Origin of the sequence: Leptolyngbya sp. FACHB-261 (assembly GCF_014696065.1) — a bacterium.
Taxonomy (GTDB): Bacteria; Cyanobacteriota; Cyanobacteriia; order FACHB-261; family FACHB-261; genus FACHB-261.
Map to the genome: position 1 here is coordinate 57,672 of NZ_JACJPL010000001.1, position 113,400 is coordinate 171,071.

At 52.6% G+C, this 113,400-nt stretch carries 110 protein-coding genes (2 of these 110 running past the window's edge); 55 read left to right on the top strand and 55 right to left on the bottom strand.

Features of this window, described 5'->3' with window-relative positions:
• A protein-coding gene (locus H6F94_RS00220; protein WP_190800220.1) for a Sll1247 family protein crosses the window boundary here: on the bottom strand, positions 1-509 show its beginning. Its footprint begins 829 nt before the window's first position; the window shows 509 of its 1,338 coding nt (coding positions 1-509); its start codon is at positions 507-509; its stop codon lies beyond the left edge, outside the window.
• A gap of 330 nt (positions 510-839) precedes the next feature.
• Positions 840-1,292, bottom strand: coding sequence for a DUF4079 domain-containing protein (locus tag H6F94_RS00225; RefSeq protein ID WP_190800221.1), 453 nt, complete (start codon positions 1,290-1,292; stop codon positions 840-842).
• Positions 1,293-1,473: 181 nt separating this feature from the next.
• On the opposite strand from H6F94_RS00225, the gene H6F94_RS00230 reads away from it, so the two are divergent.
• From H6F94_RS00230 to H6F94_RS00250, 5 genes are all read left to right on the top strand, one after another.
• Positions 1,474-2,718 carry a HEAT repeat domain-containing protein gene (locus tag H6F94_RS00230; protein WP_190800222.1) on the top strand — a complete coding sequence of 415 codons (1,245 nt, stop codon included), beginning with the start codon at positions 1,474-1,476 and terminating at the stop codon, positions 2,716-2,718.
• 203 nt (positions 2,719-2,921) lie between these two features.
• A complete protein-coding gene (locus H6F94_RS00235) occupies positions 2,922-3,440 on the top strand; it encodes a hypothetical protein (RefSeq protein ID WP_190800223.1) in 519 nt (172 codons plus the stop codon).
• 64 nt (positions 3,441-3,504) lie between these two features.
• Positions 3,505-3,792, top strand: coding sequence for a hypothetical protein (locus tag H6F94_RS00240; protein ID WP_190800224.1), 288 nt, complete (start codon positions 3,505-3,507; stop codon positions 3,790-3,792).
• Between the two features lie 70 nt (positions 3,793-3,862).
• Positions 3,863-4,960, top strand: a complete 1,098-nt coding sequence (locus H6F94_RS00245; RefSeq protein WP_313949188.1) for a hemolysin family protein — start codon at positions 3,863-3,865, stop codon at positions 4,958-4,960.
• A 30-nt stretch (positions 4,961-4,990) separates the two neighbouring features.
• Positions 4,991-5,884, top strand: coding sequence for an ROK family protein (locus H6F94_RS00250; RefSeq protein WP_190800225.1), 894 nt, complete (start codon positions 4,991-4,993; stop codon positions 5,882-5,884).
• Here H6F94_RS00250 and H6F94_RS00255 read toward each other — a convergent pair.
• The 3 genes from H6F94_RS00255 to argC form a co-directional block, all read right to left on the bottom strand.
• The gene (locus H6F94_RS00255) at positions 5,873-6,181 is read right to left on the bottom strand and encodes a hypothetical protein (protein ID WP_190800226.1); all 309 of its coding nucleotides are present in this window, start codon (positions 6,179-6,181) and stop codon (positions 5,873-5,875) included. The two genes, H6F94_RS00250 and H6F94_RS00255, sit on opposite strands and share 12 nt — an antisense overlap.
• 286 nt (positions 6,182-6,467) lie before the next feature.
• The gene (locus H6F94_RS00260) at positions 6,468-7,139 is read right to left on the bottom strand and encodes an N-acetylmannosamine-6-phosphate 2-epimerase (protein ID WP_190800227.1); all 672 of its coding nucleotides are present in this window, start codon (positions 7,137-7,139) and stop codon (positions 6,468-6,470) included.
• A 15-nt stretch (positions 7,140-7,154) separates the two neighbouring features.
• Complete coding sequence (argC, locus tag H6F94_RS00265; protein ID WP_190800228.1) at positions 7,155-8,210, bottom strand: N-acetyl-gamma-glutamyl-phosphate reductase; 1,056 nt, start codon at positions 8,208-8,210, stop codon at positions 7,155-7,157.
• Positions 8,211-8,484: 274 nt separating this feature from the next.
• Here argC and H6F94_RS00270 point away from each other — a divergent pair, with 274 nt between their 5' ends.
• Positions 8,485-9,021 carry a GIY-YIG nuclease family protein gene (locus H6F94_RS00270; protein ID WP_190800229.1) on the top strand — a complete coding sequence of 179 codons (537 nt, stop codon included), beginning with the start codon at positions 8,485-8,487 and terminating at the stop codon, positions 9,019-9,021.
• Between the two features lie 98 nt (positions 9,022-9,119).
• Here H6F94_RS00270 and H6F94_RS00275 read toward each other — a convergent pair whose 3' ends face one another.
• Both H6F94_RS00275 and H6F94_RS00280 read right to left on the bottom strand, forming a co-directional pair.
• Entirely contained in the window at positions 9,120-10,850 is a 1,731-nt protein-coding gene (locus H6F94_RS00275; RefSeq protein ID WP_190800230.1) for a hypothetical protein, read from the bottom strand.
• Between the two features lie 152 nt (positions 10,851-11,002).
• A complete protein-coding gene (locus H6F94_RS00280; RefSeq protein ID WP_190800231.1) occupies positions 11,003-11,512 on the bottom strand; it encodes an NADH-quinone oxidoreductase subunit E in 510 nt (169 codons plus the stop codon).
• Positions 11,513-11,923: 411 nt separating this feature from the next.
• Here H6F94_RS00280 and H6F94_RS00285 point away from each other — a divergent pair, with 411 nt between their 5' ends.
• Both H6F94_RS00285 and H6F94_RS00290 read left to right on the top strand, forming a co-directional pair.
• Entirely contained in the window at positions 11,924-12,634 is a 711-nt protein-coding gene (locus tag H6F94_RS00285; protein ID WP_190800232.1) for a class I SAM-dependent methyltransferase, read from the top strand.
• A 180-nt stretch (positions 12,635-12,814) separates the two neighbouring features.
• Positions 12,815-14,152, top strand: a complete 1,338-nt coding sequence (locus tag H6F94_RS00290; RefSeq protein WP_190800233.1) for a hypothetical protein — start codon at positions 12,815-12,817, stop codon at positions 14,150-14,152.
• 88 nt (positions 14,153-14,240) lie between these two features.
• On the opposite strand, the gene H6F94_RS00295 is transcribed toward H6F94_RS00290, so the two are convergent.
• Genes H6F94_RS00295 through H6F94_RS00305 form a run of 3 tightly spaced genes read right to left on the bottom strand, consistent with a single transcriptional unit; the run spans position 14,241 to position 16,018 of the window.
• Positions 14,241-14,561 carry a hypothetical protein gene (locus H6F94_RS00295; RefSeq protein WP_190800234.1) on the bottom strand — a complete coding sequence of 107 codons (321 nt, stop codon included), beginning with the start codon at positions 14,559-14,561 and terminating at the stop codon, positions 14,241-14,243.
• Between the two features lie 30 nt (positions 14,562-14,591).
• A complete protein-coding gene (proC, locus tag H6F94_RS00300) occupies positions 14,592-15,392 on the bottom strand; it encodes a pyrroline-5-carboxylate reductase (RefSeq protein ID WP_313949189.1) in 801 nt (266 codons plus the stop codon).
• Positions 15,393-15,397: 5 nt separating this feature from the next.
• Positions 15,398-16,018, bottom strand: a complete 621-nt coding sequence (locus tag H6F94_RS00305) for a cell division protein SepF (RefSeq protein ID WP_190800235.1) — start codon at positions 16,016-16,018, stop codon at positions 15,398-15,400.
• A gap of 503 nt (positions 16,019-16,521) precedes the next feature.
• On the opposite strand from H6F94_RS00305, the gene smpB reads away from it, so the two are divergent.
• Positions 16,522-16,983 carry an SsrA-binding protein SmpB gene (gene smpB / locus H6F94_RS00310; RefSeq protein WP_190800236.1) on the top strand — a complete coding sequence of 154 codons (462 nt, stop codon included), beginning with the start codon at positions 16,522-16,524 and terminating at the stop codon, positions 16,981-16,983.
• Between the two features lie 99 nt (positions 16,984-17,082).
• Here the strand turns inward: smpB and H6F94_RS00315 are convergent, their stop codons facing one another.
• The 4 genes from H6F94_RS00315 to H6F94_RS00330 form a co-directional block, all read right to left on the bottom strand.
• Complete coding sequence (locus tag H6F94_RS00315) at positions 17,083-18,015, bottom strand: TIGR04168 family protein (protein ID WP_190800237.1); 933 nt, start codon at positions 18,013-18,015, stop codon at positions 17,083-17,085.
• A gap of 49 nt (positions 18,016-18,064) precedes the next feature.
• Complete coding sequence (locus H6F94_RS00320) at positions 18,065-18,589, bottom strand: hypothetical protein (RefSeq protein WP_190800238.1); 525 nt, start codon at positions 18,587-18,589, stop codon at positions 18,065-18,067.
• 110 nt (positions 18,590-18,699) lie between these two features.
• Positions 18,700-19,041 (bottom strand): hypothetical protein, encoded by a 342-nt coding sequence (locus tag H6F94_RS00325; protein ID WP_190800239.1) that lies wholly within the window; start codon positions 19,039-19,041, stop codon positions 18,700-18,702.
• Between the two features lie 225 nt (positions 19,042-19,266).
• Entirely contained in the window at positions 19,267-19,791 is a 525-nt protein-coding gene (locus tag H6F94_RS00330; RefSeq protein WP_190800240.1) for a Fur family transcriptional regulator, read from the bottom strand.
• A gap of 273 nt (positions 19,792-20,064) precedes the next feature.
• Between H6F94_RS00330 and sir the strand changes: the two genes are divergently transcribed.
• From sir to H6F94_RS00345, 3 genes are all read left to right on the top strand, one after another.
• A complete protein-coding gene (gene sir / locus H6F94_RS00335; protein WP_190800241.1) occupies positions 20,065-21,936 on the top strand; it encodes a sulfite reductase, ferredoxin dependent in 1,872 nt (623 codons plus the stop codon).
• 202 nt (positions 21,937-22,138) lie between these two features.
• Positions 22,139-22,687 (top strand): hypothetical protein, encoded by a 549-nt coding sequence (locus H6F94_RS00340; protein ID WP_190800242.1) that lies wholly within the window; start codon positions 22,139-22,141, stop codon positions 22,685-22,687.
• Between the two features lie 195 nt (positions 22,688-22,882).
• Entirely contained in the window at positions 22,883-23,821 is a 939-nt protein-coding gene (locus tag H6F94_RS00345; RefSeq protein ID WP_190800243.1) for a DUF1350 family protein, read from the top strand.
• 25 nt (positions 23,822-23,846) lie between these two features.
• Here H6F94_RS00345 and H6F94_RS00350 read toward each other — a convergent pair whose 3' ends face one another.
• The 3 genes from H6F94_RS00350 to H6F94_RS00360 all read right to left on the bottom strand — a co-directional run bounded on the left by H6F94_RS00350 (position 23,847) and on the right by H6F94_RS00360 (position 26,325).
• Complete coding sequence (locus H6F94_RS00350) at positions 23,847-25,268, bottom strand: GTPase (RefSeq protein WP_313949190.1); 1,422 nt, start codon at positions 25,266-25,268, stop codon at positions 23,847-23,849.
• Between the two features lie 325 nt (positions 25,269-25,593).
• Positions 25,594-25,893 (bottom strand): DUF2973 domain-containing protein, encoded by a 300-nt coding sequence (locus H6F94_RS00355; RefSeq protein ID WP_190800244.1) that lies wholly within the window; start codon positions 25,891-25,893, stop codon positions 25,594-25,596.
• A 114-nt stretch (positions 25,894-26,007) separates the two neighbouring features.
• Positions 26,008-26,325: a DUF2605 domain-containing protein gene (locus H6F94_RS00360; RefSeq protein ID WP_190800245.1), complete on the bottom strand. Its 318-nt coding sequence runs from the start codon at positions 26,323-26,325 to the stop codon at positions 26,008-26,010.
• Between the two features lie 164 nt (positions 26,326-26,489).
• Here H6F94_RS00360 and thrS point away from each other — a divergent pair, with 164 nt between their 5' ends.
• Together thrS and H6F94_RS00370 are read left to right on the top strand one after the other, a co-directional pair.
• Complete coding sequence (thrS, locus tag H6F94_RS00365) at positions 26,490-28,286, top strand: threonine--tRNA ligase (protein WP_190800246.1); 1,797 nt, start codon at positions 26,490-26,492, stop codon at positions 28,284-28,286.
• A gap of 273 nt (positions 28,287-28,559) precedes the next feature.
• Positions 28,560-29,342, top strand: coding sequence for a metallophosphoesterase (locus H6F94_RS00370; protein WP_190800247.1), 783 nt, complete (start codon positions 28,560-28,562; stop codon positions 29,340-29,342).
• 61 nt (positions 29,343-29,403) lie between these two features.
• Here H6F94_RS00370 and H6F94_RS00375 read toward each other — a convergent pair whose 3' ends face one another.
• Positions 29,404-30,669 (bottom strand): Sll1247 family protein, encoded by a 1,266-nt coding sequence (locus H6F94_RS00375; RefSeq protein ID WP_190800248.1) that lies wholly within the window; start codon positions 30,667-30,669, stop codon positions 29,404-29,406.
• 359 nt (positions 30,670-31,028) lie between these two features.
• The gene (locus H6F94_RS00380; RefSeq protein WP_190800249.1) at positions 31,029-31,355 is read right to left on the bottom strand and encodes a 2Fe-2S iron-sulfur cluster-binding protein; all 327 of its coding nucleotides are present in this window, start codon (positions 31,353-31,355) and stop codon (positions 31,029-31,031) included.
• Positions 31,356-31,623: 268 nt separating this feature from the next.
• Between H6F94_RS00380 and nusB the strand changes: the two genes are divergently transcribed.
• From nusB to argH, 5 genes are all read left to right on the top strand, one after another.
• Positions 31,624-32,268, top strand: a complete 645-nt coding sequence (gene nusB / locus H6F94_RS00385; protein ID WP_190800250.1) for a transcription antitermination factor NusB — start codon at positions 31,624-31,626, stop codon at positions 32,266-32,268.
• 57 nt (positions 32,269-32,325) lie between these two features.
• A complete protein-coding gene (ftsY, locus tag H6F94_RS00390) occupies positions 32,326-34,269 on the top strand; it encodes a signal recognition particle-docking protein FtsY (RefSeq protein ID WP_190800251.1) in 1,944 nt (647 codons plus the stop codon).
• Between the two features lie 113 nt (positions 34,270-34,382).
• The gene (locus H6F94_RS00395; RefSeq protein ID WP_396426402.1) at positions 34,383-35,897 is read left to right on the top strand and encodes a PP2C family protein-serine/threonine phosphatase; all 1,515 of its coding nucleotides are present in this window, start codon (positions 34,383-34,385) and stop codon (positions 35,895-35,897) included.
• 102 nt (positions 35,898-35,999) lie between these two features.
• Positions 36,000-36,149, top strand: a complete 150-nt coding sequence (locus tag H6F94_RS00400; protein ID WP_190800252.1) for a hypothetical protein — start codon at positions 36,000-36,002, stop codon at positions 36,147-36,149.
• Positions 36,150-36,269: 120 nt separating this feature from the next.
• On the top strand, positions 36,270-37,679 hold the full coding sequence (gene argH / locus H6F94_RS00405) for an argininosuccinate lyase (RefSeq protein ID WP_190800253.1): 1,410 nt from the start codon (positions 36,270-36,272) through the stop codon (positions 37,677-37,679).
• A 72-nt stretch (positions 37,680-37,751) separates the two neighbouring features.
• Here the strand turns inward: argH and H6F94_RS00410 are convergent, their stop codons facing one another.
• The 3 genes from H6F94_RS00410 to H6F94_RS00420 all read right to left on the bottom strand — a co-directional run bounded on the left by H6F94_RS00410 (position 37,752) and on the right by H6F94_RS00420 (position 38,915).
• Positions 37,752-38,195 (bottom strand): ferredoxin, encoded by a 444-nt coding sequence (locus H6F94_RS00410; protein WP_190800254.1) that lies wholly within the window; start codon positions 38,193-38,195, stop codon positions 37,752-37,754.
• The gene (locus H6F94_RS00415; RefSeq protein ID WP_190800255.1) at positions 38,195-38,581 is read right to left on the bottom strand and encodes a DUF1257 domain-containing protein; all 387 of its coding nucleotides are present in this window, start codon (positions 38,579-38,581) and stop codon (positions 38,195-38,197) included. Before H6F94_RS00415 ends, H6F94_RS00410 begins: the two co-directional genes overlap by 1 nt.
• A gap of 124 nt (positions 38,582-38,705) precedes the next feature.
• Complete coding sequence (locus H6F94_RS00420) at positions 38,706-38,915, bottom strand: DUF2997 domain-containing protein (protein WP_190800256.1); 210 nt, start codon at positions 38,913-38,915, stop codon at positions 38,706-38,708.
• 297 nt (positions 38,916-39,212) lie between these two features.
• On the opposite strand from H6F94_RS00420, the gene bioU reads away from it, so the two are divergent.
• On the top strand, positions 39,213-40,202 hold the full coding sequence (gene bioU / locus H6F94_RS00425) for a (S)-8-amino-7-oxononanoate synthase BioU (protein ID WP_190800257.1): 990 nt from the start codon (positions 39,213-39,215) through the stop codon (positions 40,200-40,202).
• A gap of 34 nt (positions 40,203-40,236) precedes the next feature.
• On the opposite strand, the gene H6F94_RS00430 is transcribed toward bioU, so the two are convergent.
• Complete coding sequence (locus H6F94_RS00430) at positions 40,237-40,425, bottom strand: hypothetical protein (RefSeq protein WP_190800258.1); 189 nt, start codon at positions 40,423-40,425, stop codon at positions 40,237-40,239.
• A gap of 201 nt (positions 40,426-40,626) precedes the next feature.
• Positions 40,627-40,740, bottom strand: a complete 114-nt coding sequence (gene petG / locus H6F94_RS00435) for a cytochrome b6-f complex subunit V (RefSeq protein WP_190800259.1) — start codon at positions 40,738-40,740, stop codon at positions 40,627-40,629.
• Between the two features lie 149 nt (positions 40,741-40,889).
• Between petG and H6F94_RS00440 the strand changes: the two genes are divergently transcribed.
• Positions 40,890-41,843, top strand: coding sequence for a YihY/virulence factor BrkB family protein (locus H6F94_RS00440; RefSeq protein WP_190800260.1), 954 nt, complete (start codon positions 40,890-40,892; stop codon positions 41,841-41,843).
• Here H6F94_RS00440 and H6F94_RS00445 read toward each other — a convergent pair.
• The 5 genes from H6F94_RS00445 to gpmI form a co-directional block, all read right to left on the bottom strand.
• On the bottom strand, positions 41,830-42,210 hold the full coding sequence (locus H6F94_RS00445; RefSeq protein WP_190800261.1) for a c-type cytochrome: 381 nt from the start codon (positions 42,208-42,210) through the stop codon (positions 41,830-41,832). The two genes, H6F94_RS00440 and H6F94_RS00445, sit on opposite strands and share 14 nt — an antisense overlap.
• Positions 42,211-42,315: 105 nt before the next feature.
• Complete coding sequence (lepB, locus tag H6F94_RS00450) at positions 42,316-42,924, bottom strand: signal peptidase I (RefSeq protein WP_190800262.1); 609 nt, start codon at positions 42,922-42,924, stop codon at positions 42,316-42,318.
• A gap of 133 nt (positions 42,925-43,057) precedes the next feature.
• Entirely contained in the window at positions 43,058-44,032 is a 975-nt protein-coding gene (sds, locus tag H6F94_RS00455) for a solanesyl diphosphate synthase (RefSeq protein WP_190800263.1), read from the bottom strand.
• A gap of 722 nt (positions 44,033-44,754) precedes the next feature.
• Positions 44,755-45,036 carry a preprotein translocase subunit SecG gene (secG, locus tag H6F94_RS00460; RefSeq protein ID WP_190800264.1) on the bottom strand — a complete coding sequence of 94 codons (282 nt, stop codon included), beginning with the start codon at positions 45,034-45,036 and terminating at the stop codon, positions 44,755-44,757.
• A 7-nt stretch (positions 45,037-45,043) separates the two neighbouring features.
• A complete protein-coding gene (gene gpmI, locus H6F94_RS00465) occupies positions 45,044-46,642 on the bottom strand; it encodes a 2,3-bisphosphoglycerate-independent phosphoglycerate mutase (RefSeq protein ID WP_190800265.1) in 1,599 nt (532 codons plus the stop codon).
• 250 nt (positions 46,643-46,892) lie between these two features.
• On the opposite strand from gpmI, the gene H6F94_RS00470 reads away from it, so the two are divergent.
• The 8 genes from H6F94_RS00470 to H6F94_RS00505 all read left to right on the top strand — a co-directional run bounded on the left by H6F94_RS00470 (position 46,893) and on the right by H6F94_RS00505 (position 56,733).
• Positions 46,893-48,245, top strand: coding sequence for an ATP-binding protein (locus tag H6F94_RS00470; RefSeq protein WP_190800266.1), 1,353 nt, complete (start codon positions 46,893-46,895; stop codon positions 48,243-48,245).
• A 77-nt stretch (positions 48,246-48,322) separates the two neighbouring features.
• The gene (gene menA / locus H6F94_RS00475; RefSeq protein ID WP_190800267.1) at positions 48,323-49,252 is read left to right on the top strand and encodes a 2-carboxy-1,4-naphthoquinone phytyltransferase; all 930 of its coding nucleotides are present in this window, start codon (positions 48,323-48,325) and stop codon (positions 49,250-49,252) included.
• A gap of 205 nt (positions 49,253-49,457) precedes the next feature.
• On the top strand, positions 49,458-50,885 hold the full coding sequence (locus tag H6F94_RS00480; protein ID WP_190800268.1) for an isochorismate synthase: 1,428 nt from the start codon (positions 49,458-49,460) through the stop codon (positions 50,883-50,885).
• 3 nt (positions 50,886-50,888) lie between these two features.
• On the top strand, positions 50,889-52,643 hold the full coding sequence (menD, locus tag H6F94_RS00485) for a 2-succinyl-5-enolpyruvyl-6-hydroxy-3-cyclohexene-1-carboxylic-acid synthase (protein WP_190800269.1): 1,755 nt from the start codon (positions 50,889-50,891) through the stop codon (positions 52,641-52,643).
• A 4-nt stretch (positions 52,644-52,647) separates the two neighbouring features.
• The gene (locus H6F94_RS00490) at positions 52,648-53,487 is read left to right on the top strand and encodes an alpha/beta fold hydrolase (RefSeq protein ID WP_190800270.1); all 840 of its coding nucleotides are present in this window, start codon (positions 52,648-52,650) and stop codon (positions 53,485-53,487) included.
• The gene (menB, locus tag H6F94_RS00495) at positions 53,462-54,295 is read left to right on the top strand and encodes a 1,4-dihydroxy-2-naphthoyl-CoA synthase (protein ID WP_190800271.1); all 834 of its coding nucleotides are present in this window, start codon (positions 53,462-53,464) and stop codon (positions 54,293-54,295) included. Before H6F94_RS00490 ends, menB begins: the two co-directional genes overlap by 26 nt.
• Positions 54,296-54,304: 9 nt before the next feature.
• A complete protein-coding gene (locus H6F94_RS00500; RefSeq protein WP_190800272.1) occupies positions 54,305-55,336 on the top strand; it encodes an o-succinylbenzoate synthase in 1,032 nt (343 codons plus the stop codon).
• On the top strand, positions 55,321-56,733 hold the full coding sequence (locus tag H6F94_RS00505; RefSeq protein WP_190800273.1) for a 2-succinylbenzoate--CoA ligase: 1,413 nt from the start codon (positions 55,321-55,323) through the stop codon (positions 56,731-56,733). Before H6F94_RS00500 ends, H6F94_RS00505 begins: the two co-directional genes overlap by 16 nt.
• Here H6F94_RS00505 and H6F94_RS00510 read toward each other — a convergent pair.
• From H6F94_RS00510 to H6F94_RS00520, 3 genes are all read right to left on the bottom strand, one after another.
• On the bottom strand, positions 56,730-57,137 hold the full coding sequence (locus H6F94_RS00510; protein ID WP_190800274.1) for an acyl-CoA thioesterase: 408 nt from the start codon (positions 57,135-57,137) through the stop codon (positions 56,730-56,732). The two genes, H6F94_RS00505 and H6F94_RS00510, sit on opposite strands and share 4 nt — an antisense overlap.
• A 114-nt stretch (positions 57,138-57,251) precedes the next feature.
• A complete protein-coding gene (locus tag H6F94_RS00515) occupies positions 57,252-57,563 on the bottom strand; it encodes a hypothetical protein (RefSeq protein WP_190800275.1) in 312 nt (103 codons plus the stop codon).
• Positions 57,564-57,801: 238 nt separating this feature from the next.
• Positions 57,802-58,542, bottom strand: a complete 741-nt coding sequence (locus H6F94_RS00520; RefSeq protein ID WP_190800276.1) for a class I SAM-dependent methyltransferase — start codon at positions 58,540-58,542, stop codon at positions 57,802-57,804.
• 80 nt (positions 58,543-58,622) lie between these two features.
• Here H6F94_RS00520 and H6F94_RS00525 point away from each other — a divergent pair, with 80 nt between their 5' ends.
• From H6F94_RS00525 to H6F94_RS00540, 4 genes are all read left to right on the top strand, one after another.
• Positions 58,623-59,336 carry a 2-phosphosulfolactate phosphatase family protein gene (locus H6F94_RS00525; protein WP_190800277.1) on the top strand — a complete coding sequence of 238 codons (714 nt, stop codon included), beginning with the start codon at positions 58,623-58,625 and terminating at the stop codon, positions 59,334-59,336.
• A 240-nt stretch (positions 59,337-59,576) separates the two neighbouring features.
• Positions 59,577-59,789: a hypothetical protein gene (locus H6F94_RS00530; protein ID WP_190800278.1), complete on the top strand. Its 213-nt coding sequence runs from the start codon at positions 59,577-59,579 to the stop codon at positions 59,787-59,789.
• A gap of 361 nt (positions 59,790-60,150) precedes the next feature.
• On the top strand, positions 60,151-60,489 hold the full coding sequence (gene rbp / locus H6F94_RS00535) for an RNA-binding regulator (protein ID WP_190800279.1): 339 nt from the start codon (positions 60,151-60,153) through the stop codon (positions 60,487-60,489).
• A 180-nt stretch (positions 60,490-60,669) separates the two neighbouring features.
• Positions 60,670-61,533: an aldose epimerase family protein gene (locus H6F94_RS00540; protein ID WP_190800280.1), complete on the top strand. Its 864-nt coding sequence runs from the start codon at positions 60,670-60,672 to the stop codon at positions 61,531-61,533.
• Between the two features lie 49 nt (positions 61,534-61,582).
• Here the strand turns inward: H6F94_RS00540 and H6F94_RS00545 are convergent, their stop codons facing one another.
• Positions 61,583-62,368, bottom strand: coding sequence for a photosystem II electron transport protein, Sll1252 family (locus H6F94_RS00545; RefSeq protein ID WP_190800281.1), 786 nt, complete (start codon positions 62,366-62,368; stop codon positions 61,583-61,585).
• 94 nt (positions 62,369-62,462) lie between these two features.
• Between H6F94_RS00545 and H6F94_RS00550 the strand changes: the two genes are divergently transcribed.
• Both H6F94_RS00550 and H6F94_RS00555 read left to right on the top strand, forming a co-directional pair.
• The gene (locus H6F94_RS00550; protein WP_190800282.1) at positions 62,463-63,689 is read left to right on the top strand and encodes an inorganic phosphate transporter; all 1,227 of its coding nucleotides are present in this window, start codon (positions 62,463-62,465) and stop codon (positions 63,687-63,689) included.
• Positions 63,690-63,710: 21 nt separating this feature from the next.
• Complete coding sequence (locus H6F94_RS00555; protein WP_190800283.1) at positions 63,711-65,084, top strand: anthranilate synthase component I; 1,374 nt, start codon at positions 63,711-63,713, stop codon at positions 65,082-65,084.
• A 41-nt stretch (positions 65,085-65,125) separates the two neighbouring features.
• On the opposite strand, the gene H6F94_RS00560 is transcribed toward H6F94_RS00555, so the two are convergent.
• The 6 genes from H6F94_RS00560 to pstS all read right to left on the bottom strand — a co-directional run bounded on the left by H6F94_RS00560 (position 65,126) and on the right by pstS (position 71,261).
• Entirely contained in the window at positions 65,126-66,232 is a 1,107-nt protein-coding gene (locus H6F94_RS00560; RefSeq protein ID WP_190800284.1) for a hypothetical protein, read from the bottom strand.
• A 380-nt stretch (positions 66,233-66,612) separates the two neighbouring features.
• On the bottom strand, positions 66,613-67,080 hold the full coding sequence (locus H6F94_RS00565; RefSeq protein WP_190800285.1) for a hypothetical protein: 468 nt from the start codon (positions 67,078-67,080) through the stop codon (positions 66,613-66,615).
• Positions 67,081-67,341: 261 nt separating this feature from the next.
• The gene (gene pstB, locus H6F94_RS00570) at positions 67,342-68,115 is read right to left on the bottom strand and encodes a phosphate ABC transporter ATP-binding protein PstB (RefSeq protein WP_190800286.1); all 774 of its coding nucleotides are present in this window, start codon (positions 68,113-68,115) and stop codon (positions 67,342-67,344) included.
• Between the two features lie 6 nt (positions 68,116-68,121).
• Positions 68,122-69,033 (bottom strand): phosphate ABC transporter permease PstA, encoded by a 912-nt coding sequence (pstA, locus tag H6F94_RS00575; RefSeq protein ID WP_190800287.1) that lies wholly within the window; start codon positions 69,031-69,033, stop codon positions 68,122-68,124.
• Positions 69,034-69,082: 49 nt separating this feature from the next.
• Entirely contained in the window at positions 69,083-70,027 is a 945-nt protein-coding gene (pstC, locus tag H6F94_RS00580) for a phosphate ABC transporter permease subunit PstC (protein WP_242040914.1), read from the bottom strand.
• Between the two features lie 181 nt (positions 70,028-70,208).
• On the bottom strand, positions 70,209-71,261 hold the full coding sequence (pstS, locus tag H6F94_RS00585) for a phosphate ABC transporter substrate-binding protein PstS (RefSeq protein WP_190800289.1): 1,053 nt from the start codon (positions 71,259-71,261) through the stop codon (positions 70,209-70,211).
• Between the two features lie 298 nt (positions 71,262-71,559).
• Here pstS and H6F94_RS00590 point away from each other — a divergent pair, with 298 nt between their 5' ends.
• Entirely contained in the window at positions 71,560-72,768 is a 1,209-nt protein-coding gene (locus tag H6F94_RS00590) for a serine hydrolase domain-containing protein (RefSeq protein ID WP_190800290.1), read from the top strand.
• A gap of 28 nt (positions 72,769-72,796) precedes the next feature.
• Here the strand turns inward: H6F94_RS00590 and H6F94_RS00595 are convergent, their stop codons facing one another.
• Positions 72,797-73,618, bottom strand: a complete 822-nt coding sequence (locus tag H6F94_RS00595; protein ID WP_190800291.1) for an SDR family oxidoreductase — start codon at positions 73,616-73,618, stop codon at positions 72,797-72,799.
• A gap of 100 nt (positions 73,619-73,718) precedes the next feature.
• Here H6F94_RS00595 and H6F94_RS00600 point away from each other — a divergent pair, with 100 nt between their 5' ends.
• A complete protein-coding gene (locus H6F94_RS00600; protein ID WP_190800292.1) occupies positions 73,719-73,973 on the top strand; it encodes a gas vesicle protein GvpG in 255 nt (84 codons plus the stop codon).
• 36 nt (positions 73,974-74,009) lie between these two features.
• Here H6F94_RS00600 and H6F94_RS00605 read toward each other — a convergent pair whose 3' ends face one another.
• The gene (locus H6F94_RS00605) at positions 74,010-74,393 is read right to left on the bottom strand and encodes a response regulator (protein WP_190800293.1); all 384 of its coding nucleotides are present in this window, start codon (positions 74,391-74,393) and stop codon (positions 74,010-74,012) included.
• A 300-nt stretch (positions 74,394-74,693) separates the two neighbouring features.
• On the opposite strand from H6F94_RS00605, the gene H6F94_RS00610 reads away from it, so the two are divergent.
• Complete coding sequence (locus H6F94_RS00610) at positions 74,694-75,848, top strand: pyridoxal-phosphate-dependent aminotransferase family protein (protein ID WP_190800294.1); 1,155 nt, start codon at positions 74,694-74,696, stop codon at positions 75,846-75,848.
• Between the two features lie 207 nt (positions 75,849-76,055).
• Here H6F94_RS00610 and H6F94_RS00615 read toward each other — a convergent pair whose 3' ends face one another.
• Both H6F94_RS00615 and ruvB read right to left on the bottom strand, forming a co-directional pair.
• On the bottom strand, positions 76,056-76,262 hold the full coding sequence (locus H6F94_RS00615) for a DUF2949 domain-containing protein (protein ID WP_190800295.1): 207 nt from the start codon (positions 76,260-76,262) through the stop codon (positions 76,056-76,058).
• A gap of 504 nt (positions 76,263-76,766) precedes the next feature.
• Complete coding sequence (gene ruvB, locus H6F94_RS00620; RefSeq protein WP_190800296.1) at positions 76,767-77,873, bottom strand: Holliday junction branch migration DNA helicase RuvB; 1,107 nt, start codon at positions 77,871-77,873, stop codon at positions 76,767-76,769.
• Positions 77,874-78,023: 150 nt separating this feature from the next.
• On the opposite strand from ruvB, the gene H6F94_RS00625 reads away from it, so the two are divergent.
• From H6F94_RS00625 to proB, 10 genes are all read left to right on the top strand, one after another.
• A complete protein-coding gene (locus H6F94_RS00625; RefSeq protein WP_190800297.1) occupies positions 78,024-79,559 on the top strand; it encodes a YifB family Mg chelatase-like AAA ATPase in 1,536 nt (511 codons plus the stop codon).
• 394 nt (positions 79,560-79,953) lie between these two features.
• Positions 79,954-80,853, top strand: a complete 900-nt coding sequence (locus H6F94_RS00630; protein WP_190800298.1) for a DUF4344 domain-containing metallopeptidase — start codon at positions 79,954-79,956, stop codon at positions 80,851-80,853.
• Positions 80,854-80,889: 36 nt separating this feature from the next.
• Positions 80,890-81,432 (top strand): GNAT family N-acetyltransferase, encoded by a 543-nt coding sequence (locus tag H6F94_RS00635; RefSeq protein WP_190800299.1) that lies wholly within the window; start codon positions 80,890-80,892, stop codon positions 81,430-81,432.
• 84 nt (positions 81,433-81,516) lie between these two features.
• Entirely contained in the window at positions 81,517-82,692 is a 1,176-nt protein-coding gene (locus H6F94_RS00640) for a F420-0:Gamma-glutamyl ligase (RefSeq protein WP_190800300.1), read from the top strand.
• Between the two features lie 26 nt (positions 82,693-82,718).
• Entirely contained in the window at positions 82,719-83,927 is a 1,209-nt protein-coding gene (locus H6F94_RS00645; RefSeq protein ID WP_190800301.1) for a GNAT family N-acetyltransferase, read from the top strand.
• 6 nt (positions 83,928-83,933) lie between these two features.
• Positions 83,934-84,377, top strand: a complete 444-nt coding sequence (gene ruvX, locus H6F94_RS00650; protein ID WP_190800302.1) for a Holliday junction resolvase RuvX — start codon at positions 83,934-83,936, stop codon at positions 84,375-84,377.
• Positions 84,374-84,952 carry a DUF3727 domain-containing protein gene (locus H6F94_RS00655; RefSeq protein WP_242040915.1) on the top strand — a complete coding sequence of 193 codons (579 nt, stop codon included), beginning with the start codon at positions 84,374-84,376 and terminating at the stop codon, positions 84,950-84,952. The genes ruvX and H6F94_RS00655 overlap by 4 nt, the downstream gene beginning before the upstream one ends.
• Before the next feature lie 40 nt (positions 84,953-84,992).
• Entirely contained in the window at positions 84,993-86,114 is a 1,122-nt protein-coding gene (gene mltG / locus H6F94_RS00660) for an endolytic transglycosylase MltG (RefSeq protein ID WP_190800303.1), read from the top strand.
• Positions 86,115-86,148: 34 nt separating this feature from the next.
• Positions 86,149-86,673: a YqeG family HAD IIIA-type phosphatase gene (locus tag H6F94_RS00665; RefSeq protein ID WP_190800304.1), complete on the top strand. Its 525-nt coding sequence runs from the start codon at positions 86,149-86,151 to the stop codon at positions 86,671-86,673.
• Positions 86,674-87,034: 361 nt separating this feature from the next.
• Positions 87,035-88,156, top strand: a complete 1,122-nt coding sequence (proB, locus tag H6F94_RS00670) for a glutamate 5-kinase (protein WP_190800305.1) — start codon at positions 87,035-87,037, stop codon at positions 88,154-88,156.
• A 99-nt stretch (positions 88,157-88,255) separates the two neighbouring features.
• Here proB and H6F94_RS00675 read toward each other — a convergent pair whose 3' ends face one another.
• A complete protein-coding gene (locus H6F94_RS00675) occupies positions 88,256-88,873 on the bottom strand; it encodes a TMEM165/GDT1 family protein (protein ID WP_190800306.1) in 618 nt (205 codons plus the stop codon).
• Positions 88,874-89,260: 387 nt separating this feature from the next.
• Here H6F94_RS00675 and H6F94_RS00680 point away from each other — a divergent pair, with 387 nt between their 5' ends.
• The 4 genes from H6F94_RS00680 to H6F94_RS00695 all read left to right on the top strand — a co-directional run bounded on the left by H6F94_RS00680 (position 89,261) and on the right by H6F94_RS00695 (position 97,987).
• Positions 89,261-90,574: a P-loop NTPase fold protein gene (locus tag H6F94_RS00680; RefSeq protein ID WP_190800307.1), complete on the top strand. Its 1,314-nt coding sequence runs from the start codon at positions 89,261-89,263 to the stop codon at positions 90,572-90,574.
• Between the two features lies 1 nt (position 90,575).
• On the top strand, positions 90,576-95,219 hold the full coding sequence (locus H6F94_RS00685; RefSeq protein ID WP_190800308.1) for a WD40 domain-containing protein: 4,644 nt from the start codon (positions 90,576-90,578) through the stop codon (positions 95,217-95,219).
• Positions 95,220-95,386: 167 nt separating this feature from the next.
• On the top strand, positions 95,387-95,953 hold the full coding sequence (locus H6F94_RS00690; RefSeq protein WP_190800309.1) for a carboxymuconolactone decarboxylase family protein: 567 nt from the start codon (positions 95,387-95,389) through the stop codon (positions 95,951-95,953).
• Positions 95,954-96,022: 69 nt separating this feature from the next.
• Positions 96,023-97,987: a GAF domain-containing protein gene (locus H6F94_RS00695; protein WP_199320100.1), complete on the top strand. Its 1,965-nt coding sequence runs from the start codon at positions 96,023-96,025 to the stop codon at positions 97,985-97,987.
• A 55-nt stretch (positions 97,988-98,042) separates the two neighbouring features.
• Here H6F94_RS00695 and H6F94_RS00700 read toward each other — a convergent pair whose 3' ends face one another.
• From H6F94_RS00700 to H6F94_RS00715, 4 genes are read right to left on the bottom strand one after another with little or no spacing between them, the layout of a single operon-like run.
• Positions 98,043-98,810, bottom strand: a complete 768-nt coding sequence (locus H6F94_RS00700) for an energy-coupling factor ABC transporter ATP-binding protein (protein ID WP_190800310.1) — start codon at positions 98,808-98,810, stop codon at positions 98,043-98,045.
• A 23-nt stretch (positions 98,811-98,833) separates the two neighbouring features.
• Positions 98,834-99,610, bottom strand: coding sequence for a cobalt ECF transporter T component CbiQ (gene cbiQ, locus H6F94_RS00705; RefSeq protein ID WP_190800311.1), 777 nt, complete (start codon positions 99,608-99,610; stop codon positions 98,834-98,836).
• 25 nt (positions 99,611-99,635) lie between these two features.
• Positions 99,636-99,974 (bottom strand): PDGLE domain-containing protein, encoded by a 339-nt coding sequence (locus H6F94_RS00710; protein WP_190800312.1) that lies wholly within the window; start codon positions 99,972-99,974, stop codon positions 99,636-99,638.
• Positions 99,975-100,011: 37 nt separating this feature from the next.
• A complete protein-coding gene (locus H6F94_RS00715) occupies positions 100,012-100,737 on the bottom strand; it encodes an energy-coupling factor ABC transporter permease (protein WP_190800313.1) in 726 nt (241 codons plus the stop codon).
• Positions 100,738-101,183: 446 nt separating this feature from the next.
• Here H6F94_RS00715 and H6F94_RS00720 point away from each other — a divergent pair, with 446 nt between their 5' ends.
• Positions 101,184-102,989, top strand: a complete 1,806-nt coding sequence (locus H6F94_RS00720; RefSeq protein WP_190800314.1) for a proline--tRNA ligase — start codon at positions 101,184-101,186, stop codon at positions 102,987-102,989.
• 100 nt (positions 102,990-103,089) lie between these two features.
• Positions 103,090-103,908 (top strand): LmeA family phospholipid-binding protein, encoded by an 819-nt coding sequence (locus H6F94_RS00725; RefSeq protein ID WP_190800315.1) that lies wholly within the window; start codon positions 103,090-103,092, stop codon positions 103,906-103,908.
• Between the two features lie 85 nt (positions 103,909-103,993).
• On the opposite strand, the gene H6F94_RS00730 is transcribed toward H6F94_RS00725, so the two are convergent.
• From H6F94_RS00730 to H6F94_RS00740, 3 genes are all read right to left on the bottom strand, one after another.
• On the bottom strand, positions 103,994-104,212 hold the full coding sequence (locus H6F94_RS00730) for a hypothetical protein (RefSeq protein ID WP_190800316.1): 219 nt from the start codon (positions 104,210-104,212) through the stop codon (positions 103,994-103,996).
• Between the two features lie 218 nt (positions 104,213-104,430).
• Entirely contained in the window at positions 104,431-104,991 is a 561-nt protein-coding gene (locus H6F94_RS00735; protein ID WP_190800317.1) for a helix-turn-helix transcriptional regulator, read from the bottom strand.
• Between the two features lie 1,309 nt (positions 104,992-106,300).
• Entirely contained in the window at positions 106,301-107,344 is a 1,044-nt protein-coding gene (locus H6F94_RS00740; RefSeq protein ID WP_190800318.1) for a Gfo/Idh/MocA family protein, read from the bottom strand.
• A gap of 268 nt (positions 107,345-107,612) precedes the next feature.
• Here H6F94_RS00740 and pyrE point away from each other — a divergent pair, with 268 nt between their 5' ends.
• Positions 107,613-108,206, top strand: a complete 594-nt coding sequence (gene pyrE / locus H6F94_RS00745; protein WP_190800319.1) for an orotate phosphoribosyltransferase — start codon at positions 107,613-107,615, stop codon at positions 108,204-108,206.
• 106 nt (positions 108,207-108,312) lie between these two features.
• On the opposite strand, the gene H6F94_RS00750 is transcribed toward pyrE, so the two are convergent.
• From H6F94_RS00750 to H6F94_RS00765, 4 genes are all read right to left on the bottom strand, one after another.
• Positions 108,313-110,925, bottom strand: coding sequence for a CHASE2 domain-containing protein (locus H6F94_RS00750; RefSeq protein WP_190800320.1), 2,613 nt, complete (start codon positions 110,923-110,925; stop codon positions 108,313-108,315).
• The gene (locus tag H6F94_RS00755) at positions 110,906-111,670 is read right to left on the bottom strand and encodes a FecR family protein (RefSeq protein ID WP_190800321.1); all 765 of its coding nucleotides are present in this window, start codon (positions 111,668-111,670) and stop codon (positions 110,906-110,908) included. Before H6F94_RS00755 ends, H6F94_RS00750 begins: the two co-directional genes overlap by 20 nt.
• 104 nt (positions 111,671-111,774) lie before the next feature.
• A complete protein-coding gene (locus H6F94_RS00760) occupies positions 111,775-112,140 on the bottom strand; it encodes an SPOR domain-containing protein (protein ID WP_190800322.1) in 366 nt (121 codons plus the stop codon).
• 492 nt (positions 112,141-112,632) lie between these two features.
• Positions 112,633-113,400, bottom strand: partial view of a THUMP domain-containing class I SAM-dependent RNA methyltransferase gene (locus tag H6F94_RS00765; RefSeq protein WP_190800323.1) — the 3' portion only. It continues 357 nt past the right edge of the window; the window shows 768 of its 1,125 coding nt (coding positions 358-1,125); the start codon falls outside the window, past its right edge; the stop codon is at positions 112,633-112,635.

Here is a 113,400-nt window from a genome sequence, read left to right on the forward strand (position 1 = left end):
CGTTCTTCCTGAGAGTTGCCTGGATTCGTGTATTGAGAAGCTAGAAAGTAAGGCGTGTAGCGGTGCGTCCAATGGCCTTGGTCAGCCTCAAGGTAACGAGCCGCATACAGCTTGAGATTCTGGTACTGCGTGCTGCTAAGAAAGCGACGCAGATAGCCCCGTAAGCGCTCTAGAGAGTGAGAAAGCGTGGAATGCTGAATGGCTGGATCTTCAAAAATCCGAACCAGGTCAGTAATCGAGTCAGGATTATTGGCTGCCAGCCAATTGTTGATCAGAATGTAACAAGCGCGCGTTAAGGTGTGTTGAAACTCCTCCGGGTTATTCGCCCAGATCAGCTCCTCTACTGCCCGGAACACCGTCGGGTTCTCGTTGTCGATGTGCTGAATCAGCACACTGCGAAACTTTTGGATTGCGGCCTCAGGACTGAGGGTTTTGACAATCCCCAAACAGTAGCGGTAGATGGTCTTCTGAGCCCGGTGCAAAGAACGGCTAGCTGCCATTCTAGGCATGGCATCAGAGGAAGGGTTCAACGGTTCCAGAGGCCCAGATTGAGAGCGAGCAGGGTAGATCAACACAGCAACTTGTACTAGATCAGGTAGAGGCAGAGACGAACGCAGTTGCCAAGGGGCAATGGGCCTGAGGGGTAGAACACCCCTTCTTAGCTCAACTGTCTTGTATTAAAGGCCGTTCGTCTAGGTTTGTGGTTGACTAGCTTCACGCTCCGGGCATGATTGTGAACACATTCGACCAGTGACACAAATCACGCGGGGGCAAGCAGTGTTTCCAGTTTTGAGCTAGGTCGAAGGCTTTACTCTTGCTAGTTTCTCGTGGCTCTAGCCCTAGCGGATGTACTGCTGTACCACTTCCCAACCTGTCCAACTGACCCAGGCTAAGCCGATCAAGATCACGGCATTAGTTCCTAGGTGTAGAGGACGTAGCCATAGCCGAATCGCAGTGGGCGTCTCCCGGTTGTTCATCTGCTGGGCACTCCAAACTGAAAGTAAAGTCAGCGCAAGCATGACATTGCCAGCCCAGAAGTGACCCGAATATTGCAGTGAACCATGCCGCCAGATCGTGCCCACCACCCCAAAGAGCCATAGAAACACCATCAAGGCGAGAAAAGCCATGCCCAGCCACCAGTGCGAGTTAGATAGCCACTGGGGTCGGAGCTTCTGGCGCTGCCACTGCTCTAAGCGGTACTGACGGATGTAATAGCCCGTGAGCCCCAACGCTGGAAAGATCACCAGGCAAAAACCCATTGACCAGGCAGGAAATTGGAAGACCCAAAGCATGAACGGTTACCGTTGCGACAGCTAATCTTAAGTCATCTCCTTTCAGTTTCTCTTCCGTCTTCCTTGGCACTTCTTTCGCAAAGGTTTCCGGTTGGTCGGTTTGAAACGCGCTAAAAAGGCATATTAGTTTTAGTTCTTAGTTCTCCGCATTCTTTCCTGGCTTTCGTAAAAGCACACCACTATGCCTGAGTTCTGGCACGATGACGAGTCTTCCCTGCCGCCTCCCTCATCCCGCCCCGAATGGGAGGCGTACCGGATGGCGGTCTGGCACTCAGGCAATCTACTAGACCGACTACGTGTCGCCCCTCGCCAACCTCGTCAGGTTGACCCCGATCCCGCTCCAGCGATGCAGCAAGCTGTCAGCCCACCGTCTGGTGTGCAGGCTGGTGTACAGACTGGTGTACAGAGGGGACGAGCTGCCGTTGCGCCCCCGCCCGCTCCTCAAGTTGCCCCCCAAGTTGCCTCTCGGATGGCTCCGCGAGTTGCGCCCCGCTTCAGCGTTCAGTCACAACGCCCGCAACCGGTTCCAGGCAGATACCAAGCCGTCAAGCCAGTAGCCCAAAATGGCAAGGTCGCAACCTACGCCCAGTACCTAACGCTGCTACGCGACCCGGATCCGACTATCCGCGAGGTAGCCATTGAACACCTGGAGCGGGTGGACGATCCCGGTTGCATTGACTCGCTGATCGAGGTGATTCGAACTGACGAGATACCCGCTATCCAATACCGTGCCTTTCGGGCTGTAGAAGCGTTGGGCCATGCTTGGGGCGAAGCAGATTGGCTCGATTTCCTCACCAGTTCTTCTAGCCTGGTGCGCAAGCACGCCATTATCCATCTGCAAGACAGTGGCGATACGGCCTGGGTTCCTGCCCTAGAAAGGGTTGCCCAAACTGATCCGATTCCCCTGCTCCGCGATCAAGCGGCTCGGGCCGTGGTTGCCCTTCAGCAGCGTCCAGCCCCAGCAGTTCCATCCAGAGAACCAGGTCCGAACCCGAACAGCCAAACCCAAAGTCCTAGCCGTCAGTCCGTAGAGCAAGCTTGCCGTTGTCAAAACATCGGTTTTATCAGTTGTGGCGGTTGCGGTTTTAGCTTTAACTGGCAAGATGCCCGCTACTGCAACCACTGTGGGCAGTCTCTGACGATTGAACTCAGTAGAGCCCCTCTTACAGAAAGCGGTTCTGCTCCACCCATTACTGCTTCTCGTTGGCCGGACGCAATCTTGGCACGGGGTTCTGAAGTTGTGAGAGCGCTAGAAATGCTGGTTCAACATCGCCGCATTACTGAGCAGCAGTTGATCAGTGCCATTGGCAACCGTCGCATTGCCCGTCATCTCAGCAGTGTCTTGTTTGAATTGCGCGACTTGCTGGGCTTTGACGTGGTAGTGGAAACGCATGAGCACGAGGGTAAGCTCTTCCGCATTCCCTAGCACCAGCCCGTAAAGCAATTCTTGGACCCTCTTGTTTGACGCCTATAGGTTACTAGTAGGCCAGCGCTGGTATCATCACTTCCTCACTTAAGCTGCGATTTCTGAATCGTTTCGATACGGTTTGTGCATCTGTCAGCCTTTCACGATTGATCTTCCTTGACACTTAGGCCAGCGTGGGGAAGCCACACCTTGAGGAAGTGACCGTGAGACTTGTCAATGTTGTGATTCCGCCCCAGTTGCGTCAATTAGTTTTGCCGAATAGCCAGGAGCGCTACTTCGGTTTGCACTGGAAAATGGAGCGTGATGAGTTGCAAGTCATAACGGCTCAGGGAGCTTGTACAGGCAGCCATCGCGCCTACTTAGCCTTCCATAACCATCCCCGGAATTTTCCAGCCTTGCGGGATTGCAATCTAGGCTCCTCCGATGCAGCTGCGCGGGAAATGCTACTGATTGACTGGCAAGAGCGTAGAGCTTACATTGCTGCTTTGGCAGAAGGACGCACCTTTTTGGCTCAGCAAAACAGTCGGGTGCCAGCCAGCAGCCGTTCTTCCAACCCAGCCCAGAGTCTAGCTGCCGCTCTAATCCAGTTAGACCGCGAGGTCCGTGGCATTGATGAGATCTCGCGTTGGCTTGATAGTCAAATGCACAGTCTGCCCCACGAAGACCATCACCGCGCTGAGGTTGCTCTGCTCCTGCGACGGTTACAGGGCGGTGCCGTCTAAATCTAGGGCTTAGAATGGGGATGAATACTGATTAGTTGTCTATAAACCCCGCTTAAACCTCGCAATGAACTATCCATGGCTACGGCGTTGGCGCTCTGCCTACCGTCGTGAACCCCTCCCCACCTTCGTGCTGACTGTTGGTTTAGTCGATCTGGGTTTAGGAGGGCTGAGCCAACACGGATCTCTAGCAGCGGTAGGCTTAGGCACGGTTGTAGTGGCGGTGGCTTTGCGTCAGTGGCAACAACGTCCACGCAAGAGCAAAGTGGTCTCGCGTCCCCCTGAAGCGCTGCCTCACCGCCCGGCGCACCGGGTCTTGCCTCCTTTAGACCTTAACCGCCGCTCCCCATCCTGAAGGCTCACGCTAGCTTGGTAATCCCGTTTAGACTGGCGATATGCATTCTGGGATGTGACTACCCTCCTCTGTGATTTCTCTGTCTGTTTTATCGCCGCTACTGTTGGCTGAGTTGGTTGCCAATCTCCCCGTTGATTTGGGTTCTCTATTGCCCAGCTTCGGGATTATTGCGCTGTTATTAGGTCTTTCTGCCTTTTTCTCTGGCTCAGAATCGGCAATCACGGCACTGGATAATTTGAAGCTGCGCGCGCTAGTCCAGGAAGAAGCAGACGCGGAGGGCATCTTCCGATTGGTGTTAGAGAAGCGAACGCGCTTTATTACCACGTTGTTAGTTTGCAACACCTTGGTCAATAACGCGGCAGCAGTACTGACTGGCACTCTAACCACCTCACTGTTGGTTGCCTGGTTTGGCAGTGGCAGTTTGGGGTTCGCGACCGGGATCGCGACTGCCACGATCACAGTGCTGACCCTGATTTTTGGCGAGATCACCCCTAAATCCCTAGCGGTCAACAATGTGATGCCGGTGTTCCGGCTGGTTGTGCAGCCGGTTTACTGGCTTTCAGTGGTATTGGGGCCAGTGATCTCTTTTTTTGAGACGGTCGCTCAGCGGACGCTGCGCCTGTTCCAGGTCAGCTCAACCCCATCAGGGGCCTCGGTTCAAGATCTGCAACTGCTAGTGGAAGTGCTCAGTCGCAGCGGCCAGTTGGATTGGGAGCGGCGACAACTATTTAGCAAGGCTTTGGCCCTCGACCGCCTCAATGCCCACGACGTGGTGCGCCCGCGCATCAACATGGAAACTGTAGACCAGGATGACAATTTAGAAGCGGTGATCGCCCGTTGCTTGGAGACTGGCTTCTCGCGTCTACCCGTCCAGGAAGAGTCCAAGGACCAGATCGTCGGCACAATTCACCTGAAACGCGCCCTGCAACACCTGCAAACCCACGGCAATGCTCCAGTATCAGCAGCGATGGACCCGCCGGTTTACATTCCGGAAACCAAACGGCTGGCCGACCTACTCAAGGACATGCTGCGCGAACGCCTGCACCTGGCTATTGTGGTTGACGAGTACGGCGGCACCGTCGGTCTAGTGACCTTGGAGGACGTGCTTGAGGAATTGGTGGGCGAAATCTACGACGAAAGTGACCTGCTAATTACCTACAACCGCTAGGCTGAGATTCAGCAACTAACGGGAACGGCTATGGGTGAAGGGCGGGCGATTGGCATTGACTTAGGTGGGACCAACCTCAAGCTGGGCCTTTACTCAGAGACTGGAAGCTGTCTCGGTAAGCTTATGGTGCCTACGCCTCAACCCGCCAGCCCTGAAGCTGTTACCTCTGCCATGGTTGCGGCCATTGAGCAATTGGATCCTGATCGGCAAGCCACTGTCTTAGGTGTCGGCACGCCCGGTCCCACTGACGTCAGTGGACGCGTTGCCCTGGTCGCCATCAATCTAGCTGGCTGGCAGGATGTGACACTCGCCGATTGGCTGGAAGCTCGCACTGGAAGGCGGGTCGTGCTGGCTAACGATGCCAATTGCGCTGGCCTAGGCGAGGCTTGGCTAGGGGCAGGCCGAGAATTTCAGGATTTAATTGTGCTCACCCTAGGTACGGGGGTAGGTGGCGCCATTATTCTGAACGGTCAGTTGTTTTCGGGGCACCGAGGCGCAGCAGGCGAACTGGGCCTGATTGCGCTCTACCCCCAAGGTCACCCTTGCAACAGCGGCAACCAGGGCTCACTGGAACAGTATTGCTCAATAGGAGCAATCCGCCGTCGCACAGGCTCAGATCCCAAGGATCTTTCAGTTTTGGCCAGGCAGGGCGATGCAACGGCCCTGGCACACTGGCAGGCCATCGGCAGTGACTTGGGCATTGGCCTCAGCAGTCTGATCTATGTGCTAACTCCCCAGGCGGTGCTCTTAGGCGGTGGGGTCAGTGCAGGCTTTGAGTTTTTTCAGGCAGCGATGCAAGCTGAAATCGAGCGACGAGTGCTGCCAAGCTCTAGGACAGGGCTTGTGATTCGGCCAGCGGCTCTAGGCAACGAAGCAGGTACTATCGGGGCGGCAAGGCTAGCCTTTCAGCACTTAGTCAGGTGAACGCTCAGGGGTCAGTTGTGCCGCTTCTTCGCGAACCCACAATGCCCAACCCTTAGCAGTCGTGGTTGCCAGCACATGCTCGCCTTTAGTGGTGAGCCGTTGAGCGGCTGTTCGCAATTTGAGCTCGTCAGTGAAGTGCTTGAGAAAGCTGTAGAGATAGCCCCGCCAATAGACTCCAGGCAAGGGACGCTCTTGGTCAGAAACGAGTAGGTGACAGCGCCGCAGCCCTCTTAAGGGCTGTATATCAAGATTGTGAGGTCTGTCCGCCTCCTGTTGATTGGATTTCACGCCGAACATTTTCTCCTAACTCCTAGTTCCCTATGCTGCGGTTCAGGACTCCGGGCAGACAATGCTGGTATCAGGCTAGCGAGTCGCAACGACTAGAACTGCTCCTTGCACCCGATCGTCTGCGCAAGCTGCGCGGTGTCACGACTTAACAGCGCTTTGAGTAGCCTGAATCCGAATTCTAAAGCTCAGTCTGCACTTAAGACGATGTTAAGCTTTGCCTCAAAGCCCTGCCACAGTTAAATCTCGTATTTCCCAGAGTTTTTAAAGAGTTTTTAGTAGATGTTGGCAGCCGACCCTAAAGAGCTTGCATAAAGGCTTGCACCTTGGCATCAATGCCAGTAATTGCGGTGCCAACTACAACGGTAAAAGCGCCAAGATCTAAGGCTTTGCGTACCATCTCAGGGCTGGCGATCCCGCCTTCACAAATTACTGGCACTTTTAAGGTTGCAACCATAGCGGCAAGCAACTCAAAGCCGGGGGGCGTTGCCTGCTTGGTTTCTGCGGTATAGCCATAAAGCGTAGTCCCCACAACATCGGCACCTGCTGCTTCTGCCACCAACGCTTCATCGAAGCTAGCCACATCCGCCATCACTGGGAGATTCAGCTCTGTGTGAATCCGTCGGATGAGCTCAGCCAATTGCTCGCCACCTGGACGGGGACGCTGCGTAGCATCAATGGCGATTAGATCGGCCCCAGCCTGGGCAACTTCCTGCGCATGCTGAAACTGGGGCGTGATGTAGACCTCATAGCCCGGCAGCACCTTTTTCCATAACCCAATAAGCGGCGCGTCAACCCGAGCACGGACTGCCCGGATATGAGGCGGTGAGTCGATCCGGACACCAGCAGCACCACCCTCTACAGCGGCGGCAGCCATCGCAGCGATCACGCTGGGTTCGTGGAGGGGAGAACGAACAGGGGCCTGACAGGACACCACTAAGCGGCCTGCTAGAGCATTACGCCAATCCATTAAGAAGCCGATCGACTACGGATAAAACCCTAGCTGAGGCAGACCCAAGGTTTCTTCCCAACCCATCATGATATTCAGGCACTGGATTGCCTGACCGGCTTGCCCCTTGAGCAAGTTGTCAATCGCAGAGAGCACAATCACTCGGTCGGTGCGAGGGTCTACTTCCAAGCCGATATAGCAGAGATTGGTGCCTGCCGCCCACTTGGTCTGAGGATAAATGCCACTGGGCAGCACCTGCACCCAGGGAGAGGAGCGATAGAACGCCCGATAGATGGTAATTAGATCCTCACGGACTAACCCGGGGTCGCGCAGCCGTGCGTAGATCGTGCTCAAAATGCCGCGCACCATTGGGATCATGTGGGGTGTGAACTGGACGCGCACCGCATGTCCAGCCAGATTGCTACACACCTGCTCGATTTCTGGGGTGTGACGGTGGCTGGCAACGCCATAGGCGCCCAGAGAGTTATCGGCCTCTGCCAACAGCAAATTGACCTTGGCTTGACGACCGCCACCCGAGGTTCCCGATTTAGCGTCGATGATCACACTTTCGGGTTCGATCAAGCCCTGCTTGAGTAAGGGTGCAACCCCAAGCAGGCTGGCAGTGGGATAACAACCGGGGCAACCCACTAAACTAGCTCCGGCAATGCGCTCGCGATAGAGTTCTGGCAAGCCATAGACAGCCTGCTCAGATACCGCCTGGTCTGTGCGCTCCCGACCATACCAGCTTTGATAAACCTGTAAATCCTCAAAGCGATAGTCCGCCGATAGGTCTAGCACCTTGCAACCCTTCTCTAACAGAGGAGGAGCCAGTTCGCAGGCTAAACCGTTGGGCAGCGACAGGAAAACCACCTTACAGCGACGAGCAATCTCGTCTGGATCTACTGCCTCAACCGTAACCCCCTGTAACCGATGGCTGAGATGGGGGTACAGGTCAGCAAACGACTGCCCAACGCTACCACTACCCCCCAAATAGGCCAGTTCTAGAGCCGGATGCTCTAGCAGCAGGCGGACCAGTTGGATGCCCCCATAACCCGATGCGCCGACAATGCCTACCGGCACCCGTTCACCCATGTTGTTTATCCCAAAGCTTTATCTAAGAGGACAGAGAACAATCAGACTGTGGAGCATTATGGACCAGGCTAACCTCAGAAAACGGGCATCAAACAAACAACTTGTTTAAAGTTTCAACCAAGCCAGCTCAGCCGACTCCTGGGGAGTCTGAGTGCTATGATTGGCCCCTAAAGTTTGGGCCAAAGTTTAGGGCTGCCCTCTGGGAACCCCTCATCTTAAGTCTTTTGCGCTTAGTCTTCTGTCAAACTCTTTTTGCCAAGCTACTGCTAGTCGTATGGTCTCTGCTGAAGCCTTCAACCTGGATAGCCTAGCCACCTCCTCCTATCTGGACGAGACGGGCAACCTGCCTGCTCAGCTTAAGGGCAAAATTGGCACCTACGCCATTTTCGATCAAGCTCAGCAGCTCCAATATGTCGGCATCTCCCGCGACATCGCGACCAGCCTGCTGCTGCATCTGGTCCGGGTGCCCGAGCGCTGCTACTGGGTCAAAGCTGCGATCATCGAGCGGCCCAGCCGCACTTTGTTGACTGAGATCAAAGAGCGCTGGATTGCGGAGAAGACACCGCCGGGCAATGGCGCTGACCTGTTGTTGTGGGAAGAACCGCTCAACGGCACTCGCTACATGACCCCTGAGGAGCAAAAAGCCTACGAGCAGGCGATGAATGAGGGCGAGCGCGACAAAGTACTCAAGAACGTTGCTCGCCGCCTAGAGCAGGAAGTGCAAGCCAAGCTAGAGGCGCGGGGGCTTGGCTTCTCAGTCCGGTTTGACCCCAAAGCCAAGAACCAAGGGATCTTGGACTTGAAGGTGTGAACTGAGGTCAGGCTTCACCGCAGCAGTCCCTTAAGAGCAGCTACGGTGGGAGCAAATCAGGCTCGTGGCTACTTAGTCCTAAGCTCAGGATTACAGGATCAGTAGTAGTAGGGATAGCCATCGCTCTCAGGCTCAGGAGCCGGTTCTGGCTCCGGTTCAGCAGGAGTCTCAGGTGGGTAGAGCTGGTAGTACCAGCGATCGATGGCCGCTTGAGCTTCTCCTGCTAAGCGACTGCCAGACCCAATTTGCTCCGCAGTAGCAATCGCTCGCTCCAAACGGTCTTCATCAGCCAAGGCATAGGCACGGTCTAGAACGTTGCGATCGGCAATCTCACGAATGTCTGCTTGCCAACGGCCAATTGAGGCCTGAGCTCTAGGGTACAGGGCTCGACCCCGACGGATGCGGCGGGCGACAGCAATCGCATCTCTAAGGGCACCACGCCGGGCTAGGCCACGGGCCTGATCCAAAATTGGCTGGTCCTGAAGCACTTCAATATCATCGCGCCACCCCGCAATCAGACGTTTAGCCTGAGGAAATAGCACGCGTCCTTGGCGAATTTGCCCAGCGGTTTCAATGGCAGCTTGCAGGTCCGCCACGGTCCGATTGCGGGCCAATTGTTGGGCGCCTTCAATGATCGGCTGGTCCTCCAGCACTTCGATGTCTTTACGCCAACTGGCGATCAGGGTTTGAGCAAGACTACGGTAAGGCCGACCCATCTCCACGCCGGAGGCTGACCTAATCGCAGCTTTGAGGGCATCGACCCGATCCAGCCCCGCAAGAGCCCGTCCCAGATCGATGCGAGCTAAATCTGGCATGCGGTCATGCCAAGCCATCAATTGGGTGTTAGCCTGCGCATAGAGTGGTCTGCCTGGCTTGATTTGGCGCGCTGTGGCGCTCGCTGCTAAGTAGCCGAGCAGTGTATCAACTTGGGCGAGGGCTCGGGCTTGGGTCAGTTGGGCAAAATCCTGAGCCTCAGCCGAGACTGCCAAATCCCCTGGCACACTCTGGGCAATCTCCACTGCACCGGCGAGATCTTTCTGCTGGAAGCGTTGCCTCGCCATAGCCAGCATTTGCCGTCCCCAACGATTCATTTCGCCCTGGGCAGTGGCTCGAATCATGCGCTCTGGCCCAACTGTCTTTGCCAGCTCAATTGCCTCAGCCAGTTGTGCAGGCTTGCCTTTGGCGGCTAGGCGACGAGCGTCTTCTAAATGCCCCCAGGCAGTGCGCTCTGCTGCGATCCGCATCAACAGACGATTCAATCTGCCTTCGCGCCAGTAGCCAGTCTCAAAGTCCGACAGAGAGAGAGCTTCAGTCTGAGCCTCATCCCATTGGCGATTGCGAAGGGCCTTTATAACTTTCGTTTCGGTTTGCTGGCCTTGGCGCCACTCCTGCTGCCAAAAGGCACGCGTTTCACTGACCCTGGCATAGTTAGGCGCAGAATTGGGAATGCGATTTAACAGGCTTAAAGCTGATTGCAAGTCACCCTTTTGTACCTGCTGACGGGCCAATCGCAGCAACTGCTCTGACCAATCGCTAACGGCTTGCCTAGCCTCATTGTGCAACGGTGATTCAGGCGGTAGCTGCTCAATCAGCTGGAGAGCAGCCATCAAGTTGGCTGAATCCCCCTGCCGTGCCAGAGAGCGAGCACAGTAAATCCGCAGCGAGTCAGTTGCCGTCAACGACCCTAAGGTACTGCAGTCAGGCTTGGGGGGTAGGCGCAGCAGTAGCAGTAGCGATGCTGTGCCTACTGAGGTTGCTGTTAGGAGACCAAGGCTGGCCCAAAACGTCCAGGAGGGAACTGACCAAGACTGAGATGACTTCGGGGTCACAGGTGAAGGCCCCGAAGTTGAGGATGACTTCCCCGAAGAGAATGGGACTTCGTGCCGGTTGGTGCCCATGACCCTAAATATGACTAGCGGAGCAGTGTGGACGGTCAGGCCGAAACCTTCCTACAGGCTAGCAGGGTCAAGCCGTTCTGCAATCAGCTATTCACCTGTTTAGCCAAATTGCGATAGTAGTCCATGCCAGCACCGGGACGCCGCGAGGGACGAGGAGTGGCAATGGCCGCTGGGTCAAAGCTAGCGGCGGGAACAGCCGGTTCTACAACCTTGGGCTTGACCGGTTCGGGCGCAGGTTTAGGCTTAGCTGCCTCAGCCTTGGCAAGTTCAGCCTTCGCCGGTTCAAGTTTGGGAACTGCAGACCCAGCAGGTTCAGCCTTAGGTGTTTCAGCCTTAGGTAGCTCAGCCTTAGGAGCTGCAACAGGCTTAGTAGGTTCTGACGGAGCCAGCTTTGCTTGAGCTGTCTTTGCCGGAGCTGTCAGTTCAGCTTTGGCGACCTGCGCAGCCTTAGGTAATTCCCCTTTAAAGGGCTCCGGCGTCAAAGCCGGTCCTGATTTCAAGCCAAAAATGCCCAGGACTGCTCCTAGCAACCCTCCTACCAGAATCTTGAAGAAATCTCCGATGCCATTAACGATTGCTTTTAGTAAACCCACAGTGCCAAACCCTCCCTAGCTGCACACGATAGACAAACACTCAACGAAACAAACCTTAAGATAAGTTAAGTTTATGAGCCTTATTGTGAGGCTAAGGATCCAAAAATGCAAGGCCGAAATCGAAGCTGATGGAGGGGCCACCAAAGCTTGCCTCGCCTCATGGCTAAGGCGCTGAACTCAGTTGCTCTAAGCCATGTTCTACACTGGAAGGGCATTCAGCAGTTTCGACCAAAACATCATGGGTTGGTTTCTTCTGACAGTCCTTTATGTTGGCGGTGTTTGGAAGTTTTTGTCGGGGTTCCGACGCACAAACTTTACGAGTAATCGGATTGGTCTAGCCCTGCTTTGGCCGGTACTGGTGGCCACGAACAAGAGCTACAGGCAGAACTTTACGAAGGCCCTTAAAGGTTAGTGGTTGCTTCCGCCCGAGCGAGAACTGGAGGTGCTGAGGATCCCTGGCAGCCGATCCTCAGTTCCCTGGTACAGCGTTTCGACCGTGAGTATCGAGGTGAACCTTTTGATTTACCTGCTGAAGCAGAAGCAATGCCTCTGTTTCGGGAGCGCATAGCAGGCACGTTACAAGCTCATCTCACCTCGCCTTTTTGGGATCTGGCGCGCATTAGCAAAGGCCAACGATGTTTAGATATCGGTTGCGGCGTCAGTTTTCTGATTTATCCCTGGGCAGAGTGGGGCGCATTTTTCTATGGCCAGGAAATTTCAGCTGTAGCTCGTGATGCTTTGAATGGACGTGGTCCTCAACTCAACTCCAAGCTGTTCAAGGGTGTACAGTTAGGGCCAGCTCATTCTTTGAACTATGACCCTGGACAGTTTGACGTGGTGATCGCCACTGGCTTTAGCTGCTATTTTCCACCGGAATACTGGCGGTCAGTCTTGTCTGAAGTGCAACGCGTGCTTAGGCCAGGGGGCAGCTTTGTTTTTGATGTCATTGACCCTGACACCTCCCTCGCCGAGAATTGGGCGATTTTAGAAATGTACTTTGGCGTAGAAGTTTTTCTAGAGCCTCTGGAGCGCTGGCAGCAAGTCATTCGGGAGGCTGGAGCAACCCTCTCTGCTTCTCGTCCTGGTGATATTTTCCAGATGTACCGAGTTACGTTTGCCTAGCCCTCCAGCGTCAGAGCATGGGGTTACTACAGGCTCATGGCGTGCATTTAGCTCGGTTTCCTTATAATTCGTTCAGGTAAATGCCTGACAGAATTCTGCACGCCTGCCCCTAAGATTGTGTCAATCAGCTTGGGTCAGTGCTGCTAGCCCTGAGCTGTCTCCTGACTGTCTTGGTGTGTCATGAGCGAATTCGATTTACTCTCCCTGCTGACTGCGCTTGCCGAGGGACAATCTCTACCATCTGGGGCTCAGCAGTTTCTGGGGGAGCGTTTGCTCAATGACCAGCCACGGGCGAGGGCATTTGGTGTAACGCCTGCAACGTTAGAGGATCATTTGCAGCAGCGGACTGCCCTCCTACGCTCTGCCTATCCCAGCTTTCGGGTTTTGGTAGAACGAGCTCTACATATCAAAGCGCCTCTGCTGCTGCCACTATGGGATCTGTGGCTGCCCCTAGCAATGCAAATTGCTGCTGCTCGCCAGCAAGTACAGCCCCGAGGCCTAGGTCTGGGAGTGTTGGGAGGGCAGGGCACCGGTAAAACCACTTTGGGTGCGGTACTGACGTTGCTACTGGCGCGGCAAAATTTGCGCACTGTCAGCCTATCCATTGATGACTTCTACACCACCTACCACCACCGCACCGAGCTAAAACAGCGCGATCCGCGCTACGAACGACGGGGGCCACCCGGCACCCACACCGTGAACTTGGGCTTGCAAGCACTGGAAGCCTTGCGCCACAGCCAAGCGGATAGCCTGACTTGGGTGCCACGATTTGATAAGACAGCCCACCGGGGGCATGGAGATCGCTTTGCTTGGGTCAATCTCCAGCCGGAGTTACTGCTCCGTGGCCAAATTTCAGCGGCTCATTTGCACCTGAAAGAGATGGTATTTAAGCAGCAGAGCTTGTCTCTACCTGAGTCAATGGGTGAGCCAGTGCCCTTGAGCTACTCACCTGCCTTCGGCTTCCCACCTGGAGTGTTTCAGGTTAGTTTGCTGCCTTCAGGTGAAGCACTATGGGAATTAGGGGAGACCCAAACACCGTTGAAGCTGCCGATTGCACAGTTGCCTAGTGGTTGGGACTTGGTGAGTGGGGCTGTAGATGTTGTGGTTCTGGAGGGTTGGTTCGTAGGCGCACGTCCAGTAGCACCCTCGGGTCTTGAGGCAGCACCGCCACCTATCCTCACACCAGAAGACCGGGACTTTGCCCAGACAGTCAACACAGCCCTACATGACTACTTGCCTCTGTGGCAGTGTCTAGACCGACAGCTTGTCTTATACGTTAGCGACTACACCTTGAGCAAGCAGTGGCGAAGGGAGGCTGAGCAAAAGGCGATTGCCACTGGTAAAGGTGGCATGACCGACGCTGAAATCGACGCTTTTGTCGAGTACTTCTGGCGTGCCCTGCACCCGGAGCTGTTTATCAAGCCTCTAACCCAAAATCCAGACTTGGCAGACTTGGTCATTGAAATTCAGGCAGACCATAGCCCTGGTAGGGTGTACCAGCCTGGCGAGGAGCTGTAACTCTGCTCTTCGGGTGTTTTTGAGGCTACTTGAGGCCCAAATATTGGCCAGATACCGCTTGTGTAAAGGTTATATAGGGGTCAGCCAGCTAGATCCGACTGTTGTAGCGGAACCACCTAAGCACTAGAGTCACGACAAAGAGCACAACCGTGCAGCCCACAATAGCGGGGATCACCTTGACGCCAATATTGGGAATTTGCCAGTTAAGCACAGGAAATAGCCGCTTAATGCCGAAGCTGCGATCCATTTCAGCAAAACCCCAATCTCCTAGGGCAATGCCTGCTAGGCCAATTAGCAATCCCCCGAAAAAACCTCCAGGCGTCCGACGGGGGACAAAGATAGTGGCGATACCGACGCAGACTAGTGCCACCGCCAGGTACACCACGAGTTGCGTAATCCTTGAATCCACGGTTTTTCCAGCCTGGGCTACCCTAACTTCTTATTTTGCTCCCAATTCCTGAGCCCGCTTCGTCGCGCTGAGCACAGCCTCAATCAGAGCAGAGCGTAAGCCAGCTTGCTCCAGACTGGCAATGCCAGCGATGGTCGTCCCACCAGGACTGGTCACTCGGTCTTTGAGCTCTGCTGGATGCATGCCAGTTTTCTTCAGCAGCTCGGCGCTGCCTAGCAGTGTTTGTAACGCCAGTTGAGCTGCTGTTGCCCGGGGTAAACCTGCTGCCACTCCCCCATCAGTCAGGGCTTCAACAATAAGGGCAACGTAACCTGGTCCAGAACCAGACAAGCCAGTAACAGCGTTCATCAGCGGTTCTGGCACTTCTAGGACTTCTCCGACTGAGCCGAAAACCTGACGCGCAATGCTCAGGTGCCCAGCACTTACCCATTGACCAGCCGCAAGGGCAGTCACGCCTGCCCCAACTTGGGCAGGCGTATTGGGCATAGCCCGAATCACAGGGAGATTGGGGAAGGCAGACTCAAGTTGGGTCAGAGTTGTGCCTGCCAGAATTGATAACAACAGTGAAATTGGAGTCCCTGTCAAACCTGCTGCAACTTTGGCAAAACCCTGAGGTTTAACTGCTAACAGCACCGTGCCTGTAGCAGCTTTGCGATTGTCCTCTGTCACTAGAACTTTGTACTGGCTAGAGAGCAACGTTTGTCGCTCGGGGCTGGGGTCACTGACGATTACCTGTTCAGGTTCGTAAAGCCCCAAAGACAGCAGGCGCGACAGGATTGCTTCTCCCATCACGCCACCGCCAATAATACCCAGTTGTACAGGCTGTGCCACTGCTGCTATTGAGCAAACCGGCTAACGGCTGCGTCGGCTGTCCAGGCAGGAGTGGGTGCCGCGGGACGAGCAGGGCGAGGATAGGGAGCTTCCTGAGGCATACCAGACTGGGTACTGACCTGAACACAATTGGGGGTGAACAGGAAGATGCTTTCACCGATACGTTCTTGGTGACCATCAATGGCGTAGGTGCCACCAGCAACAAAGTCAACGGCTCGCTGCGCTTGATCAGGATCCATCATGGTCAGGTTGAGGACCACCGATTTACGCTCTCTGAGTGCTTGAATCGCCTGAGGCATCTCTTCAAAGGAGCGTGGCTCCATAACCAACACCTCCGACAGGCCGTTGGTTGCTCCTGGCATTCCGATGACGTTACTGGTATGACCGCTCATGCCGCCTCCAACTGCACCAACCTCGTTGCTGACCGGCCCTCCCAGAGAAGTCACGCGATCGCGACGGTTGCGGCGACGACGCCCAGCAGCCTCTTCTGACTCAGGCCGCGCATTCTCTTCCTGGTAAAGGTTTTGGTAGTCCTCACCCTGGTCTAACTCATCGTACTCGTACTCGTAGTCTACTGGCTCGTTGAAACTCACGAAGTCCCGCAACTTTGAGAAAATGTTGTTCATAACGCCTGCTCCATCACTTACTCCGGCATACCCATCGAATGCGATCACCCTAATCTTGTGAAAGCCGCGTCCCCCCCGATTTAAGACTGAAATCTTTTGGCGAGGTCTAACCTAACCTGTCGAACTTGCCCACTTGTTGCCTTAGTTCGCTAACTGTTCACTCGTATTCGGGCGATCTTTTCAGAATTGATCTTTATAAGCCAGTTCATAAGTACAGGTTCAACTTATTAAACCTTACTTACGGCTGATGTCAATACGCTTGGCGTATGTTATCAGGCTATGAAAATCAATGCAGTCTTCTCTAACTCCAGTAGATGCGGTAGCAGAATTCGCCTATCAGCTCTAAAGCGGGCTGAACCTTGGTCGAATCCTTACACGCCAGGAGTATACCGCAGATCCCCTGGCTGGCTACCCCAGGTTGCAGATTCTCAGTCATTCAGTTTTGGGAGGGTCTGCCAAAATAGAATCTCTGTGGTTGGAATCTCTGTGGTTGGATTGGATTCATGGCTGAACACGGCGGCAAAGTCCTGGCTGACAACCGCCAGGCACGACATTACTTTGAAATTCTGGAGACATATGAAGCGGGAATTGAACTCACCGGTACGGAGGTGAAGTCTATCCGGGCTGGTAAGGCCAACCTAAGGGACGCTTTTGCGCGTTTTCGCAATGGTGAGTTGCTGCTGATGAACATGCATGTCTCTCCTCACCAAAATACAACTCAAGCGTTTAACCACGATCCCTTGCGCAATCGCAAACTGTTAATGCATCGGCAGGAGATCCGCAAACTGGTTGGCAAGGTTGAGCAAAAGGGGCTGACCTTGGTAATACTTAAGCTCTATCTCAAGAACGGGTGGATCAAGGCAGACGTAGCTCTAGCCAAAGGGAAGAAGCTACATGACAAACGTGACGACCTTAAGCAGAAACAGGCTAAACGCGAGATCGAGCGGGCCATGAAGGTCCGTTAAAGGCTCTGTTCAGCACTGGCTACTCCAGCGCGAGCAAGAGCCTTACTCACAGGTGTCCTACTCAAGGCAATACGTTTAGGGCACTACTTCAGAGCACTACTACAGAGAGCACAAAGCCGAGTCAGTGACTGGCTCGGCCTCGCTATACAGGGTCTCCTGACTTTGGATGTTCAGAGCTTCATCTAGCCAGAGCAGGTTGATGTCTTGAACAACCCCGTCACTGAGCTGAATAAGGCTGAAATTCCGCAATGTGTGCTCTGGGCTACGAACAATCCGAGGGACATCGGCGGCATTGAGATAAACCGTTCCAGCCGCATCTCGATGCACTCGCTGTCGCTTTTGGGTCTTAGTGTGGCGCAACTGGTGGTGCATGTGGCCAAACACCACGAGAGGCACGGCTCGGCCAGCAGAGCGAGCTTTGACAATCGCCTGTTCCAAATCAGGGTCGCCGTGATCACCACCAATGGGTTGCCAGTCTCTGCCACAGGGCGCCTCAGGGGCATCTCCCAAGCCAGTAGGACCGCAGTGAGCCAGAAAAATTAGACTGGGCTGATTAGCAGCTTTGACCCCAGACAAGATGCGATCAGTCGAGTCTGCGAATGAATTCACATCGAAGTAGGTGTGGTAGAACTCTTCGTGCTTCCACAGTGGCCCACCCCAACTGAAAGGACGCCCACCCACCACACTCAGCTCCAACTCTGGCCAGTCCCGGTAGCCATAGCCGACGTCGTAGTCCTGGAGCAGTTCTAGCTGAATTTGGAACCAGTCTTCGTGCTCACGGTTGTAAGGGCATTTCTGCCTGCCCCACTCTGTGGCCGTGTACCAGGCATCGTGGTTGCCGAACACAGTTGCTTTTGGCAAATCCAAAGCCGCAATCCTGCGCACCGTCTCTAGCGACTCATTGCCAAAATCGCCCACGAACAGAACCAGATCAACCTCTAGAGCCTTCAAGGCGCGGTGATCTTCTAAATCCCAAGCATCGTGAACATCACCAACGGCTGCAATGCGAAGGGTACGCTTTGAAATCGACATGGTTGAAGAGTGAGCGGGGAAGTAAGCGAGTGCTATTCAATTCAGCACTCTATTCGATGGGCTCAGTGGGGTCAGTGTAGCCCTGGATGTTCTCAGGCCCAAAAGGGCGCAGAATGTTGGTCGCGCGCCGAGTTAAGGATTCAGAGCCCCGCACAACGATCAGGTACTTGCCTTGATCCAGACGGTTGCGATAGGTCAGGGCATCACCCCCACCTACGGCCAGACCGACCCCACCGCCTACCACATAAGCTCCCAAAGCACCCGATAAAGCTCCCAATAAACCGCCTAGCGCCCCATTGCCTAGCGTCCCTAGCCCCTCTAGTAGAGTGAGGCCAGTAATACGGTTAAAAGCAAAACCGGCAAAAAAGCCAAAGGGGATCAGCCAAGTTGACATGAGATTGATTTGTTTCTGTGCCTGCTCTTTGGGATCAATCAGGCCGTACTCATCCGCGCTTTTGTAACCGCGACCTAGAATCGCTACTGCCTGCATCGGCAGATCTTCTTTTTCCAAAGCGGTATAGGCCGCTTCAGCCGTATTTCGGTCACTGAGGACGGTAACCAAATAGTTGGACATAATCCTTCGGGACGCACTCTGCCTCAATATCTCACGGGTTTGCTAAAGACAGCATCCATCCGCTTAGGTATCAGCAGCGGATCTCAATAAGCTTTCAATCCAGGCTAGAGCTAGACAGCCATAAGCAAGATTGGCAACTGGTAGGTTTGAGCACAGAAACCAGACCAGGCTCGCTTGAGGGCGATGGCACAATCAGCTCGACTAGCTTGAGCGCTCAGGCTAGCAAGTTCGTAATCAAGCCAGGCATGCAGGCGGACCTGGTGCTCAAGACTAAGGCTCAAACCAGCAATGAACAGACGCTGGCTGTAGTAGTGGCCCTCTCCTATCTCCCCTGCCGGAGGCTCTACCCGCTGCAACTGCACACCCAGAGCCACTTCAAAGGGCTCCTTCTGCACAACAGCGTCAACAATAAGGCGAAGCGGCAGGGAACGCTGTTGTGCAGAAGATGACATAGAGGTTGGGGCTGTAGCCAACGGGGATCAGGATGGCTACAGCCTACCAATACTGAGAAAGATTGGCAATAAGGATGAGAGGCCTTCACAGTAAGTTTAAGCAGCGTAGTTTCTGACTAGCCCACGCGCAGGGGCATAGAGACATAGTCAGTCAACACAACTAGTAGCAAAGAGGAGGTCCGGGTGGGGATGCAACCTTCTAAGCTTGGGTTGGCTTCTTAGTCCTTAGGTCAGCTGGGGTAAGAGCTGTCCCTCAGGACTGACACCAATGATTGTGAACTGGCAATCCAATACTTTGAAGCCATACTTCTCAGCGATTTTGCGCGCCGTCTTACACACCTGGTCGTTGTGAAATTCCTGAATGCGATTGGTGCGCACACAGACCAGGTGGTGATGGTGGGGGGCTGGGACCAACTGCTCAGCGGTTTCGTCTTCCTGCAACAGATCACCAGGAACAGCATTCAAACAGAACTCACGGTTCAGCTCGTAGTAATGCTCCTTGTTGGGGAACTCCAATTCCCGCAACAGCCCAAGCCGAGCCATCAACTTCAGGCAGCGGTAGACAGTGCTGAGGCTGGCGCGGCTGCCCTGCGCAGCGGTACGCTGATGGACCTCTTGAGCACTCAGATGCTCTCCCTCGGGTAAGTTCAAGAAAAAATCCAGAATCTCGCGCCGCTGGTTGGTCATGCGGAAGCCGACCCGATGCAGCTCCTCCTTGAGTGCGCTGGCCGTGTAATCCAGTAACTTCATGGCCTTTCTCCTGCAAGGGTGCCAGGGACAGTGGCCGGGACCAAGGTGTCCCCCTAACTACTTACTTATTCACTCAGAATATTGACTGTTCCCGCTTCCTTTAAGGATAGCGATAGATTCTCTTAATAGGCGCCGTCCCTCTGGCCGTTCTATAACCGTTCCACAATTCTTATGTGAATACATTCATACTAATTCCGACCGGCTTACCGGGCTTTCTGTTATGCTAATAAACCTGGTTTATAGTCGTCCTCAGCTGTCACGGTCTGCCCAATCATGGTCAACTCGCTCACCCCTCCAGTTCCTGAAGCCCCTGCCAAGAGAGTCTCCAAGGTTGAAGTGCTTAAGGAGAAGAGTAATTTTCTGCGCGAGCCTGTGGCGACTGAGATTCTCCAGGACACCAATTTTTTTAGCGAGGATGCTACTCAGATCCTCAAGTTCCACGGCTCTTACCAGCAAGATGACCGGGACAATCGCAAGGCTCGCACGTCAGCAGGTCTGGAGCGGGACTTTCAGTTTATGATCCGCACCCGCAACCCTGGTGGTTTTATCCCGCCGGAATTGTACCTGGTGATGGACGAGCTATCAGAAACCTATGGCAATCACACATTGCGGGTGACTACTCGCCAGGGCTTCCAAATTCACGGTGTGGTGAAGGCGAACCTCAAGACAGTAATGGCTGCCATCATCCGCAATATGGGCTCAACCTTGGGGGCCTGCGGTGACCTGAACCGTAACGTGATGGCACCACCAGCCCCTTTTGCCGATAAACCGGAGTACGTGTACGCTCGCGAGTACGCTGATAAACTTGCTGATTTGCTGCGGCCCCAAACCGAGGCTTATTACGAGATCTGGTTGGATGGCGAGAAGGCGGTCACAGTTGAGGAAAGCCCTGAGGTCACTGAGGCTCGCTTGCGTAATGGCAATGGCACAGTTTTTCACGATTCGCAGGAGCCTATTTACGGCACCCATTACATGCCACGCAAGTTTAAATGCTGCGTGACAGTGCCGGGGGACAACTCGGTGGACGTGCTGACCCATGACCTCAGCCTAGTCGTCATTATCGATAAGGAAAATCGCTTGCAGGGCTTTAATCTCTTTGTCGGTGGCGGCATGGGTCGCACTCACAACAAAGAAGAGACGTTCGCACGGCTAGCCGACCCACTAGGCTATGTACCCAAAGAATTGATCTTTGATGCAGTTAAGGCGATCGTGGCTGTCCAGCGCGACTACAGTGACCGCTTCAATCGTCGTCAGGCTCGTTTGAAGTACCTGATTAAAGATTGGGGCGTGGACAAGTTTAAAGCCGAGGTAGAGCACTATCTAGGCTACAAGCTGAAGAAATCCAAACGCTTGCCCAAGTTTGAGTACCGCGATTATCTAGGCTGGCATCAGCAAGGCGACGGCAACCTGTTTTTGGGCGTTTCGATTGAGAATGGGCGGGTCAAGGATGACGAGAATCTGAAGCTCAAGACGGCTCTGCGCGAGATCGTCAAGCGCTATCGCTTGCCCGTGCGTTTGACTGCCAACCACAATGCAGTTCTCTATGACATTGCGCCATCCGATCAGGCTGAGATTCAGGCCATTTTGGATGAGCACGGAGTGTTGAGTGTGGACAAAATCGACCCGCTCACCCGTTACTCAATGGCCTGCCCTGCCCTGCCCACCTGCGGTTTAGCTGTGACCGAGTCGGAACGTGTCCTACCTGACATCAACCAGCGCATTCGCGCTTTGCTCAATCGCGTGGGGCTTCAGGATGAGTTCTTTGCTATTCGCATGACGGGTTGCCCCAATGGCTGCGCTCGCCCATACATGGCGGAACTAGGCTTTGTAGGCACAGCAAACGAGCAATACCAGCTCTGGTTGGGTGGTAGCCCTAACTCTATGCGATTGGCAGAGTCGTTCATTGAACGGTTGCATGTCAATGACCTAGAGACACGGTTAGAACCTCTGTTCGTGCAGTACAAGCAACAGCGGAAAGGCAAGGGCAAACGACGGGAGAGTTTTGGCGACTTCTGCGCCCGTGTTGGTTTTGAATCTTTACGGGAATTCGCTAATACTTACAGCGCCCAAACCGCCGAGGTTCAAACTGCTGAAGCCCAAACTGCCGTGGCCCAAACTGCACCAGATATCGCTAGCCTAAACTAATTGCCTGAAGCAAATTTCTACGCTCCGGCGACATCCAGATCAGGATATTAATTCACTCATAAAGCCCTTGCTCAGGAAATTATTTGAGCAAGGGCTTTTGATTATCTTTCGGTTTTAAAGAGTACCCTTGCGGGTACTAACCATCTCCTTTGAGCTGAACCTACCTTAGGAATGTCCTCACAAATCTACTCAGGTAAGCTGAATGTTTGTCTCAACCTTTGAAATTCTGACCAAGAAGATCGCACCGGGCAACTCGCCTTCTGCCCGTAAAGTGGTTCAGGCTTACTTTCTGACTATCTCTAACCTGGAATCTAATTCTGTTGAGATCGCTTTAGACTTTACAGCGATCACACCTGAGCTTAGCAGCGCTGTCATTAGCATCTTTGACGTTGCAGACATCAATGAGTTTCAGCCCCTGATTCCTAATCCCTCCGATTCTAAAAAGATGCGGCGTGTGGTGAACATTCCAGCTCATGATACCGGCCTGTTTATTCTGCAACCGAATATCATCCAGCAACCAGATCTCGATAACTTAGAGATCCGAGGCTTTGTCGAAATTGCCAAAGGGCCTTTCTTTAATCCAGCCCTAAGCACTGCTAACCTGCTACTTTCTGCGCAGAGCCGTGGCACCTTCCTGCCTGCCAACTTTGATCCTAACAATCCGGGTGGTATAGACATTGGCAACCTGGATTTTGACCAAATTGCCTATGACCTGCCCATCGCTGAAGGCAAAGCAATGGTTGCCGTTTAAACTCGTCATCGTCTGAGTTTTAGGCCATAGCCCCGTGGACAAGTGCCCTGCCTGCTCATTCGAGATTTAACTCAAGAGCAGGCAGTTTCTTGCCCAAGTTATAGGCGCTAGTGAATTTATTACTAGTAATATCTCTGCCCTGTTTGTTCAGCTTCATATAGCTTGTTCAACCCCATATAGCAGCCAAAGGTCACTATGCAGGCGAAGTTCCGATTCAGACCGGTTTCTTTTAGCTGGGTTGCAGTTCATCCAGAGCCAAAGGGTGTGATTCAGTTTGTTGGTGGGGCTTTCTTTGGAACATTCCCTACAATCTTCTATCGCTACTTTTTGAGGAAGCTGTTTGAAGAAGGCTACACTATTGTTACCTTACCCTTTCGCTTCAGCTTCCGCCATTGGCCTTTAGCCATTGGCTTGCTGAGAGAGCAAGATGCTCTACGCCAAGAACTCACTACCCTCGCAATCCATCTCGGCTATGAGCACGAGATTTATAACCACAAAGATCGCTATTTATGGATAGGGCACAGTCTAGGCTGTAAGTATATTACTCTGCTGGAATTTTTGAGTGGTAAGCAGTGGCCTCAAGCCATTGAGGCTTGCATTGGTAGGAAAGAACGGCAGCGGCTCGAAAACCTGGTTGAAGCTAACGGGCCTGAAGAACTCTCAATCAAAGGGCAGCCCTCACTCTTGATTGCCCCCGATATTAGCAACACAGAAAGTGCCATTCCTGTACGGGCTGTCGCACAGTTACTAGATCGTTTGCAATTGGGGGTTCTACCCACCCGAGAGCAAACTCAATGTCTAATCTCAGGTAGTGACTTGTTCAACTTGGCAGCACTAGTCTCTTTTAAGAAAGATGAATTGGCAGGGAGCATTACTGACGGGCAAAAGAGCGAAGAAATCCAAAAGAATAGCGATGTACTCTGGCTACTTCGGCAGCTTCAACTGCGCCGATTGCCAGCCATCAATCAAGAACTTCCCGGCAAGCATTTGGAACCATTGGGCATTCAAATTGGCCCCTACGTTGTGGACTTCAATCCATTAGACAAATTCGTTGAGCTTTTAAGCCAACGCTTCCTAGAAAAAGTTGTCATCCAATTTCTTGACAAGTTGAAACAGCGGGCCAAAGACATTTAGCCAATCAGCAAAAAAGCCTAGGGGCCTAGCGCGATGAGGTCAAGGTATCGCGGAAGCGCTCCTGAGCCTCACGGAATGCCTCCTGCATCGTGCGCTGAATTTGCTCTGGATTGGGCTTCTTACCACCCATCAGGTCGCCGAAGTAGACGCAAGCCCCTTCTCCTAAGGCCCAGGTATAAGCCGTGGCCCAAGATGCTGCAACCACACTGCCCAGAATCGGGATTGCCTTGACTAACTCACGGCCCACTGCCTGCGCCACAAAGCCACCCGCAATCGTACTCACAACCCCCCCAGCTTGAGAGGGGTTCAAGTTCTGACCGTAAAGCTTGCCTAGAAGACTCACGAGCGTTATCTGCAAGGTTGTCAGAACTGGCATGGTCGCCAGAGGCAAGGGCACAGCAGCCACAGTTCCAGCCATCACAGCAAAGGTGGCAATGTAGCGTCGGCCTGCTTGTCGATAGAGGTCACCCACCTGATCTGGCAAGCCTGCACGGGTATCGAGTAGTTGGCCAATGGCTCTAGCCTCAGCATCAGGTAGCAGATCGCAAAGAGCGCTGGCAAAGGCATCAAGGCCATAAAGCACAGGCTCGTAGCCATCTTCTGGCTGGGTAAAGTCAATAGCAACAACCCGGTCGTAGAGACCTGCAAAGGCCTGTTTGGCAGCATCCATAGCCCGTTGAACCTCTAGGTCACTGGGCGGATAATCAGGGTGATTGGCTTGCGGATCTGAGTAGGCCTCGTGCAGGCAAGTCACCGCCAGCAGACAAGGCACTTCTGGGTGACGCTGACGGATTTTGCTGACGATCTGACGCAGCGTGTCATTGGCAAAATCGGTCAGCCTAACCGTCACAACCAGAATTCGTGCTCTGGGCTGAGCCAGCGCTAATTGTCCTGCCGGTCGTTCTTCTCCTGCCTGTCCGTCGGTTAGTTGATCAGTTAGATCTCGTTCGTCTAGATCTAGTTCCTCGGTTGACTCGGCTGAGGTAGTAACTCCCGCCAGTCCAGTCAGCTCTTGAATAACCTCGGAGGTTTCTTGAGCGCCATCTCCAAGGCCTACCGTGTCAATAAATACCATGAGCGGCAGATCTGCTGCTGGGTAGCTATAGCGCTGAGTATGAGCCGTATGTGGTCTGAAGCCTTGGCCGACAATGTCTTTTGAAGCACCTGTCAACGCCTGCACAATCGAACTTTTACCCGTTTGCGGCTTGCCAACAAGCAGCACTTCGGTTGTCGGCATCTGGTTTCGAAGCTGGGCCAAAATTGCCGCTAACGATTGCTCGTCGATACCAAACCAGCCGTTGAACTGTTGGGTGGCTGTTTGAGAGAGGCCACCTGCCCACTCCCAAGCCTCTTGGAACCGAGACTGTAACCAACTGGTACTATCGCTCAGTTTGCGCTGAAGCGACCGAGCCGGTTTAGGCGGAATCAGGTCATCAAAGTCAGGCACTGCCGGAGAACCAACCCTGCGCTTCTACCATAGCGAGCCTTACCGAATCAGAGCCAAATCAGAATAAATTCTGGCCCTTAGGCATCCTAGGCTATTGCAAATGGGTTGTGGGTATCAGGTACAGCACACACTTCAAATCTTTCGTCCAGCCCAAAGTAGGTTAGAGCTGCGTCCGGCGGCGAACTGTCTCCCTATCGAGTTCTGAATCGCCCTTTAGGGCATACAAGCAAAGAAGCCCCAGCTTCTAGGCCGGGGCTCCACTCAAAAATTGCGAACCTTAGTTTTGCCGCTAGCAAGTTCTGCAGAACCTAGACAAAAGTAGGCATTAGACCTCGTTGCGCGGATCGTCCTGCGAAGCCAACTCGGAACCTTCGCTATAAAGAGCATTCAGACGGTCCCGCGCCTCATCCACTGAGATAGACTTCATTACAAGCAGAGGCTCCCGGATCAAATTGCCTGATTCATCCAGCAACTCTGGATGAGGAACCTGCCTGGGGCGACGCGATTGCGGGTAGGCGGGCCGTTGCATCTCCTGAGAACCCAGCGTCATCAGGCTGCGGATTAAATTGCCCATGGCCAGAAAGGCCAACACTGTGAAAGCGATAATGTAAAGCATCGGTAACATTTAGGAGTTCCTTATTCTTCCAACAACAGCTTTTTCAACTTTTCCAACAACGGCTAATTCAATACAAACCCATTAATATCAGCCGCAATAAACAAACAACCTCGTGCCTGGGAGCTACGCTTGCTGCTGAGCCCGAAAGCGATTGGCAACCTGCCAGCACTCCATGAGCAGCTGATGCCACGGCACTAAAGCCCGCGCCTCAATACCAGCTTTGCCCTCTGTCGCTTTAAACAAGGACTGGCTTGCTCGGACCTCAGCGAGCGCTTGCAACACACGACCAAGTAAGTCAGCTTGAGCCTCCAGACTTAAAAAATCTAAGCGCTCCGTGCTAAGCAGCTTCTCTGAGCGAACAAACCAGTAAACGAAGTCCTCCAACAGGGGCTCTAACACCACCTTCAGCAACTCCGGGTCCGGCAGCTCGGCATTCAGCATGTAATCTTTGTAAACCAGAAAATCAATTGTCCCTATATTAGCGCCTGTTACCTTTCTTTACAAATAAGTCTTGGGGATCAATCAGGGATCAAGTTAAATCCCTCGTCTGGATAGGCCACGCCGATAGAATGTGAAGGAAAGACCGAAACTCCATTTCCTTACTCATGGACAGAAGCCACCTGCCTCGCCCCGGTGAGTCTGAAAAGCTGAACAAGATTCGCCACACGGCCTCCCACGTCATGGCAGCCGCCGTGCAAAAGCTATTTTCCAAGGCGCAGGTGACGATTGGTCCAACGACCGCGACTGGCTTTTATTACGATTTCGATAACCCTGAGCCTTTTGCCGAGAAGGACCTCAAGGCAATTAAGAAAGAGATGGACCGGCTGATTCGCAAAGGTTTGCCGGTGATTCAGGAAGAAATCAGCCGCGAAGAGGCCAAAGCTCGGATTGAGCGTTTGGGAGAGCCCTACAAGCTAGAGCTATTAGAGGCTATTCCAGAAGGGGAAGCAATCACGATTTACCACCTTGGGGATGCCTGGTGGGATTTATGTGCTGGTCCCCACGTCGAGAACACCAGCGAGCTGAACCCGGATGCCATTGCGCTTGAGAGTGTAGCTGGAGCCTACTGGCGGGGTGACGAAACCAAGGCTCAGTTACAGCGAATCTACGGCACTGCCTGGGAAACGCCTGAGCAGCTAGCTGAGTACAAGCGCCGCAAAGAAGAAGCCCTCAAGCGCGACCACCGCAAACTTGGCAAGGAACTGGGCCTATTCGTGTTCTCCGACGATGTCGGACCAGGCTTACCGCTATGGACGCCTAAGGGAACCACGCTGCGCAATACCTTAGAGGACTTCCTCAAGCAGGAACAACTCAAGCGCGGCTATCTGCCAGTGGTCACGCCCCATATTGCCCGTGTCGATCTGTTCAAGATTTCAGGGCACTGGCAGAAGTACAAGGAAGATATGTTCCCGATGATGAGCGAGGACGACGAGTCCCGCGATCAGGAGCAAGGCTTTGTCATGAAGCCGATGAACTGCCCCTTCCATATCCAGATCTACAAGAGTGAGTTGCGCTCCTATCGTGACCTGCCCATGCGTCTGGCCGAATTCGGCACCGTCTACCGCTATGAGCAGTCTGGTGAATTGGGCGGATTGACGCGGGTGCGCGGCTTCACGGTGGATGATGCGCACTTGTTCGTCACGCCAGACCAACTGGATGCTGAGTTTCTGAAGGTCGTAGATCTGATTCTGGCCGTCTTCAACCGACTGGGGATGAAGGACTTCAGCGCTCGGCTCAGCTTCCGCGATCCGGCCTCCGATAAGTACCTGGGCTCCGCAGAGGTTTGGGAGAAGGCCGAAGGTGCGATCCGACGAGCAGTGGAGCAGCTTGAGATGCCTCACTTTGAGGCTCCTGGCGAAGCCGCTTTCTACGGCCCCAAATTGGACTTCATCTTCCGCGACGTGCTTGACCGCGAGTGGCAACTCGGCACGGTTCAGGTGGATTATCAGTTGCCTGAGCGCTTTGATCTAGAGTTTGTCGCTTCTGATGGCTCGCGCCAACGGCCAGTGATGATCCACCGGGCTCCTTTTGGCTCACTAGAGCGCCTGGTCGGTATCCTGATCGAGCAGTATGCTGGCGACTTTCCGCTGTGGTTAGCACCAGAGCAGGTGCGATTGCTGCCCGTAAATGAAGAGGTGCAATCGTTTGCACAAAGCGTCGTCACGCAAATGCAAGCTCAGGGCGTTCGAGCCACGGTAGATACCAGCGGTGATCGTTTGGGTAAGCAAATTCGCAACGCTGAGACCCAGAAGATCCCTGTCATGGCCGTGATCGGGGCCAAGGAGGTCGAGAGCAACAGCCTCAGCCTGCGCACCCGCGCCTCTGGCGATCTGGGGAGCGTTAGTGTTGCCGATGCCCTCACCCGCATTAAGGACAGCATCGACAACCAAACCAACCTGTAAGGTCCTGCAAGGTCAGTAGAGCTGCTGCAACTGCTCCCCCAGAACAGAACTGGGGGAGCTAGCTCTAGCTAATGCTGCATACCAAACGCTTGCTGAATTTGGCTGAGTAAGCTCGATCGTGCTCACATAAAGTGTGTATCTAGATAGCAATTAACGTGCTCTAAGCTTCCTAAAACTTTAAGTCTCTGTGAATTCGCAAACAAGATCACAGCTAGCCCTAATCATTTCGGAATGAAATGGGTAGGACTGTTTCTAACCCTGCCGTACTTTCTAATGCACAGACTTCTCGCAGGACCACTGAGTGTTGAAACTCTGACCATTCCTATTGCAGGCTTACCTTCAGCCTTAAAAGATACGAAATTAGTGCAACTCTCAGATTTTCACTTTGATGGTTTGCGGCTTTCGGAAGACTTACTTCAACAGGCCATTGAAACCACCAACGAAGCTGAGCCGGATCTAATTTTGCTAACCGGTGACTATATCACCACCGATCCCACACCGGCCTATAGCCTCGCGCACCGTCTTAAGGCCTTGCAAAGCCGGGCTGGAGTTTATGCTGTTTTAGGCAATCATGACCTGTGCTGGCCGAATGCGAAGGCCACTGTTACAGAGGCTCTCGAAAGTGTTGATATTCAAGTGTTATGGAACCAGGTTGTTTACCCATTGGGAACAGGACTAGCTTTAGTTGGGCTACCAGACTTCCGGGCCGCTCAGTTTGAACCGGCATCAGTGATGGCTCAAATTGAGCCAGAAACACCCCGCATTGTGCTTTCTCACAATCCGGATAGTGCTGAGGTTCTCCAACAGTGGCGGGTGGATTTGCAGCTATCGGGTCATACCCACGGTGGGCAGATTGTATTACCGGGTTTGGGTCCTATGCATCGTTGGGTCGAACGATTGAATCCCTTCAGTTATAAAGTTGTGCATCATTGGGAATGGTCTGAAGGGCTACACCAAGTAGGCAACAATCGGCTGTATGTGAATCGTGGTTTAGGAACTTACTTACCTGGACGGTTTCTTTGCCCGCCTGAAGTAACTATCATCAATCTAATCTAAAATTCTATTCACTTGAAATCTTATTTAAAATCTTGCTTTAAAAAATCGTAAAAGCAGCCACTCAGCAGATCTGACTAATAAACGACAGGTCAACACAACCGAAGTGAGCACTCAAGGCCACATTGAGGTTTTCCAGAGATTGAATTAACCACTGCATCCCATCTTTCGTATAAGACTCGTAGTGATTAAACAAAATGGAGAAACGCTTCTCCAGACAAGGCTTGATTTTTTTGCAAAACAGGACAATCTTAAGCAGCAAACCAGTAGTAGCTGTAGGACCTACATTGGAAACCAGGTCCGTAAAAACGTAATGACTGGGCTGCTGGGCACTTTCCACAATCAAGAAATTTAAGACTCGACTGCAAGTCCTGACCATCAAAAAGTCGTCGAACTTATTGCAGTCCCGCTCAGGGAGTGTGTTTTTGAGGTGAGTCGCCAGTTGGTGATTAAAACGGTGTTTAGCATAGCCCGGATCAACAGCAGAGCTTAAGTAATGATAGAAATCGCTTTTGAAGGTTTTATAGGAGATTGGCTGGCTGACGTGGTTCTGGAACTGCTGAGCCAAGTGTCGGTAGCTATAATTCCCCTCAGCTTTGCCCACAAATTGTTTGACTGCTCCACACAGTTCTTGATCACTTAGCAAAGTGGGGTTCTTAACTGGCTGCAAAGTTCGACCTGACGAGAGCGAACACCGCACTTGGTAAGTCACGTAGTGAGATAAATCCACTTCAAATTGTCGCTGAACTTCAGCCTGGATATGTTGCACCACCCGCTGGTGCTCCAAAGAGCTATCCTCACTGACCAGGCAGTAGTCATACAAATACGGATAGCGGCGGATCAAGCTGACGAGTGGCTTTGCCTCCAAGCTGCCTAGCTCTGCACTTTGAGCGATCACCTCCGCTAGGCGGCGTAGAGTGGCATGCTGCTCAGTTTGGATGAACAGCTTTACCAACTGACGGAGCCGTCTCACCTCCTGGTAGCGCCCCAGACTAGCAGTAGGTATTGAGCCTGACAATTCGAAGAGTGCCAGCAAGTTCACCACCGCGTCCTGGTATTGGGGACGAGTTTGCCACCGGTTAATCAGAATGTGGCAGCAGCGGTTTAGGACAAACTTGAATTCTTGAGCAGCTAAATCTGAAGCTGTTAGCTTGTCAATGGCAGCCAGAGCCTGACGATCCCCATAGGCTTGACCATCAATGAAGAGAGCCCGGAAGCGCTCTAACATCTGCAATGGAGACTCTAACTGAACCCAGTGCAGCAGATGATCGTACAGGTACTGCTCCTCTGGGCTAATCAATCGGTTGTAGGATTCGAGCCAAGTAGACACTTCGTGACCTCGCGGTAAAGCCGTACCGCAACACAAGAGAGCGATTTGGGGCTTCTAACCGTGGTACGCGTGAGGAAGAAACCCAGTCAGCGACCTACTCGATCGGTGCAGCGTGAGTTGCTCTAAGCAGCTACACACTGCTGATAGAATCCAACAAACTAAATATCTTGCATGCTGCTCCAACTTCCAGTGATCAAGATCGCACAACTTTGTGATCTATATCACGGAAAGGGGTAATTGCAGTAGCGTGTTTTACACAACACCCGGGCAAGTCCTAGGAGCAGGGGTAGCGGGCTCGTTCGTTAAGGTACCGTTGAGCTTTTAACTCAGCCTGTCAGGTTCCGACCTCAGTTTGACCTTTAGGTCTTCTGAAACTGACCAAACTGGAGCTGGTAAACCTCGTCCTCTTTCTCGGTTTCGAGGCGCAGGTTGCTGAGCGGACGAGCGATACACAACAGCGCGTAACCTTGCTGCATCAGGCCGTCGCTGATCCCAATACCTTCACTTTGATCAACTTCACCTGCAAGCAGACGTGCGGCACAGGTAGTACAAACTCCAGCACAGCACGAGTTGGGCAACGTGAGACCAGCGGCGGCGGCAGCCGCTAGGACCGTCTGGTCCGCAGCTACAGGCACTGTATAAGTCTGGCCCTGATGCAAAATCTCAGCAGTGTACGAGTCGGTCATGAATCGAGAGAGGAACGCTTAACAAGCCTGTCTGGAAGCCTGATCACCAGGATAGGCCATCACGTCCTCCCATAACCCGACTTCACGCATCTGAATTCACACCTCACTCCGGCCCACTCCCCTAGCCCTACTCCTCCAGCCTCACTCTTAGACAGAACTATTGATGTTTGGAATTTGAGATAGCATTGGCAATCTAAGCCGCCTTTACAAGCCACCTTTGTAGCCAGCTGGACCTTGGCAACTGAATTTTTAGGAGCGCCGAACTGCCATGCAAGCCCGTCGTATAGCCCGTGAATTAGCTCTACTCGCCTTAAGTCAGCTTCCGAGTTCACCTGACAAGATTGCGTCTCAAGATCTTCCAGACTTACTGCTAGCAGCCGTGCGTACCCTGACTGCGGAAGTCCACGATGCGCTTTCCAACGCTGCTGCTGATCTCAGTCGTAGCCACGATCGCCTTTTGAACAGCGAAACCCGAGCAAAAACTCTAGAGGATGCTCGGGCCATGGTCAATGAGGCAATGACTCACACTGAAACTGCCATTAACCGCTTGGGCACAGCCTTGGAACTACCTGAGATACTTCAGCTTTCCAATCGCAAAGAGGTTCGAGCTCTAGCGCTAAGTCTCCTGACTGCCTTTCATGAGAATCGAGACGAAATTGATGATTTGCTGAGCCGTTCGCTCGTAGATTGGCAGCTCAATCGCTTGGCGCGAGTTGACCGAGATATTTTGCGCCTAGCCGCAGCCGAACTGGTTTTTCTAGGACACAAGGAGAACGTCACGATCACCGAAGCGGTCGAGCTGGCCAAACGCTACAGCAGCGAAGATGGCTACAAGTTCATCAACGGGGTGCTACGCCGCGTCACCGAGCAACTGCGGCAACCCGGCGGGCAGCCAGGTCGGCAGGTGGTTTAGCCGGTAGACTCAGGGAGAGGAGGCAGGCTAGCAATTCCTGCTTTGAGGGCGAGGGTTATGGTTTTCAATTGGTTTGAACGGTTTAAACAGAAGCAAAACCCAGCAGAGTCAGTCCCTGCTGAACCGGAGCAGCCAGCTGTCAGCCCAACCCAGGAGCCGGAGGCTGAGGAAAAATCGGCAGAAGCCAGCGAGTCGGCAGCTTCTACAGTCGATGGCCCCAATCAGGATCTCCTGAGCTTTGCCCGTGCTGCTTACAAGAATCTTCAGCAGCGGGAACAGGAAACCTCAAGCCCAGAATCAGCCTCCGAAGCAGAATTAGCTTCTGAAACCAAGGCTGAGACTGCCGAGTTAACTCCAGCCCTAACTCCCGCATTGCCTAGTGAGGCGCCCTCTGAACCCTCACCAGAACCCATAAAACCGCAGACTCAGGAGGAGCCTCAGGTCGCACCACTGGTTCAGAATGTTGCCGAGGAAATTGCTCAGGAGATTTCGCAAGAGGTGGCTCAAGCCCCCGATGCGGTTGCACCTTTTGCTGAAGCTGCCACAGTTGAGCCACCTGAACTGTCCCCTCATCAGATTGAGCTTGAACCTGAATCCATTCCAGAACCAGTTCTGGACGTCCCTGCACTGGAAGCTGAGCTTGGGCAAGGGCAATCTGAGCGGGCTGTTGTTCAGATGCCAGAACCGATCCAAGCTCCAGAGTTACCTGCTCCAGTAGGGCCAGCAAGAGAGCCAGCTGAGCGGGTGCCAGAGCTAGTAGTAGAGGCGACGCCAGAAACAGCCCCTCTAGATACTGAAGCATCGCAGTCCACAACCCGACCTGAAGATGGGGCTTCACTCCCATTTTGGGCGAGAGCTGAAGCTGACCGCCAAGCGCGTTTGGAGCGGCTCAAGGCTACAGCAATTGAAGAAACCACGCCTGAACCCATTAGTGGCACGGCAACTGAATCTGCAACTCAGTCAGTTGTCTCGGTACCAGAACTCCCGGAGTTGCCGTTCGACGAAGGGTTTTTGTGGTCGGCTGAGATCCTGGCAGCACAAGGACGACGGGCAGAGGACATCTCGATTGAGGAAATCACCTGGCTCAGGCGCTTGCGTCAAGGCCTAGAAAAAACTCGTCGCGGTCTAGTCAACCAGCTCAAAGCCTTGGCCAACCAAGGCCCCCTCAATGCCGATGCAGTTGATCAGATCGAAACGTTACTGCTACAGGCCGACGCAGGGGTTGCGGCAACCGATCGCGTCGTCAAAGCATTGCAGACACGCTTGCGGCAAGAAACATTACCTCCCGAACAGGCCATTGCTTATCTGAAGCAACTGCTGCGAGACATGCTGGAAACTCCTTTGCAGGGACATTACAGCGCTAGCTTTGCCCCCACCAAAGACACTCTCAATATCTGGTTGATGACCGGCGTTAATGGTGCGGGTAAAACTACCACAATTGGCAAAATCGCCCACCTCGCCCAGAAATCAGGCTACCGAACTCTGATCGCTGCTGGGGATACCTTTCGAGCTGCTGCTGTAGCGCAGGTCCAGGTTTGGGGCGAACGGGCTGGTGTAGATGTGGTCGCCAATCCAGGCAAGAACACCGATCCAGCCGCCGTGGTCTTTGATGCTATTACCGCGGCTCAGGCACGAGATTCTGAGCTATTGCTGGTGGATACAGCCGGACGCTTGCAAAACAAAAAGAACTTGATGGATGAGCTAAGCAAGGTGCGGCGTATCATCGACAAAAAAGCGCCTGATGCCATAGTCGAATCGTTATTGGTTTTGGATGCTACTCTGGGCCAGAACGGTTTGCAGCAGGCTAAAGTTTTCGCTGAAGCGGCCAAGCTCAGTGGCGTCGTGCTAACAAAGCTTGATGGCACTGCGCGAGGGGGGGTGGCTCTAGCAGTGGTCGAGCAACTGGGATTGCCAATCCGATTTATTGGGGCAGGTGAAGGCATCGAAGATTTACGCCCCTTCTCTAGCTACGAATTCGTAGAAGCCCTACTAAGCGAGTGAGCAATCTCCCCTGCACAGATGCCCAGATAGCAAGTACCATTACACCAACCTCAGTGTCGGTGGTGAATCTCTGAGAAGCTGACTAACTGCTACTGGCTAAATGCTAACCTCCTGTGGATGCGCCCCTTGATTCACCATTGACGACTGCTGAACTCTCTGCTAGAGGCCCCGTGCCACGCGAACCCCAACTTCCCTTGACGTCAGTTTCGGCCAACACCGAGGTGGCCCCTCAAAGCCACGGGATACCTGATGTGAGCAGTGAAGTGACCCCCGTCTTTGCCCTCAAGGAGCTAGTGGCTCAGCTGAGCCGGGAACAGCGCAAAACGCAGGACTTACTCAGTTCCCTGGGATTTGCGCTGCGCAGCTTCACCAACCTCAACCAATTTCTAGAGCTGATTCCGCTGATGGCTAGTCGCGTGACTGACGCTGACGGCGGAGCCCTCATTCTGTTCAAGGCAGGGCAACCCCGCCTTGAACGCCTACATTGCACAGATGGTGAGCGCTGCCGCGATATTCGTAAGGCTTTAGAGTTGGCAACTCGCGAGATTGTCAGCGACCCATCAGCGGCTCTAGATACCCTGGTCGCCCATCATCTAGGGCCGGAAATGCAGATGTTCGGTACTGCCATTCTAGTCAAGAACATCGAACGAGGGCGGCTCTGTGTCTTCAGCCGGGATCCAAACTACGCTTGGACTGAAACCCGTCAGAAACTCATGCGTCTCGTAGCCGACCAAACTGCGGTCGCCATAGAGAACGACGAGCTAACGGTTGAGTTGCGCAAAAAAGAGCGTCTGGACCGCGAACTAGAAATTGGGGCAGAGATTCAAACTCGCTTGCTACCGCGCACTTACCCAGTCATTGACGGCGCAGCTTTAGCAGCGAAGTGTGAAACCGCGAGTCGTGTGGGTGGCGATTACTACGATTTTATTGCCATTCGCGACCCTGAAGAAAACGCGATTGAGCGCTGGGGGTTGGTGATTGGCGATGTCATGGGTAAAGGTGTTCCCGCCGGCCTGATCATGACCATGACGCGGGGTATGCTGCGAGCCGAGGCCTTAAACGGCCACTCACCAGGGCGGGTGCTAGAGCACCTCAACCATGTCATCTACACCGACCTGGAGAACTCCAATCGGTTCGTGACCCTGTTTTATTCGGAATACAATCCAGCCACTGGTGTGCTGGTTTACAGCAATGCAGCCCACAATCCGCCGCTATTGTGGCGTGCAGCAACGGGCCAAGTCCATCGGCTGGACACACCAGGTATGTTGATCGGTTTAGAAGCGGAGAGCCAGTACCCAGAGGCCCAAGTTCAGCTTAGGGCCGGAGACATCGTTATTTACTACACCGATGGCTTCACCGAAGCGGCTAACGCCAGTGGTGACCGCTTCGATGAAGATAACCTCACAGCTGCTGTGCAGTGGGCCTGCCGGACTTACTCGGAGCCTCAGGCAATTCTAGACTTCTTATTCGAACGGGTACATGGCTTCGTGGGCAGCGCTGCCGCCGAGGCAGAAGCGCGGGGTCTCGGCAGTAGCGGCGACGATATGACGCTTATCGTGTTTCAAGTACAGCCCGACCAGAACCAAGGCCAGACGTATAGCCCACCACCAAGCGTGGTAGTCTCATGATGCCAATTTGGGAGGGGTAGTCCAGGAATGGAGCCGCTTTTTAGAGCTTTTCGACGATTCAAGCAGCCGCTAGTTCTCCTACTGTTTTGTTCCGTGCTGTTAATGGCAGCCCAAAGCAACAATCAGTTTGATCAAGATGTTCTCAAAGACATGCGCGGCGGCTTTGACCAATTTGTAAGGTCGGGTCAAGCCTGGGCTTTAGCAATTGGCTTCGTGTTCGGCTATGTGCTGCGGGGATTCACGTCGTTCTGAAGCAGCTGGGAAACGCCTTCCAATTCTGATTGCTGTTCGTATTTGCGGACATTCTTATGGGGGCTGTGCTGGTAATATCTGGATTGCCAGCACAGCCCCTGCCGAAGGGCCAGAGCAAACATGACAGCAACACCTTCTACCCCACAACCCTGGAGCCAGCGTTTTGAGTCTGCGCTACACCCGGCAATCGTGCAATTTAACGCCAGTATTGGCTTTGATATTGAGCTAATCGAATATGACCTTACTGGCTCTCAAGCTCACGCTCAGATGTTGGCTCAGGTCGGCATCATCAGTGCTGAAGAGGGGGAGCAGTTGGTGCGGGGACTGGAACAGATTCGGCAGGAGTATCGGGCAGGTGAGTTTAAACCCGGCTTAGATGCCGAGGACGTTCACTTTGCTGTCGAGCGCCGTCTGACTCAACTGATAGGTGATGCCGGCAAGAAGTTACACACTGCTCGCTCCCGCAATGATCAGGTGGGGACTGATATACGCCTATACTTGCGCGACCAAATCCGCCAGATTCAGGCTCAACTAGCGGCCTTTCAAACAGTCTTGCTAGACCTAGCTCAGCGACATGTGGAAACGCTGATTCCTGGTTACACTCACCTGCAACGGGCTCAACCAGTGTCCCTGGCTCATCATTTGCTCGCCTACTTTGAGATGGCACAGCGCGACCGTCAACGGCTAGAAGAAATTTACACCCGAGTTAACATTTCACCTCTGGGCTCTGGCGCACTGGCTGGCACCCCTCACCCAATTGACCGGCACTACAGTGCCAGATTGTTGCACTTCGATGCAGTCTATGCAAACAGTTTGGATGGGGTCTCAGACCGTGACTTCGCCATTGAATTCTTGGCAGCCTCTAGCCTGATTGTTATGCACCTGAGCCGCCTTTCTGAAGAGGTTATTCTCTGGGCCTCCCAGGAATTTGGCTTTGTCAGCTTGAAAGATGCTTGCGCGACAGGGTCTAGCATCATGCCTCAGAAGAAGAACCCAGATGTTCCAGAACTGGTACGAGGCAAAACAGGTAGAGTCTTTGGGCATCTACAAGCCCTGTTAGTCCTGATGAAGGGGCTCCCTCTGGCTTACAACAAAGACCTACAAGAAGATAAAGAAGCCCTATTTGACAGTGTGCGCACTGTGAAAGCTTGCCTGGAAGCCATGACAATTTTGATATCAGAAGGGCTCAGCTTCCGCACGGAGCGCTTAGCCCAAGCTGTCAATGAAGACTTCTCCAATGCCACAGATGTTGCTGATTACCTAGCAAGTAAAGGCGTCCCTTTCCGGGAGGCGTACAACATTGTTGGCTCTGTAGTCAAAACTTGCTTAGCCCAAGGGATTCTACTCAAAGATTTGAGCTTAGAAAGCTGGCAGAGCTTTCATCCAGTCTTTGAGGCAGATATCTTCACGACGATTGAACCTCGTCAGGTGGTTGCTGCCCGGAAAAGTTATGGGGGTACTGGCTTTGAGCAGGTCAGAAACCAGCTTGAAGCTGCAAAACAGCGCCTGACTCAGCCCCTCAAGGCCTAGCCAAGTTTTACCTTCAGCCCTGTCCTACTTAGCCCTATTTATTGGGGCTGCTATTTTCGAGAGAGATTGAGGTTATTGAAGCTGCGACCTGCGTTTAGCAGTGCGTTTTTTTCGGTTGCTGTGCGCACGGGCAGCTTCATGCAAAACAACACCCGCCTTGGGAATGACCTGATAGCGCCGGTCCTCTTCTAGCTGCCTCAACTCCGTGTAGTCAACCCAGTGAATGCAATCGACTGGACAAGTATCAATTGCCTCCTGGATCACTTCCTCTGAGTCACCATCCTGCCGGAATACCCGTGACCGCCCGTGATCTTCTTCCAGGTAAAAGGTGTTGCGAGCAACATGGACACAATGCTTGCAGCCAATGCAGGCAACCTCATCCACATAAACGCCTCGCTGTCTTAGCAAACCGCCCAACTCGGGTTCTAATCCAGAACGGTTAGGCTGGTTGCGCAGACCTCCACCTAACTCCGGCTCTAATCCAGAGCGGTCAGGGTTAAGATCCGGCTCTAGCATCACGCACTCCAGCGTTGAAGAACTAAGCGGATAGAGCCATCAGCACTGTTGCGCTGCTCTGTCAGCTGAAAGCCCTGGTTTGCTGTCTCTGCCAGAACTGTGTGATAGGCGTAGCGCTGAGAAATCCGGTTCAAGAAGCCTTCGACCGACCAGGACTGCTGCCAGTACTGCAGGTCAGCAACAAGCTCATATTCGCTACCATTCCAGCTGAACCCGACGTCGTAGCCATTATCTTGCTCAATTACGACCGCTGCTTCTCGGGTCTGGCCGCGATAACCACGAATAGGGCTTGGGCCGCTCTTCCAGTTGAGACCCAAATCGCTTAAGGCTTTTTGCAGAGGCTCAAGGCTACGAACTTTAGTTTTGATCTGGCTGAAGTGGGACATAGCAGTTTCCTGACTTTCTAGATAAAAGGGAGGGTTGGCTTACTAGGTACTAGTTGGCTAAAGCCATTGTTTAAGAAAAGCAAAGTAGATCTTAAGCCCGTGGGCTATCAGCCAAAGGCTCGACTTACCACTGGCTAACCTGAGTGCTCACAGTATCTTGAGCACCAGAGTTGATAACCTGAGCAAAGTGCTCGGAAGTCAACTCGCAGACAGTAACAGAACCGAGCTTGGCTTCAATTGCAGCTGTCACCCCGGTGCAGCTGTTACCAACGATGCCAGTGACTCGCTCTTCAACGCGTCCATCTGGATGAATGATGAATTCTAGGGTTTCCATTGCACGTGTGGACCGACTTCCCTGCAAAATATCAAATCAACGAGACTTGCTCATCTGCCTGGCTACATGAACCCGCATACTGAACAGTCAGCAACTTTTAGACACTATCTCAAACTATTTAAATTAATCGTTAGTGTCGCTTAACTTCTCGAAGCAGTCAAGGACGCAGCCGCTAACCGAATCATGAACTTTCTTTGCAAGGGGACCATCGCTCCCAAGGAGTATGTTAGCCTCCAGCCTGCTGTCAAGAGCAGGTACAACCCAGTGTAAAATTGCTGGGCACCTTGGTAATCCGTGATGACAAGCTCAACTCTCCGTATCGGTATCCTCGGCTTTGGTGGCTTGGGACAAGCGGCTGCTCGTCTGCTGGGACACAAGCGGCAGGCTCGTTGGGTCGCCGTAGCCGATCGGAAGGGATACGCCCATAACAACACTGGTTTAGATCCCGATCGAGCCATTGCTACTTATCAGGCTCAAGACTCAGTGGGGTACTTAGAGCCAGAGGGGACACTCAGCAACGAGAGTATCTCTGAATTAATCCAGCAGGCAAATGTAGATGGTTATTTTCTAGCTTTGCCCAACCTACCCAATACCTTCATGGCTTCAGTTGTAGAGCAGTTTATTGAAGCGGGCTGGCGGGGAGTATTGGTCGACGCAATTAAGCGTACGAGTGCTGTCGAGCAAATCATGGCTTTAGAGCCGCGTCTACGAGACTGCGGCATTACCTATATGGCTGGTTGCGGTGCAACCCCGGGTCTATTAACAGCGGCGGCGGCATTAGCAGCACAGAGCTATGCAGAGATCCACCACATCAAAATCACTTTTGGAGTAGGTATCGCTAACTGGGAGGCTTACCGTGCCACCATTCGCGAAGATATTGCCCATCTGCCGGGCTACAGTGTTGATCAAGCCAGCGCGATGAGCGATGCAGAAGTTTCAGCGCTGCTGGAGCGCACAAATGGTTTACTGCATCTAGAAAACATGGAGCATGCCGACGATGTTTTGCTGGAGCGGGCTGGCATCTGCCGACGTGATCAGGTCACAGTCGGTGGTGTTGTAGACACTCGTAACCCTAAAAAGCCGCTTAGCACCAACGTTCAGATCACAGGCCGTACCTTTGAGGGGCGCATCTCCACCCACACCTTCACTCTAGGGGACGAGACCAGTATGGCTGCTAATGTATGTGGGCCTGCCTTCGGCTACCTGAAGGCAGGCGTCAGCTTACATCGCCGCGGCTGGTATGGTCTGCTGAGCTCAGCGGAGGTAATGCCACAGTTCTTGAGCTGATTAGCATCACCAAGGCTGAATTCAGAGAGTAACGTTAAGCCAAGACTTCGACTTCCAGGACGGTTTCTAGCCAACGACGGCTACAGGTCAGCTCAGCTAAGGTCTCCAAGCTAATCAATGAGAAGATCCCCTGGTCTATCCAGGCCACCTGATATTTGCGCCCGTCCCGCGCCCGGAGTAGCGTACCCGGCCATACATCGTTGAGGGTCTTGGCAGTTTTCATCGCCTATTAGGGGTTAGAGGAGCAGGGAGCAGAGGTCAAAACCCCTGTTCCCTTATTACAGGTCATTAAGGTGGCGGCATACTACCGTGATCTCGCCGCTTTTTTGATGGCCTATCCAGTGGATCCTCCTCTTACCTCCACAAAAATACGGCTCTCTAACCTGAATTAGAGAGCCTCAAACCTCAAAGTGCAGCGAAAAACCTACAGATCAAAGGGATTACCACGCCGATACTGCAGGTAGGCAGCTGTAAACAGGCCCCCCAAAGTCACCAAAATCAAACCAATGACAATACCGTCCAGAATCGGTTCAATCACGCTTTTATTGCTCCTGAGTTGACGTGCCAGTCCAACCTTTGATTCTAGGTGATGGAGGCGCTGTCTAGAATAGGCTTGTGTTCCCTAAGACTTTCGCGCGATCTTCGCGTTCCCTGCCCCCATCCATTCGTAAGTCTAGGGTTACTGCTTTGCTCGTTCAGCAGTGGGTTCGTAATCTCTATCGGCTATTTAAGACTTGTGCCCGTGTTTGTCGTTATACGGTGCAACAGTCGATTGAGAATAACTTGGGCAGCGCTGCTGCTGAAATGGCCTATTACGCCATGCTCTCCCTGCTACCATCCGCACTGATCTTGGTAGTGGTCATTGGCTTATTTGCCTCTTCAGAGCAAACCTTTAACTGGATGATGGCAACACTGGCCCAAGCTGCACCACGCCCGATCTTGGAACTGGTTGGGGATAATGTGCGCAGTCTAGCAGCTAGCCAAAAGGGACAGGTTTTCTCTTTCAGTCTCTTAGCAACTTTGTGGGCGGCGTCTGCATTTTTTGCGCCGCTAATTCGGGTGCTGAACTGTTCCTACCAAGTTCCGCCTCAGGCTCAACGCCCTTGGTGGCTCAATCGCATTCTAGCCATCGGCCTGTTTGCGGGAACAGTGCTGATGGTTCTACTCGCCTCACTGTTGCTGTTTCTAGGCCGCTGGGGTTTACGGTGGGGGGCAGAACGCTTGGGGGTCAGCAGTTTTCTTGTAGGGTTGTGGGGAGCTTTAATTTGGCCTTTGTCTCTAGGGCTGGTTGCTCTAGCCTTTGCCTTCATCTATCGCTTTGCGCCCGCACAGCAGCCGGTGAGAGCTCCTGTCTGGCCCGGGGCTTTAGCCGGTAGCTTGATCTGGCTAATAGTTTCTTTGGGCTTTCGGCTCTATGTTGCTAGCTTTGGGCAATTCAACCGCACTTACGGCAGTATTGGTGCAGTTATCGTGCTGCTAATCTGGTTGTTTCTAAGTGCTTTTGGCTTACTACTAGGGGGCGAGCTTAATGTCGCCATCGCTCGAGTCCGCCAACTTCAGGCTACGACTCCACCTCGACCTAGCCGTCTCAAGCGGTTGAGGCGTCGGCTCGTACATTGGTCTCGATCTAAAGGCTCTTGAGGTAGCTGAGAAGGTCAGCCATCTCCTGTGGATCTGGCTGAAACTGGGGCATTGGTGGCGTGCTGCCACTGGTTACCTGATGGATGATGCTGGGAGCAGAACGCCGTTCCGAAACCCCACGCAAGCTTGGACCAACCTTGCCATCAGCTAGAACGCCATGACAGGCAGCACAGTTCATCTCAAAAATTGCCCGACCCTGATTCGGGTGCCCCTTCAAAGTCAACACCAGCTGCGTGTAAGGGTCAGTTCCCCAACTTTGGATCGACAGCAGCAGTGCCAACCCAGTAATTAGAACGCCGATCAGCAGTAGCAGCAGCCAAGGCTTAGCTCTACGTGGCGTCGTTTTTGGCTCAACTGAACTGTCCAAGGAAACTCAGGCTGGAGAAATTAAACGAAACACTTTGTGCAAAAGAGTTTCTGTCAATAACATAACTTAAAACTGCAGTGACCGTCCTTCCCGTGTCCTAGCTGGCTAGATGGGCTCTGGCTCAAGCGTTGGAACAGGGGAACGGGTTACTGGTGAGGAGTTGCTGTACGTAGGGGTTGCTAAGAGGCTGGCCCGCTTGACTGGCCAGAAACGGACCCAAGCACGGCCAATAACCCGATCGGCTGGCAAAAACCCCCAGACATGAGAGTCGTTACTGTTATTGCGGTTATCTCCCATCACGAAGAAGTTACCTGAGGGAATTTGCTCAGGTCCCCACTCGTAAGTTGGCGGAGCGGCAATGTACGGCTCTGCCAACGGTTTTTGATTAACGTAGACCTCACCATCGTGAATGGCTAATTCATCCCCTGGTGTGCCAATCACACGCTTGATAAATGCTTGGTGAACCGCTTCTCCAGGTAGTTTGTTCGGCTCGTCAGGCGGATAAAAAACGACAATCTCTCCGGGTTGTGGGGGGCGAAAGCGGTAGGAAACCTTTTCAACAATCAGTTTGTCGTTGATTTGCAGGGTTGGTTCCATTGAGGCTGAGGGAATGTACCGAGCCTCTGCCACAAAGGTGCGGATCAAGATTGCCAGCAATAGGGCAATCAAAATGGTTTGGAGGTTGTCTTTCTGACCGCGCAACCACTTGAGCATGAAATCTGTGTCCGCTTCCCATCACATCACTGCCACACATTTTAGCCAGGGACTTTGAGCTATGTTACGCTTTTGTCCCCGCAAACCGGATGAAGGCACTGCCAACTGATAGCTCAAACCTAATGGAATCAACCTAGTAAAGTCGGTTCAAGACGTACTCAGTCAGGTCAATCAGTGCTTGACGAGAGACCGAGGGTGGCAATCCAGCTAGACAATCTACCGCTGAACGGGCATGTTTAGCTGCCAGATCCTTGGTCAGCGCGAGGCCATTGCTGTCTTCGATCAAACCTAGAGCCTGTTGCAAGTCTCCGGGCTGGGCGAACTGTCGCTCGATTAGAGGCTCAAGTTGGGGCTTGCTGCGCAGGGCAAAGAGGACGGGTGCAGTCAAGTTGCCCTGACGTAAATCAGAGCCTGCGGGCTTGCCCAGAGCCTCGGTGGAACTGGTGAAGTCCAACAGATCATCCACAATCTGAAAGGCAATGCCAAAGTGACGCCCATATTCGTAGAGTTGCTCAGCTAACTCTGGCTCAACCCCACTCAGAACCGCTGCCGCTTTAGCACTACCAGACATCAGCGATGCCGTTTTGTAAAAGCTCTTGTCTAGATAGTCCTCAATGGACAAACTAGTATCAAACTGCGTCAGACTTTGACGAATCTCCCCCTCAGCTAAGTCAGTAATGACCTTAGAGAGCAGCTTGACAACCTCTAAGTTGTCTAAATTCGCCAGATACCAGGATGATTGCGCGAATAGATAATCGCCCGCTAATACGGCAACTCGATTACCAAACAGACTGTTGACTGTATCAACACCGCGGCGAATATCAGCTGTGTCGATCACATCGTCATGAACCAGGCTAGCAGTGTGAATCATTTCGGTGATCTCTGCCAGGCGGCGGTGGCGCGCCGAGATTCCCTGTCCTGGCGGTACCGTGGCCTGGGCAATCAGTAAGACGATTGCAGGCCTAAGCCCCTTACCTTGAGCCTCGAACAGGTGCTCGGCTGCCGCATAGAGAATTGGGTGACGGGCGCCAACGAGCTTCTTGAGGTTTGCACTCAAGGCACTCAGCTCTGCTTCAACCGGTGCAAAGAGGGAAGTCACTGAGGTCATGTATTGGGCTACTCAGGCACGCAAATTATCGGAACGTTACGAAATCTTACACACTCTTTCACATTCTAGGCCACCCGCTACCGCTTCGAAAGGAGAATTGCTGTGCATTCTCTTGATCCTGAAAATACCTACTTGAAAGGGACTGGCGTTGCCAACGACTGGGTTGGTACTGCAAGAATGTATAGACTTGCAAACTATAGCCTCAAGAAAGTCTCAGAATCCGGTTGCCGTGCTACCATGCACTCAGATTTACCCACAATCGAATATCCCACCTGAAGCAGCGAAGAGCAAGCTTTAGAGGTCGAGACTTTTCCACTGCGATGCTGAAGATCCCCTGGCAACATTTCCTTGCTTTTTAAGGAAAGGCCTTGAGGTGCCGCTGTGATGGTCTCCCGCCTCATTCTTGAGCGGGCAGCTTCAGGCAGAGGTTTTGCTCAGATTTCTGCTTGCTAGCACTACAAGCTGTGGCGGATAGGCATCAGTTACGGCAGCCTCTATACCCCAACAGTCAAGCTTTCTGTTTCTTTGGGCCTGATCTGCAATGACAAATTTCAACTTGCCCCTGACCATTGTGACCCTTGCGGGTAGCTACCTTCTGCTGGTCTACCTGTTACTGGGTTTGCTACAGCGGAATAAAATGTCAGGCCGGTCCTAGAACGCCTGTGTTTGAGGCGTTCTAGGACTTTTAGATTCCTTCAACTAGCTGTTAACTTGCCTTGTTGTTAGCTTGCCTTGCTAAAGGACTCCAACAAGAAGCCAATCGCCGGCTTGACCCAACCGGCACTCAAAACCACAGTGATTCCCAGGAACAGGGTCGTCATTGTCCAGGTAATACGATTGAGCGTTGTCTCTGCGCTACGGGTGCTAGTGAACAGCTGCGCTTGACCACCAATACCGCCCAATCCATCGCCTTTGGGGCTGTGTAGCAAGATAAGTATCACCAAGCACAGCGCGATCAACGACCAGAGAAAGGTCAGGATGTTGTAGAGCAGAGGAATCGTCATGGGTTCACTATGCCAGTCGAACGGGCGTTTTGTTGAGGCGGACTTCGTAGTCTGCTGAGACAATCATAGACCGCCCAGTCATCTCTGCTGGGACAGGCAGCTGTAGAATTTCCAGGATCGTTGGCGCAATATCTGCCAACTTACCATCACTGCGCAGCTGCGGTTCAGCGCCGTGGCCAGGAATTTTCCGGCCTTCCCCCTCTACCAAAATGAAGGGCACTGGGTTGGTCGTATGGGCAGTCCAGGGATTCCCATCCTCATCCCACATCTGTTCGGCATTACCGTGATCAGCAATGATGATCGCCGTACCACCCACCTGACCAATGCTGTCCAGCAGAGAGCCCAGACAGCGATCGACGGTTTCAATAGCTTGTACAGTTTTCTCGTGGTTGCCACTGTGACCAACCATGTCTGGGTTGGCATAGTTGACGACTACCAGGGCGTACTCTCGTTTGCGGATGGCCCGAGCGGTCACCTGAGTGACTTGCTCAGCGGACATCTCGGGCTGTTGATCGTAGGTTGCCACCATGGGGCTTGGAATTAGTTCCCGGTCTTCGCCCGCAAAGGGCTCCTCTATGCCGCCATTGAAGAAGTAGGTGACGTGAGCATATTTTTCTGTCTCCGCCACTCGAAACTGCTTGAGTTTGTTGCGAGCAATCACCTCTCCTAAAATGTTGCTCAAGTTCTGGGGCGGAAAGGCTACGGGCACCTGGGGCAGGGCAGAGTCATACTGCGTGAAAGTGGTGAAATGCAGAGGTTGGATGCGCTCCCGCTCGAAGCCCTTGAAGTCGACCGCGACAAACGCTTGGGTGAGTTCGCGAGCCCGATCGGGGCGGAAGTTAAAGAAGATCAAACCATCGCCAGGCTCAACGGCTCCAGGGGCAAGGCGAGTAGGTACCAAGAATTCGTCTGTGATGCCTTCAGCGTAGGAGGCGCTCAGCACAGCTTCGGCGGTTCGGCCATCGCCAGGGCCATCCTGAGTCATCAGGGTGTACACCTGCTGCACACGGTCCCAGCGCCGATCTCGATCCATACCGTAATAGCGACCACTAAGGGTGGCGATGCGACCAACCCCTAAACGGGCGATTTGAGACTCAATTGCCCGAATGGAGGTAATGGCTGATGTGGGCGTAGTGTCACGGCCATCAGTTAGGGCATGAATGCAAACATCTTCAAGGCCCTGCTGCTGGGCGAGCTCCAGCAGAGCTAATAGGTGATCAATATGGGAGTGCACCCCGCCGTCTGAACACAAGCCCACCAAATGCAACTTGGTGCCATTCGCTTTAACCGCCTCACAGGTCTCAACTAGAACTGGGTTGGCTAGTAGGCTGCCATCCTCGACCGCATCTGAGATGCGAACGAGCTCTTGGGGTACCACGCGCCCTGCTCCGATGTTGAGGTGGCCCACCTCGGAGTTGCCCATCTGGCCTCGGGGTAAACCGACTTCTTTGCCAGAGGTGTGAATCAGTGCGTGAGGGTAAACTGCCCATAGACTGTCCATGACAGGCGTTTTGGCAGCAGCAATGGCGTTGCCATCCGTTTCCTCACGGTATCCCCACCCGTCGAGAATAATCAGAACAACTGGGGAGACAGGTGCCTGAGCCATAAAAAGCCCTCTACGCAGAGATTTTGCCCGTAATCATATCACCGCTAGCTCGTGGCCTAGCTTGTTATAACGACTAGGCTAACAGACGAATAAAGGGTGAGTTTGAGGGCAATTTGCATGAAAAAATGATGTTGGTTGGAAGAGCAGCCTAGGCGTCTGGGCCTAAAGCCCGAAGGATAACAAGGCCAAATTGGTCTCGATTGAGGACTGATGATGGCTGGAGCCACGATGCAAGCGTGAATTGATTGTGATGCACCGGGATGCAACCGTGATAGCCAAGGGCAATAGTGCTGAGATCGAGCAGAAGATTAGCACTCTGCTGCTATTTCAAGAAGTCCTGGCAGACTCTGTAGGTCAGGCATTCTGCCACCTGATTACTCTACTGACCGACCATGCCCAGTCCGGAATGGTGACAAGGACGCAATTGTTGCAAGCGTATGGACAGTTGTTCAGTTCCCAAGCCGCAACCGGGCGGTCCTGGCTCGACCATTTGATTGGGCAAATCCTAACGGCTGACAATCCCTTCACCCGCGGAGCGACACGCACTGATTTTTGCCAACTTCCTGCTGCCTTAGTTGCAGCAGCCAGTCACGACCTACACCTGCTGCAACAGCTTAAGCATTGGGACACGGCTCACTTCTGGTCTGTATTGGAAGAACAGGTTGGTGTGGGCCAAGGGGTTACTTGGGAAGTGCCACCCCCACCAAACTTAGTAGACATCGCTGGTCAGCTGAGACAGGTTGATGATTGGGGCACCTGCTTGGCTGGTTTAAGTAGCTACTATCGGCAGACTGGCGTAGGACTAGCCAATTGCGTTGCCTTCCGTTGGCAGAACAGTGAACTGGCGGGAGTGGAGCACCCAGATCCAGTCAAGCTGAGTGATCTAGCCGGCTACGCAAGTCAGCAAGAGTTACTGGTTAGAAACACGGAGTTTCTGCTACGCGGCTACCCTGCCCTAAACGTCTTGCTTTATGGAGGACGAGGCACGGGTAAGTCCTCTCTAGTCAAGGCAATGCTCAATGAATACAGTGATCGGGGGCTACGCCTGGTCGAAGTTGCCAAGAGTGATTTGATCGAGCTGACTCAGATCAGCGAGCGCCTGCGCGAGCTGCCACAGAAGTTTATTTTGTTTGTCGATGATCTGTCCTTTGAAACCGATGAGCGTTCCTATAGTCCGCTCAAGGTGCTTCTAGAAGGTAGCCTGTCGGCACGACCTCAAAACTTGGTCGTCTATGCAACTTCCAACCGTCGCCATTTGGTTCGGGAGTTTTTTGCTGATCGGCCTAAACCAGGGGTGGCTAGCGCCAGAAGCTCGTTTGCAACCGACCAAGAGGATGAGGTCCATGCTTGGGATACCGTGCAAGAGAAGCTTTCATTCAGCGACCGCTTCGGCTTGACTCTAACCTTCATGCCACCGGATCAAACCCAGTATTTAGAGATCGTTCGTCATCTCTCTAAACAAGCCAGTATCGAGTTGACAGACTCTGATTTAGAAGCCCGTGCCCTTCAATGGGCAACTCGTCACAATGGTCGCTCTGGACGGTCTGCACGTCAATTCGTTGATTTTCTTGCTGCTGAAATCAGGCTGGCGAGAGAGATCTAGGCAAATTGCAATATTTCTCAACGTCTTGGTTATAACTCATCCCGTAGGATGAGGATGAGACCAGTCAGAATTTTTCCATGAGCCTAAGCAGCCCTCGGGGAGACCTCACTACAAAACTCAAAAGTCATCCGAAACGTCAGTTATGGCTGGCGGCAATTAAGCCCCCAATGTATAGTGTCGCAGTCATGCCGATATGGGTCGGCACTGCCATTGCATTTGCTGAAACCAAAACAATCCAAGTCGGTATATTTTTCACATTTTTAGCTTCTGCCATTTTAATTCTGGCCTGGGAAAATCTCACCAATGACGTGTTTGATTCCGACACGGGCATTGATAAGAACAAAGCACATTCCCTGGTTAATCTGACCGGCAATCGTTCTCTCATTTTTGGGTTAGGAAATCTATTCCTGATTTTGGGGATTCTAGGAATTCTGGCTATTTCTTGGTGGCAGCGGGAGCCTGTTGTCGTTGGCTTAGTCATATTGTGTTGCGCTTTGGGGTACAGCTACCAGGGACCTCCTTTTCGTCTGGGCTACCAGGGTCTTGGGGAAATCATTTGCTTTTTTTGTTTTGGTCCGCTAGCAGTAGCGGCAGCTTATTACAGTCAAGCTAAAGGTTGGTCTGAGGTCAGTTTAGTTGCCTCAATAATTGTGGGTGTCGCCACAAGCCTAATTTTATTTTGCTCTCACTTCCATCAACTTGAAGATGATCGAGCTGCGGGCAAAAAATCACCAATTGTCCGACTCGGTACTGCCAAAGGAGCAGCCCTCTTGCCCTGGTTATGCGGTAGTATCTATGCGTTAATAGGGCTGTCAGTTTTGTTGGGCACTTTTCCGGTGTGGACATTATTAGCCTACGCAAGTTTACCCTTTGCATTGCAACTTTCTCAGCACGTAAAAGCTCACCATAACCGGCCTGAGATGGTTAACAACTGCAAGTTCATTGCGGTTAAACTTCATTTCTGGAGCGGTCTATTTTTGGGACTCGGGTTCATGCTGGCTGCGTGAGAAGTTCAGACTCGTGGTGAGCTCATTTCAGCACTAGAACTTCAACAAAACTGGAGAGATCAAGGAGCGTGTTACCGGGCTAGCTATACTATAGAAAGCTTCAACTTTTGAAAAGGCTCTAGACGCTAGTCTTATGCAAACTATTCTGAAAGCGCTTCCGGAATCGGCCGGCCTTTTTCAAAATAGAAAAGCTCTTCAACATTTTTTGAACTCTTGTCAGCGGCTAGCTGTTGACAAGCAGCATGCTCAAATTGTCAGTATCTCCTCAACTATTCAACCGGTCGATCCTTTAGCGGTCATTGCCTCATTTCGTCGCCCCAGAAAGCGGTACTTCTACTTTGGACGGCAATGTACTCAGGAGACTGTAGTAGGGATTGATACTGCTCTAAACTTTACGGGTCAGGGAAGAAAGCGTTTCCTGGTTGCGAAAGAGCTAGTTCATTTAGCATTAGCCAATATCATTAAGGTTGGAGATTTAGATCTGCCGTTTGCAGGTCCGCACTTCTTCTGCCAATTCACTTTTTTTGATGAGGGTATAGAACCAGGCTTTCCCTTTTCACCAGCTTCAGTATTTTTACCTCGATGGCAAGTTGCGCGTAGTCAAGAACAGAGTGTTGCAGTTGCCAATTTGGTAGTCGATTGGAAAACGGATATTGAGCTGCTAGCCCAGGAAGTGTGGCAGGTTTACCAAAAATTACTGCTACTAAGCCGAACTGGCATTGCTGCTACCAGCTCGGGGGAAACGATATCTACTAAAAAGCGTGAGTTTAGCCTTCAGCCCCAAATTGAGCGCTCCACAATCGATACAGCAGCATTCAAATCGATGGTGGTATCAGCCTCTCAAGCTATTCGCGACCACGAATTCGAAAAAATTGTCCTTGCTCACACCATTGATATCAATGCTTTAAAGTCTTTTGAGCCTTTAGCTTCAATCCAGCAACTACGACAGCAATATCCCTACTGCTATGTGTTTTGTACCCACAATGGTATGGGCCAGAGTTTCATTGGCGCGAGCCCAGAACGATTGGCTAAGGTACAGCACCAGCAACTCTCAACTGAGGCTCTAGCAGGTTCAGCACCAAGGGGCAAAACTGCAGCCGAGGATGCCTATTGCGCTCAGTCACTGCTATCCAGTGCCAAGGACTTGCGGGAGCACCAAATCGTGGTGGAGGCAATTGTCTCGCGGCTACTTCAACTCAGCATGCAACCGAAATTCTCTATTCAGCCTAACCTGTTACAACTACCGAATATTCAACATTTACATACTTCGATCTCAGCAAAGATACCCGAAGGTCTCAGCCTGTTTGATATTCTTGCAAAGTTGCATCCCACTCCTGCTGTTGGTGGAGAACCTCAAGAGATTGCCTACCAGAAAATTCGTGATTACGAGAACTTCGAACGGGGTCTCTATGCAGGCCCTATTGGCTGGATTGATGACCAGGGAAATGGTGAATTTGCAGTAGCAATTCGCTCAGCACTGCTAAACGGGTATCATGCAAGACTGTACGCTGGCACCGGTATCGTCGCGGATTCTAATGCTGACAAGGAAGCCGAGGAAATCAAACTTAAGTTTCAGCCTCTTTTAGACGCCTTGACTGGCGTGGCCGAACCCAGTAAGGTCCCCGATTTGTGATCCATGGCTGTCGATCTCGGCAACGTCAATTTAATTTGGGCTTCGGTCTTAGTAGAAAGCTTGAAGCGTTTGGGGCTGACTAAAGCGATCATCTGTCCCGGTTCGCGCTCAACCCCTCTAGCCTTCGCTTTTGCTCGAGATGAAACCATCGAAGCAATCCCCGTTTTAGATGAGCGGTCAGCTGCTTTCTTTGCTCTAGGTCTTGCTCGGCAAGTGGGTTTGCCAGTTGCATTAGTTTGTACTTCGGGAACCGCTGGAGCTAATTTCTATCCTGCGTTGATTGAGGCGAAAGAAGCCCGGGTACCACTTTTAGTCTTGACAGCAGACCGTCCTCAAGAACTACGCGACTGCAATGCTGGTCAAGCGATTGACCAAGTCAAGTTGTTCGGGAGTTTTCCAAATTGGCACACAGAAGTGGCGCTACCTAGCTCGGAGCAATCCCTTCTGAGCTATCTTAGGCAAACTGCGCTTCAGGCTTGGCAGAAAGCGCTTTGGCCTGTGCCGGGTCCTGTTCATCTGAATCTTCCCTTTCGGGAACCACTGGTGCCAACCAACCAACAGGCAGTTGACGACTTTGTCCGCCAGCTCGAAAAGGAATATTTTTTCGCAGCGATTGCGAAACAGACCTACACCGCTTCTCCTAACGACTTTTCTCAGCTTAATGCAGTACAACGGTGGCAGCAATGCCATCAAGGCTTGCTCATCGCTGGACCGGCTCAACCCCAATTTCCAGAAGCTTACTGTCAGGCTGTAGCAAGAATTTCAATCAGCCTGGGTTGGCCCGTACTGGCTGAAGCTTTATCGCCCCTCAGAAACTACGCAAGCCTCAATCCTCATTTGGTTTCTGCTTACGACATTATTTTGCGGAATCAGGAGCTAGCCCAGCAGCTAAAACCAGAACTAGTGATTCGGGTTGGCGAGATGCCAACCAGCAAGGTGTTACGTCTCTGGTTAACTGAAACTCAGCCTGAGTGCTGGGTAGTAGATCCAGCCGACCGTAATCTCGATCCACTGCATTTACGCACGAACTATCTGCGTTTACCAGTTGAGAAACTAGCTCAAGAATTCTTGGAGCCAGAGCTTGTGACCAGGAGTTATTTACATTCCTGGCAATCTGCTCAACAGCGGACTGCTCAGGCGATCGATCAACTGATGGAGGCAACAAACACGCCCGTCGAGAGCAAAGTGGCTTGGTTACTGGCAAAAGTGTTGCCTAAGCAAACTCCAATTTTTATTGCCAATAGCATGCCCGTGCGAGATCTTGAGTTCTTTTGGCAACCGAATCAAGGTGCGTTTCAGCCTTTTTTTAACCGGGGAGCTAATGGTATTGATGGCACGTTATCAACAGCCTTAGGAATTGCTCATAGCAATCGAAGTGCGGTTCTGTTAACCGGGGATCTAGCACTGCTGCATGACACCAATGGCTTTCTGCTGCGCAAGCAGTTCACTGGACATTTAACGATTGTCTTAATCAACAACAACGGTGGCGGCATCTTTGAAAATTTGCCTATTGCCGGTTTCAATCCCCCCTTCGAAGAATTTTTTGGTACACCGCAGGATATCGACTTCGCTAAATTGGCTAATACCTACGATGTTGAGTATGAGCTGGTCAGTTCCTGGGGGCAGTTAACGCAAAGGCTCAGCTCACTACCCGAACATGGAATTCGGCTACTAGAATGGCAGACCAATCGTAAGCAAGATGCTCTCTGGCGCAAGGTAAATTTAGCTCGACTGGCCGAGATTGCCAGTTGCAATTAAAACCATGCTGTCCTGTTTGTACGAATCTGATTGGGGTAAGCTCCATTACCTAGACTCAGGCCTAGATAGGCCCACGGCTTTGATTTGCTTGCACGGTTTTACAGGCAGTAGCCGCGATTTTTTGAAAGTTCCGAAAGCAATCGCAGGACAGTATCGACTTTTGATACCTGATTTGCCTGGGCATGGCCAAACTCACCTTTCAGAAGCTGCTTTTGAAACATCGGCTCAAGTGAGTTTGCTACAACAGTGGCTTGAACACTTAGGCTGGAGCCGAATTCACTTATTGGGCTATTCGATGGGTGGTCGCTTAGCTTTGCAATTTGCAGTTAGAAACCCTGCAAGGCTTCGCTCACTCATCTTAGTCTCTGCTACTGCTGGCATTGTGGAGAAGGCTGCTCGTACAGACAGGGTCTCTCAAGATCAACAGCTTGCTGACAGGCTTCTAAGTTCTAAACCGGAGCAGTTTCTGTATTCATGGTTATCTCAACCTCTGTTTCAAGACTTATTTGAACAAGGCGAGTCCATTTTGACCTCGGAAATTCAGCGTCGTCTGCCAATCCAGCTCACTGGTTTAGCAAGTAGCCTGAGGCATTTCGGCAGTGGAGCGATGCCCTCTACTTGGCATCAACTCAACCGGATTCAAGAGCCAACTCTCATTGTCGCAGGTTGTAAAGATGCAAAGTATCTTGAGCTAGCTCACCGCCTGGTTGCCTCGCTGCCAAATTCGGTCCTAGAAACTTTAGAAACAGGCCATTCTCCTATTGTTGGAGCCCCTACGGTATTCTGGGAACAGGTTGCTAATTTTCTCAAGAAAGCCAATGTCAGTTCAGTGGGAACCTGCTAAAACTTACGAAGATATTCTTTACCATAAAGCAGACGGTATTGCGAAGATTACAATTAATCGTCCTCACAAGCGTAACGCTTTTCGTCCCAAGACGGTTTTTGAACTCTACGATGCCTTTGCCGATGCTCGTGAAGACACCAAAATTGGGGTCGTTCTGTTTACAGGGGCAGGCCCTCATACCGACGGTAAGTACGCTTTCTGTTCGGGTGGGGATCAGAGCGTTCGTGGGCAGGGTGGTTATGTTGGCGAGGATGGCATACCCCGTCTGAACGTGCTCGATTTGCAGCGCCTAATTCGTTCGATGCCCAAGGTAATTATTGCGCTGGTTGCTGGTTATGCCATTGGCGGCGGTCATGTTCTACACATTCTCTGTGACCTGACCATAGCAGCAGACAATGCGATTTTTGGGCAAACAGGCCCCAAAGTAGGCAGCTTTGATGGCGGGTTCGGAGCAAGCTATCTAACAAGGATCGTAGGTCAGAAGAAAGCGCGAGAAATCTGGTATCTCTGCCGCCAATACAACAGTGAAGAAGCCTTAGCAATGGGGTTAGTCAACTGCGTTGTTCCAGTTGAGAAACTAGAAGAAGAAGGCATCAAATGGGCGCAAGAAATCCTCGCGAAAAGTCCAATCGCTATACGTTGTCTCAAAGCGGCTTTTAATGCCGATTGTGATGGTCAAGCAGGACTTCAGGAGTTAGCAGGTAATGCGACTTTACTGTACTATCTGAGCGAAGAAGGAGCTGAAGGCAAGCAGGCTTTTTTAGAGCGGCGAGAACCCGACTTCCGCCAATATCCTTGGTTACCTTAGCCTTGAGAAATGCCCTATCGGTTCGAGTTTCGCCCTTACCAACGTAAGTTCAATCAGGCTCTGCAGACACACCATGGTCTCTGGGAAACTCGATGTGGCATTATCCTGCGTCTTACAGCAGAAAGTGGTCAGATTGGATTCGGAGAAATTGCCCCTTTAAGTTGGTTCGGCTCTGAGAGTTTAGAGCAAGCCCTTGATTTCTGCCACCAACTTCCGACCCAAATTAAAGCAGAAGATATATTCACCATTCCCACCAGCCTACCTGCCTGCCAATTCGGCCTGGAGTCAGCTTGGGAATTGTTACAAGAGCAAGGTTTTCAAGACATCAATCGAGCATCGCAGCAAGAGCCAGTCCCGATTCCAGTCAGTGGTCTGCTGCCTGCTGGAGCAGCGGCTTTGAGCAGTTGGCAGGAGCTATGGCAACAGGGGTATCGAACCTTTAAATGGAAAATTGGTGTTGCACCTATCGAACAAGAACTGCAGCATTTTCAAGCTTTGGTACAGGTTTTGCCTTCCGAAGCGAAGCTTCGCCTAGATGCCAACGGTGGCCTCACCTCAGCTGAGGCGCATGATTGGCTCAAAGCCTGCGACCAAGTGGGCGTGGAGTTTTTAGAGCAACCTCTGCCAGTTGAGCAATTTGACACGATGCTGAGCTTAAGCCAACAGTACACTACCCCGCTCGCCTTAGATGAATCAGTAGCCCAACTAAACCAACTCGAAGCTTGCTATCGTCGAGGCTGGCGTGGAGTATTTGTGATTAAACCGGCAATTGTTGGCTCCCCAAAAAGGTTACGTCAGTTCTGTCAGACTTATGCCATTGATGCTGTCTTTTCCTCTGTCTTTGAAACTTCTATTGGTCAACAGGCTGGGCTCAAACTAGTGCTTGAGTTAGGATTGTGCCACCAAGCGCAAGGTTATGGCACTAACCATTGGTTTCCACACGATGGTTTTGGTAGGTCTAATCTGGCCTCACCCGAGCTAAGTCCCTCTAGCCCAGATTTTTCACAAACAGTCTTTCAAGCCTTATGGAATCGCCTCTAGACTACCTGAAGCAGCGTGGGAACAAAGCCTGGCTCATAGGTCACAATAGCTCAGATTTGTTAGCCTCCGTCGAGGAGTTACTGGAACAATTTACGCAGCTGACCCCATTCCAACGAATTCTATTAGTAGAGACCAATCCAGTTCGACTGATTGCTGGTTTTGTTGCGGGTTATGCAGCAGGGCATCAAATTTTTTTAGGCAATTCTAGTTGGGGAACAAGCGAATGGCAGCAGGTATTCGCATTAGTTCAACCTCAAGTTGTGTGGGGAAACCGCCAACATCAATATCAATATCAAGACCAAGCATGCCCTAATGCTGCTCAAGAAATTATCAATCAAGTGCCAAAAGTCAGGATCATGATTCCCACGGGAGGATCATCAGGCACCATTCGTTTTGCTATGCATACATGGGAAACTTTAATGGCCTCGGCTCAAGGCTTCAGACAGTATTTCCAAGTATCAGCCGTGAATTCTATCTGCGTGCTTCCCCTGCATCACGTTAGTGGCTTGATGCAGTTTGTTCGTTCTTTAACTTCAGATGGTAAGCTGTTAATCGCGCCTTTTGCAGAGCTAAAATCAGGGAAACTCTGCCATTTCAACCCAACTGATTTTTTTCTATCTTTAGTTCCAACCCAACTGCAAGCTCTCCTGAGTAACAGTACTTCTACTGCTTGGTTATCTTGCTGCAAAACAGTTTTATTAGGCGGTGCTCCTGCCTGGCCCAGCTTGCTCGATACTGCCAGACTGTATCAAATTCGTCTGGCTCCTTGCTACGGCATGACTGAAACAGCCTCCCAAATCGCCACGCTCAAACCTGAAGTATTTCTGCAAGGCAATGACCACAGTGGCCAGGTATTACCCCATGCTCAAGTCAAAATCATTGATTCATCGGGGCATCTACTGGGTTTAAACCAGGTTGGCGCAATTACTATTCAAGCAACGTCATTGGCCTTGGGCTATTACCCAGAATTCTTTCCAAGCTCGGCAGATTTTCAAACCCATGATTTAGGGCTTCTCGACAATCAAGGCAATCTTCATGTGCTTGGTCGCAGTAATGATCAGATTATTACCGGCGGTGAAAATGTAGCTCCCGTTGAAGTTGAAGCTGCGATTCAGTCTACTCAACTTGTTGTGGATGTAGCTGTGGTTGGTCTGCCAGATCAATACTGGGGCCAAGTTATCGCGGCTGCTTATGTTCCTGCGACCTCAGCAATCTCCTCTGCTCAAATCCACTGTGCCCTTGAGACTAAACTAGCAAGATTTAAACACCCTAAACTCTGGTTGCCGGTTGAGAATTTGCCGAGGAACGCCCAAGGCAAAATCAATCGAGCTCAACTTCTGGAAATGATTTCTAAGTGGCAGCAGGAACAGGCTGTTGGCTCAACCACTCTGGCCTAACTACTCGGGTTTAACCAATGTTTAATTTCTTCAGGCAATGCTTTCCTGGTTCTAGAACCGGGATCAATGCATATATGCCGGGTCAGAGCTTTGCCAACTGCAGACTCTGGTAATCCAGTAGAAATTGCGTAGGTAATAGTGAAGGTATCTCCCGAAAACTGCTCAGCTGTTAGAGCAATGGTCAGCTGATCACCGCAAAAGATTGGCTTCAAGAAATCGACACTGGCATGAACAATTGGAATTGCAGTTGGGCCTGATCTGAAAAATAGCTTTAGATCAATCCCAGATGCTGCCAGTGACTCCTCATAAGCTTCATGACACATTTTCAAAAAATTGGCAAAATAGACCACGCCTGCCGCATCCGTATCCTCAAAGCGGACTGTTCTGGGGTGATGAAATATCATTGTTTCTGAATTCTCAACAAACTAGTTGAAGTTGACAGATTCTTAAATTAAACATCCCCAGCTAATAGCTAGGGATGTTTAAAAGTGTTTGAAATATCTCAAAATTATGACGGTTTAATGGACGGGGATACTAACCTTTCGAGGTGCGCTGCTCTGTCCTAAACTCAGAGGCTGACTCACCAAAATATTTTCTTGAGCAGCAGTCAGCTCTAAATTTAGATTAACGGTTTGGCTAACCAAACCGGCCATTTCTTCGTGGGAGCGATTTTCCCAAGTGGGCGCGAAAGGAGGTAAAGCCATGTGGCAGGCCGACCATTGGCTGCGGACGGGTACCCCTAATAACTGACAGCCGCCACCCCGCCGCCCGGTTGGTGAATAATGGCGGCAGACCCGACAGCAGGAGACAGAGTTTGGTCGCGAATCCATGGTGATTTAGGAGTAACCTTTGTCCTAAGATTTTTGCTCACCAATTTTTACCAACAGAATCCGCTTAAACCCTTGTCCCACCCCATCTTCAGCGATCCCGAATAAAATATTCACTTAAGGATATCTTCATTTTGCTTGTATCAAGGCTGTTCTAGCTTTCAGAGAGCACTAGCAACTTAGACAAAGGCGGGGAGCGGCACAATCAAGCGATTTACGCTTAGGGATCAAGAAAAAAGTATTAAGAAGCAGAACGGTAAATTAAGGTCCAGTGGCGGTCAGACGTCAGTTGAAGTTGAAAATTAGCAGGGGACATCTCAGCCTCTGCAAGCACTAAACCCGCGCTTACAGCCAAATCCTGAACTTCTTCTAGAGTCAGAGCCGCCTGTAATGAGTCAGCAAATAGCTGCCGCTGTTGGGGCGTGTCGTCAGCCGCATAGGTACTGACCAACTGTTCTAGCGAAGCGGCATCACTGGGACGTACCAGGTCGCGCACGAATAGAACTCCGTCGGCTGCCAGCACACGTTTAGCCTCTTTGAGCGCCAGCAGTGGTTCGGCTAGGTGATGAAATAGGCTGTTGGAGAAAACGACCGAGAACTGACCATCCGCGAAACTCAATGCTTTGGCATCAGCCTTCGCCAAGTTGATGCGTCCTGCTAAACCAGCTACTTGTACGTTGCGGCGTGCGGCTACCAGCATCGAGTCGGAAGCATCCACTGCCGTGACCTGCACATCATCGACCCAACGCGTCAACATAATCGGCTGATGGGCAGGACCCGTGCCTAAGTCAAGCCACTCGCCACGGGGCGGTTTGAGCGCTAGTAGATCCTGAACAAAGGCTTGATTGACTGCACTGTGATCCATCGCGTCATAGGCATCCGCCTCCTCAGGGGTATCCATGACTTCCGGCTCCAGAACTCGCTCCAAGCGGGAGGGACCATTGGTAACGGAATCCGGTAAGGCATCTGCTTCAGCCGTCATGAGATCTCAGGGATTTTGGGGAGCTACGCATCTATTGATATGCTAAGACCCGAATCCCCACTCCCGCGCCTCCCTGCTGTATGAAGCTCTTCGTCTTCCACACCCCTGAGTTAGTGCCCGAGGGTTCGACACCAGCCTGTGCTGTTGTGATCGATGTGCTGCGGGCAACGACCACCATGGTCACGGCTCTAGCCGCAGGAGCAGAAGCGGTGCAAGTCTTTTCTGACTTAGACCTGTTAGTGGAAACTAGCGAAGCTTGGCCACCCGAGCGACGGCTGCGCATCGGTGAACGGGGAGGCAAGACGGTCGAAGGCTTTGATTTGGGCAATTCCCCACTCGATTGCACACCAGAACGGGTGCAGGGTCGGCGGATCTTCATCAGCAGCACCAACGGGACACGTGCGTTTCAAAGGGTACAGGCAGTACCAATTGTCATTGCTGCAGCGCTGATCAATCTACAATCAGTCGTTCAATTCTTGCAGGCAGAACAACCCGAGACCGTATGGATTGTGGGCTCTGGCTGGGAAGGAGGCTATTCGCTTGAAGACACGGTCTGTGCTGGGGCTATCCTGCACCACTTAGGGTCTGACCTACAAATAGGCAATGACGAGGCAATTGCAGCTATCGCCCTGTACCGTCAATGGCAGGACGATCTCCTAGGGCTGTTGCATAGCGCCAGTCATGGTCAGCGTCTGCTGCGTCTAGGCTGCGACGCCGATATTGCCTACTGCACTGGACTGAGTACAGTTGCGGCTCTGCCACGACAGAAGGAACTCGGAGTGCTGAAGGCCTGATTTGTAGGCTGATTAGAAGGACTCAAGCCCAGGACCAACACAGCGAGGGCGAACACAGCGAGGGCATAGGGTCAACATCAGAAAAGAACAAGCACTTTACAGTTTTTTTACCCTAAACGTGATTTGGTAGGAATGGCTCTACAGAAACTTGGACTGTGAACAAAATCACCCACCCTGCCGGGGGATGTTCATAGCCTAGGATCTAGAGCCACACTGAGAGCGTGCTAGAACTCTAGGCCAATGTTTACTATCGACCCCACACATTACGCCTTTGCTGATCCCAATGCCCTGTACCTGGGGCGTTGGCACGAAGACAGCAACGGCTGGTTGGTTCGCTACATTTCATCCGAAGCCTCGGGTGTTGGCCGTAGTCATGATTTGGCTGCTGCCATGTTCAATGCTGAGTGTGATGCTTTTGTGCAGCGCCTCGCTGGCGGTGCACTCAACTTCTAACGACTCAGCGCTAGCTGATTCACTCATCCAACTCATCCAACCGCCCATCCTCTGGACCCCATCAAGGGGTTTCGGAGGATGGCAAAGTTAGAACTTCAAAACTCATTAAGCACTAAGCTTCAATTGCTTTTTCCAACCGGTCTATTCGAGCTTGAGCAACAATTCTTAGCAGAGCTCAAGATGGGTACCAGATAAGGCTTGACGGTGTTATGAACCCGAATGCTACTTGCCAAGGTGACCATCTTTTGCCGCCACGATATAATTATGCAAGATTAAGTTCGGTTAGAAATTTGCTCGACTTCATTAGTTGTCAATTACTCTCCGATCTAATTCCTACACTTCAGATTGGAGATAGCGTCCCGTGAGTATTTACGTGGGTAACTTAGCCTACAGTGTTACCGAAGCCAACTTGAGCGAAATTTTTGCTGAGTACGGCACAGTCAAGCGCGTCCAGATCCCCACAGATCGGGAGACAGGTCGGGTGCGCGGCTTCGCCTTTGTTGAAATGGAAGAAGACGCTCAAGAGGACGCTGCTATTGCTGCCCTAGATGGAGCTGAGTGGATGGGTCGTGACCTCAAAGTGAACAAGGCCCGTCCCCGCGAAGCACGTAGCGGTGGCGGCGGTGGTGGCGGCTACGGTGGCGGCGGCGGCGGTCGCGGTGGCTTCTCAGGTGGTGGTGGCGGTGGCCGTCGTTACTAATCTCCTGTAACCACTCAAGCTTTTGTATTAGCTCGGTAGCAATTTGCTCACCCAGCATGAGAAGGGCAGGAGGTAACTCTTGCCCTTTTTTATAGGGAAGCGATAGCTCAGTAGAAGTTTGTACCGGATTAATTCCGGGAAGCTTAGAAACTTAATTTTGAACCGTGTAAAGGCATGCCCATGTTTTCAATTGCCGTGAAGCAAGAGCAATACCAGACCTACATTCTGAACGACCAGGCTGGCAAATCACGGCTGGAACTAGTGCCAGAACGCGGCGGTATTGTCACTAGTTGGCAGGTCGATGGCACCGAAATCCTGTATCTGGATGAAGCCCGGTTTGCTGATCCTTCGCTTTCTGTGCGCGGCGGCATCCCGATTCTGTTCCCGATCTGTGGCAACCTGCCCAACAATACCTACAGCCTAGATGGACAGACCTACACGCTAAAACAGCACGGCTTCGCCCGTGATTTGCCTTGGACCCCAGGGGAGGCGATCACGCAAAACATGGCGCAGGTCACCTTGCTACTGTCCAGTTCTGAGCAAACCCTCGCGGTCTATCCTTTCGAGTTCGAACTTGCCTTCACCTATACCTTGCAGGGACCGACGCTCACGATTGCACAGCGCTACACTAACCGCTCAGCGCGACCCATGCCCTTTTCAACTGGGTTGCACCCCTATTTCGCGGTCACTGACAAGTCTGATCTGCGCTTTAAGTTGCCTGCTCGACACTACTACGAGCGGGTAACGGATAGCCAAGGCGAACTCGTAGATCAATTCGACTTGAACCAGGCAGAAATTGATGCTGCCTTTAGCAATGTCTCTGGCACCGTTGCCACAGTGAGCGGCGAAGGCCGTCGTCTTAGCCTGGAGTTCGATCCACTCTACAAAACGCTAGTGTTCTGGACGCTCAAGAACAAAGAGTTCTACTGCCTGGAGCCTTGGAGCGCCCCTCGCAACGCGATCAGCACAGGCGAGCATCTGACCCAACTAGCACCAGGGGCTAGCCTGGACACCTTTGTGCGTTTGCGGGTGGAGTCTGTGTAGGCGTTCGCTTGTGGTGGCGCAGTTCGCTCAGGTAGGTGTAGGTGAAGGTCTAGGTGAAACGCACGAGTTGGACGCGATAGCGCTCTTTCTTAGTGATATTCACGTCGCCGACGCTGACCCGTCCTTTGCCTCGCACTGAAATAAGGTCGCCGGAGTTAACGGTGTAGCTAGCCTGGGTAATCGTCTTCCAGTTAACCGACACATCACCAGCGTCGATGAACTCGACCATTTTGCTGCGGGACATGCCAAAGCCTGCCGAGGCTACAGCATCTAAGCGCATAGACGCTTCTGTCGTGGTCAATTCCTTCTTCTGAGGTGGACGGACCTTAAGTTCAGAGAACTCAATGCGCCGGGTCTTCACTGGCACTGAGCGCACCTGAGTGAGCGCTTGCTCCAAAAACTCAGCCAACTCCGGCACGACGATGGCCTGGGCACCCCGCTCTCCCAACACCAAAATGTCCCCCACCTTGTCGCGGATGATGCCAGTGCCTAGCATCGCACCCAGAAAATCGCGGTGAGCAGCCGTATCAAACAGAAAATTGCCAGCAATGTCGATTGCTGCTAGAGACACTTGTTCGCTAGTAAGCGGAAGTTCGCTGCGCGTGATCCCAAGGCGCTGACGCTCAGCTTGAGGATAGCCACCCCAGGGCAAAATTACGATATCGACTAACTTGTGTGTCACTCGTTGCACAACCGCAACTTCAGGCGGGGAGAGAAAATCAGTGCAAACAGTTTCCCAAGTTTTAATCGCCTGTTCTGCTTGGTCGATCACCCGTGCCACAGTGTCCCGGTAGTCAGGGTCTACGCTTTTAAGTAAGTCTTCGCGGGGCAACATGGGCGTTTGAACAACATCCGGCTTAACAGTTGGACTCTATTCTAAGAGAACTGCTCTTAGACCCTTTCGACTTTCGGAGAGATTACCCACGCCCATGCTGCTGTTACTACTAGTTGCGTTGGCGTTCTACCTAGCCTTTAACCTGGGAGCCAATGATGTTGCCAACGCGATGGGAACGTCGGTGGGATCCGGAGCTTTAAGCCTACGGCGGGCCCTACTGGTGGCTGGAGTTTTGGAGCTCACAGGCGCGGTGCTGTTTGGCAAGGCTGTTTCCACCACGATTGGCACTGGCATTGTCAACCCCAGCCTTTTCGTGGACCGGCCTCAAATGCTGCTGCTGGGCATGATGGTCGTGTTGTTGGCCTGTGCGCTCTGGCTACAAATCGCCACAGCTAAAGGGTTACCCGTTTCCTCATCCCATGCCGTTGTCGGTGCACTCGCTGGCTTTGGTATTTTGGCTGTTGGCAAGCAGGCAGTGGACTGGCCGCAGATCGGGGTGATCTCGCTGACCTGGCTGGTAACACCACCGGTTAGCGGCTTAGTTGCCTGTGCCCTCTACAGTGGCCTGCGCCGTTGGATTTTAGAACCACCCGACGCTTGGGCTCGCCTAAGAGAGTGGGTGCCCTGGCTTAGTGCTGGTCTGTGTGCGGCCTTTGGCACCTTAGTGCTACCTACAGTTAGCAAACCGCTTCAGGTATTGCTCGCGCAACGAGGCTTGGACTTGCCCAACCATGATCTGCCACTACTGCTGGGTACAGTTGGGGCAATCGGCCTAACGGCTGCGAGTTGGCGCGCCTTGGACCGTCAAAATACCAACATTGAGCAACAACTGGCTCGCTTTCAGGTGTTGAGTGCTTGCTGTGTGGCTTTTGCACACGGTTCTAACGATGTTGGCAATGCTATTGCGCCGCTGGCAGTTGCAGTTGAAATCCTAAAAACCGATGCTGTGCCGCTTCAAAGCTTGGACATTCCTTTGTGGGTATTGGCGTTAGGGGGAGTGGGTCTCGTGACAGGCTTAGCGGTTTTGGGGGCTAGGGTCATCAAAACTGTGGGGGAAGGCATCATCTCCTTGCAACCCAGTGGCGGCTTCTGCGCCGAGCTGGCAACCGCGATCACAGTGCTATTGGCCTCGCGATTAGGCTTACCCGTCTCGACCTCCCATGCTTTGGTAGGAGGAGTGGTCGGCGTAGGGTTGGTACGCGGGCTAGGCACAATCAACCTGAGCACGGTTCGGCAAATTGCCCTGGCTTGGCTGGTCACTATTCCAATCGCGGCCCTGTTGGCGGCAGGACTATTTTGGCTGCTCAACCGATGGTTTTAGGACGCCTATGCTAGAAAACCCATGAAAGATTGGCACTGGCACTCTTTAGCCTTGGACGGCCGCAGTGGCAGTCAGGTTTGGCAAGCTCTCTATCGCGATGCAGCGATTACGACATTGCTAGAAAGTCCTAGCGGTACGGCGGGAATGGCAACGGGTCCGCTAACTCGCTACTCAGTTTGTGCAGGCCCACCTCGCCCAGGACGGTTATGGACGCCAGCCCTCGGGGAGATTCTGCCCTTTCTGCGCTCTGGTCTAGCAACGGCTGGCTCAGCCAACGCTCCAGCCCCAGACTTGCCTTTCACGGGAGGCTGGCTGGGTTGGCTCGGCTATGACTTGGCCTGGGAGTTGGAAAAGCTACCTCATCTCAAAGCCGATACCTTGCCTTTCCCAGTGGCCTATTGGTATGAGCCCGAGAGCTTCGCCGTTTTGGATCACCAGTTGCAAATCCTCTGGCTAGCGGCAACTGAGCTAGAGGACTTAGAGCGTTTGAGTGCAAACCTGGTTAATTGGGTTCCTCAGATAGCCAAGGTTGAGCAGGATCTGCGCTCTGAGGTCGAAGAGGCAAGGGCAGTTCGGCTGCTCACTGACCAGACAGCATTTGAGACCCTGGTGAGCAAGGCGAAAGCTCACATTCGAGCCGGAGATATTTTCCAGGCCAATCTATCTTTGCGCTTCGAAAGCGATTATCAGGGCAACGGCTGGTCACTCTACGAGCGTTTGTACCAAATCAACCCCTCACCCTTTGCCAGTTATTGGCGCACTCCCTGGGGCGAGGTGATCAGCGCATCGCCGGAACGTCTAGTGCAACTGGTCGGACGCAGGGCCCAGACTCGTCCGATTGCAGGCACCCGACCTCGGGGTCTAACCCTGGCGCAAGATCAACAGTTGGAGCATGAGTTAATCGCCAGTGCCAAGGAGAGTGCTGAGCACGTCATGCTAGTAGACCTGGAACGCAATGATCTGGGCCGAGTTTGCGAGTGGGGATCGGTGCAGGTCGATGAATTATTGGTCGTAGAACGCTACAGCCACGTTATGCATATCGTTAGTAACGTGATCGGTACGCTGCGCCCTAATATCTCGCCCATCGACTTGGTTGGAGCCGTGTTTCCAGGCGGCACGATCAGTGGTTGCCCAAAGGTACGCTGTCTTGAAATTGTGGAAGCGCTGGAACCAACGCGGCGGAGCTTATTCTATGGCTCCTGCGGCTACCTCGATCGGCGCGGCTATTTAGATCTCAATATTTTGATCCGCACTTTATTGAAGGTTGGCTCCCAGGTTTGGGGGCAAGTGGGAGCAGGCATTGTGGCAGACAGCAATCCCGAGCGGGAATGGCAAGAGTCCTTGCACAAAGCCCAGGCTCAATTGCTGGCCCTAGGCGCGAGGTTGCCCCGCTAAGCAGCCAAAAGGCTAAGCAACCAAATTAGGCAGCCTAAAGACTAGGCAGCATCAGAACAACCGGGCAGTTCACGACTGATTAAGCTACAGATAATTTCGGGGGAGCGGGAGCGGGTTTCAATGATGCGAGCGCCTGCGTTCTTAGCCCGACTTTTAACCGGGATCGAATCTTTATGACCGAAGGAGCGGATCAGCGAAACCACAATCATGCCCGGCACCAAATGATAGTCATTGAAGCAACCTCGGCTGAGGTTAACTGTCTTGGGTAGCCAACCATGCTGACGAATCGCCTGCTTCAGGGACTGAATCCCTTCCATGCCGATTTCTGACTTAAACACCAGAATCACACGGGGCAGATTTTCTTCGCACCTAGCAGCGGGTTTACTCACCCGAACTGGGGTTGGCAACACTGGTGGTGGGCAGATGGGCTGAGGTTGAGGTAACGCAGGCGCCAGAGTGACGCTCAGAGGCGGTTCAGGCAGGTGAATGTAGCCGCCCCAATCCAGGCCTTGGTCAATCAGACGAGAAACAGTTTCGGTGCGAACCAGCTCAGCTTCTAGCGTATCGAGCAGGGTACTGCTATCGATAAAAAGATCTTCTAGAAACAGACTGCGAGCCTCCCGATCTAAGTGACATAAAAGCCCCCAGGCATTGAGGCTGGGAGTTGGGTTGGCCTCTAGCCAATTGCGAGCTTTAGCGGCTAGAGAAGTATCAAATCCTCGCCCCCGTAGTTGCTCTAGGCGGGTTTCTGGCCAGAGTAGATCACGCCAAAAAATGTTGAACCAGCCAACCGGACGTTCTAAGTGCTGCCAATTCCAGCCCAGAACATCGGGCAGCGCGGTGAGTAACCCTTCACGCTGAAGCCATTCCCCAACTAGCGCATCAGCCATTAAACTGCCGAAGACAGACTCAGGGTAATCGCGTTCTACCGCCGCTGCCGTAGCGACCTGCCGGGCTCGTTTCTGAATTGGAGCGTAGTGGTCTTCCCGCCGACTCCGCCAGCACTGGATATAACGACTGCGTTCGACGTAATCAGGGCGGCTGGGTACACTGTGGATCGCAGTTTGAAATAGATCCAGTGGGGAACCGGGACTCACCGTTGCGTAAGCAAGGTCCAATTCGAGGCTTGGTTTCTGGCTATTCAGCATAAGGGGTTCGCTTATCCAGGACTCGTCAATATCCAGAGGTACGCGAGAACAGCACCCGCCTCTGGCTAAACGGCCTTGGAGGGAGCTTACTTAAACTCCGCGCATCTGCCAATATTAGGCACGCTGAAAACAATGCGACTGCTGCTGGGATTTAATGCCTCAGCTCGTCGGTGTTGCTGTGCCGCTGGTCTTAAATGTATCGCTACCCTAACTGACAACGGCCCAGACAAACGTGTGCTGGGATACGAATCACCTTAGACCGTGTATTCTTCCTGAAATTTTGTTCAGTTTTGCCTAGAATGCTTGAAGTTTTGACCTGAATTCTGACCTGAATTCCGACCTGAATCTTGGGGCTCAGCTTCGCTCCAATTGCGAGCGTTTTAGAACAACGAACGACAAAAGGCTGGTTCAAATTCGGGCAGATAATCTGCACAGACAGAGCTTTCCACCGCCTTACCTTCCCAAAGCTCATGGATGGTTTTGGCAGAGGTACCAACCAGGCGGGCTAGAACTTCAGCTGGGATCTCAGTGACGGTAACTGAACCAAAGAAGGCTTCAAAGCTATCGATGAGTTGTTGAGCCCGTAATCTCGGCTGTTGGCGATTGGTGATTTTTTGCAGCCAATGCAACCATTGAATGCGCCGGCTGTAAGCGGCTTGCCGCTCCTGCCTAGACTCCAGGTAGATTAGCTGGGGGTCATTGATTAGCAACACTTGATTGACCCCTTGATCCAAAAAACCACCGAGCGCTGCACCAGGACCGGCAAACTCAGCATGATGCTGCTTACAAAGAATGACGCCACTGCGACGCTGTGGACTGACAGCGATGAGACGATCTAGATTCAGCACAACTGACGCGTCTAGGGAGATGACCTGAGCAGCTCCCGTGGCTTATCAACCACCAGGGTTCGAACTCGTTGCATTTGCTACAAGGTTCTGTAGGAGCCCTAACCGCATCCTAGACGTGAGCTGCTAGCTTGCAAAGCCTGAGATCAGCGATTTGTCTGAATTCACATACTGCTTATATCCGTCTAAACTCTTTGTAAAGCAAGCTTAACCTAGCAACCCTCGAACTCTATAAGGTGCTTTAAAATACAAAGTGGTCAGTACTCAACCGAAACGGCCACTGACGTAGTCTCGCGTCCGCTGATGGCTTGGGGCCTCAAAGATGCGCTGGGTAGGGCCGTATTCAACCAATTGACCAGCACCCGCCTCACCCGCTTTCATGTCGACACTAAAGAAGCCAGTCTGTTGCGCAACCCGAGCCGCCTGTTGCAGGTTATGGGTCACAATCACAATCGTCAGATGCTCCTGAAGCTGCTTGATCAGCTCCTCAATTTTGAGCGTCGCAATCGGGTCGAGAGCCGAGCAGGGCTCATCCATCAGCAACACTTTGGGAGAGACGGCAAGCGAACGAGCGATGCAGAGACGCTGTTGCTGTCCGCCTGATAAACCCAAGGCCGACTGATGCAGCTTGTGCTTGACCTCATCCCAAAGAGCAGCCTGGACCAGCGAGGTCTCAATAATGTCGTCGAGCTTGGCGCGACGGCTAGCCCCATTCAGTCGTGGTCCGTAGGCGATGTTGTCATAGATGCTCATTGGGAAGGGATTGGGCTTTTGAAAGACCATGCCAATCTGAATGCGCAACTGTTGCAGGTTGACCCGCGGCGAATAAATATCTTGGCCGAGGAACTCAACTTTGCCCTGCACCCGCATCGGTGAGTCCAATTCACCAATGCGATTGAGCGACTTGAGGAAGGTCGATTTACCGCAGCCGGAAGGACCAATCAAAGCCGTGACTTGGCGCCTCTGGATCTCCATGTTGACCCCGGTCACCGCCAGCTTTTTGCCGTAATAGATGTCTAAATTCTTTGCGCTTAACATGCCGGTTTACCTCCTGCTTGCGGCCATAGGATTACGAGCAGCCACACGGGAGAGCACGCTAGTAAACAGCACCAAACCAACCAGCAATAGAGAGGCGGTCCAGAGCAGTTCGGTGCGGTTCGGGTCTGGGTCGTTGTAGAAGTTGAAGATCAGCACAGATAGTGAGGCAGTCGGACTGAACAAACCGTCCGTCCACTGGTCAGTAAACAGCGCGGTAAACAACAGTGGCGCAGTCTCCCCTGCAGCCCGGGCCACAGCTAACAGGACACCTGTGACGATGCCTGGTAGCGCCGTTGCCACCACGACTTGCGTTGTCGTTTGAAACTGGGTCGCTCCCAGAGCTACCGCAGCTTGGCGCAAAGAGTCTGGCACCAATTTCAGCGCTTCCTCGGTGGCTCTCACCACAATCGGTAGCATCAGCACCGCTAGTGCCACACTGCCCGCGAAGGCAGAGAACGTCTTTGAGGTATAGACAATCACGGCGTAAGCAAACACACCCATCACAATCGAGGGCACGCCGCTCAAAATGTTGGTAGCAAAACGAATCCAGGCGGCAAGCCAGGTGCCTCGACCAAACTCTGAGATGTAGACCGCCGCCATAATGCCAACCGGCACACTTAGTAGGGAGGCGATCCCGACCATCAGTAAAGTTCCCTGAATGGCATTGCCAAAGCCGTTCGGCTGATCAGTGATTCCGGGTGGAGCCGGTAGGGCGGTAAACGCTTCCAGGCTCAAGTTGGGCAGCCCTCGACGTAAAACCTCAAACAGTACGGCCAGCAAAGGCAACAGCGCCAGGGCCAAAAATAAGAAGGCAAGGACCGTCATGATCCGGTTAAAAAGGACGCGGCCTAACGGCAGGGGCTGAGTGAGGATCTCACTCCCCGACTTACTGTCATCGATCAGGTTAGGGGATTGCATTGATTCTTTGCTCTCTAGGCTCTCTAGACACTTGGTCTAACCAGCCTGCTCAGGTTCGTTCTAATTGGATCGTGCGCACTAGCAATTCGGCAATGATGTTCACCAACAAGGTCAAGCCAAATAAAACCAGTGCCGCGTACATCAGGGCTCCAATGTGAAGCGGCTCGACGGCCTCTCCAAACTGCGTTGCCAACAGCGAGGCGATCGTTTGGGACAGATCCAAAATACTGGGGCTGATCACAGGATTGTTGCCAATCACCATAGTCACGGCCATTGTTTCCCCCAAAGCTCGGCCTAAGCCCAGCATAGTTGCCCCGAGAATGCCCGAAGCGCCTGACGGTAAAAGCACTCTAAAGATGGTCTCCCAACGGGTCGCGCCCAAAGCCATTGATGCACTGCGAAATTCTGATGGTAAGACCAACAGCACATCGCGAGAAATCGCAGCAATCGTCGGCAAAATCATAATCGCCAGCACGATTCCCGCCGTCATCAAGCCAAAGCCGGAAGCAGGTGTACTGAACAGGGGAAACCAACCGAGCTTCTCATTCAACCAGGTTTGAAACGGCAGCAAGAGTGGAATCAGCACGTTGACGCCCCAGAGGCCATAGATCACGCTGGGCACCGCCGCCAATAGCTCGACCATGAAAGACAAGGGAGTCCGTACGGCCCGTGGCAGAAAGTCTTCGGTGAGCACAATTGCTACGCCAATACTGACCGGCACCGCCAAGACTAGGGCAATCAAAGAGCTGACCAAGGTGCCATAGGCCAGGGGCAAAACGCCAAATTTGAGATCCAGAACGTCCCAGTCAGCCGAGGTCAGAAAGCCCAAGCCAAACGCCTGAATGGCAGGCATTGCCCGACTACCAATCACCCCCGCCGTCACCAGCAAGACCCCCACGACAAGCAACGCAAACAGCGCCGTCAGTGAGACAAAGAGTCGGTCCAGGATTCTTCGCAACGAACCGCTAGTGCCAAACTGCACTGGCGCCGACATCGCTCCCTCTGTCATAGGTTGACTACCTGTCTGTTCTGTATTCAGTGAAACTGTATTTAGTGAAAGACTCAGTGAAAAAGTCTGCTCTTATGCTGAGAACCGCCAACCATAAGCACCTTCTACCAGAAGTTAAAGGGGCAACAACTCACTGAATCGTGCCCCTATCTTACGAGTTGATGCCTTAGTTCCCGACCGAGATCGAGTCAGCGGTTTGAATCACCCGTTGTCTCACGGCGCTGGGCACTGTCACGTATTGCAACTGCGGCGCAGTCTGCTGTCCTTGGTTCATGGCATAGCGCACCAGAGCCTTGATAGCGTTGGCTTTATCAGCACTGGGATATTTACGATAGACCAGCAACCAGGTGTAGCCCACAATCGGATAAGCCTCAGCGCCAGCAGGATCTGGTGCAGCTGCCCGGAAGTCAGCGGGCAAGGTGACACTATCTAGACCGGTATCAAATGTCTGCAGCGAAGGCGTAATGTAGCGTCCGGCCTTGTTCTGCAAGACTGCAGAGGGCAAGTTGTTCTGACGAGCGTAAGCATACTCGACATAGCCAACCGAGTAAGGCGTACGGCGAACGGTAGCGGCAACCCCAGGATTACCCTGACCCCTCAACGTGCCCTGAATCCAGCGGGGCGTCGTGCTCGCGCCCACCCGGCCTCTGAAATAGGGATCAACAGCTGCTAGATGGGTCGAGAAAATAAAGCTGGTGCCGCTGGAATCAGCGCGAACCACAGTCCGAATCGGTTGATTGGGCAGGTTGACACCGGGGTTGGTAGAGGCAATCTTGGCATCATTCCAACGTGTGATTTGGCCTGTGAAGATGTCGCTGTAGGCATCACGAGACAGGCGTAAGGGCTGGCTCACCCCAGGCAAGTTATAGGTGACCACGACACCGCCACCGGCCATCGGTAGCGCATGGACGCCGCGACCCACTCGCTGAATTTGCGCACTGGTCATAATCGCGTCGCTGCCCGCAAAGTCAACGGTGCCCGCGATCAGTTGGTTGATGCCACCCCCACTGCCAATGGCTTGGTAGTTAACCCGCGCACCACTGGACCGTCCAAACTCGGAGAACCATCGCTGATAGAGCGGCTGGGGGAAAGTCGCACCAGCACCATTTAACGTAGTACCGCGTTGGGCAACAGCTCCTAGGGTTGGAGCTAGAGCCGCTGTCAGACCAACTAGTGAACCCAACAGGACGCGTCGGGTAATCCGTCTAGACTTAAACATTTTGCTTGCGTTCCTCAACTCTAGCCTCATTAATGCTCCGCCCAGTACATAACGACCGAGACGAACAACTGAGAACTGCATATCAGTTCTCACGCTAGAGTTACTTCATTAAGTGAAGGTAATGAGCAAATTAATATGAGGCCATCAGCAGGCTAAGAATACTAATATTGACTCTATTTTTGTGACAGCTTGCTCAGAATTAGCGCTTCAGCTCAGCTAGATGAGTTCTCTCAACTAACCGCAACCAATGTCTAGTTCTCGCTTACAGCCCATCCTGCCTAACTTGGAGCCTTGTTCAATGTTTCCATTCGCTCTTGGCTTGTATCTAACTCAAAGCCCGACGGTGGCAGGCTTGGTGGTCTGGAGCGTGATGGCGACTGACTCCTTGATTCCAGCGATGGCAACGAGCCCAGCATTAGTGGGTCGATTACCAGTCGACTTAGGAATGGCTAACAAGTTGCAAACTGGATTGCAGGTAACCCTTGACAATCAACTGATCAAGGCCGGAGCGACAGTGGCGATTATCAACAGCGATGGCAGGGTTTGGCTAGGAGCCGCAGGTCTGTCTGACCTGGCAATGAAAACTCGCATGCAGCCCCAAGACCGCCTTCAAGTTGCCAGCATCACTAAAACCTTTGTTGCCACCGTGGTACTGCAATTGGTGCAAGAAGGCAAACTCCGGTTAGACGACCCTATTAACCGATGGCTGCCAACACCACTGGTTAATGACCTTCCTTATGGTCACCAAATCACAATCCGTCAGCTTCTCAACCACACGAGTGGCATTCATGACTACACTGACCCAGACACAGTTTTTGGCAAAAACTTAGTCCCCAATTCTCGTAAGTCCTGGCAGCCCCAAAACCTATTGACCCCAATTAAGGGTCTGAACCCTTATTTTGCACCGGGTACAGTAGGGAAGTGGCGTTACTCCAATAGCAATTACATTCTGCTCGGTCTGGTTGTAGAAGCGATCACGAGTTCCACCCTTGAAACAGAGATCCGCAGACGAGTTTTAGAGCCTTTGAAGTTAGGCGATACTTTTTTCGGTAATGCAGAAGTTATTCCAGGTCGATTAGCGCGTGGCTACTGGGACATCGAACAGCAAGGTGGCCCCACTGATTTGTCTGATGTCAATCTGTCTGCTTACTGGGCTTCGGGAGCAATGGTTTCAACGGCTGCGGACTTAGTTCGGTTTACTGAAGCATTATTTGGCGGGGAATTACTCAAGCCTGACCTGTTAGCCCAAATGACCACATTTGTAGATACCCATGAGGGGGGCGGCTATGGCTTGGGAGTCAGTGCGATCGATACCCCTTGGGGCAAAGCTTGGGGACATGCAGGCAGCCTGTTCGGCTATGAGGCTCTGATGTTATACCTGCCCGACCGTCGAGTTACAGCAGTGGTATTGCTCAATCAGCGTGAGTTGCTTAGTAGCCCTACAATCGACATCTTGGATGCGAGCCTCAGAATTGTATTGGATCCACATTTATCTCTAGAGCCCTAATAGCCTCCTAATAATTAAGCAAAATAGTTCAAACTAACTGATCTAGAGCTTGATCCAAGCCACAAAGAGGCAGTGAAGCAAACTCAGGACTAGTAACTAACGAGAGGTCATGCTCTACCGGATAAGAGAGATTGGCTTCAGCGCGAGTCTTCGTCGCCAGTAGGTCTAAGGGCATACCTAACCGCTCGGCAAAGCCAGCTGCGATTTGCATCCGGTTAACTCGCTGCGGCCCTGCTAAATGCAAGAGGCCTGCTCGCGGTTGTTGTAGGCACTGAGCCAGGGCACGAACAGCATCCGCGACCAACAGAGGCGTGCGAAATTGGTCACTAAAAATTGTGGTTGTACGCCCCGCCTGCCATTCGCTCTCCAGCCAACTCAAAAAGCCCCAGCCTCGCCGTAATAGTAAGCTCAGCCGCACAATTGTTGCTTGTGGATAAACAGCTAGCAACTGTTGCTCAGCCGTCCACTTGGTCTGGCCATAAACTGTGCGTGGTGCTGGCTGGTCAGTGGTTCGATACTGCCCCTGCTCACCATCGAACACCATGTCAGTTGAGGTGAAAATTAGCGGAATCTGCTGCTCACAGGCATAACGCCCCAACACAGCAGTAGCTTCGACATTAGTGCGGTAAGCCAAATCAGGCTGTCGTTGACAGTCAGCCACGCGGGACAGCGCAGCCGCATGCACAATCGCATCGAAGGGCCTTAAAGCCATGAGGTGATCTATCAGCCTTAGCGCTGTCAAATCGACCTCGGCACGACTGAGCGCGACCAACTCGTCCTCAGCCTGAGGCCATTGCTCGATCAGAGCACTGCCCAGCATGCCAGTGGCGCCCGTAATCAAAATACGCATTTTCCGGGATTAGGTTCCAAGCGTTACGGATTCAGGTTAGGTGGTCAGAATAAGCAAGGCAGAGTTTCGCCCCGAGCCTGCCAAAAAGAGGATAAAACAAATGGTCTGGCAACTATTGACTTGGCCTGCTGATGGCTTGATGTGGCTAGCCGAACAGATTCAGGAGCGGGCCGAATCCCAGCTGGATCAAAAAGCTAATCTGCAAAAGGAACTCACTGCCGTTCAGATCCAGTTCGACCTAGGTGATCTTGGCGAAGAAGAGTTCGCTGCTCGCGAAGAGGAACTACTCTTAGCACTTGATGCCATTGCCCAAGCCGAGCAAGAAGCACTGGCTCTAGAAATTCAAGCTGAATAGTCAAACTAGGCAGCCTTGCGTGCATATAGCCTTGGCCTAGCACACCTCTGGAAGAGAGCGCAGGCACAACCCCAAATCGCCCAGCTTCTCCCACAACTGCTCAGAGGTGTAAGGCTTGGCCAGCCAGTCGCAGTCTAGCCAGCAGATGCCCAACTCCTCCAGAAACTGAGGCTGAATAGCCGAGACAAACAGAATTGGTAACTGCACAGGGCGCTGCCGCAGGTGGCGGTACAGTTCCAGCCCGGACATCACTGGCATAGCGATGTCACTAATCACAAGATCAGGTCGAAAGCTAGGCAGTCTTTGCAACGCTTCCTGACCGTTGTTCACACATTGCCACTGGCACTCTAGATGCTTAAGGCTTGCCTCTAGGCACAGCCGGTGTGTATAGCTGTCTTCGACCACCAAAATTCGGTGCATGGGTGTTGACCAACAAGCAGATTCCGAAGGTACGTCTACACCCTTTTATAAATCTACATGGATACCCCGCTTCTGACCTGCCCTTAGACGGAAGGCCATGAGGCAAGGCTTTACAGCCTAAACCCGTAGAGCTTCGCAGTCAAAACGGATACACAAACCAAGAATAGTCTTCCCCAGATCTCATCCATCGCGTAGCATCATAGGACACCTATTTGCAAGTTGCCATCTTGGGAAAAACCATGTGGGCAAAACTGAACAGGGGTGAAAGTTTTTTGCTTTGAGGTTGCAAAGAGCAGGCGTATGGACGACAAACTGATGTTGATGATTCCCGGTCCCACACCGGTGCCAGAGCAGGCGTTGTTGGCTTTAGCCAAACACCCTATTGGTCACCGCAGTGGCGAGTTTTCCAAAGTGATGGCCGAGGTCACCGAGGGGCTCAAGTGGCTACACCAGACCCAAAACGACGTGCTGGTATTGACTGCCAGTGGTACGGGGGCCTTGGAGGCCGGCATTATCAACTTCTTAAGTCCGGGGGACCGAGTGCTCTGCGGAGCCAACGGCAAGTTCGGTGAGCGCTGGGTTGAAGTGTGCACCGCTTACGGCATTCAAGTTGAAACGATCTCTGCTCCTTGGGGCCAAGCCCTAGATCCAGAAGCCTTCCGGCTTCAGCTGGAGGCAGACACCGCGAAGGAAATCAAGGCGGTGATTATCACCCACAGCGAAACTTCTACGGGTGTGGTCAATGACCTGGAAACGATCAACCGCCATGTCAAAGCGCACGGTCAAGCACTGATCATCGTGGATGCTGTGACCAGCCTCGGTGCTATGAATGTACCAGTGGATGCCTGGGACCTCGATGTCGTAGGGTCAGGTTCTCAGAAGGGCTACATGATTCCGCCTGGACTGGGGTTTGTTTCGGTGAGCCCTAAGGCCTGGGAGGCGTATAAGACGGCAAAGTGCCCTCGCTACTATCTGGACCTGGGCAAATATCGCAAAGACGCGGCCAAGAACAGCACCCCTTACACCACACCTGTGAACCTGGTGATCGCGCTACAAACCACCCTACGCATGATGCGGGAAGAGGGACTGGAGCAGATTTTCGCTCGCCACAGCCGTCATCGGGCCGCTACTCGGGCAGCGATTAAAGCCTTGAACTTAGGGTTACTAGCAGATGACGCTAGCGCGGCCTACTCGATTACTGCTGTGCAACCACCTGAGGGCCTGGATGCTGAAAAAATCCGCTCTGTGCTCAAGAAGCAGTTCAGCATCGTCATGGCAGGCGGGCAGGATCACCTCAAGGGCAAGATTTTTCGGATCGGTCACCTGGGCTTTGTGAGCGACCGAGATATTCTAACGGCGATCTCAGCTCTCGAAGCAACCCTACGTGAACTCGGTTATGAAGGGGCAGTGCCCGGTGCTGGTGTGGCGGCAGCTGTACGGGTGCTAGCCAGCTAAGTAGCTTTATTGCTTCAGCTCAGGCTAGCTGAAGTTCAGATCAAGAAGCTCAAATCAAGAAGAGCAGGTCACGAACCTGCTCTTCTTGATGCCTATTCTCTTGTGAATTGATCCTTGTTGGAATTTTCATAGGTCCCAGGTACTTCGGCAGCCGGAGCACATGCAACGTTTCTCAGGCGATGCAACAGTGGCAAGCGGAAATCTAAGCTAACCCTCGAGCCAATCGAAAATGCGCTCCAGTTGCTCTAGAGTGACCAGACCGTACTGCCACAAAATCATCGGCAGAGGACCAGGGTCTTGCTCACGACGACGCATCGCCATAGCAATTGAGTTAGAGGAAAGCGATAATTCTTCCTGGAGGAAGCGGATAAGTTGAGAGGTACTTCTACTGAGTTCCATAAGTTCGGAGGTCATTCTTAAAAAGGGAATAGAAGAGATTTGATATGAACAGTTGAACAGATAGCTAGCTAAATCCTCATCCGAGGGTTCACGGTCTCTGAGAAGCGTTTATAAAACAACCCAGTTTTTTTACGGAACTCACAATGGCTAAGTCAGGCAGAATGCGCTCACCGGACCTATGGCTATAAACCCGGTCCGAGGCCCCAAACCCGACTTCTCAGGTGATGATCTGGAAGCTTGAAGTCAGGATAGGGTTGATCCCCGAGATCAACCTTGTATCTTAAGGGAGAGATCGCCGGATCCTGAAAGCTAGAGTTTGAGGGGTTTTAAGAGTCTGTGAACTTGCCAGTGAACTTTCGGTAAAACTAGCAAAGTAATCAGAAATCGCGTTCCCAGGCTGCCAAGCGAACTAGTTCTGCCTAGCTCTTCGCTAAACCCTCGCCAAACTATAGCCTAAAAGCAGGCTAAAGGCTTAGGGAAAGAGGGAAAGCTTGATTAAACCCTAACCGACAGAATTCTCTACAGAGTCAGCTGACGCTCAGGTGGCTCAAATCCTAGGTGATGCCAAGCTGCAGCTGTTGCAGTTCGGCCACGGGGAGTTCGGTTAAGGTAGCCAATTTGCAGTAGATAGGGCTCGTAAACCTCTTCTATCGTCTGAGGGTCCTCGCCAGTAGCCGCAGCTAGAGTATCGAGGCCAACTGGACCACCATGAAAGGTTTCAATAATGACGCTTAGTAACTTGCGGTCTGTCCAATCCAGCCCGAGCGGATCGACATCGAACAGCTCCAATGCGTCACTGGCGACCTGTTCAGTAATCAGACCAGTAGTTTTCACTTCGGCGTAATCTCGCACCCGTTTTAGAAGACGGTTGGCGATGCGAGGGGTACCCCGTGCTCGTCGAGCTACTTCGGCAGCTCCCTCAAGGTCAATAGTCACGTTGAGCAGTCGGGCAGTCCGTTGCACAATCTCGGTCAGTTCATCAACCTCGTAGAAGCGCAGACGATGAATGATGCCGAAGCGCCCCCGCAAGGGTGAGGTGAGCGCACCTACCCGCGTAGTCGCCCCAATCAGCGTGAAGCGGGCAATCGGAACACTGCGAATACGAGCGCTTTGCCCCTTGCCGATCGTGATGTCGAGCCGGAAATCCTCCATCGCTGGGTAAAGGATCTCTTCAGTCACTCGTGGCAAGCGGTGAATCTCGTCGATGAAGAGAATGTCGCCTGGGGTTAAACTCACCAGCAACCCGGCAATATCTCGGGGGCGTTCTAGAGCCGGAGCGGTGGTGATTTTGATAGCAACTCCCATCTCCTGCGCCAAGATCGTGCTGATCGTGGTTTTACCCAAACCAGGTGGGCCATAGAACAAAAGGTGGTCTAAGGCTTCCCCGCGCGAACGGGCTGCCTGCATAGTGATCTTCAGGACTTCTTTGACGTCCTTTTGACCAATGTAATCCTCTAGCCGCTGGGGGCGTAGGCTCTCTTCCTGAGGATTGTCGCTGCGCTCATCAGCTGCTGCCGTGGGCAGTAGCAGGTCAGCCCCCTTCGCCTTCAGCGACGGAATGGTAGCTGGCTCTGAGGAGGGTCGCTCAGGGTCGGGGGCCTTGGACTGAGAGGAAATAATTGCCATGATTCCCCAAAGTTTAGCAACTCCAAGCTAGATAGTACAGCTGTTCTCTTAGTCTCTTGCCCTAGTAATCTCTTGACCTAGCAGCGTCCAGTGCTTCAAGACCTCCGTTGGGGAACTACTAGGGGCGATGGGCTGGCAGAGGCATGAGTTGTGTTAGCAAGAGTTTGGAGCGCTTTGCTGGTTGGCATTCAGGCAGTGCAAGTCGGGGTTGAAGTGGACGTCTCCGGGGGCTTGCCTGGTATTGCAGTGGTGGGGTTACCAGACGCTGCTATTCAGGAATCCAAAGAGCGAGTCAAAGCAGCGCTGAAGAACTCCGGCTTTGCCTTTCCGATGCGCCGAGTCGTGATTAATCTAACACCAGCCGATTTGCGCAAAGAAGGTCCTTGCTTCGATCTGCCGATCAGCGTTGGTATCTTGGCTGCATCCGAGCAAGCTGATCCACGCTTGTTGGAACAGTACCTTTTCTTGGGTGAGGTGTCATTAGACGGCAGTCTGCGACCGGTTACAGGAGTGTTGCCAGTAGCCGCTGCTGCTCAACGTTTAGGCTTCAAGGGGCTCGTAGTCCCTCTTGATAATGTCGCGGAGGCAGCAATTGTCCAGGGACTGAGGGTATATGGCTTGCGCTCTCTGGCAGAAGTGAGCGAATTTCTAAGTGCACCTGAGCACTTCACTCCGCATCAGCTTTCTGCGAAGCATCCTGACCCGGCAGCTGCCCCTTACGCACCCGATCTAAAAGATGTCAAAGGCCAACAACATGCCAGACGCGCCTTAGAAATTGCCGCAGCAGGCGGACACAACCTGATCTTTGTAGGACCACCGGGCAGTGGCAAAACGCTCCTTTCCCAACGCTTGCCCAGCATTTTGCCGCCTCTGTCATTAGATGAGGCACTGTCAGTGACCCAGATCTACTCAGTGGCAGGCTTGCTCCGCGATCGTGGCAGCCTAGTCAATGAGCGCCCTTTTCGCAGCCCGCATCACTCAGCCTCAGGAGCAGCTTTGGTGGGCGGTGGCAGTTTTCCGAGACCGGGTGAAATCTCCCTGGCCCATAATGGTGTGCTTTTTTTAGATGAATTAACCGAGTTCAAACGGGATGTGCTGGAGTTTCTACGCCAGCCACTTGAAGAAGGCCAGGTTACGATTTCACGGGCTCGACAGTCCGTGGTGTTTCCTGCTCAATTCACCTTGGTTGCTAGCACCAATCCCTGTCAGTGCGGTTACTATAGCGACCCCATCCAATCCTGTACTTGCACTGCACGACAGCGAGAGCAATATTGGGCGAGGCTCTCCGGCCCCTTGATGGATCGGATTGATTTACAAGTCCAAGTCAGTCGTCTCAAGCCCGAGGAAATCACCAGCCAATGCGAGGGCGAGCCGTCCCAAAGCGTTAGGGTGCGCGTACAGCAGGCCCGGGACCGTCAGCAGACTCGATTTGAGGTTGAGCCTGGATTGCGTTGCAATTCCCAGATGCAGACCCGCCATCTCCGCCAGTTTTGCACTATAGACGACACCTCTCGCACCCTACTAGAGGCTGCCATTCGTCGGTTGGGACTGTCGGCACGGGCAACAGACCGGGTGCTCAAAGTCAGCCGCACCATTGCCGATCTGGCTGGGGATGAAATCCTGAAAGCTCACCATTTGGCTGAAGCTATTCAATATCGCACTCTGGATCGCGCTGTGAGTTCTTGAGATCAGCAATAGGCAAGCCAGCAGTTGGTGCTCAGCAACCGCAGTTGGTTTAGGAGCGCAATGTCGTAGAGCGCCTGTATCAAAACAATATTTAAAAATATTAAAGTATTGTTTAGGCTTAGCAAAGCAAAACCTGCTCTTGCAAAATGTGTCTGGTATGACAGCGAATCAAGCCACTTCAAACTTATGCTGCTTTTTCTAATAAGATTCTGTCAAATTGACTTGAGTTATCAAGACTTATAGCATTGTCTCGATTAAACTTGCTTAGGAAAAAGCCAAGAGGGCAGTTGCCTGGACCAGTAGGGACATTGGGTGAATGGCTAGAAGGGCAGCGTGGACAGGCGATTTGCAAGGTTTAAGCCAGCAATATCAACGAACAAAGGCGTTTTTTTGGTTGAGCCTATCCGTTTTTGGCTGCTTCCTCAGCGCTTGTAGCGATACTGAGATTGCTCAAAAAGCAGTTCGGACTGAGCAGGGGACCCAACCCCAAATTGCCATTCCGGAGGAGGTCCCTAAACCTCAGCCACTACCCGTACCTACCCAAGCCAGTAAGGCGAGGGACTTAGGCGACTTCAAGCTCGTTTATGCCTCAGTTGAGAAACCTGAGTATCAAAACCTGGAGCAAGTATTTAAGACATCAGGACAAATCGACTCTCTAGTTGCAGGTCTAAACAAGACATTGGCCCTGCCAACTGACATTACAATCCGCATGACTGATGGCTCTAATTGCTCAAAATCAGGCACTCATTATCGGTTGAGCCAAAAAGAAATTGTCCTCTGTTATCAAGATGCCAGCCGATATGCACAAGAGTTTTCTAAGCACCTGAAATCAGAAGCAGAGATCGCAACCGCCGTCCTTGATGTCAGTAGTTGGGATCTGTTGCACGAGACGGGGCACGCGCTGATTTCGGTCCTACAGCTGCCAATCACAGGCAGAGAAGAAGATGTTGCTGACGAAATCGCAACTCTGAAATTGATAGAAGCTGGCAACGGCTGGGACCAAGCTGCGATGAATGCAGCCAAAGAATTTGCCTATACAGCCCAACAGCAATCGTCAACGAAAGAGCTTTGGGATGTGCATGCCCTGGATCAACAAAGATCCTACAACATCCTTTGTTTTGTCTATGGTAGCAACCCTAAGAAACACGCATCGTTGGTTCAAAAAGGAACATTACCTGAGGCCAGGGCCAACACTTGCGTTGATGAGTACGCTCAGAAAACAGCAAGTTGGAATACATTGTTGTCTGCCTATCTCAAAAATCAAGCTAGGCCGATCACGACTCCTAAATCCTAGTTCTAAGCACAATAAAGTGACTGTTCCTTGACCGCCATGCAGGTAGAAATCACCACCTGGTACCTGGAAATGCTGGCGGCATCTGAGTTGCGTCCTGCACTAACTGCTAAGGATAAGCTCAGTGTCATGCAGGCTGAGGTGCCGCTACCAGAACTGAATCGCTTCTTCTACACAGCAATCGGAGGAGATTGGTACTGGCTGGACCGACTGAGCTGGACCTACCAACGCTGGTTAGATTATCTGAGTCGCCCCGAAGTACAGACTTGGGTTGCTTACCTGTCTGGAACACCAGCTGGCTACATCGAATTGGAAGCTCAGCCCAATCACAATGTTGAGATCGCCTACTTTGGCATTCTGAAACCCTTTGTCGGCCAGCGGATCGGGGGTCATCTGCTCAGCATTGGTATTCAGCAAGCTTGGGCAATGGGAGCCAAGCGTTTGTGGGTCCACACTTGTAGCCTGGATGGTCCTCACGCGCTGAGAAACTACCAGGCTCGTGGGTTTCGGCTTTATCAAGAGAAAGTCTGGGCAGAGGATATTCCTGAAAAAGCTCCAGGTCCCTGGCCCGGAGCTTACTAAACAGTAGGGTCTATCAGCAGGTATCTCTGCCGAATACTCACGCCCACGTAATAAGATGATGGCTCGATGTAGCACATAGGGCACATGGCAGGGTTTCTCGCGATTATTTTGGTGGGATTGGCGCTGGCGCTGCTGCTATTTGAGCTTCAGTACCGGCAGCGACAAGGCAATCAGCTAGAACTTGATACAGGGGACTGGACCTTCGAGCAGATGCAGCCCGAGCGTTATCGGCTCAATGGCCTGTTTACGGCTTACAACCGGACCCGCAAGCTGGAATTAATGCTGCCTCAGGTTTGGGCCGAGGCAACCCTGCTGTCTACCACCAGTTTGGATGGGATTAGCTACAAGCTTTGGGTTACGCCAGAGCATGCTACGGCAGAGGCGCGTCCAGACGGCTACTGGTTCGGCTACATCATCAAAGCTCAGGCCACAACCCGGTTGCGGGTTGATCTAGAGATCCAAGGCCAAGACCTGAGCCAGCTTGATTCTGCCTGGGTTCGTGTGCACTACGTGGTTTACGGCCCTGAAGGGCGTATCTCCAAAACTCGCCATACAGTTGTGCCTCTCAAGTTTCCTAAGCCTCAAGAGGCTCCAGCCTGGCGCGAGACCAGTGCCGGGTCCGTCCTGCCCATCCGCACCCACCTGCTCACCCCCCTGGACACACCGGTTAATATCATTCAGCGCTATGTCAAACCCTATGCCCAAGCTGGGGATGTCATCACTTTTGGCGAGACGCCGATCGCGATCATGCAAAGGCGCTGGCGACACCCGGAAGAGGTCCGTCCAGGCTGGTTAGCGCGCCGAATTTGCTACTATTTCCTGCCCACTTCGAGCTTAGCGACTGCCTGTGGCATGCAAACACTGGTCGATGTCTCGGGAGCTTGGCGAGTACTTTGGGCTTTTGTGGCGGGGGCCTTTGCTAAAAAGTTTTTGGGCAAGCCGGGTATGTTTTACCAGTTAGCAGGGGAACAGGCTCCCCTTATTGATGATGTCACCGGCACACTCCCTCCTTACGACCAGTTCATTGTGTTGGGACCGGACCAACCCGATGCATTGGTCGACCAGGTCAAGACCGAGACTGGTTTGGAGGCTGCTATTGTCGATGTCAACGATCTGAAAGCAGTTAAGATATTGGCAGCAACGTCTGGTGTTTCCAGATCTCTGTTGACCCAGGCGCTGATCGATAACCCAGCTGGCAACGCCGCTGAGCAGACGCCTATCGTCCTGATTAGACCCAAGACCGAAAGCTCAGGAGCCTGAGCGGTGCCCTCATCCCCCGCGACACCATGACCCAGACCTTGCCACCTGAAGCTGAATCACCCAAAGTCGAAGTTGTGGTGCGTCCTGTGCAACACCGGGATTTGGAAGCCGTCGAACGCTTGCTCCTGGAAGCATTTGAGACAGACTATCAACGGCGCTCCATCGACTTTAGCCGTCAGTTGCGTCGGGTTCGACGTTGGTTTGCACCGCTCAAAGTGTTGAGCTGGTTGCCAGGGCGCTTTCAGCATTTCTTCTGCACTCAAGTTGCTGAGCAGGCTGGGCAAATCGTTGGGGTTATTCAGGTTTCACCGTTTAACCGCAGCCACAGCACTTGGCGGGTTGATCATGTTGCCGTGGATGTTCTATCGAGAGGCAAGGGCATTGGCAGCCGTTTGTTGCGCCACTGCTTCGAGAACTTTTGGCAAGCGCGGACCTGGTTGTTAGAGGTTGAGGTCAACAACAAGTCAGCGATGAGCCTCTACCGTGAAAACGGCTTTCAACCTTTGGCTCAGATTACCTACTGGTCACTATCCCCGGAATTGCAGGAGGAGTTGCGGCAGCATCAGCCCGATTTGCCGAACCTGCTACCCGTTAGCAACGCGGATGCACAGCTGCTGCATCAGCTTGATACAGCGGCCATGCCACCTCTAGTGCGCCAAGTTTATGACCGCCACATCGACGACTTCAAGCTCAGCCTGATTAGTTTAGTGCTGGAACTGGCGCGGCAATTAGTCAGCCGCACTGCGATTGTCAGTGGCTATATCTACGAGCCTCAGCGGAAGGCTGCGATTGGGCATTTTCATCTGCGTCTATCGCGCAATGGGACCCAGCCGCACATGGCCCAAATGACGGTTCACCCAGCCTATACCTGGTTGTACCCAGAGTTAGTGGCACAGATGGCGCAGATTACAGCAGGGTTGCCACCGCAACAGTTACAACTCGCCTCTACAGACTATCAACCTGAACGGGAAGCCTACTTAGAGCGAGTTCAAGCGGACCGGGTCGAGCACACGCTGCTGATGTCTCGCTCAGTCTGGCACAAAGTCCGCGAGTGGAAGCCCGCAGCCCTTGAAGGCTTGCAGTTGGCTAGCGTGATTCCTGGATTCCAACCTGCCCACAAGCCTGTGCCAGGTCGGATTGAAGCAGAGCCAGCCGTTCAGCCAGTTCCCCTCAAGCTGAAAGTTCATCCCCGTAACTCCAAGGGGGATGGCCCCTCCCAAAGTCCAGCGAGTTAAGCACCCGTGGTTTCTGCCTTGGGCTTGGATATCGGACGAAAGCGAATCGGCGTGGCTGGTTGCGATCGCACCGGCCTCATTGCCCATGGCTTGATGACTCTTGAGCGGCGCTCCTGGGCTCAGGATGTGGCTCAGCTGCAAGCGCTGGTGAAAGAGCGGCAAGTCGAAGTGCTAGTTGTGGGCTTGCCGTACCAAATGGATGGCTCCTTAGGTTTTCAGGCGCGGCAAGTGCAAAAGATTGCCCGAGGACTGTCTCAAGCGTTGGCTCTACCATTGGAATATGTGGATGAGCGGTTGACCTCTTTTCAGGCTGAGCAGTTGCTATTGGCAGAAAATCGGTCACCTTCGCGCAATCGAGGCTTAATTGACCGTAAGGCAGCGTGCCTGATTCTGCAACAATGGTTAGACCAGCGCCGTTTGCAAGCAGGAGAGGAGAGTCGCAATCCATGACCGATCCAGTCAAGGTGGACGGGGATGATATGTCCGATGAGACCATCCTGTACCTGAAGGACGAAGCCGGACTATCGTTGCCCTGCTATGTCGAGCGCGCCTTTGAGATTGACGGCGACGACTACGTTCTGCTCCAGCCCGTTGACTATCCAGTCCAGATCTTTGCCTGGGAAGCAACTGATGAAGATGAAAACACTCTGGCGGATCTTGAAGATGATGAATTAGCAGAGGTGTTCCCTACGGCCCAAGCGGTTTTGGCTGAGCAAAACCTGACGCTCAAGCGAACCGCTCACACCTTAACCGTTGATGGGGATATCGCCGAGCCTGAAGAGGAAGATATCTTTTCTATAGAAACCGACGAGGACAGCGATGTCGAAGGTGAGTTTCAGAAACTAGCTAGCTTCTTTCATGAGGAACAGGAATACGCAGTTTTCACTGCGCTTTCCCCACTGCTGTTCTTTGCTCGTCTAAAGAACGCTACTCAGGTAGACTTGCTCTCGCCTGAGGAGTTCCAGAAGATTCAGCCGATGCTGGCCATGATTGAAGACAGCCTGTTTGATGACGAGGACGAATAGTCGGTAGTCCTTGATCAGGTCTCTAGCCCCAGCGTCTGCCGTGAGTGTCTCTAGAGTCAAAACAGGTCCCTTTTTCCGGTTCCGTTGGTTCTTCTATGGGCTGCTGTTGCCCGCAACCCTGCTATTTAGTAGTTGGCAGGGTTGGCTTTGGTGGTCGTGGGCTACGGCTCCAGCACAAAGTAGTGCTGCCTCCCCCGTGCGTTTTCAGGTCCCACCAGGATCAGGTACAGCAGCAGTCGGCAGGCAACTGGCAGCCACTGGGGTCATTCGCTCTCAACTAGCTTGGGATCTGTGGCTGCGCCTATTGGCGCTGCGGCAGCCCTCGGGCAGCATCCAAGCAGGCGTATATGACCTGTCACCCACCGCACCCTTGTCTGATGTAGCTGCCAAGCTCTGGCAAGGAGAGGTCGTACCCAACGAGTTCACCGTGCCTGAAGGTTGGTCAGTTCGGCAGATGGCCGAGTCTTTTCAGGCACAGGGTTATTTCTCACAGGAGGCTTTTCTAGACGTTGCCCTTAGTCCGCCGACACCAGAACTTTATGCTGCCTATCCTTGGCTGCCCGAAGGGCTAGATCGGCTAGAGGGCTTTCTTTACCCAGACACCTATCAGGTGTCTGGAGAAGTAACCCCTGAAGGCGTGGTTCGCCAAATGTTGGACCGCTTTGCTCAGGTTGGCTTGCCGTTGTATCAAAAGTACACGCAGGCGCAGGGCTCTGAAGCCATGTCTCTGCGGGATTGGGTGACACTGGCGAGCATTGTTGAAAAAGAAGCTGTGGTGCCCGAGGAGCGATCAGTGATCGCTGGCGTCTTCCATAATCGTCTGGTGCAAGGCATGACGTTGGGAGCTGATCCAACTGTGGAGTACGGGTTCTCAGTGCGCCAAACGCCCGATAAACCTCTAACCTTGGAACAGGTGCAAACTGCCAATCCCTACAATACCTATCTGAATGTAGGGCTGCCGCCGACCCCGATTGCTAGCCCTGGACTACCTAGTCTGGAAGCCACACTTTATCCACAGGCTACAGAGTACCTGTATTTTGTGGCCCGCTATGATGGCACCCATGTCTTTAGTCGTACCTTGCAAGAGCATGAAGCGGCTCAGATCGCTATTCGTACGGCTCAAGACCGCAAACCGACATCGGTTCCGCCTAAGCGCCCTTAGAGAGCTTGCTTTGAGTTTCCTTTCGTGAATGTCTATGGCTGCTGTTTCCGCCTCTTGGCGTGATTTGATCAAACCGGACTTAGTTCTGGGAGGGACAGTTCTAGATCTGACACCAGAGCTCCTGCATCGCCATCGGTTAGCAGGGATGGTTTTGGACGTTGATGACACGCTCGTGCCCATGTCATCGTCCGAGGTGACTGCCGAACTGGGAGAGTGGCTTGCTCAAACCCGGCAACTGACTACCCTCTGGCTGGTGAGTAATAATCCCAGCTCAAACCGCATTGGTCGCATTGCCGCAGCACTCGATCTGCCTTATATCCACGGAGCGGGTAAACCCTCTCGACGCAAGTTACGACAGGCGGTTGGCGCAATGAACCTGCCCCCCCATCAAGTCGCAATGGTTGGCGATCGTTTGTTTACCGATGTGCTTGCTGGCAACCGCCTGGGCTTGTTCACTATTTTGGTAGAGCCAGTGGTGTCACCAACCTCTTTGCTAGGTAAGCACACCCTACGCAGCCTGGAAATCTGGCTGTCGCAAGCGATCAACCGACCAGCTTAACTTTTGGGCTCAAGCGCTAGATTCGAACTATACGATCCTTCATAAATCTCCAGGAAGCTAGAAGAAAAATATAAAGAAAAGATTATGCAAGTAAGGATTCTCGGACAACTCTGGCATTCTAGATTTAGATCAACGGGGGTCAGCCTAGATAAAGACCTTCAACATAAATCCGCTATAAATACGGCAGGGAGTGTTGGGTTCCACACAAAGGGGAGCTTGGCACTCTTTGTCATGTTTGGATGATTAATTAGTTTGAGTCTCAGGCAATTGGCTATTGCTGCCCTAACCCTGTTTACAAAAAAACTAGAAGCGGTCGCCAACCCAGTTCTTTAAGTGCATTTGCTATCTTCAGTGGCTTGTCATGAGTCTGACTTTGGTTGTCAAAATTGGTACCTCTAGCCTGACTCAGCCCGATACAGGTGACTTGTCACTGTCCAATTTAGCCCGGCTGGTCGAGGTGCTCACCCAACTGCGTCGTAGTGGGCACCGGGTCGTTTTGGTCTCTTCCGGCGCAGTGGGGGTAGGCTGCGCGCGGTTGGGGTTGCTAGAGCGCCCACGCACTATTGCCATGAAGCAAGCCGTAGCGGCTGTGGGACAGGGCCGCCTGATGCGGGTCTACGATGACCTGTTCACCATCCTGCGCCAGCCTATTGCTCAGGTATTGCTGACGCGAGCTGACTTGATTCAACGCAGCCGTTATGTCAACGCTTCTAATACCTTTCATGAGTTACTGCGTTTAGGCGTGATTCCAGTTGTCAATGAGAACGACACAGTAGCGGTAGATGAGCTGAAGTTTGGCGATAACGACACACTTTCGGCGCTGGTCGCCAGCTTGATCGAAGCAGATTGGCTATTTTTGCTTACGGATGTCGACCGGCTCTATTCTGCTGATCCTCGCAGCAACCCCGATGCTCGACCAATCACCTTAGTCAGCCGCATGGACGAACTCAAGGAGTTCAAAGTGGAGGCTGGCGGTCAGGGAACGCGCTGGGGCACAGGGGGAATGGCGACCAAAATTGCAGCCGCCCGCATTGCGACAACCGCGGGGGTGCGTACCGCGATTACCGAAGGTCACAAGCCTGAGAACATTCAACAAATCCTAGCCGGTGAACCATTAGGCACCCAATTTGCTCCCCAACCTAAAGCATTTAACTCCCGTAAACGTTGGATTGTTCACGGGCTGGTTCCGGTTGGCAAGTTGCTCCTCGATGCAGGGGCCGTCCGGGCAGTGCGAGATCTGGGTAAGTCACTGTTAGCGGCAGGCGTCATCAAAGTCACAGGCAACTTTCGTAGCCATGAGGCGGTACAACTGTGTGATGAGCAGGGGTGCGAAATTGCGCGCGGCCTGGTGAACTACACCAGTGAAGAGCTACAGAAAATCTTGGGCCGCCATTCCGATGAAATTCCAGAACTGTTGGGCTACGCGGGGGAGGAAACAGTAGTACATCGCGATAATTTAGTTGTAAGCACCGTCAGCTCCTAAAGCTTGTTTGGAGCCAGATTTCGTTTTCGTAACTCAATCAAGCTTCTAGTTGGAGCCTGGCAATTAGTTGGGCCTAGTAAGAAGATAGCCAACGTAATCTCAAATGCCATGCTCAAAAATTGCCAGGAGGCCGAACAAGATAAACAGACCCCCACCACAGAAGAGAATCACACGCTCGGAAATACGACCAGCAACCCACTTGCCACCTAACACGGCTAAACCAGAGCAAAAGCCATGACCGAAAATTGCCCCTGCCGCCACCCCCACTGGATTATGGGCAGCCGCAAGAGCAACCGTGGCAATTTGGGTGCGATCTCCCCATTCCGCTAGAAAAATCAGGACAAAAGACTCTAGAAGCGGTGCAAGCCAAGCAATTTTAGGTAAGCGGTTTTCTAGAGCTTGAACTTCTTCTAGATCTTCGGCCTCCAAGTGGGCTGCGATATTAGGCTGCATCTGGGCTGCCTGAACTAACAGCAAACCGCCGAAGCCCAAGAACAGTGCAACGATCCCCCAATGCACTACAGCCGCAGGCAGCAAATCGAGAAATTGCCCTGCCACCGCTGCGATCACAGTCTGCACAGCCAGCGCCAATATCACTCCGGCAAATACCAGCCAGCGTGGATAGCGCATGGCAAGTAGCATCGCCAGCAGAAACGACTTATCCCCCAGTTCTGAAACCAGGATTAGTAACAGCGCGTTGGTAAAGCCTTCAAGCATCAGGTTCTCCTAGGGGCGGCATCATGCCCGTTGGAGAACTGGCTCCGTCAATCAAGACTTCACCAAGTTCAACACAACGGGTGTGAACTCAGTGAAGGTCTCGCTTGCGAAGCTGAGCCTAAGCTCGATTCGTCATCAGGACCAGGCGTTTAAGCCAGCATGTTGATCCAGATGGGCCAGCTAGCGTAGAGCTAAGTCTGGCAGCTACTCCCCTTCATGGCTGTGAGTATACTACTTGGCTTAGATTCTGTCGATTGCAGTTGCCACTCTTTCAAGCTCTGCTGACATGACCTAGAGATAGGCAGGTACCGGTCAGGTCTTTAGCCAGTTATGTGAGCGTTGCCCGAGGGAACGATACAAGCATCAGGGTTTAAGAACTAGGGTGCAATGGAACTAGACATCGTACGGCTATTTGAGGCATGCAATCCCAGCAAGACGCTTATGGCTGAGCGGGAGGAAGATCGCCAATACTACATCGACTTTTCGCCCGTGCGCGGCGGCAAAATTATCAGGACTTTAGGCCGGACCGTCACCCTCTCTCCAGATAAGCCTACCTGCCAGCTTTTCACCGGTCACATCGGTTGTGGTAAATCAACCGAATTGTTTCGACTCAAAGCAGAATTAGAGAAGCAAGGTTTCCATGTCGTCTATTTTGAGTCCAACGAGGACCTAGATATGGGCGACATCGATATCACCGATATTTTGCTAGCCATTGCCCGCCAAGTCAGCGAGAGTTTAGAAACGCTCAAAATTAGGCTGCGTCCCAAATATTTCAGCAATCTTTTTGAAGAAGTTGCTGATTTCTTGAGAACACCTCTCGATTTAAATGCAGAGGCAGAACTGTCGTTGGGCATCGCCAAAATCACGGCTAAGACGAAAGATAGCCCTAAGCTTCGTAACCAGCTCCGGCAATACTTAGAGCCAAGAACGAAAGGCATCCTCACTTCAATTAATGAAGAACTCTTAGGCCATGCCAATCAGGAATTGCGACGCCAAGGCAAAAAGGGTCTAGTTGTCATTGTTGATAATTTAGATCGGGTTGATGTCCGTCCAATGGCTTCTGGTCGAACACAACCAGAGTATTTATTTGTCGATCGGGGTGAACAACTGGGCAAGTTGAATTGCCACGTGGTTTACACCATTCCACTAGTGCTCATTTTCTCCAACGAACTAGGGGTTATTCAGAACCGCTTTAGCGGCGTCACTCCTGTAGTTCTACCTATGGTGCCGGTTCAGTTTCGCGATGGACGCGAATGCCAGGAAGGCATGGGACTGCTGCGGCAGATGGTTTTATCTAGGGCTTTCCCTCGGGTTGATGCTGGAGAGCGGCTCTCGCTATGCACCGAGTTATTTGATAGTGCAGAAACTCTAGATCGGCTCTGCCGAGTAAGCGGTGGTCATGTGCGCAATTTACTAGGGTTGCTGTACGGTTGCATTCAACAGGAAGATCCTCCCATTTCTCGCACCGTGTTAGAGGAAGTGATTCGTGCTGATCGAGACAATCGCACAGCCTCAGTCATGGATGACGAATGGGAACTGTTGCGGCAGGTGGTGCAGCAACAGAGTGTGGCCGGCGAGGCTGGACACGAACGGCTGTTGCGTAGCATGTTCGTGTTTGAGTACCGGGATGATCAAGGTCGCTGGTTTGGGGTTAATCCGATTCTGGCTGAGTCCAATCGGTTTAAATTTTGCCTGAATTAATATGGCTGAACTAAGCCGCTCTGAAGCCATTCTGGCCCGTAACGAACAGTCGCTAAAGACGCTCATTCGTTCGATCCGGCTGTCTCAAGGTCGATTTGCGCTTATTTTAGTCCGCTGCAACTACAGCAACCTGCGGCAGAAGCTCATGGAGCGCCTGCACCAGATGTGCCCAGTGGCAATTCAAGAAATCACTCTCAGTGCGCCAACCCAAACTCTTTTCACAACTGTCCGCTCAGCCGTCGGTTCGCAGCAGCCTCCGGCTGTAGTGGTGTTGGGTTTAGAGTCGGCGATCGGTCAAGATCCTGCACCAGCAGTATTGTTATCGACCAATCAAGTGCGCGATGAATTTCGTCGCCATTTTCAGTTTCCTCTGGTCCTCTGGCTCAATGATGATGGTCTCAAAAAGCTGATTAAGTGTGCCCCTGATTTCAATAGCTGGGCGGCTCCTCCTATTGAATTTCTGGCCTCAGCCGAAGAGCTGATTACTGGCCTCCGTAACAACGCCGATCAACTATTCACCAAGATTCTCACAGCAGGTTCAGGCAGATTCGTTCAAGATTCGGCCCTGGAAATCGAAGCAGGTTCACGTCGCCGCTTTGAATTAGAAACGGCTTTGAACGATTTGCGCCAGTGGGGAGAGACTCTAGAGCCAGAATTGGAAGCCAGCCTCCAATTTGTCTTAGGGCGAGATGCTTATGCAGAAGCCCGTATGGAGGAGGCGCGGCAATCCTACGAGCGCAGCTTAGCATTCTGGCAACACAGTCGTTACTTGGAACGACAGGGCGTCCTGCTATTTTATTTAGGTCTGTGGTGGCTGAAGCACGCTGATTTACATCGATCTGAACAACGCTCAGCTTGGAGGGCTGCGCAGAAGTATTGCCAGCGCTGTGTTGCAGTTTTTCAAAGAGCAAAGCGTCCTGACTTAGTTGCTAAATTCGTTAACGGCTTAGGCGAAGTTCTGCAATATTTGGGCAACTGGAACGAGCTAGAAGCTCTGACTACCCAAGCTCTAACTTTGCATGAACTCTATCGAGATTGGCCTAGGCTAGCGCAGGATTACGGCTTCCTCGCGGAGATTGCCTTGGTGCGTTCGGCCTGGATGGAGGCCAAGCTCTACGCCGAAAAGTCATTGCAGATTTTGGCCGAAGCAGAGCAGGCTGAGCCAGCCGACAGCACTTATAGTACTCCTGAACATCAAGCAGCGGAGCTCGCTTGGGCTCGGCAATATCGGCAAGGGTTATATCGACTTTTATTGGCTAGAGCCCAGGAGCAATTTGGACAGCTTACAGAAGCTGAGACGAATTTAAAAATAGCGCAGGCAGAGACACAGCATCAATACAATCCACCGCTTTACATTCGCATTCTGGAGATGCTGCGCTCGCTCCATTTTGAGCAAGGACAATATTTTGAAGCCTTTCAACTTCGGCAAGAGCAGCGCTCGATTGAGCAGCAATACGGCTTTCGTGCTTTTGTGGGTGCTGGGCAGCTTCAGCCCAATCGCCAAAAGCTGGATCCAGCCCTTCCCGGCACGAGTCTTACCAATCAAGAAATTGCTGCCTCTGGCCGCACTCAAGATGTTAATCGCCTGATTGAGCGTATTGGACGCAATGACTTTTCCATCACCGTCATCCACGGGGAATCGGGCGTGGGTAAAAGCTCAATTGTTAACGCAGGACTAGCGCCAGTACTCCGTCAGGGGGCGATTAATGGCCGCGATGTACGTCCCGTCGTGCTGAGGAGCTACACGGACTGGAAAGGTTTACTGGGCGATTTGCTGCATGTGGAGCAAGAACCCCCAGTGCAAGAACCCTCATCGTCAAGAGCGCCTACCTCTAAAGCGACAATGCTTCTCAAGCAACTCGGTCAGAATGGCGAGCAAAACCTGCTTACTGTTCTGATTTTTGATCAGTTTGAAGAATTTTTCTTTATTCGCAATACACCTGCTCAGCGTCATGAATTTGTTAGTTTTTTAAGCGCTTGCCTTAAAATTCCATTTGTCAAAATCATTTTCTCATTGCGCGAAGATTACCTGCATTATTTGTTGGAATTCGAACGCAATAGTGGCTTGCAGGAAATTGATATTCTAAGTCGTCAAAACCGCTATCCGTTAGGCAACTTCTCACCCGATGATGCCCGTTCGGTCATTGAGAACCTGGCTCAACGAGCTCAGTTTTATTTGGAGCCAGCACTAGTCGATGAATTGGTGTGGGATTTAGCAGGTGACTTAGGTTCGGTTCGCCCAATTGAGTTACAAATTGTTGGCGCTCAATTACAGGCTGAGAATATTGTTACCTTGGCCCAGTATCGGCGGCTCGGTCCTAAACAGAAACTAGTAGAGCGCTCACTACGGGAAATTGTTCAAGCCTGTGGCCCTCGTAGCCAGTTTGCGGCGCAACAGGTGCTGTTATCGCTGACTAATGCCAATGGCACCCGCCCACCCAAAACCCGCGAGCAATTAGCGGATGAGCTGGCTTCAGAAGCAGACCAACTCGATTTAATTCTGGAAATTCTAGTGGGCTCTGGCCTCATTTTCCTACTGCCTGAGGTCCCAACTGATCGCTACCAACTCGTGCATGACTACTTAGTCCCTGTGATCCGGCGACAAGGAGAGGCAGGCTCTCTAACCGCGATGGTGGAACTGCGCAAGAAAGAGAGTGAAACGCTAATTTCCAGCGCCAAGGCCCTGTTTCAGGCCAACAAACAGCTGGAAGCGCTCCTAGCAGCCGTTAAGGCAGCACACCAGGTACGCTGGCTTACTGAAATGCGGACCAATATCCCTAGCTCCACGCTGGGTGCATTACAGCAGATTGTGTATGAGACTCAGGAGCGCAATCGCTTAGAAGACCATAGCAGCGCAGTTTGGGCGGTGAGCTTCAGTCCTAACGGTCAACTACTCGCCTCCGCCAGTTGGGACTCAACGTTGAAGCTTTGGGGAATGGATGGCGCCCTTATATGCACGCTGACAGGGCATACGGACCGTGTGTACGACGTGTGCTTCAGCCCCAATGGAGAGTTATTGGCCTCGGCCAGTTGGGACAAAACCATCAAGCTCTGGAAACTCGATGGCACTTTACTGCAAACACTCAGCGGTCATGGCAGCTATATCAACAGTCTGAGTTTCAGCCCAGACGGTGAGTTGCTAGCCTCGGCTAGTTGGGACAAAACCATCAAGCTCTGGAAACTGGACGGTAGCTTACTCAACTCCATCAGCGGTCATGCAGATGGAGTTCGCTGTGTCTGCTTTAGCCCAGATGGTCAAACCCTGGCTTCCGCAAGTGCTGACCGAACGGTGAAACTCTGGAACTTAGATGGTCGCTTGCTACGCACCTTTAATGGGCACACAGACCGAGTCTACAGTGTTAGCTTCAGCCCAGATGGCCAAACCCTGGCTTCCGCAAGTCGAGATCGAACGGTGAAGCTCTGGACCTTAAAGGGTGAATTGCTACGTACCCTCGATAGCCACGGCGGCGGTGTCAATAGTGTGGGCTTTAGCCCCAACGGTCAAATGATTGCTTCCGCCAGTGCTGATGGGTCAGTGAAGCTTTGGAGTTATGGCGGTAGCCTGCTGAACAGCTTCAATGGACACGGCGGCTGGGTTACAGACGTTAGCTTCAGTTCTAGCCGCCCAATTCTGGCCTCCGCCTGCGACGATGCCAGCATCAAGCTCTGGAGCTTAGATGGACCTTTGGTGCAGACCTTCGAAGAACACGAAGACAGCGTTTGGACAGTAGGTTTCAGCCCAGATGGTCAACTGCTCGCTTCGGCGGGAGCGGAGGGCACCGTTCAGCTATGGGGCACCGAGGGCCAGTTGATCAATACCCTGATAGGACATCACGGCGAAATTGCGGAAGTGAGCTTTAGCCCAGATGGTCATCAGTTAGCTTCGGCAGGGGCAGACAGCACTATCAAGCTATGGTCTACAGAGGGTCATCTTCTTAGAACATTGACAGACCATTATGGTTGGGTACACAGCATCAGCTTTAGCCCGGACGGAGAGCTGTTGGCTTCTGGTGGTGACGATAAAACCATTCGGATCTGGAGCGCTGAGGGAAACCTGCTCCAGGTTCTTAAAGGTCATCAGAGTTGGGTACACAGCGTCAAGTTCAGCCCAGATGGAGAGTTTTTGGCCTCAGCTAGTGCGGATCGAACCATCAAGCTGTGGCGACTAGATGGCCAACTGCTGCGGACCCTCAAAGGTCACCAGAGTTGGGTCCATAGTATTAGCTTTAGTCCAGATGGTGAACTCCTCGCTTCGGCCAGTGCTGATGGCAGCGTGAAGCTTTGGTCGGTGGAGGGGCAGTTGCTGAAAACCTTCAAGGGAAACAGCCAACGAGTTTTAGCGGTCAGTTTCAATCCCAACGGCAAAACGTTAGCTTCTGCAGGTGTTGACAAAACTGTTCGCTTGTGGACTTTGGAGGGCACTCTACTGAAAACGCTCACCGGCCATAACCATTGGGTGACTGGGCTGAGTTTTAGTCCTGATGGTGCCCAGATTGCTTCAGCTAGCGCGGACCACAGCATTAAGTTGTGGAATGCAGAGACGCTGGATTTTGGTGGACTGTTGAGCCGAGGGTGTAGCCATCTACGGGACTATCTGAGGACTCATCCCAAAGTCAGTACTGATGATCGCCAGCTGTGTAATTGATGTCATTGGTCTTAGTACCACTGGCATTGGTGTCATTACCTGTGCAGTTGAATTACGGACTTGGACAGAATCGATGTTTGTAAAGCTGCTCTGTTGTCAATGTACTGGTCGCCCCTTAGGGGAAGTGATTAGGATGGATCTGACTCATGCCTGAGAGAAGCCAGCCCATGCCCCCTGAGTCTTTTGTGGCTGTTCAGCCAACCTTTGACCAGATCGAACAAGAACTGGGAGCAGGCATGGTTCCCCGGATCTTTCGGCTCCTGGAGTCCCAACCGGACTTACTTAACCATCTTTGGGGCCAGTTCCGAACGGTGGTGTTGCAAGGACACTTGCCTAGGGTGCTCAAGGAAATGGTGGGTTTGGTTGTGGCGAACGCCACCCATTGTGAATATGTACGGGTTGTCCATCTGCACAGCCTGACCCTGCAAGGAGTTGACCAGCAGGCACTTCAAGCGGTTAGCCAAGGTAACTACGAAGCCTATGGCATTAGCCGCATGGCTCGGGGTGCGCTCAACTTCGCCTCAACCGCCGTGGCCACTCGTGCTGCCTACGCCAACCCAACCGAGGGAAACTCAGGGCCAAGCTGGGAGCAGTTGCGTACCTCAACAGCTCAGGCTTTGGCTAGTATTGGCTTAGAGGCCGAGGAGCAGCTTGAACTCGTGGCCACCGTGGCCCTGTTTGAGCAAATTTGTACAGTTGCCAATCTCTTGTCACTAGATCCTAGTCAGCCCTGAGGGGAAAACCTGCTTTCCAGCAGTTGTGAGTAGGACACTCTTCCAAAGCCAGCTCGAGCCTAGACCTCTGTGGATCCGTCGCCTAATGCTTCTATAACCGGGGAATCGCTCTGGTTGCTTGCAGAGTTAGCAGGCGAATTCAGTACGGCAGTTGATCTTGAGGGCTTGCAACAAATCCTTAGCCGTAAATTGCGCTGGCTCTTCGATTTCGACCGTTGCACATTAGCGATTCGAGTTGAGCCAGACGATGATCGCTATTGGTTGGTGGATGTTACTGGGCCAGAACAATTCAAGCAAAAACCGGCACAAAGATTGCTGATGGACGCTGGTTGGCCAGGCCAGGTTTTTCGAGAAGCAAAGCCTTATTTCGTAACTGATGTAAAAAACCTGCCACTAGAGCAAACCCCAATAGCAACAACTGACAACGGTATCTGTGATGATGCCCGTTCGCTCATGTTGCTGCCGCTCTGCTTTGGCAATCAAATAATTGGCAGCTTAAACTTTAGCTCTAAAACGGCTCATGCCTATTCGATAATTTGGCGCAATCTTGCCAGTTTACTAGTCGCTCAGCTTGCAGGCCAGTTGGGCTCTATTTTGGCCCATGAACGGACTAGCACAGCGCTCTATGCCTTGCAACAGTTTCAGCTTCAGGTACAACAACAGACAGAGCGAGAACGCTTGTTGGGAGGGATTGCTCTGCGCATTCGGCAATCCTTGGAGCTTAGCGAAATCCTCAAAGCGATTGTGCGTGAAGTCCGCCAGTTTCTCAATACTGACCGGGTAGTCATTTACCAGTTCAACCAAGATTGGGAAGGACAAGTCATTGTTGAGGAAGTCATGAGCCCTTGGCCTTCAACCCTTGGTGATACTGGTCAAGACAATTGCTTCAGCCAAGAGTACGCCCATCTATACGCTAGTGGACGCGTGCGTGCCATCTCTGATATTGATGCGGCTGGCTTAGATACCTGCCATGTGAAGTTTTTGCGTAGCCTGAAGGTCCGGGCTAACTTAATTGTGCCAATCTTGATCGGCTCTCGCCTCTGGGGCCTCTTGGTCGCTCATGAGTGCAGTGCTGCTCGGCTTTGGCAGGACTCAGAAATTGACTTGCTACAACGTTTGGCCGATCACATTGGCATTGCCATTAGTCAGGCTGAACTTCATGCGCAAATTCAAGCTTCAGCAGCACAATTCCAGGGTCAGGCAGAAAGATTGCGAGCGACACTAGAGGAGTTGCAGGCAGCTCAGACGCAGCTTATCCAGAGCGAAAAAATGTCAAGTCTGGGACAGATGGTAGCGGGGGTAGCCCATGAAATCAACAATCCGATTAACTTCATCCATGCCAATTTGCCCCACGCGCAGGAGTACGTTGAGATCCTAGAGCAAGTTATTGCTACCTATGCTGCTCGCAGTCCGGAGCCGCCAGCAGAAATCGTTCGATTAAATAACGAGTTTGAGCTAGATTACATTCGCCAAGACTTTCCCAAACTGCTGAAATCAATGCGGGAAGGAACAGAACGAGTGCGGGATATTGTGCGCACCTTACGCAACTTCTCCCGTCTGGATCAGGCTCAGCGTAAATCAGTCGATCTGCATGAAGGTTTAGAGAGTAGTCTGCTGCTGCTGCAATACCGCTTCAAACCGAGCGTTAAATTGACGCGCCGTTACAGCGCTTTGCCACTGGTCGAATGCTACGCCGGTCAGATCAACCAGGTCTTTATGAACTTGTTGAGCAATGCCCTTGATGCAAGTGTTGATGCAGGTGCTGATTCGGTCGAGCTAACCGTTACAACCCTATGGAGCGAGCCGGATTGGGTTAGCATTGCCATTCGCGATAATGGTCCTGGTATTCCAGCTGCCATTCGCGATCGCATTTTCGATCCCTTTTTCACCACGAAGGAAGTCGGCAAGGGCACCGGGCTTGGCCTATCAATCTGTTACAAAATTGTTGTCGAGGAACACAAAGGAAGAATCGAGTGCTTCAGTGAGCCGGGAAAGGGCACTGAATTCCGCATTCATTTGCCATTGCGCGCTTGAGTGTCGCTTCTAACAAGTCTCTTTCTAACAAGCTCCTATTGAAGCTCAGCGAAAGCTAAACTGGTGCATGCTCAAGCTGGCAGTAGGGCAAGCTGTAGCTTAGGGGTAGCTCTAAAGCATGTTGATCTAAAAATTCTGAGTTGCTGAGCACTTGCTCGGTTGGACCGTCAAAAACAATCTGACCATGGCTTAAAACAACAGTGCGTTCGCACAGCTCAAGTGCTAGATCAAGATCGTGAGTTGCAATAAGTTTGGTCTGGGGCAAGGTTTCAACTAGCTGAATTAAGCGGCGACGAGAGCGGGGGTCCAATTGTGCGGAGGGTTCATCAAAGACCAGAACCTGAGGCTGCATGGCCAGTACCCCAGCAATTGCCACTCGTTTTTTCTCACCGCCCGATAAATTGTTGGCATTGCGTTGGGCATAATCACTGGGGCTAAGGCCGACATCGACCAGAGCATGGGTGACGCGATGTTCTAATTCATTGCCCCTCAAGCCCTGATTCATAGGACCAAAAGCAACGTCATCCCAAACGGTTGGCATGAACAATTGGTCGTCTGGATTCTGAAATACTAAACCAACAAAATTGCGGATGTGTTGCAGATTTTGAGGTTCGATTGGCCATTCACCAACGACTACAGAACCGAACTGGGGGGTCAAAATGCCGTTGAAATGTAACAGCAACGTCGATTTACCAGAGCCATTGGCACCCACTAGGGCAATCGTTTCACCAGCCCGAACCTCTAAATCTACACCTCGCAAGGCTTGAGTACCGTCCGTGTAAATGTAACTTAGCTGCTGAATTGAAATCGGATTGTGATGCATGAACGGAATAATTACAGAGATCGCTAGAGCAGATAAACACTCTGTCCCAGCAGAGTCAGGACAGCTACCAGGGTTAGCGCTAGAACATCACGCCGTCCACCTTTAGGCAGCTCACGTATTGGCGGTAGCCCCTGATATCCCCGCGACTTCATCGCCTGATAAACCCGTTCTCCTCGCTGAAAAGAGCGGATAAACAGAATTCCGATCATGTTGCCAAGCACTTGGCGTTGCCAGCGACCGTTGCCGGAAAAATTGCGAGAAGTTGCAGCCCGTCGCATGCAACTGACCTCCTCAAGAATGACCGCAATATAGCGGTACATAGACTCGAGAATTGCCACCAATAACTTCGGTGTGCGAAGGGAAACTAGGGCATGCAGCAAGGCTGGGACTGAGGTGGTGAGAATCAGCAAGTTGAGCGTCAGCAGGGACAGCAAGGCCTTGAGCGTCACACTCCCCAGTACCTCCAGCCCCTCGGTCGTAATTTGCAGCCAGCCCCACTGCCAGATCACATCACCACCCTCTCTAAACAGAGTGCTGAGCAGCAAAACGCTGACGAACACAGACTCCATCGCTACCCGCCGCAGCAAGACAGGTAAGGTAATCCGGCTGGACAGAATCATTCCTATTAGGCCCAAACCATAAATTGCCCAAGTCCACCACCGCCCATTGGGCGTGAGGGCGATGGCAAAGACCATCAATAAGGCACATAACAACCGGGTGCGGGGCGCGAGTGATTGCCAGGGGGCTCGCTGATGACTATCTACGTCAAGACGAAACGCGCCGATATGTAGAAGCAGCATCAGATCGAATCGCCACCTAAGCTACTCATGGCAAATCGCTAGAAGAGTCAGACTTACGCGCGACTAGCTTGCCCAATCCCCAGGCCAAGCCGAAGGTCAACAGAGTACCCACAAAGCCAGCTAGGGGAGTTGCCACACTTTCAGGCACGCCCTTAACGGCATAACCGTCAAAGATGCTAGCGAAGGGAAGCTTCTGAGCCGGGGGTTCAGCAGCCTCACGCTGATCAAAACCTAGATCTCCAGCGACACGGTTGAGACCATCTGGATCAGAGCTGGCAAACGGGGAGAGAAAAAGGGCAATCAGCAAAGCGGTGCCCAAACCAGCCAAAACAAAATTACGGTTTCTCTGAGAGTTGTTGTCCATAGGGTCTCAATGGCAGGATGAAACATTGGCAAAAGGCTTAGCGGGCAACAGGCGGACGAGAGAATGGTGCCAGGGATTTACGCGGTGGATCAAAAATCAAATCAGGCCGGGAACGCCAGACGAAACTGAGTGCCACTACTGTAATCAGCGCCTCGCCTATACCGATTAGTACATGCCAAAAGGTCATCGCGCTTAGAGCCACCACCAACGGAACTGTTCCTGACACCGCTAGTTGAAATGCGACAATAACTGCGCCAACGACAACACTAACCCAGGCAGCCACTGCCGCACCGATTTGTGCGCTGCGCAGATTATCACGTCCTAAAACATAGCGAATGCTCTTGTAGATGTAGTAACCCCCAAAGGTACCAACCAACCCCATGACGAAAATGTTTGCCCCTAAAACAGTGAGGCCCCCATCTTGGAAAAAGATACTCTGAACGATGAATACAGCAGTTACAGCCAAGGAACCGGCCCACGGCCCCAAAAAGGCCCCCGCCAGGGTGCCACCAACCAGATGACCGGAGGTGCCACCGGGAATCGGAAAGTTGATCATCTGAGCCGCAAAAATGAAGGCTGCACAGACTCCTATTAGGGGAACTGTACGCTCCTGAAGTTCTGTCTGTACCCGATTAAGGGCCAATGCCAGAAACCCAATGGTCACGACCCAAAACACCAGGCTGACTGGCAAACTCAGGAAGCCATCTGGGATGTGCAATGCCAATCGGGGCTGGATGCTCCAGGCTAAATAGTTGGAAAACATAGGGCTGGATAGAGGGCCAGATAAAACTGCTGAGATCACAAGTGGACACCCCTGTTACTAGGTGCTAGTCGGTATGAACCGTTCGAAGTTCTGATTTCAAAACCTCATCTCAAGCATGATTGCTGACATTTTTTGAAAAACAGAAAACTTCAGACTTTTATCCAAATGTCTTGTGCCTTTGTGACTAGCAAAACTATCATCAGGCTGAATTTATCGAGGTAGCTCAGGAGCATTGTTACCACGAATATTTCAGTTCTGAAATCCCCCCTAGGGGCACCGAACCCGCTACGTTCTCTCGCGTTTGCACCTAGATCTTGGCGTTTTATTGGCGATCTACAGTTGTTGATTGCCCTGCTCAGGTTGCCGCTAGCCAGATAAACTGACGAGAGAAACCTTGATAGGCCCTGCTGTGGGGCAAGAACTAGGAGCGACCGGGAGAGAGCACCATGCGACTGTCACAGATGTTGTTTGTCACCCTGCGGGAAAACCCGGCAGATGCCGAGATCCCCAGCCATAAGCTCCTGGTTCGCGCTGGTTACATCCGCCGCGTTGGCAGCGGTCTCTACGCCTACTTGCCCTTGATGTGGCGAGTCCTAAACAAAGTGTCCCAGGTCGTGCGCTCGGAGATGAATGCTGCCGGGGCTCAAGAATGCCTGCTGCCGCAACTTCAACCCTCGGAGCTGTGGAAGGAGTCCGGACGTTGGGACACCTACACGGCAGAAGGCATTATGTTCGCGCTAGAAGACCGCCAGGGGCGTGAAGTCTGCCTCGGCCCGACTCATGAAGAAGTAATCACGGCAATCGCGCGGGACATGGTCCGCTCCTACCGCCAGCTGCCGCTGAATCTCTATCAGCTTCAGTCCAAGTTTAGAGATGAGATCCGGCCTCGCTTTGGCCTGATGCGCGGGCGGGAGTTCATCATGAAAGATGCTTACTCGTTCGATGCCGACGAGGCAGGTCTCAGGAAAAGTTATCAGGCGATGTATACCGCCTACTGCAATATCTTTCAGCGCTGCGGGCTAAAGTATCGGGCTGTGGAGGCCGATGCCGGGGCGATCGGCGGTGCTAAGAGTGCCTCTCAGGAGTTCATGATCCTGGCAGAAGCCGGCGAAGACGAGGTGCTCTACACCGATGATGGCCAGTATGCAGCCAATGTAGAAAAAGCCGTCTCGCTGCCCCCCAAAGCGGCGCCCTCTCCTTTTAAGGAGTTCAAGAAGCTTGCCTGCCCAGATACACCCACGGTTGACCGCATGTGCACCTTCCTGGGTTGCGAGGCGACCAACATCGTCAAGAACGTTTTGTATCAGGCTGTTTACGACAATGGCACGATGGTTGCCGTCCTCGTCAGTATTCGCGGCGATCAGGATGTCAACGAGGTCAAGTTGCACAACGAACTGACCAACCTGGCAGCAGACTACCAGGCCAGCAAGGTGCTGAAGCTGGACGTAGCTGATTCTGAGAAGTGGGGGGTTGCGCCTCTCCCGTTGGGCTACATCGCACCGGACTTGCCTGATGCAGCGCTGGCTGGAGCCAAGGGGCTAGTGCCCAAGTTCTTGCGGCTAGCGGATAAGACCGCCACCGAAACCCAGGGTTTTTCCACCGGTGCTAACGAGACGGGCTATCACGTGGTCGGCGCCAATTGGGGGGCTCAATATCCAACCCCTGGACGCATCGTGGATGTGCGCAAAGCCCGTCCTGGAGACCGGGCCATCCATGATCCCAGCCAGACCTTGAAGAGTGCTCGGGGCATTGAGGTCGGGCACATCTTTCAATTAGGGGTCGAATTCTCGGTGCCGATGGGCGCAACCTTCACCGACGAAACTGGGGACGTCAAGCCCCTATTCATGGGCTGCTACGGGGTAGGCGTGTCCCGTGTGGCCCAAGCAGCAGTCGAGCAGTCTTATGATGCCAACGGCATTATTTGGCCAGTGGCGATTGCCCCTTACCAGGTGATCGTGGTGATTCCCAACCTCAAGGACACTGAGCAAGTCGAGGCTGCCACCCAGCTCTACCAGGACTTAAACGCTGCTGGGGTCGAAACTCTGCTCGATGATCGCGAAGAGCGGGCCGGGGTCAAATTCAAAGATGCCGATCTGATTGGTATTCCCTTCCGGGTCGTGACTGGGCGCTCACTGAAACAGGGCAAGGTAGAAGTTGTCAAACGGGCAACAGCTGAGTCAACAGAATTGCCCCTGACTGAAGTTGTGGCAACACTCCAGAGCTGGATCGGTGACGCGATTGCGCAGGCATAGACGCAATGACCCAGATATGACCAGACATGACCCAGATATCACTCACAGATATCACTCAGACAGATAGACATCCAACGAATCGGTGCCGAAAGGAAACTAGATGGAGTTGATTGCTCTCATTCTCTCAGGGCTATTCAGCCTCGCGGGTAGTGGCGGCCTCGTGGCAGAACGCCTCAGCCAGAGTTTGCTGCGCGATCAAATTCAAAGCGCAGACAAGCTAGAAGTGCGCATCGACAACAGGCCAAATTACCAAATTTTGCAGGGCCACGTTGACCGGCTGCGCGTGGCAGGGCGAGGAGTGGTGCTGCGTCCGACCCGTCGGGATAATGGGGCAACTCTGCGGCTGCAAGCGGTGGATCTAGAAACTGACCCCATCGACTTGAACCCTAGTAGCTTGCAGTTGCGTCGGCCTCTAGGTGCAGCAGTGCGGTTGGTGTTGCGAGCGGAAGATCTCAACCAGGCATTGCAATCACCCGCCGCCCAATGCCAATTGCAGCGGCTAGGCCGAGGCTTAGGGCCTGGATATACGCTGAGCGAACCTCAGGTTGAGTTCTTGAGTAATGGCCGTATTCGCCTGCGGGGCAGTTTACGACGTGGCAACCAGGACCCTAACGCTCTGACCGCAGTCTTTGAAGCCGCCCCTCAAGTGCAGCAGGGAGCTCGGCTGCTGCTCAACCAGCCCAGCCTGACCCTCAATGGGCAGCCTGTTCCCTTAGCTTTCTACCAACGCTTGTTGGACGGCTTGAGCCAAGAGTATGACCTGCGACGGTTCCAGAGCCAAGGGATCACCGCTAGAGTTCTGCAACTCAACAGCACGCCTGGAGAGCTAGAACTAGTCGCCTATGTACGCACAAATCAACTTCCTGCAAGGTCAGGGCGGCGGTCTCGACGGGTGGTTGGAGAAACGGAACGGCCCTGAGTGCTCTAATCAAAGGCGCTAATTCAAGAACTGAGCCCAAGCCGCATCTCGAAAAAAGCTTGAGCCCAAAAACTTGAATTATTAACTAGCGTAGAGTCAGAGTCTTAGAGGGGGCAGGGGAGCTGGCGAGAGCTTGTTGTTCTAGGAGTTGTTGCTCCAAAGAGTGGATATCAGCACTGATCCCAGAGAGTTTGAATTGCAGGCCAGCGCGCATCTCCCGCAGAAACTTGAGCTTGCGCTCTAGCAGGGCTGCGCGAGATTCGGCTTCAGGTGCGTTGTAGTCTCTGAAGATATAAGGAATCATGTTGTGCCTCAGCAGAATCAAAGTCTTTAACCGCCAATAACCTCACACCTCAAGGTCACTTAAGGTTTGATTCTGATCAGACTACCGTGGGTATTCAAATTTCGGTTCCATCCGGAGGCTCATTTTTGCAAGCAACCGTTCTGCAAACGACCGTAGCTTTAAGCCACTAGCCCTTCTATACAATTTTTTATGAAGATAATTTACAGAAGGGCTAGCAGCTATTCCTCAAGACAACGCTCTTTGGATAGGGCACTTTTCATGTGTTTCTTCACTGTGTTTAGGCTGATGTATAGCTCCTCCGCAATCTGTCTATAGGTTTTGCCTGCCTTTGCTTGAGACCAGACTTCTGCTTCACGGGGAGTGAAGCCATAGTCTGGTCGGACAGCCCGAATAACCTCAGCATCAAGCGGAACGCTACTTTCTAGAATGACTAGAACGTGTTGCCCTTTGTGACCTTGAGTCGGGTTTTGAGAATGGGCTGAAGCGACTTCAAGCCAGCGCGCTGTGATACGGACAGTAACTTTTTGGTCTGGAGAAATGCTGTAATCGACAATGACTCGCTTGCCAGGAGAGTCCGCCTGAGCCCGAATCAAGCATTCACAGGCATACCACACGAGCTTGGGAATTGAGGGCGTATGGGGATCATTAGAAGCCAGTTGCTGGCAGATGTTATGGGCCTGACGATTGCTGTAAACCAGATGGTTATCTGGCGTAATGATTAAAACTCCATGGCCAAATTCTTCGAGAATTGCCTGATAGAGCAATTGGTCTAAATCCATAGAAGTGATGACCCTTCGGCAGAGGTAGTTTTATGAATTCGCGATCTACTAACAGACGCAGATATTCCGGAACGACCAGCCCACTAAAGAAGAAAGAGGAGAGCAGCGAAGCTGTTTGCCTTATAGACGAGTAGCTTCGATACAGTACGGATATGGGGACACGAGAGAAGCAACTCTGAGATTGCTAAGCCCTCGGCTCAAGCAAGGCATCAAACAATAAAAATGTGGGGCGTGTTAGAGCTTCATGTATTAGGCTTCCGGCGATCCAAATCACAATCCGGAAGATTTTCGCAAGCTTAAAAAGCATTAACGCTCTTACAAAGCTAGTCTCTGTATTTAATTCTGTGAACTCAGCTTCTAGCGTTCATGAGCACTGGACTAGTTGCTCACTGCTCTAGCAGAGCTTGACTCTAAAGTAAACAAATAGACATCTGTGACTAAGACTACCTTTCGTAGTGCGATTCAATACATTCCTCTTCAATCTAAATCGAACTACTTCACTATCCGGTAGGTTTCTACTCGTTCAGGTGTTTTCAATGACGCTTACTCTGTGATCTGCGCCACTTCATTGACTTCTATTGTCCAGAAAGTTGTCGTCAACACTTAAGCTTGTATCGACAGTGAGAGAACTAACAAGGCACCTAAAGCATTAAACTCCTAACCAGATCAAGCAATGGATTGTCCTCACTCAGTCGAGTGATTTTAGAGGTGTACTGCAAAAATATAAATACAGACTAGTTAGCGTTACCACTCATCCTTTTGATATTGACCAACTTTTGCTAATGGTTGACAAGCAGCTACAGTCACTCATTCCAAACTGGTACAAGTATTCGCGTGCAATGAGCGGTTTATGGACGAGAGTAAGTAGAGTAGTAGGTGCAAGGCCACAACATAGAATTGCTGTAGACACTCCTCAATAAGCAAGGATATATTTACGAAGACAAAGGCTAGGGTATGCTAGTTGCCCAGAGAGAATAGAGTTTAGCCAATACAACCTAATACATAAATTAGTGTCTGGGAATACATCGGGATTGCCCAAATTGCACAGCCCAGAAAATAAAGCAGAAAAAGGGTACCCAGCAAGGGTACTGCCGGATAGGACTGCTACCCGATCAACGCTGAGGTTCTCAACTTGTCGGTTCTGCACAAAATTTACAACTGCTATTGCACCTAGCTCTTGCCACAGGCTTTTGCCGGAGGCTGTCCAACTCACCGTGCCCGTGGTTCCAGCCAGGACAGCATTGAAGTTCTTGCATCAGGCTGCTCAGAGCTTGATCCAGTCAGTCGGTCAGCCTCCCAGGAGCAGTCCTTAGCAGGCCTGCAATTGCGAGTCCACCATCGTGGGCACCTTTTGCCAAACCCGACCGTCGAGCGCCATCTGCTCGATACGACTGGCGAGGCGCAGAGCTTTGAGCGCTTGTTCGCCACCCACTGAGGGCTGTTCGCCGCCACGCACACAGTTAACAAAGTGCTCAAGCTCTGCGTGCAGGGGCTCAATGTTACTGGTGTAGACCTTTTCGATTAACCCATCCTGACGGTAGAGAACTTGACCGTAATCTGTTGTGGAATTAGCAATAGTCTGGCGGTGGATCAGAATTTCGTTGTTGAGAAAATCTGCCTCAGTCAGTGAGTTCTTGCAGTGGGCGGCAATCCGACGCAGTTTGCGATGAGTGACCTTGCTGGCCGTCAAGGTGGCAACTACGCCATTGACGAACACAAAGGTCGCAGTCACGTAGTCCAGGTAGCCCGAATCAGAAGCGCGGCTGCCACTGGCGGTCAGGCTGCTAACGCTCACGGGTACCAGTTCCAACAACAGATCGATGTCATGGATCATCAAGTCGAACACTACCGAGACATCGTTGGCCCGGTGGGAGTAGGGGCTCATGCGGTGCGCTTCCAGAGCCAGCAGTTCTTCGTGCTTGAGCACTTTGCTCAGCTCGGCAAAGGCTGGGTTAAATCGCTCGATGTGGCCGACTTGAAGAATACGGTTGCACTCAGCCGCCGCGTTAACCAGGGATTCAGCCTCATTGAGGGTCGCCGCAATCGGCTTCTCAATCAGGACATGTACCCCTGCCTGGAGACAGGTCATGCCTACGTCGTAATGCAAGCGGGTGGGAACCGCAATGCAAACGGCATCTACATGGGCTAACAGGTCGTGGTAGTCCTCAAAAAAACGGACCCGGTACTTACTCGCAGTATCCAGGCCCCGCTCCACGTTGACGTCTGAAATTCCCACCAGTTCGACATCTTTAAGAAGGCTGAGCACCCGCGCATGGTGCTGCCCCATATTGCCAACTCCGATCACTCCAATCCGAATCGGCTCAACCTGAGCACGAGACATGAAGGCGTTCATACTTCTCACACCATGAACTTTTAATGCGCACACTTCAAAAGACTACCGCAAATCCCTGTTGACGGCGGGTAGGAGCCTTTGGAGGTCGTCAAGGCTACAGGACGTGCCCAGGCATGGCAGCAAGAAACGGACATAGGTTGTGACTCTGGGGTTGTGACTCTGGACTGCGCTGCTGTACCCAACCTGACGTCAGGGAAAGACGATTCGTGCCCAAAGGGGCCTAGATGTCTTAAGCTAACGGTCTGTGTGTTGCCCTTTGGAGCCCGCCATGTTTGACCTAGGGTTTGACCTGAGCACTGCCCGTGCCGAGTTACTGGATTTAGTTGTGACACGGGCCTATCGGGAAGGTGATTTCACCCTGTCCTCTGGACAAAAGAGCAGCTACTACGTCAATTGCAAAGAAGTCACCCTTCACCCACAGGGGGCACTGCGCACAGGGCAGGTGTTGCGCTCAATGTTAAAACCAGAAGCGGAAGCAGTAGCGGGTTTAACCTTAGGTGCTGATCCAATCGTGACTGCGGTGAGTGTGGTTTCTGCCAGTTCTGAGCGACCAGTGAGCGCTCTGATCGTGCGCAAAGAGCCTAAAGGTCACGGCACCCAGGCTTGGATTGAAGGTCCGCAATTACCTCCCGGTACGCAAGTGGCTGTGCTGGAGGATGTAGTCACCACTGGCCAATCGGCGCTCAAAGCCGTAGAGCGTCTGCGAGCCGCAGGTTATCAGGTTCAGCAAGTCTTGACACTGCTAGACCGTCTACAGGGAGGGGCCGAACTCTACGCCGCGCAAGGTCTACAATTTGCTGCAGCCTTCACCATCAATGATTTGCAAGCACGGGTTCGGCAGCAAGCCGGTCAGCATTCATAAGTTGAGCAATAGTTGAGCAAGACTTGACACTCTTTTCTTGACACTCTTTTAAAGAGCACAAACTAATAAAGAGCACAAACTAAGAGCGCAGCACATCCGGTTGGGCTTATTCTCCCGCACGCTCCTTTTGCAAGGCAGCTCTGACTCTGTCATACTCGTTATCTAACTGCGGCTCCCGCTCAGCAGCACCCTCTAGCGACCCGGCGTAACCTATGACTTCCAGTTCCTCGCAAAGCTGGCATAGGGCTTGCGCTCCGAAATTGACACTAGCTGATTTCAGAGCATGGGCCGATTGATGCAGTCCGTCGGCATCCGCCTGGGCGATAGCAGCATGAATTGCCTCAAGTAACTTTGGTGTATGACTCAAATAAACCGCAATCAGCTCAGCCAGTAGGCCCGAGCCACGCTCGCGACCCGCTAACCAGGTCTCTCGTAACAGTCTGAGATCAATCGCTGGTGCTGTTACGACTGGCTCTATGTCTACGGCCGTTGATGCAGCTGCAAGGGGCAGGACAGTAGCCTGGGATTGGGTGAGAACTTGGGCCAGACCTTCGAGCCGAACCGGTTTACTGATGAAATCATCCATGCCGGCTTTCAAGCATTCCTTGCGGTCGTTCTCCATGGCGCTAGCAGTCATGGCAACGATGCGGGGACGGGAATCTGGCGGCCATTCCTGACAAATGCGACGGGTGGCTGTCAGGCCGTCCATTTCCGGCATGTACATATCCATCAGCACCAAGTCATAAGGTCGATCATGCAGCGCTTGCAGCACCTCTAGACCATTGGAGGCCAAGTCTGCCTCATAGCCTAAGCGTGCCAAGAGATGCATTGTGACCTTCTGATTAACGGCATTATCTTCAGCCAGCAAAATCCGTAGGGGAGCCCGCTCAGCCTGGGGTAATGATTGGGAGTTGACCTGGGTCTGACTAGCAGCAATCGCAGTAGACCAAGCTTTGATCGTGAACGAAAAGGTTGAGCCATGACCGAGTTGGCTCTCAACCCAAATCCGTCCTCCCATGCACTCGCTTAACCGCTTGCTGATCATCAAGCCCAGGCCGGTCCCGCCGTAGCGGTTGCTAATCGAAGCATCCACTTGGCTGAAGGACTTGAAGAGGCGGTCCATGCGCTCGGCAGGAATGCCAATGCCTGTATCCTGAACCGCAAAGCAGATCTCGTATTGAGTGGAGTCTGAGTCTCCTGCACTGGCTGCGGGCAAGGCTTGGGCACTCACTGAAATCACCACTTTGCCGCGCTCGGTGAACTTGATGGCATTTCCCAACAAATTCACCAAGATCTGGCGCAGGCGAGCGCTGTCCCCCACAATCGCAATGGGGGTCGAGGGAGCCAGCACAGCAGAAAGCGCCACTCCCTTGGCAGCCGCTTGCGGCGATAACAGAGCCAGGGCTCCTTCAACACAAGGGCGCAATTCAAAAGGCTGCTCTGCTAACTCCAAGCGCCCAGATTCAATTTTTGAAAAATCAAGAATGTCATTAATCAGGGCAAGCAGTGCATCACCACTACTGCGGATCGTCTCTACATAGTCTCGCTGTTGAGGCGTTAGTTCCGTTTCCAGCAGCAGGTCCGTTAAGCCGATTACGCCATTCATGGGCGTCCGAATCTCGTGGCTCATGGTTGCCAGGAACTCGCTCTCCGCTTGCAACAGCGCATCGGATCGGACCCGGTCAGATAGAATCACCGCCCCTGTCGTCAAACTGAACAAAACCAGAGGGGCAGCAATTGGCAGCCAGTAACCCGATACAAACAACAGCAAACCGAAGCTGCCCCAACCGCAACAGAGCCCCAGCCAGGTGAGCAGTTGTCGCCGCACCGGCCAGCGGGTCAGCAGAGCGCTCAAGCCCGGTCCCCCCAAAAGCAGCACTGGCAACAGCCAGAGATCGCTTGGCACTTGCAGAAAGTTTTGCCGTAGCAAATTATTGATCACCGCGGCGTGCAGATAGACACCGCTGGCAGGCGGCGTGGCATTGAAAGGGGTCGGCATCGAATCGATACCCACAGCCGTTACCCCGACCAGAACCATCTTGCCCTGAAAACGTTCGGCTGGAATTTTGCCGCGAATGACATCAATAAAGGAATACTGGGTCATTCGCTGCGCCGGACCCGGCCAATTCACCCACAGCTTGTGCTGGAGGTTGGGCATGGGAACTGGGTCTTGAATTAGCCCATAGGCCTGGGTTGCGACAATCGCTAGCGCCGGGATGCCCTGAACCGATGGCTCCACGCTCCGAGTCAGACCATCGCTGTCCTGCTGCTTGCGAATATGTCCCTCACCCAGTTCTGCCGCTTGTAGTTGGGGATTCGGCCGCAAGGGAGCGCCAATGTTGTCCCAGGCATGGGCCAGCACAACTTGACCTTGGCGTTCCATCGCTGTGGCTAATGCCGCATCTTCTGGGCTGGGCTCTGCCAGCAGCAAATCGAAGGCGACGACGCTAGGCTGCGCCTTGGCTAGAACGTTCAGCAGCTCGGTATAACGCTGACGGGGCCAGGGAAAATAACCCGCTTCGCGCAGGCTAGTCTCATCAATCGCCACCAACACAACCCGGTCATCCCAGGCGATCGGCCCGCGCAGGCGAAACAGGGCATTGTAGCTGAGCTGCTCCAAAGGTTGCCAGGCACCTAGCTTCAGCAGGGCAGCAACTGCCAGGGCGGTGAATCCTCCCGGTAGGATGCGCCAACCTAACTCACGGAACTGCCAGTTCATAGACTTGTTGTTTACCCAGTGGTGTAGTCACAACTGCCCGGACGCGCCGATCAGCAGGCAGAGGCAGCCTGACCTCGAACCGTCCATTCTGGTCAACGTCTTGGGGCACATCGGCAACGGTTAGCAAATTAACCGGGTCAACTTGACCAATGATGTGAGCGGTCTGAGGAGCTTCTGCCGTGAGCAGTTGCAAGGCTAGGCGCGTATCGTTCCGCAAGGGGACAGGGGGCGAGGGGGGTTCTCCAGGCACAATCGAACTTTGAAAGCCAGCAGTGACCGGCACCGATTGGCCCTGAGCCGCTGCGACCACGCTGCCTTCTAAGGTTGCGACCCCGGTTTTGCCACTGGGCTGCACACTAACGCCAAACACCGTTCCTCGGACCCCGCTTAAGCCAGCGGGGGTTAGAACCTCTAGTCTCGAATTTGGGTTGGTGAACGGGCGCAGCCGTAGCCGGGCTTGTCCAGTTGTGACCTGAAGCCGTGTAATCCGCCCACCAGAGGCTAACGCGGTGAGTTGCTGAACCTGTAGCCGAGTGCGCTCAGAAACATCAATTGAGCCGATGCCAGTGTCCACTGCTAACGTCGCACTGGATTGGTTGCCGGTCTCTAGTACATCACCGACCGCTTGCAGGCGAGTGCCAACTCCAGCTCTTTGCGTCGCCTGAGCTCGACGATAAGTGACATTGCCGACGGCCTGACGAACTTCCAGCCAGCGGTTGACGCGGACCTGCAAAGGCTGAGCCATTGTCTCGTGTGTGAGGCTGTACAGGCCCAATGCAGGAAGTAGAAGCCCCAGGGTCCAAAGTTTGTTCAGCCAATGTTTGTTCTGATGCCTTGCCTGGTGTTTCATCATCTGGCCGAGCGAACTGGTCTGTAAGCTACGCGGGCATCAAACCCACGGTCTCGTAGCTGGTGACTCAACGATTCTGCTGAGCCACGATTAGCGAAAGCACCTGCCTGGACATAGCGACCGAGCCGCGAGTTGGATAGAAAGGCGGTTGGGATGTACCGCTGAAGCCGGTCAAGGATCTGAGAGTTGCCTGGCACTACAACAACGTAGGGAGTGTCCCGGGTTTGCCCCAAGAGGACGGTGCCTTGCCTCTGACTGGGAGGAGGATTGGAGATGGGGGGTGGCAGCTGAGCGAGGAGCGGTTGACCCAGCAGTTGACCCAGCATCAGAAGCGGTATCAGAGCTGTAAATGAATGCACAACCATAAGCGGTAGGAAGTAGGGGCTTTGCCACTGCGTTGGCACTGAGCCAAGAGTTCCCCAATTGTGAGTTGATGTAGGGTTTATCCAGGTTCAGCTATTAGATCTGTTCAGTGGTCTTCTAGAGACCAGGTTTAAACAGGTCAATCATGACCGCAAGACCAGCAAGGCTCGTTCGCAGTGTGCTTCATGATAGCGCTGGCCAGTCTGGAACTCTATAGAAGTTTGTCTTGCCCAATTGCAAGATTTTAAAACTCAGCTGAGCAGATCAGCGCGCTCTTGATCAGCGTAAGGCAAATAGCTGAGTAGGCAAGATCAATAGCTGAGTCGCTAACGCGTGATGAGCACAGAGCAGCAAAAAGATTGCAACATTACACACAGTGCTTTTGAGTTGCATCGTTTGATTTCTGGATAACTTGTACGCAGCGAAATTTCTGATTTTCTAGATAGCCTGCGGCATAGCTATTGGTGATTCTTTGAGCTCCTGAATCTCGCTCTCTAGTACAGCTCATATTTCATTAACTGGCAGGGCAAAGAGCCGTTGTACACTGCAAATCGCTGTGATGATTTCAGCCCAATCGATTGAGATAGTTCCTTGTTGCCACTCAGCACAAAAGCAGTCCAGCCCTTGAAGCGTTGTTTCAGAACGTCGCCTAAAAGTTTGTAGAATCCCGCCAGGTTGCTATCTCGTCCCAACCGTTCCCCATAAGGTGGATTGCAGAACAGAACGCCGCTGTTTGCAGGGGCTACAACTTCGGCAAGGTCTATCTGTGAGAACCAGACGTGATCTGAGACCCCGCACTTTTCGGCATTGGTGATCGCCTGATCGATTACGGCTTCATCACCGTCACTTCCCCAAATGGGCGCGGGAAGGGTATCTCGTTGGTTGGCCTCCGCTTCTTGGATTAGTTGTTCTAAAAGGGACGAGTCAAAGCCGGGCCAAGTTTCAAATCCAAAGCGCTCTCGAAACAGTCCTGGTGCGATGTTAAGTGCCTTTAAGCTGGCCTCTAGAGGTAAGGTACCAGAACCACAGAGCGGATCGTAAAACATCTGCTCTGGTTGCCAACCCGAAAGTTGGATGAGAGCAGCCGCTAAAGACTCTTTCAGAGGAGCTGCACCAACAGCAGGACGGTAGCCTCGACGGTGCAAACTGTTGCCAGAACTGTCGAGGCTGACGGTACAAAGATCGCGATCAATATGAACATTGATCTGCACGTCTGGTTCTTGAGTCTCTACATCTGAACGCTCGCCAAAGTTTTCCTGCTG

Excerpts from the sequence above, each read along its gene's own strand:
- H6F94_RS00225 (WP_190800221.1), bottom strand. The coding sequence starts at position 1,292 with ATGCTTTGGGTCTTCCAATTTCCTGCCTGGTCAATGGGTTTTTGCCTG.
- H6F94_RS00230 (WP_190800222.1), top strand. The coding sequence starts at position 1,474 with ATGCCTGAGTTCTGGCACGATGACGAGTCTTCCCTGCCGCCTCCCTCA.
- H6F94_RS00240 (WP_190800224.1), top strand. The coding sequence starts at position 3,505 with ATGAACTATCCATGGCTACGGCGTTGGCGCTCTGCCTACCGTCGTGAA.
- H6F94_RS00250 (WP_190800225.1), top strand. The coding sequence starts at position 4,991 with ATGGGTGAAGGGCGGGCGATTGGCATTGACTTAGGTGGGACCAACCTC.
- H6F94_RS00255 (WP_190800226.1), bottom strand. The coding sequence starts at position 6,181 with ATGTTCGGCGTGAAATCCAATCAACAGGAGGCGGACAGACCTCACAAT.
- H6F94_RS00260 (WP_190800227.1), bottom strand. The coding sequence starts at position 7,139 with ATGGATTGGCGTAATGCTCTAGCAGGCCGCTTAGTGGTGTCCTGTCAG.
- argC (WP_190800228.1), bottom strand. The coding sequence starts at position 8,210 with ATGGGTGAACGGGTGCCGGTAGGCATTGTCGGCGCATCGGGTTATGGG.
- H6F94_RS00270 (WP_190800229.1), top strand. The coding sequence starts at position 8,485 with ATGGTCTCTGCTGAAGCCTTCAACCTGGATAGCCTAGCCACCTCCTCC.
- H6F94_RS00290 (WP_190800233.1), top strand. The coding sequence starts at position 12,815 with ATGAGCGAATTCGATTTACTCTCCCTGCTGACTGCGCTTGCCGAGGGA.
- H6F94_RS00305 (WP_190800235.1), bottom strand. The coding sequence starts at position 16,018 with ATGAACAACATTTTCTCAAAGTTGCGGGACTTCGTGAGTTTCAACGAG.
- smpB (WP_190800236.1), top strand. The coding sequence starts at position 16,522 with ATGGCTGAACACGGCGGCAAAGTCCTGGCTGACAACCGCCAGGCACGA.
- H6F94_RS00315 (WP_190800237.1), bottom strand. The coding sequence starts at position 18,015 with ATGTCGATTTCAAAGCGTACCCTTCGCATTGCAGCCGTTGGTGATGTT.
- H6F94_RS00320 (WP_190800238.1), bottom strand. The coding sequence starts at position 18,589 with ATGTCCAACTATTTGGTTACCGTCCTCAGTGACCGAAATACGGCTGAA.
- H6F94_RS00325 (WP_190800239.1), bottom strand. The coding sequence starts at position 19,041 with ATGTCATCTTCTGCACAACAGCGTTCCCTGCCGCTTCGCCTTATTGTT.
- H6F94_RS00330 (WP_190800240.1), bottom strand. The coding sequence starts at position 19,791 with ATGAAGTTACTGGATTACACGGCCAGCGCACTCAAGGAGGAGCTGCAT.
- sir (WP_190800241.1), top strand. The coding sequence starts at position 20,065 with ATGGTCAACTCGCTCACCCCTCCAGTTCCTGAAGCCCCTGCCAAGAGA.
- H6F94_RS00340 (WP_190800242.1), top strand. The coding sequence starts at position 22,139 with ATGTTTGTCTCAACCTTTGAAATTCTGACCAAGAAGATCGCACCGGGC.
- H6F94_RS00345 (WP_190800243.1), top strand. The coding sequence starts at position 22,883 with ATGCAGGCGAAGTTCCGATTCAGACCGGTTTCTTTTAGCTGGGTTGCA.
- H6F94_RS00355 (WP_190800244.1), bottom strand. The coding sequence starts at position 25,893 with ATGTTACCGATGCTTTACATTATCGCTTTCACAGTGTTGGCCTTTCTG.
- H6F94_RS00360 (WP_190800245.1), bottom strand. The coding sequence starts at position 26,325 with ATGCTGAATGCCGAGCTGCCGGACCCGGAGTTGCTGAAGGTGGTGTTA.
- thrS (WP_190800246.1), top strand. The coding sequence starts at position 26,490 with ATGGACAGAAGCCACCTGCCTCGCCCCGGTGAGTCTGAAAAGCTGAAC.
- H6F94_RS00370 (WP_190800247.1), top strand. The coding sequence starts at position 28,560 with ATGCACAGACTTCTCGCAGGACCACTGAGTGTTGAAACTCTGACCATT.
- H6F94_RS00380 (WP_190800249.1), bottom strand. The coding sequence starts at position 31,355 with ATGACCGACTCGTACACTGCTGAGATTTTGCATCAGGGCCAGACTTAT.
- nusB (WP_190800250.1), top strand. The coding sequence starts at position 31,624 with ATGCAAGCCCGTCGTATAGCCCGTGAATTAGCTCTACTCGCCTTAAGT.
- ftsY (WP_190800251.1), top strand. The coding sequence starts at position 32,326 with ATGGTTTTCAATTGGTTTGAACGGTTTAAACAGAAGCAAAACCCAGCA.
- H6F94_RS00400 (WP_190800252.1), top strand. The coding sequence starts at position 36,000 with ATGGCAGCCCAAAGCAACAATCAGTTTGATCAAGATGTTCTCAAAGAC.
- argH (WP_190800253.1), top strand. The coding sequence starts at position 36,270 with ATGACAGCAACACCTTCTACCCCACAACCCTGGAGCCAGCGTTTTGAG.
- H6F94_RS00410 (WP_190800254.1), bottom strand. The coding sequence starts at position 38,195 with ATGCTAGAGCCGGATCTTAACCCTGACCGCTCTGGATTAGAGCCGGAG.
- H6F94_RS00415 (WP_190800255.1), bottom strand. The coding sequence starts at position 38,581 with ATGTCCCACTTCAGCCAGATCAAAACTAAAGTTCGTAGCCTTGAGCCT.
- H6F94_RS00420 (WP_190800256.1), bottom strand. The coding sequence starts at position 38,915 with ATGGAAACCCTAGAATTCATCATTCATCCAGATGGACGCGTTGAAGAG.
- bioU (WP_190800257.1), top strand. The coding sequence starts at position 39,213 with ATGACAAGCTCAACTCTCCGTATCGGTATCCTCGGCTTTGGTGGCTTG.
- H6F94_RS00430 (WP_190800258.1), bottom strand. The coding sequence starts at position 40,425 with ATGAAAACTGCCAAGACCCTCAACGATGTATGGCCGGGTACGCTACTC.
- lepB (WP_190800262.1), bottom strand. The coding sequence starts at position 42,924 with ATGCTCAAGTGGTTGCGCGGTCAGAAAGACAACCTCCAAACCATTTTG.
- sds (WP_190800263.1), bottom strand. The coding sequence starts at position 44,032 with ATGACCTCAGTGACTTCCCTCTTTGCACCGGTTGAAGCAGAGCTGAGT.
- secG (WP_190800264.1), bottom strand. The coding sequence starts at position 45,036 with ATGACGATTCCTCTGCTCTACAACATCCTGACCTTTCTCTGGTCGTTG.
- gpmI (WP_190800265.1), bottom strand. The coding sequence starts at position 46,642 with ATGGCTCAGGCACCTGTCTCCCCAGTTGTTCTGATTATTCTCGACGGG.
- H6F94_RS00470 (WP_190800266.1), top strand. The coding sequence starts at position 46,893 with ATGCACCGGGATGCAACCGTGATAGCCAAGGGCAATAGTGCTGAGATC.
- menA (WP_190800267.1), top strand. The coding sequence starts at position 48,323 with ATGAGCCTAAGCAGCCCTCGGGGAGACCTCACTACAAAACTCAAAAGT.
- menD (WP_190800269.1), top strand. The coding sequence starts at position 50,889 with ATGGCTGTCGATCTCGGCAACGTCAATTTAATTTGGGCTTCGGTCTTA.
- H6F94_RS00490 (WP_190800270.1), top strand. The coding sequence starts at position 52,648 with ATGCTGTCCTGTTTGTACGAATCTGATTGGGGTAAGCTCCATTACCTA.
- menB (WP_190800271.1), top strand. The coding sequence starts at position 53,462 with ATGTCAGTTCAGTGGGAACCTGCTAAAACTTACGAAGATATTCTTTAC.
- H6F94_RS00500 (WP_190800272.1), top strand. The coding sequence starts at position 54,305 with ATGCCCTATCGGTTCGAGTTTCGCCCTTACCAACGTAAGTTCAATCAG.
- H6F94_RS00505 (WP_190800273.1), top strand. The coding sequence starts at position 55,321 with ATGGAATCGCCTCTAGACTACCTGAAGCAGCGTGGGAACAAAGCCTGG.
- H6F94_RS00510 (WP_190800274.1), bottom strand. The coding sequence starts at position 57,137 with ATGATATTTCATCACCCCAGAACAGTCCGCTTTGAGGATACGGATGCG.
- H6F94_RS00515 (WP_190800275.1), bottom strand. The coding sequence starts at position 57,563 with ATGGATTCGCGACCAAACTCTGTCTCCTGCTGTCGGGTCTGCCGCCAT.
- H6F94_RS00520 (WP_190800276.1), bottom strand. The coding sequence starts at position 58,542 with ATGACGGCTGAAGCAGATGCCTTACCGGATTCCGTTACCAATGGTCCC.
- H6F94_RS00525 (WP_190800277.1), top strand. The coding sequence starts at position 58,623 with ATGAAGCTCTTCGTCTTCCACACCCCTGAGTTAGTGCCCGAGGGTTCG.
- H6F94_RS00530 (WP_190800278.1), top strand. The coding sequence starts at position 59,577 with ATGTTTACTATCGACCCCACACATTACGCCTTTGCTGATCCCAATGCC.
- H6F94_RS00540 (WP_190800280.1), top strand. The coding sequence starts at position 60,670 with ATGTTTTCAATTGCCGTGAAGCAAGAGCAATACCAGACCTACATTCTG.
- H6F94_RS00545 (WP_190800281.1), bottom strand. The coding sequence starts at position 62,368 with ATGTTGCCCCGCGAAGACTTACTTAAAAGCGTAGACCCTGACTACCGG.
- H6F94_RS00550 (WP_190800282.1), top strand. The coding sequence starts at position 62,463 with ATGCTGCTGTTACTACTAGTTGCGTTGGCGTTCTACCTAGCCTTTAAC.
- H6F94_RS00555 (WP_190800283.1), top strand. The coding sequence starts at position 63,711 with ATGAAAGATTGGCACTGGCACTCTTTAGCCTTGGACGGCCGCAGTGGC.
- H6F94_RS00560 (WP_190800284.1), bottom strand. The coding sequence starts at position 66,232 with ATGCTGAATAGCCAGAAACCAAGCCTCGAATTGGACCTTGCTTACGCA.
- pstB (WP_190800286.1), bottom strand. The coding sequence starts at position 68,115 with ATGTTAAGCGCAAAGAATTTAGACATCTATTACGGCAAAAAGCTGGCG.
- pstA (WP_190800287.1), bottom strand. The coding sequence starts at position 69,033 with ATGCAATCCCCTAACCTGATCGATGACAGTAAGTCGGGGAGTGAGATC.
- pstC (WP_242040914.1), bottom strand. The coding sequence starts at position 70,027 with ATGTCGGCGCCAGTGCAGTTTGGCACTAGCGGTTCGTTGCGAAGAATC.
- pstS (WP_190800289.1), bottom strand. The coding sequence starts at position 71,261 with ATGTTTAAGTCTAGACGGATTACCCGACGCGTCCTGTTGGGTTCACTA.
- H6F94_RS00590 (WP_190800290.1), top strand. The coding sequence starts at position 71,560 with ATGTTTCCATTCGCTCTTGGCTTGTATCTAACTCAAAGCCCGACGGTG.
- H6F94_RS00595 (WP_190800291.1), bottom strand. The coding sequence starts at position 73,618 with ATGCGTATTTTGATTACGGGCGCCACTGGCATGCTGGGCAGTGCTCTG.
- H6F94_RS00600 (WP_190800292.1), top strand. The coding sequence starts at position 73,719 with ATGGTCTGGCAACTATTGACTTGGCCTGCTGATGGCTTGATGTGGCTA.
- H6F94_RS00605 (WP_190800293.1), bottom strand. The coding sequence starts at position 74,393 with ATGCACCGAATTTTGGTGGTCGAAGACAGCTATACACACCGGCTGTGC.
- H6F94_RS00610 (WP_190800294.1), top strand. The coding sequence starts at position 74,694 with ATGGACGACAAACTGATGTTGATGATTCCCGGTCCCACACCGGTGCCA.
- H6F94_RS00615 (WP_190800295.1), bottom strand. The coding sequence starts at position 76,262 with ATGACCTCCGAACTTATGGAACTCAGTAGAAGTACCTCTCAACTTATC.
- ruvB (WP_190800296.1), bottom strand. The coding sequence starts at position 77,873 with ATGGCAATTATTTCCTCTCAGTCCAAGGCCCCCGACCCTGAGCGACCC.
- H6F94_RS00635 (WP_190800299.1), top strand. The coding sequence starts at position 80,890 with ATGCAGGTAGAAATCACCACCTGGTACCTGGAAATGCTGGCGGCATCT.
- H6F94_RS00640 (WP_190800300.1), top strand. The coding sequence starts at position 81,517 with ATGGCAGGGTTTCTCGCGATTATTTTGGTGGGATTGGCGCTGGCGCTG.
- H6F94_RS00645 (WP_190800301.1), top strand. The coding sequence starts at position 82,719 with ATGACCCAGACCTTGCCACCTGAAGCTGAATCACCCAAAGTCGAAGTT.
- H6F94_RS00655 (WP_242040915.1), top strand. The coding sequence starts at position 84,374 with ATGACCGATCCAGTCAAGGTGGACGGGGATGATATGTCCGATGAGACC.
- H6F94_RS00665 (WP_190800304.1), top strand. The coding sequence starts at position 86,149 with ATGGCTGCTGTTTCCGCCTCTTGGCGTGATTTGATCAAACCGGACTTA.
- proB (WP_190800305.1), top strand. The coding sequence starts at position 87,035 with ATGAGTCTGACTTTGGTTGTCAAAATTGGTACCTCTAGCCTGACTCAG.
- H6F94_RS00675 (WP_190800306.1), bottom strand. The coding sequence starts at position 88,873 with ATGCTTGAAGGCTTTACCAACGCGCTGTTACTAATCCTGGTTTCAGAA.
- H6F94_RS00680 (WP_190800307.1), top strand. The coding sequence starts at position 89,261 with ATGGAACTAGACATCGTACGGCTATTTGAGGCATGCAATCCCAGCAAG.
- H6F94_RS00685 (WP_190800308.1), top strand. The coding sequence starts at position 90,576 with ATGGCTGAACTAAGCCGCTCTGAAGCCATTCTGGCCCGTAACGAACAG.
- H6F94_RS00690 (WP_190800309.1), top strand. The coding sequence starts at position 95,387 with ATGCCCCCTGAGTCTTTTGTGGCTGTTCAGCCAACCTTTGACCAGATC.
- H6F94_RS00700 (WP_190800310.1), bottom strand. The coding sequence starts at position 98,810 with ATGCATCACAATCCGATTTCAATTCAGCAGCTAAGTTACATTTACACG.
- cbiQ (WP_190800311.1), bottom strand. The coding sequence starts at position 99,610 with ATGCTGCTTCTACATATCGGCGCGTTTCGTCTTGACGTAGATAGTCAT.
- H6F94_RS00710 (WP_190800312.1), bottom strand. The coding sequence starts at position 99,974 with ATGGACAACAACTCTCAGAGAAACCGTAATTTTGTTTTGGCTGGTTTG.
- H6F94_RS00715 (WP_190800313.1), bottom strand. The coding sequence starts at position 100,737 with ATGTTTTCCAACTATTTAGCCTGGAGCATCCAGCCCCGATTGGCATTG.
- H6F94_RS00720 (WP_190800314.1), top strand. The coding sequence starts at position 101,184 with ATGCGACTGTCACAGATGTTGTTTGTCACCCTGCGGGAAAACCCGGCA.
- H6F94_RS00725 (WP_190800315.1), top strand. The coding sequence starts at position 103,090 with ATGGAGTTGATTGCTCTCATTCTCTCAGGGCTATTCAGCCTCGCGGGT.
- H6F94_RS00730 (WP_190800316.1), bottom strand. The coding sequence starts at position 104,212 with ATGATTCCTTATATCTTCAGAGACTACAACGCACCTGAAGCCGAATCT.
- H6F94_RS00735 (WP_190800317.1), bottom strand. The coding sequence starts at position 104,991 with ATGGATTTAGACCAATTGCTCTATCAGGCAATTCTCGAAGAATTTGGC.
- H6F94_RS00740 (WP_190800318.1), bottom strand. The coding sequence starts at position 107,344 with ATGAACGCCTTCATGTCTCGTGCTCAGGTTGAGCCGATTCGGATTGGA.
- pyrE (WP_190800319.1), top strand. The coding sequence starts at position 107,613 with ATGTTTGACCTAGGGTTTGACCTGAGCACTGCCCGTGCCGAGTTACTG.
- H6F94_RS00750 (WP_190800320.1), bottom strand. The coding sequence starts at position 110,925 with ATGAACTGGCAGTTCCGTGAGTTAGGTTGGCGCATCCTACCGGGAGGA.
- H6F94_RS00755 (WP_190800321.1), bottom strand. The coding sequence starts at position 111,670 with ATGGCTCAGCCTTTGCAGGTCCGCGTCAACCGCTGGCTGGAAGTTCGT.
- H6F94_RS00760 (WP_190800322.1), bottom strand. The coding sequence starts at position 112,140 with ATGGTTGTGCATTCATTTACAGCTCTGATACCGCTTCTGATGCTGGGT.